The following is an 85049-nucleotide window of genomic DNA, read 5'->3' on the forward strand; positions in this document are numbered from 1 at the left end:
CGCGGCCGAGTTGCCCGTTCAAGTCGCCGACCGGCTGGCGGTGCGCAGGCGCTGGGTGGCCGCCGAGTTGGCGATGGCGTCCGGCGACGGGCTCACCGCGGTGCGTCATGCCGAGGAAGCCGTCGAGCTGGCGCAGGCCATGGCCGTCCCGTCGGCGCGACACCGGGTCAAAAGCGATGTGGTGCTGGCCGCCGCGCTGTGCAGTGCCGGCGTTACCGAGCGCGCCCGCGCCGTCGCCGAGACGGCGCTCGAGGCCACCGGTCAATTAGCGCTTATACCACTTCGTTGGGCATTGGCTTGCTTGCTGATCGATATCGGAAGCGTCACATTTGCGGCACAAGAACTGCGCGAATTTCGTGATGTCTGCGCAGGTCAGGTGCGACGCGCCGGTGGAACGTGGCGTTACGGGTGAAATGGCTTTCGGCCGTTATTGTCAATCTGAACAGTTAGCCCCGGGATGTGTCCAGTTCGTAACGTTGGAGATACCGCCGTCGATGACAATTCAAGGGGAAAGTCTCGACGCTGTGGTTGCAGAGGCCGTGGCAGGAGACCGGAATGCCCTTCGGGAGGTGCTGGAGACCATCCGCCCGATCGTCGTCCGATATTGCCGCGCGCGAGTCGGGACGGTCGAGCGGGGCGGCCTATCAGCAGACGACGTGGCTCAGGAGGTGTGCTTGGCCACCATAACGGCGCTGCCGCGATACCGGGACCGGGGACGCCCGTTTCTGGCCTTCCTCTACGGCATTGCGGCTCACAAGGTCGCCGACGCGCATCGGGCCGCCGGCCGCGATCTGGCCTATCCCGCCGAATCGGTGCCGGAGTGCCGCTCGGCCGATGCGGGCCCCGAGCAGTTGGCCATCGAAGCCGATTCGGTCACCCGGATGAACGAACTGCTCGAGATCTTGCCGGCAAAGCAACGCGAGATCCTGATCCTGCGGGTCGTCGTCGGACTGTCCGCCGAGGAGACCGCCGCCGCCGTCGGCAGCACCACGGGAGCCGTCCGGGTGGCCCAGCATCGGGCGCTTCAACGGTTGAAAGACGAGATTGTCGCGGCAGGTGACTATGCGTGATCTAGGGTCCGACTGGGGTTTCACCGGCGATGACCGGCCGGGTTTCGACGCGGGATTGAACGAATTGGCCCGCACCGATTTGCTGCTCGACGCGCTCGCGGACCGTTCCGACATCGATTTCGACGATCCCGACAACATGGAAGACCAAGCGCTGGCCGCCCTGCTGGGGCAGTGGCGCGACGACCTGCGGTGGCCGCCGGCCAGTGCGCTGGTCTCCCCGGAGGAGGCCGTCGAGGCGCTGGACACCGGAATCGAGGAGCGCCGGCGCGCCCGTCACGGCCTGGCGGCGGTCGGCTCGGTGGCTGCCTCGCTGCTGGTCCTGAGCGGCTTCGGGGCGGTGGTTGCCGATGCCCGTCCGGGCGACGCGCTGTACGGCCTGCACGCGATGTTCTTCGACGAACGACACGTCAACGACGACCAGGTCGTACTGTCTGCCAAGGCCGACCTGGCGAAGGTTCAGCAGATGATCGCCCAGGGACAGTGGGCACAGGCTCAGAACCAGCTGGCCGAGGTCAGCAGCACCGTGCAGGCCATGAACGACACCGGCCGCCGGCAGGACCTCATCAACCAGGTGAACCTGCTCAACACGAAGGTGGAGAGCCGCGACCCGAACGCGACGCTGCCGCCGGCAGCGCCGCAGACGGGAAACTCGGTGATGAGTCCGGCCCCGCAATCGAAGACCGCTCCAGTTGGGACCGCTCCGGCTGCGACCGCACCGGCCAGGTCCACCGCTCCGTCGGCCCCGCCGACGTCGAAGGCAGAATCACCGATTCCGGCGCCGACTCAGTCGACGAAAAAGCACCACCACCACGACTCGACAACTACTCTGCCTCCGGCCGAGCCCGGGCAGTGATCAGTGTCGGTGGTAGCCGTCGGCGTCTGACGTCGCTTCGTTGAGTGACGCGTCCGCGTATCCCCGGCAGTAGTCCCATGTGACATAGGCATCCGGCTCGGGGTCGTAGGCCGGCTCGTGCGGTCGAACGGTGCCGTCGATCAGCAGCTGCAGCAGATTGGCACGCAGCATGTCCCAGTCGTGATAGTGATCCTGCTGGCACTCGTCGCAGCACACCACGAGCCCGCGAATTCCCTTGTGCGCCAATAGGGCTTCGTAGACGGCGAGATCGGCCAAGTCGGCCTCGACCGCCATCCGCTCCTGCTGATCCAGGGGCTGACCCGGCTCGACTGCATCCAGCGCTGCCGACGGGTCGTAGGGGTCGTCGGCAAAGGGGTCGGGCGGCAAACCCGGTGGGAGGTGGTCGCGCACGCCTCCTAGCGTACGCAGGCGGGCCGTCATAACGCTAGCGGCCTGGTGTGGCCCCGTACTTGTCGTCGGCGCGCCCAACAGCTGCAAGTCGGGTCGTCGATGAGCCGATAGGATGGGTTCTTCACCGCAAAGCATACGTATGGAAGGGCCCGCCGATGTCCCGTGGCATGTCCGGCCTCGAAGACAGTTCTGACCTGGTTGCCAGTCCGTATGTGCGCGACTCTGCTCTCGGGGGGCTTGCCCCCGAAACGGTGCCGACCGGCGGCGACAACCCGAACAAGATCGCGATGCTGGGGCTGACGTTCGACGACGTCCTGCTGCTGCCCGCAGCTTCCGACGTGGTGCCGGCCACCGCTGACACCTCCAGCCAGCTCACCAAGAGGATCAGGCTCAAGGTGCCGTTGGTCAGCTCGGCGATGGACACCGTCACCGAGGCGCGGATGGCCATCGCGATGGCCCGGGCGGGCGGCATGGGCGTGCTGCACCGCAATTTGCCCGTCGCCGAACAGGCCGGGCAGGTCGAGATGGTGAAGCGGTCCGAGGCTGGCATGGTCACCGATCCGGTCACCTGCCGTCCGGACAACACGCTGGCCCAGGTCGACGCGATGTGCGCCAAGTTCCGGATCTCCGGCCTGCCGGTGGTCGACGACGCGGGTGCGTTGGTCGGCATCATCACCAACCGCGATATGCGGTTCGAGGTCGACCAGTCCAGGCAGGTCGCCGAGGTGATGACCAAGGCGCCGCTGATCACCGCGCGGGAAGGCGTCAGCGCCGACGCGGCGCTGGGTCTGCTGCGGCGCCACAAGATCGAGAAGCTGCCCATCGTCGACGGCCACGGCAGGCTGACCGGCCTGATCACGGTGAAAGACTTCGTCAAGACCGAGCAGCATCCGCTGGCCACCAAAGACAGTGACGGTCGGCTGCTGGTCGGCGCGGCCGTCGGCGTCGGCGGGGATGCCTGGGTCCGCGCGATGATGCTGGTCGACGCGGGGGCCGACGTGCTGGTGGTCGACACCGCGCACGCCCACAACCGGCTGGTGCTCGACATGGTTGCCCAGCTCAAGGCCGAAGTCGGCGACCGGGTCGAGGTGATCGGCGGGAACGTCGCGACCAGGTCGGCAGCCGCCGCACTGGTCGAGGCCGGTGCGGATGCGGTGAAGGTCGGCGTGGGGCCCGGATCCATCTGCACGACCCGCGTGGTGGCCGGCGTCGGCGCTCCACAGATCACGGCGATTCTGGAAGCCGTCGCGACGTGCGGACCGGCGGGCGTGCCGGTAATCGCCGACGGGGGCCTGCAGTACTCCGGCGATATCGCCAAGGCGCTGGCCGCGGGCGCATCGACGACCATGTTGGGCTCGTTGCTGGCCGGCACCGCCGAGGCGCCCGGCGAGCTGATCTTCGTCAACGGCAAGCAGTACAAGAGCTATCGCGGCATGGGGTCGCTGGGCGCCATGGCAGGCCGGGGCTCCGGCGGTGCAGGCAAGTCGTACTCCAAGGACCGCTACTTCGCCGACGACGCGCTCTCCGAGGACAAGCTGGTGCCCGAGGGAATCGAGGGCAGGGTGCCGTTCCGCGGTCCGCTGTCGTCGGTGATCCATCAGCTGACCGGTGGGCTGCGGGCCGCGATGGGTTACACCGGCGCGCCCACCATCGAAGTGCTGCAGCAGGCGCAGTTCGTCCGGATCACCCCGGCGGGCCTGAAAGAGAGCCATCCGCACGACGTCTCGATGACCGTCGAAGCGCCCAACTACTACGTCCGATAAGCGGCGCTGAACGACATGGTCGAGATCGGGATGGGTCGCGTCGCCCGGCGCACCTACGAACTCAGCGAGATCGGTATCGTGCCGTCGCGGCGCACTCGTTCGTCGCAGGATGTGTCGACGGCTTGGCAGCTCGACGCCTACCGGTTCGAGATTCCGGTAATCGCGCATCCGACCGATGCCCTGGTGTCGCCGGAGTTCGCGATCGAGCTCGGCCGGCTCGGCGGGCTGGCGGTGCTCAACGGCGAGGGGCTGATCGGCCGGCACGCCGACGTCGAAGCCAAGATCGCGCAGCTGGTCGAGGCCGGCTGTAAGGAACCCGAACCGTCGGCGGCGATCCGGCTGCTGCAGGAGTTGCACGCGGCCCCGCTGAACCCAGACCTGCTGGGCGCCGCGGTGGCCCGCATCCGCGAGGCCGGCGTCACCACCGCGGTGCGGCTGAGCCCGCAAAACGCCCAGTCGCTGACGCCGGTGCTGCTCGCGGCCGGTATCGACCTGCTCGTGATTCAGGGCACGATCGTTTCCGCCGAGCGGGTGGCCAGTGACGGCGAGCCGCTCAACCTGAAGACATTCATCGCCGAGCTGGACGTTCCGGTGGTCGCCGGCGGCGTGCAGGATCATCGCACCGCCCTGCATCTGATGCGCACGGGCGCGGCCGGCGTCATCGTGGGCTACGGCTCAACCAGGGGAGTGACCACCACCGACGAGGTGCTGGGTATCAGCGTGCCGATGGCCACCGCGATCGCCGATGCCGCCGCCGCCCGGCGGGAATACCTCGACGAGACCGGCGGCCGCTACGTGCACGTGCTGGCCGACGGCGACATCCACACCTCCGGCGAGCTGGCCAAGGCCATCGCGTGCGGAGCCGACGCGGTGGTGCTGGGCACGCCGCTGGCCGAATGCGCCGAGGCGCTCGGTCAGGGCTGGTTCTGGCCGGCCGCGGCCGCGCACCCGTCGTTGCCGCGCGGTGCTCTGCTGCAGATTGCCGTCGGCGAGCGGCCGCCGCTGGAGCAGGTTCTCAACGGTCCGTCCGACGATCCGTTCGGCACCCTGAACCTGGTCGGTGGTCTGCGCCGGGCGATGGCCAAGGCCGGTTATTGCGACCTCAAGGAGTTCCAGAAGGTCGGCCTGACCGTCGGCAGCTAGACCCGCGGGGTGGGCGCGAGCAGACGCAGAATCACATTCCTGCGATGCGATCTGTGCGATTCTGCGTCTGTTCGCCGTAGGCTGGGCCGATGAAGCCGGATTACGACGTTCTGATCATCGGTTCGGGTTTCGGGGGCAGCGTCAGCGCGCTGCGGCTCACGGAAAAGGGCTATCGGGTCGGCGTATTGGAGGCCGGCCGGCGCTACGCCGACGACGACTTTGCCAAGACGTCCTGGAACCTGCGCAAGTTTTTGTGGGCGCCCAGGCTGGGCTGCTACGGCATCCAGCGGATCCATCCGCTGAAAAACGTGCTGATCCTGGCCGGAGCCGGAGTGGGCGGCGGTTCGCTGAACTACGCCAACACGTTGTACGTGCCCCCCGAGCCGTTCTTCAATGACCCGCAGTGGAAGCACATCACCGACTGGGGTAGCGAGCTCGGGCGGCATTACGACCAGGCGCAGCGGATGCTCGGCGTCGTGTTCAACCCGACGTTCACCGACGCGGACCGCATCGTCAAGCAGGTCGCCGACGAAATGGGGTGCGGGGACACGTTCGTGCCGACCCCGGTCGGGGTGTTCTTCGGCCCGGACGGCACCCAGACGCCGGGCGAGACCGTGCCCGACCCGTATTTCGGCGGCGCGGGACCGGAGCGAACCGGTTGCCTGGAATGCGGTTCCTGCATGACGGGCTGTCGCTACGGCGCCAAGAACACTTTGGTGAAGAACTACCTGGGCCTCGCCGAATCGGCAGGCGCACAAGTGATTCCGATGACGACAGTCAAGGGATTCGAGCAGCGGTCCGACGGGTTGTGGGAGGTCCGCACCGTTCGCACCGGCAGCTGGCTGCGCCGCGACAAGCGAACCTTCACCGCCAACTATCTGATACTGGCCGCCGGCACCTGGGGCACTCAGCATCTGCTGTTCAACATGCGCGACAAGGGCAAGCTGCCTCGTCTGTCAAAGCGCTTGGGTGTCCTTACCCGAACCAACTCGGAGTCGATTGTCGGTGCCGGGCGGCTAGAGGTTTCACCCGATTTGGACCTGACCCACGGTGTTGCGATCACGTCGTCGATTCATCCGACCTCGGACACTCACATCGAACCCGTGCGCTATGGCAAGGGCTCCAACGCGATGGGCCTGCTGCAGACCCTGATGACCGACGGTTCGGGTCCGGAGGGCACCGACGTCCCGCGGTGGAAGCAGTTGCTGCAACAGGCGAGAGAAGATCCCCGCCGCATGCTTCGGCTGCTCAACCCGCGTCAATGGAGTGAGCGCACCATGATCGCGCTGGTGATGCAGCACCTGGATAACTCGATCACCACCTTCACCAAGCGCGGAAGGCTGGGCATCCGCTGGTACTCCAGCAAGCAAGGCCATGGCGAACCGAACCCCAGCTGGATCCCGGTCGGCAACGAGGTCACCCGGCGCATCGCCGCCAAGATCGACGGCGTGGCCGGGGGCACCTGGGGAGAGCTGTTCAACATCCCGCTGACCGCGCATTTCCTGGGCGGCGCGGTGATCGGCGACAGCCCCGAAAACGGTGTCATCGACCCCTATCACCGGGTCTACGGCTACCCGACGATGTATGTGGTGGACGGTGCCGCGATCTCGGCGAATCTGGGTGTCAACCCGTCGCTGTCCATTACCGCTCAAGCCGAGCGGGCCGCTTCGCTGTGGCCGAATAAGGGTGAGAACGATCAGCGGCCGCTGCAGGGCGACACCTACCGGCGGCTGGACCCGATCGCTCCGGAACATCCGGTGGTGCCCGCTGCAGCGCCGGGTGCCCTGCGGTGGCTGCCAACCGAACCGGTCAGCGACGCGGTCTAGTGACGATCGCGAGCGTGGCGTCGCGCGGCGCTGCGGGTCGTCACCATCGGGCTAGTGACGATCGCGAGCGTGGCGTCGCGGGGCGCTGCGGGTCGTCACCATCGGACTAGTGACGATCGCGAGCGCGGCGTCGCCGGGCGCTGCGGGTCGTCACCATCGGACTAGTGACGATCGCGAGCGCGGCGTCGCCGGGCGCTGCGGGTCGTCACCATCGGACTAAGCCCTCAGCTGGCAATCACCTCTAGCGGTGCGCCGCTGACTACCCGGCTGCGCTCCCCGTGCACGTTGACGGGAACATCGCCCATCAGGGTGACGCGGTGCATGAGCCGAGGCTGGCCATCGTAGTCGTCGATCGCCCGGTGCTGGGTGGCCCGGTTGTCCCACATAGCGACATCACCCTGTTCCCAGTTCCAGCGAATGGTGTTCTCCGGCAAAGTGATTCGCCGTTGTAGCAATTCCAGCAGCACATTGGACTCGTGGCTGTCCAAGCCGACGAAGTTTCGCACGAAATCGCCGGCCACTAACGTGCGCTCGCCGGTCTCCGGGTGTACCCGTACCACGGGGTGCTGGGTCCGGAAATCGGCCTTCTCGAACGCCTGGCGGAAGATTCGCTGTGCGTCGGTCATCGACGCCTGGGCGTCGTCGCTGACGTAGTCGTAGCGGTTGGTGTGTAGTGCCCACAGGCTCTCGACGAGGCACTTGAGCGGTTCGGGCAGCTGTTCGTATGCCGCCGCGGTGGAAGCCCACAGCGTCGCACCGCCATAGCTGGGGAGTGTGACCGCGCGCAGGATCGAGGCCGCCGGATAGTTCGCGGCGAACGTGACGTCGGTGTGCCAGCGATTGGCTTTGCCGTATTCGGAGTTGATCGGCGTAATGATGGGGGCGTTCGTGGCGGCCAGGACGGAGGCGGCCGGGTGCCCGATCGGCGTGCCCAGTAGACCGGCGAATGCGAGCTGCTGATGGTCGTCGAGGTGGTGCTGGTCGGGAAAGAAGATCACCTTGTGGGTTAACAGTGCCTGGCGGATCTGTTCGATCGTGGCGGCATCGAGGTCACCGCCAAGTCGCACGCCGTCGATTCGGGCACCGATACGGCTGCCGAGCTTGGTGACGGTCATAGGTTCGGTCATTGCTTTGGTCCTTGCGAGTCGGGCTGTAGTCAGTTGACTACATCGGCTAGTGTAGTCACATGACTACGCGTTCGGCAAGCCCTCGCCGCAAAACTCCCAGCGGACGGGAAGAGGTGGCCGCGGCGATCCTGGACGCCGCCACCGATCTGTTCGCCGAGCGGGGTCCGGCCGCGACGTCGATCCGCGATATCGCGGCCCGATCGAAGGTCAACCACGGATTGGTGTTTCGCCACTTCGGCACCAAGGAACAGCTGGTCGGTGCCGTGCTCGATCACCTCGGCGCCAACCTGACCGATCTGTTGGGCTCGCAGGCGCCGGCCGACGTCGTCGAGCGGGCTCTGGATCGGCAGATGCGGGTGATGGCCCGCACGGTGCTCGACGGCTATCCGGCCGGCCAGCTGCAGAAGCGCTTTCCTAACGTCGCCGAGCTGCTCGACCAGGTGCGGCCACGCCACGACGACGAGACCAGCGCACGGCTGGCCGTCGCCAATGCTCTTGCGCTGCAATTTGGTTGGCGGTTGTTCGCGCCGATCCTGCGCTCGGCGACCGGTCTCGACGAACTGACGGATGCCGAGCTGCGGCAGGTCGTGATCGACGAGGTGGCGCACATCGTCGAACCGCGCTGAATCTGCCCTACATTGGCCGGACGTGCGCTGCCGCCGCCCGTCTCTTAAGGGTGCGGGAACACGGCCTCGATTCGAGGGCCCTCCGTCGACCAGAAGATCTTGTAGGGCGGATGACCGATGACTGGCAGACGCATGCGTATGCCATCGGGAGTGGTGATCGCCGTGGAGAGAGAGTGGGCCTGACCGGGTAGCCGAAAGATGAATTCGATGGTGTCCAAGACGCTGCTGTACAAGTTCACGTCACTACGTCATGTTAGGCCCATTTTCCCATAATGGGCAAACACTCGGAAGTTGTTCTGACTGCCGATGCGGCGGTGCCACGCAGCAGCTTCAGAGATTCGCGAAGCAGCGATCCTCGTTGCCCTGCGGAATCGTCGCGTTGCGCGTCGAAAAGTGGCCCATCACACCGGTTTCGGTGACTTGCACGCTGTCGGGATGAATTCCCAGCGGGAAGTCGTTGGCGAGCTCGTTGGTGAACGCGTCCAGCGCCGGCTGCACCGACTCGCTGGGCAGCGTGAAGCCAAGCCCGGTGAGTTGGACCACGTGCAGCGATATCGCGTTGTCGACCACCTGCGGCTTCGCGATGATGGTGCCCAGTCGGCCCTGCAGCTCGATGGTGCCGTTGCTTGCGTTTGTCTTGACGCCGGACAGGAAGCTGCCGAACAGCGGGATCGCGCCCTGCACGGTCTGTCTGATGCCGTCGGCGGGCCAGGTGATCGTCGCGTCCAGGGCGCCGATGGTGCCCTTGGAGCCGCTGGTGCCGTCCAGCCGCACGTCGTCGATTTTGACTTGCGCCTTCATGCCCTTGGCCCGGCGGACTTGGTTGCCTGCGGTGGTGATCACGATCGGGCCATAGTGACTTGTCATGCGCTGCAACAGAAACGGCGACGCGCCAAAGGACACATTTGCCTTGTCCTGAACCACGCACTCAGTGGCCGCCGCGACTCGGTTGTCTGCCACGTGGCGCGCGTACAGCTCCGCGCCGAGCACACCGGCGACGGTCAACGCCACCACGATGATCACGATCAGCACTATCGACAGCGGGTCGCGCGGGCGGAGGCGTCGCAGTTTGGTCCCCTCCGATTTCGACGAGGCGACCTGCGCTGCGGGCGGCGCCGGTGCGCTGGGTGGCGCGGGTTGGGCGGACGTCGTTGGTTGGGCGGGCGCCGTTGGTTGGGTGGGCGCCGCCGGTTCGGTGGGCGCCGCCGGTTCGGTGGGCGGAGCCGGATCGTCGGGGCGAGCCCAAACGGCCGGGTCCGGATCTTGTGGCGGGTCCTCCGGATTCGTCACGCGCGAGATTCTGCCGTATCAACCTGATAGGGCGCTAAAAACGTCCGAGAGCGCCCTCTATGCACACCCAAAGCCGGTGACCGGCTCAGCCGATCAGGCCGCGACGGTGTACGGGCTCGCGGCCGGGCGGCTGCGGCGGTGCCGGCAGCAGTGGCTTGCGTTTGCGCACCGCGATGGTCGTCGGCGACTCCGTGTTCAGCTCCAGGTCTTCGCCGGCGTGCCGAATCGTCAGCTCGGTACCCGGCCCGTCGCGCAGGGTGTAGGTCACGTCGGAGTGGTCGACGTCGACGGTCAGGCGGAACTCGCGCCAGCGCAGCCGGAACGTCAGCCGGGAGATGCCGTCGGGCAGATGGGGATCGATGGACAGAATGCCCTCGTCGTCACGCAGCCCGCCAAATCCGGCGACCAGCGCCGTCCAGGCGCCGGCCAGGGAGGCCATGTGCAGACCGTCGCGGGTGTTCTGGTGCAGGTCGCGCAGGTCGATCAGGCCGGCCTCGTAGGCGTAGTCGTGGGCCAGCTCCAAATGGCCGACCTCGGCGCACATCACCGCCTGCGTACAGGCCGACAGCGACGAGTCGCGCACCATGCGCCGTTCGTAGTAGTCGACGTTGCGCGCCTTCTGTTCGGGTGTGAACGCGTGGCTCTGCCACTGCATCGCCAGCACCAGGTCGGCCTGCTTGATCACCTGTGCGGGGTAGAGCCGCACGTAGGCCTCGTGCAACAGCAACGGGTAGGTGGTGTTCTCTTCGAAATTCCACTCGGTAAGGGTGGTGAAGCCCTCACATTGCTGATGCACACCGAGTTCGTCGTCGAAGGGAATTTTGACGGCGCTGGCCGCATTGCGCCACGCGGCCATTTCTTCGGTGGTGACACCGACGGCTCCCGAGGCATCGGGATGACGCGCGCAGGCGTCGGCGGCGGTGAACAGATTGTGTGCCGCCATCAGATTCGTGAACACGTTGTCCCGGACTATCGCGGTGTACTCGTCGGGACCGGTGACACCGTCGAGGTGCCAGACACCATGACGGTCGTGGTGCCCGATCGACATCCATAGCCGGGCGGTTTCGATCAGCACGGCGAGGCCGCACTCCTCCTCCAGCGAGTTGTCGCCGGTGACGACGCGGTAGCGCTCGAAGGCCATCGCGATGTCGGCGTTGATGTGCCAGGCCGCGGTGCCGGCCGGCCAGTACGCCGAGCATTCCTGCCCGCGGATGGTCCGCCAGGGGAAAGCGGCACCGTCCAGGCCGAGTTCGGCCGCTCGCTCCTTGGCGAGATCAAGCGTCGATGCCCGCCATCGCAGCGCGTCGGCGACCGCGTGCGGCAAGGTGTAGGTCAGCACCGGCAGCACGAAACCCTCGGTGTCCCAGAAGGCGTGGCCGTCGTAGCCGGTGCCGGTGAGCCCCTTGCTGGGGATCGCGCGGCGTTCGGAGCGGGCGCTGGCCTGCACCAGGTGGAACAGCCCGAACCGCACGGCTTGCTGCGATTCGGCGTCGCCTTCGACCTCGACATCCGCGGAGTCCCAGAACAAGTCCAAGTAGGTCCGCTGCGAGTCGATCAGCCCCTGCCACCCGCTGTAGCGGGCGCTGTGCAATGCCGCGGCGGCCTGATCGCGCAGGGCCGGACGGGAGCGCAGGCTGGACCAGCCGTATGCCAGGTATTTGACGACGCGTAGCTGCTGACCGGGCCGCAGCCCGCAGATGATGGTGGTCCGCGCCAGGTCGGGGCGAGCGTCGGTGGCGATCTCGACCCGTCCGGGAACATCGACCTCGTGATCCATCGCCGCGGCCATCATCAATGCGCTGGCGCGGGTGCGGTGCATGAGAAGTGCTCCGCGCTCGGTGTTTTCGTGCGCGACGGCCTCCAACGGATTCTCCAGGATGGCCGACACCCGCGGGTCGTCCGAGGTCTCGGGTTGGTCCTCGTTGGTGACTAGTTCGGACTGCACGGTGACGCGGGCGAACTCGTCGATCGCTTCGACGACGTACTCGATGGCCGCCACGCTGCGGTGCACCAGCGACACCAGCCGGGTGGACACCACGTTGACCTGTTTGCCGGTAGGGGAGCGCCAGTGCGCACGGCGGACCAGAGTTCCGGCCCGCAAGTCGAGAAGCCGCTCGTGGTCGAGCAATTCGCCGTAGCGGACGTCGAACGGCTCGTCGTCGACCATCAGGCGAATGATTTTGCCGTTGGTGACGTCGACGACGGTCTGGCCGGCTTCCGGATACCCGTATCCGGCCTCCGCGTAGGGCAGCGGCCGGATTTCGTAGAAGGAGTTCAAGTAGGTGCCCGGCAAGCCGTACGGCTCACCCTCGTCGAGGTTGCCGCGCAGCCCGATATGCCCGTTGGACAAAGCGAACAGCGATTCGGATTGCGCAAGCAGGTTCAGGTTGAGCCTGGTCTCGCGGATCTGCCACGGTTCGACGGGAAAGGCTTCTTCGCTGATCATCGCGGATCATGACCTCGCAGCAGCTCGGCGAGGTCGGTCACCACCACGTCGGCACCGTTGCTGCGTAAATCTTCTGCCTGGCCCACTCTGTCGACGCCTATCACGAAGCCGAAGTTACCGTCACGACCGGCCTGCACGCCGGATATTGCGTCCTCGAACACGGCAGCCGCGTCGGGGGGAACGTCGAGCAGCTCCGCTCCGCGCAGATACGAGTCGGGCGCCGGCTTGCCCGCGATGTGTTCTTCGCGCAGCGTGACGCCGTCCACCCGCTGCTGGACGAACCGGTCCAGACCGGTGATCTCGAGCACGTCGCGAGTGTTCGCGCTCGAGGAGACCACGGCGATACCCAGACCCGCGTCCGCGACCGCTTCCAGGTAGCGGCGCGACCCGTCGAAAACCTCGACACCGTCTTTCTGCAGGACCTTTTGGAACATGTCGTTCTTGCGGTTGCCCAGCCCGTTTATCGTCTCAGCGTCGCCGTCGTCGTCGGGGCTGCCGTCGGGCAGCTCGATTCCCCGGCTGTCCAAAAACGACCTCACCCCGTCTTCGCGCTTCTTGCCGTCCACGTATTTCCGGTAGTCCGCGGCCGGATCGAAGGGAACGAACTCATCTCCGGTGCGCTCGGCACGCTGGGACAGATACTCGTCGAACATGGCCTTCCAGGCCTTGGTATGCACGCTCGCGGTATCGGTGAGCACACCGTCGAGGTCGAACAAGCAGGCACGCACGTTCTCGGGTAGACCCAGCGCAGAGCTCACTCGAGGTCACCTCACTTTCTGGGTAGTTTGGCGATACCAGTCCACCATGCATTTTTCAACTGTTTCTCAATGTCGCGGAAACCGACAGAGCGGCTTCCTTACCCAACCGTAGAGACCCGAGAAGCTGCGCGCCGGGCGCCGCATCGAGGTCAGCAGTTATGGGTGCCCACTAAACTTGCGGCGTGGTGAAACCTGGCGATTCTAAAGCGGCTGCGCCGCGGCCGGTCTTGGTGATCGACTTCGGTGCGCAATACGCGCAGTTGATCGCCCGCCGGGTTCGGGAAGCGCGGGTGTATTCGGAGGTAATCCCGCACACCGCGTCGGTCGAGGAGATCAAGGGCCGCGATCCGCTGGCGCTGGTGTTGTCCGGCGGACCGGCCAGCGTGTACGCCGAAGGTGCTCCGCAGCTGGATCCGGCGCTGTTCGACCTGGGTTTGCCGGTGTTCGGCATCTGCTACGGGTTTCAGGCGATGGCGCAGGCGCTCGGTGGGACCGTCGCGCACACCGGAACCAGCGAGTACGGCAGGACTGAACTGAAAGTCGTTGGTGGCGAACTGCATTCGGACCTGCCCGGAGTCCAGCCGGTCTGGATGAGTCACGGCGACGGGGTCACCGCCGCGCCGGACGGGTTCGAAGTGGTGGCCAGCAGCGCGGGCGCCCCGGTGGCCGCCTTCGAAGCCCGGGGCCGGCGCCTGGCCGGAGTGCAGTACCACCCGGAGGTGATGCACAGTCCGCACGGCCAGCAGGTGCTCAGCCGATTCCTGCACGACTTCGCCGGACTCGCGGCCGATTGGACGCCGGCCAACATCGCCAACGCATTGGTCGATCAGGTGCGGGAGCAGATCGGCGACGGCCACGCGATCTGCGGACTGTCCGGTGGGGTGGATTCCGCGGTGGCCGCCGCGCTGGTGCAGCGGGCCATCGGGGATCGATTGACCTGTGTCTTCGTCGACCACGGGCTGTTGCGCGCGGGTGAGCGGGCACAGGTCAAGCGCGATTTCGTGGCCGCCACCGCAGCCAATCTGGTCACCGTCGACGCAGCCGAGACTTTCCTCGCGGCGTTGTCGGGCGTGACCAACCCCGAAGGCAAACGCAAGATCATCGGCCGACAGTTCATCCGCGCCTTCGAGGGCGCGGTGCGGGATATCTTGCTGGACAGTGGCTCGGAAGACTCCGCCAGCGGATCCGACGTCGAGTTTCTGGTCCAAGGCACGCTGTATCCCGACGTGGTGGAATCCGGTGGCGGCAGCGGTGCCGCGAACATCAAGAGCCACCACAATGTCGGCGGCCTGCCCGACGACCTGAAGTTCAAGCTCGTCGAGCCGCTGCGACTGCTGTTCAAAGACGAGGTGCGCGCGGTCGGGCGGGAACTCGGCCTGCCGGAGGATATCGTTGCGCGCCAGCCATTTCCGGGACCCGGCCTGGGCATCCGGATCGTCGGCGAGGTCACCGCGAAGCGGCTGGACACGCTGCGGCGTGCCGACTCGATCGTGCGTGAGGAGATGACCGCGGCGGGGCTGGACAACCAGATCTGGCAGTGCCCGGTGGTGCTGCTGGCCGACGTCCGCTCGGTCGGGGTGCAGGGCGACAACCGCACCTACGGCCATCCGATCGTGCTGCGGCCGGTGTCCAGTGAGGACGCCATGACCGCGGACTGGACGAGAGTCCCCTACGAGGTGCTGGAGCGCATCTCGACCCGTATCACCAACGAGGTCGCCGAGGTCAACCGCGTGGTGCTGGACGTCACCAGCAAACCGCCCGGCACCATCGAGTGGGAGTAGCCGGCGGTCCGGTCGACGCGCGCACCCTTGACAGTCTGTCGAGCCGAGTGGTCCAATTCTCCAATTGAAAACAGCATTTTCAATTGGGTCTGTGGTGACCCGGCTGGAGGAAGACATGGCCGATCAAGCCGATGAAAAGGCACAACCGGCCTGGAAGAACCCGATGGCATGGCTGCCGTTCTCGATCGCGGAGGCGGCGCTGTCAGCAGCGGACGGCGAGACCCCCGAACTCTCGCAGGCATGGGCGCATCTACAGGAGCGGTTGACCGCCGCCGAACAACTGGTGCGGTCCACACCGGTCAATAAGAACCGTATCGACTATGCGTCGGGGATGCGTCATCTGATGGTGTTGCTGGCGGTCGGCACGGACATGGCCCTGCGGGTCGATCCCGACCCGGTTCTGGCGGTCACCCGTGCCCGCATGGACGACATCGTCACGTGGGGACTGGAATGCCCGGACTGCGTGTACATGAATGCGAGCCTGCGAGCGGGCGAGACTTATCGGCTCTTCGGCAATCGCGGAACGGCCCGATACGTCGGGTTGCAGACCATGGACGGAATCGCGGCGACCTCCAACTGCCTCGTCGACGACCTCGACGTCGACGCTGACGGAAGCTTCGAGGCGATCCTGTCGGCCGACGAGCACGACGGCAATTGGATGCGGTTGACCGGCGATCATCCGACGCTGACGGTGCGAAACTTCCTGTACGACTGGGACACCGAGTCGGTGGCGTCGCTGCAGATCGAACGCGTCGGTGACGAAGCAGTGCCCCAGGCTCGTTCCGTCGACGTGGACGTATCGGGTGCCCGTCAGCTTTACGCGTTGGGAGACTTCGTCTTCGACAACCTGAAATTTTTTCTCGACTTCGGTGCCATGGCACCGGCCAATGGCTTCATTCCGCCCATGGACATGAGCGAGATGGGTGCCGCAGCCGAAAACCGGCCCGTCATCGGGCGATTCGAGCTTGAACCCGACGAGGCACTGATACTCGAGGTCGAACCGCCCCAAGGGGTCTATTGGAGCGTCTCGCTGGGCAACCCGTGGTTGGAGACAATTCACTACGGACGTCATCAGTCCAGTCTCAACGGTCATCAGGCGGTGATCGATTCCGACGGGATCTTCCGTGCCGTCATTTCAGCGACGGATCCGGGGGTGGCAAACTGGCTGGACAACGCCGGTCACAGCAACGGCGCAATGTTATTGCGATGCGTGCGAACGGAAACCGCGCCGATGCCGAACACGCGTCTCGTCAAGGTCGACGAGGTCTTGTCGTCGTTACCCGCCGACACCACGATGACCACCCCCGACGAACGCGCCCAGGTCATCGAAGCACGCCGGCGCGCCGTACACGAAAGGTTCTACCGGTGAGCTTCTCCGCTGACGAATTGGAAGACGGCGCGCGCGCCGCCACCGGCCTCGGCGATTTCGGGTCGTGCTATTACCGGGAGGGTCTCGAACGGACCGTTGCGGCGTTGAATACCGAAGCCGAGCTCAACGATCTCGGGCGGGTCATGCAGCACGCGACCATCAGTAACGCCCTGATCCAGCGGCTGAAGATTGTGGAGACCTACAAACAGCATCCCGAGATCGCCGACGAGGCGGTCGACGGGCCGGTCGTCGTCCTCGGTCTGCCGCGCACCGGCACCACCGCGCTGAGCCAATTGGTCGCTGCCGACCCACAATTCAGGTCGCTGCGGACGTGGGAATCGCAGGCGCCCACACCACCGCCAGAGTCCGCGACCCAACACAGCGACCCGCGAATAGCGCAGTGCGCCGAAGGCATCGGCATGATCTCGCAGATGTTTCCCGACTTCCAGGCGATGGTCAGCTCGGAGCCCGAGGCCGCGACCGAATGCCAGGATCTGATGGGCATGAGCTTTCGCACGTTTCACTTCGACGGGGTGGTTCGGGTTCCCGGTTACGTGGAATGGCTGCTGCAGTGCGACATGCGCGAAACCTATGCGTTTCACCGGGACGTGCTGAAACTGCTGCAGTGGCACTGCAAGCCGAGCTTGTGGCATCTGCGCACCCCTGTCCATATGTTCGCACTCGACGCGTTCGTCGACGCTTACCCGAATGCGAAATTCCTGTGGAGCCACCGCGATCCGGCCAAGGTGCTGGGATCGGTCTGCAGCTTGATTGCCTACGTCCGAAGCTGGAGCAGCGACCGGCGTGACCCGGAAGAGCTCGGCGCCGAACAGCTGGCGTGGTGGGCCGAAGGCATGCGGCGTGCCATGGAATTTCGTGAGAAGTTCGGCCCAGGAGAAGAAGACCGGTTTGTCGATGTGTCGTTTGCCGACCTGCAAACCGATCCGGTCAACACCGTTGCAGGTAGCTATGAAAGGCTCGGCCTCACGTTCACCGACGCGGCGCGGGCGAAAGTGCAGGAGTGGGCAGACGAACACAAACCCGGTCACCGCGGCACCCACAGCTACGACCTGGCTGACTACGGGCTGACCCCCGAGCAAGTGCACGAGGCGTTCGGGGACTACATCGCCGCCTACGATGCATCGGCTTGAACGGCCCGGCGGGCGCCAAAAACTCGAACCAGATCCGCAGATACACGCGGCGATCCTGTCCGCTGCCACCGAAGTCGTTCGGAGCGAGGGAGTCCAGGCGCTGTCGATCGCCGAGCTGCTCGGCAGAACGCAGTTGAGCACGCGGGCGTTCTACCGGCACTTCGACTCCAAAGATCAGGTGGTCGCGGCGGTCTTCCTGGAGCTGTCCCGCGCCGAGGTGCTGCGGCTTCAGCAGCGGATGTCTGTGCACTCTGATCCGGTGCGTGCGGTGGCCGCCTGGATTGACGGACGGCTGGAGCTCGCCTTCAATCAGCAGATCCGCTCCGATCTACGCCAGATGTCGCTCGAGGCGCAGACCCAGATGTTCGTGGCGCCCGAGCTCGTCGCCCCCGCCTACCGTGAGATTCTGCGTCCGCTAATCGAACAATTGTCGCGTGGAAGGGATTTGGGAGTATTCGGCAAAATCGATCCCGACGGTGAGGCGCTTTCCATCCAGGGTGTCGTGTGGGCCAACATCGAACGGCATTGGGCCACGGCCCATCGCGATCCCGGCGAAATCCGTGAGAGCGTACAGCGTTTCTGCTTGCGGGGTCTCGGGGTAACTTCCGAAACGATCGCAGCGGTCCTCGGCGAGGTGCCGAGCACATAGCTCACCGCGCTGAATCGACCTGATCGGGGGAGTAGTCGATGACGGGGGTGGAATCGCCGTACACGTCGAGGGTGTGCAGGAATCGGTGCAGTCCCATCGTTGCGGCGCAGGTGAAGCCGAGTTCGACGATCTGCGCGGCGGTGAAATGCTCGCCCAACCGCCGGTAGAACTCGTCGTCAATGGAGTGGTGGTCGCCCGACAGCCGGTCCAGGAATTCGACGGCGATCTGTTCCTGCGGTGTCAAAGAGTCGTGCCCGGGCGCGAGCAGGCACACCACGTCATCGTCCGTGATCGAATCGTGCTTGCGTGATTGGCTACAGGGTTCGCACTCGCCCAGCTGGGCGCTGCGTATGCGTAACAGCTCTAAGATCCGGCCACCCAGCAGCGTGTCAGCTCCCAGCTGCGTCCTGGCCATGTCCACCTGAGCGAGTTGGGCACTGCGATAGGCGAAGATCTGTAACGGCACCGGCGTGGCATAGCGGCCGTCCGCAATGCCTGCCGCCACGATATCTCGCGAACGGGTGCTGAGCTGATCCATTGGGATCGGTGCGATGCGCGGCATTTTCTCAGCCGCTCGTCGGCCCGACCGCGTAGGCGCCGGTCTCGGGGTGGTGATACCAGCCGCTGGCTGCTTGGGTGCCTCCGTCGACGTGGATCGTCTGCCCGGTGATGTAGCTCGACATGTCAGAAGCGAGAAACACTGCCGCGCCTGCCATTTCGTCGACATGTCCGGCGCGGCCCATCGGAACTGTGAGGCCGAACCGCTCTTCGGAGCCTGGCGGTGCCATTTGCATTATCCCTTCCGTCAGGGTGATGTCGGGGGCTAACGCGTTGACCCGGATGCGATGTGGTGCGAGTTCGAGGGCTGCGGTCTTCGTGTAGTTGATGACACCGGCCTTGGCTGCCGCATAGGTCGCGTAACCCGGTGCGGCGCGGACGCCTTCGATCGATGTGACGCTGATGATACTGCCCGCCAACTTCTGTCCGACCATGCCGCGTGCCACCCGCTGGGTGCACAGGTAGACGTGGCGCAGATTGGATCTGTACAGCGCGTCCCAGCCGTTCTCGCTGGTGTCGAGGATCCCCGACCAGAAGACGCCTCCGGCGTTGTTGACCAGGATCGTGGGTGGCCCGAGTTCGGCTGTGGTCTGCGCGAGTGCGGCGTCGACAGCGGCACTGTCCCGGACGTCGGCGGGGATGCCAAGGGCGCCGATCCCGTCGGCGGCCGATGCGCACGATGCGGGGTCGCGCTCCCAGATCGCCACCTTGGCGCCGAATGCCTTCAACCCCGCGGCGATGCCACGGCCGATGCCGGCGCCGCCGCCGGTGACAACTGCGACGCGGTCGGTCAGAAGGATACGGGTTGGATCGATCGTCATAGCCTGAGTATAGAATAAATACAGCTCAGTCATTACAATGCTTACTAATTTTGTTAGATATGTAGTCAGGGAAGGGGCTCGGCCCATGCCCAGTACGATCTTTGTCACCGGCGCCACCGGCCAGACCGGCGCCAATGTCTGCCAACAGCTGATCGAACGCGGCGACCACGTCCGCGCGCTCGTTCGCAACCCAGACGAAGCCGCGGCGCTGGCCGGGATTGGTGTCCAACTCATCAAGGGCGACATCAGCGACGCCGACGACGTGCTTCGCGCAGCCAAGGGCGCCGAGTCGGCTATCCACTGCGCGGCGCTGCTGGGCGGAGCAAGTCAGGACCTCGAAGACTTCAAGGCCGTCAATATGATTGGCACCACCAACATGCTCGATGCGGCGAGACGCCACGGCATGCGTCGGGTCGTCGCCCTGAGCACGGCCACGTTCTTCGATCTGAGCACCGACCTCGACTCTGAAGAGGCGCCCGTTCTCGAAGACCCGCCGGACGATCCCTACACGGTCACCAAGCTCGCCGCTTTCCGGGAAGCGCACAAACGCGCCGCCGCGGGCGAGGACGTGCTGACCTGCCACCCCGGGGCGATCTTCGGTCCCGGCGTGGTAGTGGAAAGGGCTCTGCATCGCACCAGCTTCAACAGGGTGTTGTTGGCCGGTATGCGCCGAAAGATCAAGCGCTATCTTGCGTTTCCCGTGACGTGGGTGGCGGGCAAGGATGTCGCGCGGGGTTCGATCGCGGCGCTGGACCGCGGGGTTGCCGGGGAGCGCTATCTGTTGATCGGTCGGCCGCAGGACACCCTCAGCACCGCCGCCGGCATCAATCGGGCCTGCGAAATCGCCGGAATCGACCACCGCGTCGAAGATCTCGACTATCGGTCCGATCCGGAGGCGTTGAAAGCCGAGTTCGGGCCTACCTTGATGGCCATCGCAGAGGCCGCGGCCAAGGGCAATCGTAAACCCAGGGCCGACGACAACCTGACCACCCAGCGCCTGGGCTATGACCCGATGTCGTTCGACGACGGACTGCGCCTGCTGATCCCGTGGCTGCGGGAGCTCGGCCGGCTCGATCCAGTGGCCGCCTGATTTCCACGTCGGACCATAGGACCGTAGGAGTTGCACCATGCCGATTGTCGAGCGCCGATCCACTTCGCATCACGGCGATTTGGGCGATCGGATCCTTGACGCGGCCCGACGGATCGTGCTGAGCACTGGCGCGCGAAAGATGTCGTTGTCTGATGTGGCAACTCTGGCGGGGGTGTCACGGCCGACCATCTACCGCTACTTCGACTCCAAAGAAGACCTCATCGATGCGCTGGGAAAGCAGGAGCGCCGGCGCTTCAACGCTGCATTGGATACGGCGATGACAGGGGTAACCGGACTCGCGCGACTGGAAGCCGCGCTCGACGTCGTGGCGACGTTCGTCGAGGACCAGCCGCCCGGCCGTCAGCTCGACCTGGAGCCGGGCTTCGCCCATCAACAGATGGCCCACGCGTTACCGATGATCACCAAAGGGTTGGTGGCGGTCTTAGCGCAATGCGCTCGGGAGGATGGCTCCATTGTCGTGCCGAACGCTCGTGATCTTGCTGCTGCAATCGCACGAATCGCTCTGAGCCATTACATATTCCCAGATAGGCCAGCGGCGGTCCGCCGGCAGATCCGCGCTGCGGCCGGTCTGCCTGACGGCCGATCCAGGGCGTCTCGTCAGAATCGATGATCAGCCGACTGCTCGTGCCACACCTTGGACGGCGCGCAGGCTGCCGGCCGCCAGAGCGTGGGTGAGGTTCTCGACCTTGCGCTCGAAGTCGGCGACAAAGGCGTGCAGCCCCAGCGGGTTGGGCGGTTGACTCAGCAGGACTTGCATCAGAGCGGCCGCCTGATCGGTGAGATCGTTCCAGTGCTCGATCGCGAAACCGGCGGACTCGATTACCGCCCGCAGTTCCTCGGCGCTAACCAAGTGGCTGCGTTCGGGCGTGTCAGCCCACGGCAGCGGATAGCTGAACCGGCCGTCTCCTCCAATCGTGATGTCCCACAGGGCAAGTTGGCCTCCGTCCATCAGCACCCGTCGCGCTTCGGAGTACAGACGGGCCTTGTCAGCCACGTTCATTTGAACGTGTTGGCTGACGACGACCGCAAATGTGGCGTCGGCGAAGGGCAGGGTGGTGGCGTCTGCTTGCCGAACCGATATCTGCTCGCTCAACCCGACGAGCCCGTTGAGCCAACGGTTGGTTTCGCAGTACTCCTCGGTCAGATCGATCGCGCTCACCCGGCAGCCATAGCGGTCGGCGAGAAAGCGCGCGGTGCCGCCGATCCCGCTGCCCGCGTCGAGCACCTCGTCTTGGCTGCCGATCCCGACCAGGTCCACCAGCTGGCTGGTGGCGAACCGGCCCATGGTGTGGAAGTCCTCGAGCAGCCCGAGGTCGGCGGGTGCCAGATGCGTGAGGTCTTTTGCGGCGTCGACGAGAGCCCGCTCGATGTTGCTCTGCGATAACCCAGTCGAGTACTGGGCCGCAATGGTGGCGTTCATGCCGCCACCGCCAGAGTGTGCTCGCGTCGCCACAACGCGGACTGGCCGGAAAGCCGCGGCTGCGCCGGCCGTGGATGCTGCTGGAGCCGGTCGAACTGGTCTAGCCGGTGCATTGGAACCATCCCGGTCAACGTGAAGTTCCAGATTTGGCGGATGAGATTGCCGGCGGTACGGCGGGATTCGGGACCATTGACGTAGCGGCGGGCAATGGTCAGGAAGTCTTCGGGTTCGACACCGGCGACGTCACGCACATGCGTAGTTGGGCCGCCCACTTCCCAGGTTCCGAGCGCGTGCTCAGGCAGGTAGTGGCGCAAGCTGGACTCGAAAAACAGGTCGGCGCCGAGTCGCTTGGCGTTCACTCGTACCGCGCGCATGAACATCCGCGCGGGAATGTCGATGTGGCGCACCCGTCGGCCCAGCGCCTCACCCACCGCGTCGGCAATCTCCGATCCCGATAGCAACGTCGGTCCCGTCGGGCGGTAAGCGCGACCGTCATGACGGTGCGGGTCGAGGAGCGCACCCACCGCAACGCGGGCGATGTCCTCGTTGGAGGGAGGGGCATTTCGGCCCGCCCCGGTCGGCGTCGGTAACACTCCCAATTGGGCTGCCATCGGCACTAGTTGCAGATAGTTGTCGGCGAAGTACCCCGGATCCACCGCAACGTGGGCGGTGTTCGGCAGTAGCCCGAACAACTTGTCGGTCAACCAGGCATGCCGGGTCATCAGCGACGGGTGCTCCGGGCTGGCCAACCATTGCCCAAGCGCCACAACGGCTTCCACCCCCGAATGCTGCGCTGCGACCGCGAAGGTTACCGCGCTGTCGAGCGCATGGGGGTGATACGGGGGATTGAAGTACAGCCGGTTGACCCGGCTCATCGCGTCGCCGACTTGGCGGACATCGAACATGTCCGCGACCACGACCTCAGCGCCCAAGTCCTGCAACCGGTCGCTGCGGCCGTCGATGCGGTGCACCATGGCCCTGGTCGATACGCCCTGCTGTAGCAATTGCGCGGTGATGGCGCTGCCGATCCTGCCCGTTGCGCCGGTCACCAGTACCCGTGTGTGTGTCATTACTTTTCCTTTCTTGATGCGCCGGTTCCCGAGCCGGGAGCAGCCAGGCGACGACGAGGGCGGCGGCCAGTGCGATACCGGCACAGACCAGCGAGCCGACTTGCAGGCCATCCAAAAACGCGTGATCGACGGCGTCGCGGACACTTCCGGCCTGCTGGACTGGAAGCTGTTCGATAACCTTGTGCGCCACAGCCATTGAACGCCGCATTCCGGAGCTGACATCGTTGGGCAGTCCGCCCAATGCTGACGCCGAACCAAGCTGGTCGGAGTACACAGACGCAAAGACGCTGCCCGCGATGGCCACACCAAGGGTGCCGCCGAGTTCACGGGTGGTGTCGTTGACTGCGGAGCCGATGCCCGCTTTGTCAACCGACAGCGATCCCATGATGGCTTCGGTGGCCGGGGCAGTTGTCAGGCCCAGGCCGCCGCCGAGCAGCAGCATCTGCAGCGCGATCTCGGCGTAGTGTGTCGAGGCGTCGGCGGTAGAGGCCCATCCCAGTCCGGCAGCGAACACCGCCAGCCCACCGGCGACGACGGCGGTGCTGCCGATCCGCTCCACCAGCCGGGGACCCAAGATGCTGGCCAGCGCGATCGATGCGGCGACGGGCAGCAACCGGACTCCGGTCTGAAACGCGGTGTAGCCCTTGATGAATTGAAAATACTGGGTGATGACGAAGATGAACCCGAACAATGTCAGGAAGCCCGCGGTCACCGCCAGGCTGCCTCCTGAGAAGCGGAGGTTGGCGAAGAACGAGATGTCCAGCATCGGATGGTCGCTCCGTCGCTCCCACAGAGCGAACCCAGCGAGAACCACTGCGGCTAACGTGAATCCGATCGCCGCGCGGGGACTGGTCCACCCCCAGGTGGGTGCCTCGATGACCGTATAGATCAACGCGGTGACCCCGGCCGCGGAGAGGATCAGACCGGGCAGATCAGTGCGGGGTGCGGCGGGGTCGCGGGAAGTGGGCACGAACAAGATGCCGCCGACGATTGCCAGCACCGCGATCGGAATGTTCACCAGGAAAATGGCGCCCCACCAAAAGTGTTCGAGCAGCCAGCCGCCGCTGATCGGCCCCACAGCCACCCCCACGCCGACCATTGCCGCCCACACGCCGATCGCCTTGGCGCGAGCCACCGGGTCGGTGAAGACGTTGGTGATCAGTCCCAGCGTGGTCGGGAAGATCACCGCCGCGCCAATGCCCATTGCCGCACGAGCGACGATCAGCGCATCAGCCGAATTCACCTGTGCGGCAATGCCGGAAGTGATCGCGAACACTACCAGCCCGGAATTGAGCCAACCGCGCCTGCCGTAACGGTCACTCAGGCTGCCGGCCGATAGCAATAGCCCGGACATGACCAGGGTGTAGGCGTCGACGATCCATTGCAGCTGCGAAGTGTCGGCGCCTAGTTCACGCGACAGAGTGGGCAGTGCGACGTTGACGATGGTGGCGTCGACGCTGATGACGAAGACACCGAGGCAGATGACGGCGAGCGCGGGAATCGGGTGATTGCGGAACACGGGGCCGGTATGCATAGACAAGACAGTAAATCTAGTAGACAAGTTTATCAAGTAGATAATTGAAAAAGATGTCTAAGGTGCTAGGCTGGCATCGTGCCCATCCGCAGGAATTACAAGCAGAACTGCCCCATCGCACTCGGGCTCGACATCCTGGGTGAGCGATGGACGCTGCTGATCCTGCGCGAGTTGGTCGGCGGCCCCCGTCGCTACGGTGATCTACGCGCTCAGCTGCCGGGCATTGCCACCAACCTGCTCGCTGAGCGGCTCAAGGAGCTGCAAGACGACGGGCTCGTGGACCGCACCGACTTACCTGCCCCGATCGGGCGCACCGTCTATACGCTCAGCGATACTGGCTGGCAACGGGTACTGCCCATTCTGCAGAGCATCGCGTGGTTTGGCCTGGACCGACTCGAACCGGTCGACGACGGCCCGATATCGCCGCTGAACGGGTTCTTGGCCGGGATCGTGCTGGCCTTCGACCCGATCAAGGCCGCCGGCTTGGAGGCGACGTACCGGGTCGAGATCGACGGTCGCCGTTTCGAGTTCGCGGTGCACCAAAGCCGCCTTGCGGGCGCTCAGGGCCAGCCGACGGTGACGGTAACCGCAAGCGCGGCAGATCTTTTCACAGCGCGTCTCGGGCCTACCGAAGCAAAGCGCAAGGCGGCCCTGCGGCGAGTCAACTTCGACGGCGACCAGGCTGACGTCGACGCACTGCGTAGCGCATTTTCGCTCTACTGAACTCGGTGTCATGCCGCGTGCCGCGAAGGGTTCTGCGGGGCCGCCAAGGGCGGCGTCTCACGCGTCTTGACGCTGTCGGGGGGTGGGTGTTTACTCGGAATTGAATCGAACATACATTCGAACAGAGTGCTGGTAGGAGGCTAGCCATGACTGCGGCTTTTGCCCTCGGCCAGCGCCAGGAAAACCGTGCTGAGCAGCTCAAACTGCTGCGCAAGAAGATGGCTGAGATGTCCGGCGGCCAGACTCACTCAGACGTCCTGCTGCCGCAGCCGGCCGAACCGGCGCTCGTGCCCAAGGGAACAGTAGCGGTGCTGTCGGGGGCTCGGTCGCTGCTGCTGAGCATGGTGGCGTCGGTGACGGCGGCCGGGGGCAACGCGGCCATCGTCGGGCAGCCGGATATCGGGTTGCTGGCCGCTGTGGAGATGGGGGCGGATCTGAGCCGGCTCGCGGTGATACCGGATCCCGGGACCGATCCGGTGGAGGTGGCCGCGGTGCTCATCGATGGCATGGACCTGGTGGTGCTCGGCCTGGGTGGGCGCCGAGTGCCGTGGTCGCGGGCACGGGCCGTGGTGGCCCGTGCCCGTCATAAAGGCTGCACCCTGCTAGTCACCGACGGCGACTGGCAGGGGGCGCCGGCGCGGCTTCAGGCCAGGGTTTGCGGCTACGAGATCACATCGGCTCATCGCGGGGTGCCCGCTCCGGGGTTCGGACGGATCGGTGCGGTGCGGCTGCAGATCAGCGGGTGCGCGGGGGAACGGGTGATCGGCCAGGTTCGTACGGGGTGAGTTGGTGACATCCACATCTGGCCCCTCTGGGTCCCGGGTTTTAGCGATCTGGTGCATGGACTGGCCCGCGGTGGCCGCGGCGGCAGCAGCAGGCCATCCCGCGACGGCTCCGGTCGCGGTCACGCTGGCCAACCGGGTGATCGCGTGCTCGTCTGCCGCCCGGGCAGCGGGAGTCCGGCGAGGTGTGCGGCGCCGGGAGGCGTCGGCCCGCTGTCCGCAACTGCACGTCGCGCCCGCCGACGCCGACCGCGACGCCCGCTTCTTCGAGGGCGTGATCGCGGCGGTGGACGACCTGGTGCCCCGCGCCGAGGTGCTGCGGCCCGGGCTTTTGGTATTGCCGGTGCGCGGGGCGGCCCGCTATTTCGGGTCCGAGCAGCAGGCGGCCGAGCGGTTGATCGATGCCGTGGCCGCAGCCGGCGCCGAGTGTCAGGTGGGTATCGCCGACCAGCTGTCCACCGCGGTCTTCGCAGCGCGCGCGGGCCGCGTCGTGGAGCCGGGAGGCGACGCGCGGTTTCTGTCGGTGCTGTCGATCCGGCAGCTTGGCACCGAGCCAAGCCTGTCCGGCCCGGGCCGAGAGGAACTGACGGATCTGTTGTGGCGGATGGGGATTCGCACCATCGGCCAATTCGCCGCACTGTCGCGCACCGACGTGGCTTCCAGATTCGGCGCCGACGGCGTGGTCGCGCACCGGTTCGCCCGCGGCGAATCCGAACGCGGGCCCTCCGGTCGTGAGCCACCGCAGGAGCTCGAAGCCGTGCTGGACTGCGATCCGCCGATCGACCGGGTTGATGCCGCGGCCTTCGCCGGGCGCTCACTGGCCGGCAGCTTGCATCAGCTGATGATGGCCGCCGGAGTGGGATGTACCCGGCTGGCCATACACGCCGTCACCGCCAACGGCGAAGAGCTGGAACGGGTGTGGCGGTGCGCCGAGCCGTTGACCGAGGATGCCACCGCGGACCGGGTGCGCTGGCAACTGGACGGGTGGTTGAGCAACCGGACTGCCCTAGACCGGCCGACGTCGCCGGTGACACTGCTACGCCTGCAGGCGATAGAGGTGGTGTCCGCCGAGGCGCTGCAGTTGCCGCTATGGGGCGGTCTGGGGGAGGAGGACAGGCTTCGGGCTCGTCGGGCGCTGGTGCGGGTGCAGGGCTTGCTCGGGCCGGAGGCGGTGCAGGTACCGGTGCTGTCCGGTGGTCGCGGACCGGCCGAACGCATCACGCTGACTCCGCTGGGTGACGAGCCGGTGCCGCAAGCCGACCCGAACCAGCCGTGGCCCGGCCAGCTGCCCGGGCCGTCGCCGACGGTACTGCTCGACGATCCAGTGGAATTATTTGACGCCCAAGGCAATCCGATACGGGTGACCCGCCGGGGCATGTTCTCCACCGACCCTGCACGACTGACCTGCCGTGGTCAAGACGACGGGCTGCGCTGGTGGGCGGGACCTTGGCCGGTCGACGAGCGGTGGTGGGATCCGGATCGATCGGGGGCTGTTGGCCGCACCGCCCGTGCCCAGGTGCTGCTGGAAAGCGAGCGCGCGCTGCTGCTGTGCTACCGCCAAAGGAGGTGGTACCTGGAGGGAATCTACGAGTAGGGTTACACCCCAAGGTATTCGATGCGCTGCAGTGCCTGCGGCGTCAAGTCCTTAAGTGAGGGATATCCGTCGACGGCCATGATCAGGTCCGCTTCGGCCAGCAACGAACGCAGTACGTGAACAATGCCGTCGATGCCGCCGAGCGCCAGACCGTAGGCGTACGGGCGTCCGATGCCCACCGCGGTTGCCCCCATAGCCAAGGCTTTGATGATGTCTGCGCCGCTACGGATGCCCGAGTCGAAAAGCACCGGAAGGCCGTCGGCGGCCTCGAGCACTGCGGGAAGGCAGTCCAACGCGGGCAGCCCGCCGTTGGCCTGTCGGCCGCCGTGGTTGGAACAGTAAATGCCGTCGACGCCAAGGTCTTTAGCGCGGCGTGCGTCGTCGGGATGGCAGATGCCTTTGACCATCAGCGGCAGGCTGGTCTCCGCGCGCAGCCATTCCAGGTCGTCCCATCGGAAGGGGCCGCCGAAGATCGGTAGCTTGCGCACCGCCGCCTCGGTGGCGTCTTCGCCCGGTTGCAGACCGGCGCGAAAGACCGGATCGCTGGTATAGGTGGCCAGGCATCCGCTGGGTACCTGCGGATAGTTTCCGGCGCTCAGGTCACGCGGGCGCCAGCCGGTGACCCAAGTGTCGAGGGTGACCGCGATACCCTTGAACCCGCATGCTTCAGCGCGGTGCACCAGGCTGGCGGCCATCTCGCGGTCCGGGGGCGTGTACAGCTGGAAAAACCCCGGGGTGTCGCCGAGCGCGGCGGCGACATCTTCCATGGGATCGGACGTCAGTGTCCCCACGAAGAACGGCACACCCGTGCGAGCGGATGCACGCGCAGCGGCCATATCGCCGTGGCCGTCTTGGGCGCATACCCCGATCACCCCGATGGGCGCCATGAACACCGGCGCCGGCAACGTCACCCCGAAGAGCTCGACGGACATGTCGCGTTCGGTAGGGGCGATACCCATGCGCGGAAACACACCCCAGCGCTTGAACGCTTCGACATTTGCCCGTTGCGTCAGCTCGTCACCGGCGCCGCCGGCGACGTAACCCAGCACTTTCGGCGGCATCGCCGCGGCTGCCTTGGCTTCCAGCTCGGCGAAGGCGATCGGGTACGGCGGCTGCCTGCCGGCCTGTCCTTGTTCATAAAGCTCGGTCTGATATTCGGCGAAGGCCATGGCTCATGGCATACCCGACGATTGGTCGGTTAAACGGTTATTTTCCGCACCATCGATGAGACGAATATGACTGCCCCGCAACCATTTTGGTGTTCTCAGTATCAGGCTCCCGCCCCGCTCGCGCCAAGTGTGCGCTGCATGTCCGGCTTCATCGCGACCAGCTGGGCATTCCAATAGCCCCAACTGTGCACGCCGTTGTTGTCGATATTGAATGTCGCATTGTGGCCGCCCGCGGCGGTGTAGGCGTTCTTGAACGCGACGTTGCTTTGCAGGATGACCTGCTCGATGACCTGGCCCGGCAGACTGCCCTGGCCGATTTCCGACGGTGTGCCGTTGCCGCTGTAGATCCACAGGCGAGTATTGGTGCCGGCCAGCCTTCCGGCTTGCACGGTGGGATCATTTCGTTGCCATCCCGCACCGCCGGCGGGTCCCCACATGTCCTCGGGATTAAAGCCGCCCTCATCATTCATCGCAAGTTTGATCAGCGCCGGCCCGTCGCCGCTGGAGGGAGTCATGTAAGCCGACAGCGACGCGGCGTACGCGAACTGCTGCGGGTGATAGGCCGCCAAGATCACCGCCGACGACCCCGACATGGACACGCCCACCACGGCATTGCGGGTCGAACGCACACCGCGGCTAGAAAGATAGCCCGGCAGTTCGCTCGTCAAAAAGGTTTCCCACTTATACGTTTGGCCATTCGCCGAGCCGTACCAGTCGGCGTAGAAGCTGGAGCGCCCGCCGACGGGGGCCACCACCGAAAGCCCCGAGCCGCGGTACTCGTCGAACGCGGGAGTTTCGATATCCCAGCCGCTCCGGTCGTCGCGTGCGCGCAAGCCGTCGAGCAGGTAGACCGCCGGCGCGCCTCCGCCCTGAAATTCCACGGTGATGTCGTGGCCCATCGACGGCGACGGCACCTGCAGAAATTCCGGCGCAGCGGCCCGGGCAGGAACAGTGCCGCCGAACATACCAACCAGCCCCGGCAGGGTGGCCGCCGCGATTCCGGCGCCGATCAGCCGACGCGTCCAGCAGTTTTTGACCATGTTTCCCTACTTTCTGGTTGCGGCTGCCCGGACGCCTTGTGTGCTGGGTCAACCGAGATCGGTGCTCGCCTCAGATGTGTCCAATCCATCGATGGTTGGCGAGGCCGGTGGCCAGTGGTTTGGGAGGCGAACCGCTCGGCGATGCTCACCGCGTGGTCAGCGAAAAGTTCGTAGAGCCGGCTCACCAAGGCCACCTCAACGCCAGCGGCGACGCCGTATCTCCACCCCGGGTCGACCAATATGGCCAGCAGCCGGCGGTGCAGCTCACCGACTGCGCCGTCGTCGCGGCGAAGACGCGCTGCCAGCCTTGGCTCGCGTGACAACACCACTTCTTGAGCAGCGCAAGCCAACGCCACCGCCATCGCGTTCAGTTCGGCGACCCGTCCGCAAACCTCGGCCGGCACGGCATGTCTGGGGTGATGACGGCGGGCGATCTGGGCTACTCGCACCGCGAGCTCACCCATTCGTTCCGCATCGGCGGCAACCCGGATGGCGTTGGCCATCTCACGCAGATCGGCGGCCTTCGACGCGTGCAGCGACAGCAATCTGAACGCGGTTTCTTCCGCGCCGCAATTCAGCGCAGCCATGTACTCTTGCTCGGCGATAACAGCTTTGGCCATATTGATGTCGGCCCGCAGCAATGCGTGCGTGGCGTGGTCCAGTGCCTGACCGGCCGTGGCGCACATGTCTGCCAGCTGGAAGGTTAGTGCCGCCAGCTCGTCACCTATTGCGCTCTTCATATTGGCGTATGGGCCGAGGAGCCGGAGCTAAACTTGCCGACGGGTCTTGTTATGAAATCGTGACCTAATCGCGCTGGCTGGGAGGCTGCACCTTCTCCGCCGGTGTTCGCCCGCGGTCAGTGAATGACACTGACCACCAAGCGGTTTGAGTGCCGGTGTCGGCCGGCCGTGCTGTCAGGAAGCCGTTATTCTCCGAAGCCCTGGCGCGGAGCCCCCGCCGGCGGCGCGCTGTGACCACCAAGACGGCTTGCGGCAAAGGCCGCCCCCTGGTCGATCACTGCCCCGTCGCTTGCGTATGTGTCGTGTGCTGCGAAATCCATCCCGTCAGAGCACACCGGGTCGTCGACAGCGCATACCTTGAGGGTCTTCGGCTGGTACAGCGGGCCGATCACGACCGGCGGCTGGCCGAGGAAGTTCATCGCCCGGACGTTTGGCGTACCGAAGAGGACGACGGCTGCGACGTGGTTCGCCACCCCGGGGTCCATCGGTTTGGGCACGGTCGCGGGATCGACCCCGTCCGGTACCGCGTTCGACGTGACGAAGCCCATCACGGCCGCGCCCTGGGAGTAGCCGCTGAGCACCATCTGGGTTTGGGGACAGCTGCCCGCCATGGAAACCACATGGGCGCCGGCGTCCCGAATCCCGTCGATGCCGGTGTCCCACTGGTCGCTGGCGGGGTAGTTGACCGCGTAGACGTTCATCGAGCGTCCGCCGATGCGTGGGCGTAGGGAGTCGACGAAGGCCTGTCCGGTCGGGCCGACGCCCGGGGCCTCACCGGTGCCGCGGGCGAATACCACCTCCACGTCGGGACACGACTGTGCGGAGGCGTTTGGCACAGCGGAGGTAGAAAGGATGCCCGCGCTGACGCCCGACGCTGCGAGCACTGCGGGACCGAGGAGGCGAAGTATGTGTCGTGCGCTCATGTCGGAATATGTTGCCCTCTTAAATGTTGCCTAAACAGACTTTTTTTGGGAATCTTCTGAGGATCTACAGCCTAGTCGACCCCGACAAGTGGCGGAGTGCCGGCTACTCGTGTACGGCCACACCGAGACACCGGATGCGGCAGCTGCGATTCGCGAGTCCATTTGTCCGACAACGAGTGTGCGACCGGCCGCCGTGCGAGCTGGGCGATCGGCCGCTCACTTCTGAAAATGCGTGTCGCGCTGTCGCTTTTGCAGCGTGAATTGGTCGACATCGGCGTAGCCGCCGAATGGCCTTGTCCCTGTTGGCCGATGGGTTGGCCGCCCAAGTGGTTAATACCTTCCGAACACGAGGGCGGCATTGTGGCCGCCGAAACCAAACGAATTGTTGATCGCGTAGTGGTAATCACCGGCTCGCGTCTCCCCGGCGACCACGTCAAGATCGATCTCCGGATCGAGATTGCGCAGGTTCAGCGTCGGCGGGACGATGCCGTCTCGCAGCGCCAATACCGTCAGGATCGACTCCACCGCGCCGGCCGCGCCGATCGAATGGCCTAGCGCCGCCTTGGGCGCGTACACGGCGGGCCGATGGGTACCCAACGCGTTATTGATTGCGTTCGCCTCGGCCAGGTCGCCGACGCCGGTCCCGGTCGCGTGCGCATTGACATGGTGAATGTCGGTCGGACTCAGTCCGGCGAGTTGGATCGCCCGCGTCATCGCATGCCCGGCTTGTTCACCATTGGGATCGGGGTTCACAACGTCGTAGCCGTCGGAGGTGGTGGCCGCACCCATCAGCCGGCCCAAAATGTTGGCGCTGCGGGCTTTCGCGTGGTCCTCCGTTTCGACGACCAGCAACGCTCCGGCTTCGCCGAACACAAAGCCGTCGCGATCCTTGTCGAACGGACGGCACGCGCCGGGGGGATCGTCGTTGTTGGTCGAAAGGAGGTGCATCTGCGCGAAGGCGGCGATGGGCACCGCCTCGATCCTGGTCTCGACCCCGCCACAGATCGCGATGTCGGCCTCACCGAGCACGATGTGCTGCCAGGCTCGCGCGATCGCTTGGGTACCCGACGCGCAGGCCGCCACCGGGGTCGTGATGCCGGCCCGAGCACGGTGTTCCAGCCCGACCCAAGCGCTCGCCGCGTTGGGCATAGCCATCAGCACACCCAGCGGATTAACGCCCCTCATGCCACGGCCGCTGATGTCGTCATACCAATGGACCATTTCCTCGGTCGAGCCCATGCCGGTACCGATGGACACCATCAACCGGTTGGAGTCAACTTCGGGTGAACCGGCGTTCGCCCATACTCGCCGGCCAAGCACCGTGGAGATCTTCTGCAGGAATAACATTCGGCGCAGCTCCACCCGCGTCAATTCGCAGTCGAAATCCTCGAGCAGATGGCCGCCGATGCGCACCGGCATGTCGAACTCCTCGACGAACGGGTCGTCAAGCGTTCGAATCCCACTCTGACCGTCCAGCAGCTTCTTCCACGTGTTGTCGGCATCGGTGGCCAGAGCGGTCGTCATCGCAACACCGGTGACAACTACATCTGGTAGACCATTTCCCGTTGAAAACCCAGCCATAGCATTGCCCCGCTCTTCGAGCGTCACTTCGTCAGGGTGAACTGCCCCACGTTGCTGATTCCTTTGCGGAAGAGGTCCGCGCATCCGGTTAGGTAGTGCATGTAGCGCTCGTAGACCTCTTCGGACTGAATTGCGATAGCGCGTTCACGATTTGCTCGTAGATTGGCCGCCCAGGTTTCCAACGTCCTCACGTAGTGCGACGGAAACAACTGAACCTCCTCAATCGAAAACCTTGCCGCGCACGAATATTCGACGATATCATCTTCACCCGGCATTTCCCCGCCAGGAAAGATCTCGGTCCGCAGGAATCGGATGAATCGCACGTCCCTCATCGTGAGTGGGATGCCATGCTCATGCAGGTACCGCTGTGGATGGGCGAAGACGCTGTGCAACAACATTCGGCCATCGTCAGACAGAATTTCGTAAGCGCGGTCGAAGAATGCGGCGTAGCGAACTTTCTTGAACGCATCGAAAGCCTCGACGGTGATGATCCGGTCGACCTTCTCGTCGAACTCTTCCCAGCCCTGCAATCGCGCCTCGGCACGCCGGCTGGTCCCGGCCGACGAAAGGCTGGCCGCACTGTATTGGTAGTGATTGCGGCTGAGCGTGATGCCGATGACGTTCACGTCGTAGTCTTTGACCGCTCGCAGCAGCCCTGCGCCCCACCCGCAGCCAATGTCCAAAAGCCTCATACCTGGTTCGAGATTGAGCTTGCGCAACGCCAGGTCGTATTTGGCGTTTTGAGCTTCCTCCAGGCTCATGTCGTCGCGCTCGAAGTACGCGCAGGTGTAGGCCATCGTAGGGTCCAAGAACAACGAGAAGAACTCGTCGGAAATGTCGTAGGCTGCTTGCGACTCTTCGTAGAACGGTTTCAACTCGGTCATTCGCGCCACCTCTTTTGTTGTGAAGTCCAGCGCCATGCGCAGGCGGCATGGCCAGGACGGTTACGCGGCCGGCTTTTCCATGGTGAATTGGCAAACGTCGGTATAGCCCTCGCGGAACAGCTCGCGACAGCCGGTCAGGTAGTGCATGTAGGTGTCGTAGACCTTGTCGGACTGGAGCGCAATCGCCTCGTCCTTGTGCGCTTCCAGCGTTTTGGCCCAGGTGTCCAGGGTGCGCACGTAGTTCGACCCGATCCGGTGGTGGCGGGTGATTTCGAAGCCGGCTCGGGTTGCGTGTTCGTCCACGATCGATATCATCGGCAACCGGCCGCCGGGGAAGATCTCGGTCAGGATGAATCGGATGAACCGCACCAGCGACATCGTCGTCTTCAGCCCGAGTTGCGCGACCTCCTCGGCGCTGGGCACCACGATCGAGTGCAGCAGCATCACACCATCGTCGGGCAAGACGTTGTAGCACATCTTGAAGAAGTCGTCGTAGCGGTCAAACCGGCCGATGCCGTCGGCGAAGTGTTCGAAGGCGCCCAGCGACACAATGCGGTCGACCGGTTCGTCGAACTGCTCCCAGCCCTGCAGCCGTACCTCCTTGGACCGTGGGCTGTCCATCTCGGCGAATTTCTGCTTGTTGTGGGCTAACTGGTTTTCGCTCAAGGTCAGCCCGATCACGTTGACGTCGTACTTCTCGATCGCGCGGCGCATGGTGGAGCCCCAGCCGCAGCCTATGTCGAGCAGCGTCATGCCCGGCTGCAAGCCGAGCTTGCCCAGCGACAGATCGATCTTGGCCCGCTGCGCCTCTTCCAGGGTCATGTCGTCGCGCTCGAAGTACGCGCAGCTGTAGGTCATGGTCGGGTCGAGCCAGAGCCGGAAGAACTCGTTGGACCGGTCATAGTGCGACTGGATGTGCTCGACATTCGGCTTCAGTTCGGGATCAGGCATCTTTGCCCCCTTTCGCTCGCCGGGCCCAGCCGTCAGACACGCTCATGAATGCCCATTGACTTCGCGCTCAAACGGGCAATTTACGCAGACTTCAGTATCTCCCGATTGCTTGCGGCATGCCCAGTTTGCTAGGAGTGCGGCCTCCTCGCGGACCAGAGCTTTCCGGCTAAGGCCGTACCCCCCAGGGTGGCTAGCGCGGCAGCTGCGGTCGGAACGGCCACCCGGGCCGCGCGAGTCCGGGACGGCGGCGCGGGGCGGCTTGGGGGAGTGGCGGACCGGATTTCAGCCGAGGCGTTGGCCATGGCCATGACCTGGCCAAGGTGCAGCGCGTCCGCCGCACCCGAGTCGCTGATCTGCGTCTGGCAGGAGAATCCGTTGGCCACCACCAAGGCATTCGGATTCTTCCGGATCGCCGGCAGCAGTGCCTGTTCGCCGCAGTCCAGCGACAGCTGGTACTTGCCTTGCTCGAATCCCCAGGAACCGGCCAGGCCGCAGCACCCGCCCGACACTGGTTGCACGTCGATACCCATTTTCTGCAGGACCTGCTGGTCGGCATCGACACCGCCGGTAGCTCGCTGGTGGCAGTGGCCCCACAACAGCGCCCGCGCATCGGACACCGTGGGCAGCTCCACGTCGAACTCCGCCAGGAACTGCGCGAAGTGATAGCTGTTGCGCGCCAACCGATCCGCGTCGTCGTCGTGCGGCATGAGCTTCTTGAGTTCATCTTTGAAGACGGCCAGGCAGCTGGGCTCCATGCCGACGACCGGTGTGCCGGCACGTATTTCGCTGCGCAGCCGTTCCAGCACATGCTGCAGGTAACGCTGCGCGACATCGAGGAAGCCGTAGTCGTACAGCGGGCGACCGCAGCAAATATGCCCCATCGGCATGACGACCCGCCAGCCGGCCGCCTCGATTGCCTCGACACACGCCACCCCGACATCGGTGTGCAGACGGTTGTTGAAGGTGTCGGGGAACAAGATCACCCGAGGGCCGCCGGCGTTGACGACCGGCCGCTGGGCGAACCACTGCTGCAGCGTCATCGGCGCAAAGGTGGGCAACGGCCTATGCCGGTCGATCCCGGCGACCGCCTTGGCGATTCCGGAAAGACCCGGTGTCTGGGTGGCGAAGTTCGCCAACTCCGGCATGGCGCTGGCCAACCGTGCGGCTTGGTCGATGAAGCCGAATGCGTAGGCGTAGCGCGGACGCCAGCGGCGCAGTGATCGGAAGTGGTGGTAGAGGAACTCCGCTTTGTAGGTGGGAATGTCGACGTCAACCGGGCAGTCGCTGGTGCAGCCCTTGCAGGCCAGGCACAGGTCCAACGCGTCGGCGACCTCATTCGACTGCCAGCCGTCGGTGATCACCTCGCCGCGCAGCATCTCGAACAACAGTCGCGCGCGACCGCGGGTGGAGTGTTTTTCTTCCCGCGTCACCTGATAACTCGGACACATGGTCATCTGCGCGTCGGGCACCCGGCATTTGCCGACGCCCACGCAGCGCAGCGCCGCATGCGAGAAATCGCCGCCGTCCTCTGGGTAGGCAAACTTCACCTTGGGCCGAGCGGGGTTGTAGTCGGTGCCGAGCTTGAGGTTCTCGTCGAAGCGATACGGGTCTATCACCTTGCCCGGGTTCATCTTCCACTGTGGGTCCCAGATCAGCTTGAACTTGCGCATCGCTTCCATCAACCGTGGACCGTACTGCTTGCCGAGCAATTCAGCGCGCTGTTGCCCGTCGCCGTGCTCACCGGACATCGACCCGCCATACGACGCGACCAAGTCACCGGCGGCCTCCATGAAGTTGCGGTAATTGACCAGCCCGTCCTTATGACGCAGGTCGAAGTTGATGCGGGAGTGGATGCAGCCTTCGCCGAGGTGGCCGTACATGGCGCAGCGCAGACCGTGGTCGGAGTAGAGCTGCTGCAGATCGCGCAGATAGTCGCCGACCCGCCGCGGCGGCACGGCGGAGTCCTCCCAGCCCGGCCAGTGGTCGCCGCTGTCGGCCGGAAACGCCGTCGACCCCAGTCCGGCTTCCCGGATCGACCACAGCTCGTCGCTGTTGCCGCCGTCCTGCTTGCTGTGGGCAACAACGATGCGATCGTCGTCGTACCCCTTCTTCTTTCGCAACCACCTTGCGAATTCCTCGGCGCGGCGCGGTGATTCGCGGGGCTCGTCGGACCCGAACTGCATAAACACCCATGCCCCGGTCGATTTCGGCCTGGGCAGCGCTGCTCGGCCGACGGCGTTGGTGCCGGTCAGTTCCTGGTCGTGGACGAGCATGTGGTCGACGGCCTCAAGACCGATCGGCTGCCAAGCCATCAGGTCCGGCACCGCATCGCCCGCTTCGCCGAGCGAGTCGTATTGGATCACCACCAGGGTGCGATGGATCATCGCCGGTGTCAGCATCACTGTCGCGGTCAGCGCCACCGCGCAGGTGCTTTCGGTGCCGACCAGCGATCGTGCGACGTTGAAACCCTTTTCAGGCAGCAGCTCGTCGAGGTTGTAGCCAGACACCCGTCGGGGCAGCTCGTCGACAGACGGATATCCATTGCGGATGTCGTCTGCGTACTCGTCGCGCAAATCTCGCAGTGCCGCATAAATTTCGCCTTTGCGACCGCCGGCCGCGATGATGGCGTCGAGGTCCTTTTCCTCGTTGACGCCGACCGTGAATCGCGCGCCGTCATAGGTGACGATATCCAGTGCGTGCGTGTTGTCGGAGGTGCGCGGTCCAGGCCCGTACAGATGCGACTGGATCGAATGCACTCCGCACGAGTTGTTGCCGATGTTGCCGCCCAAGGTGCATCGGGAATGCGACGACGGGTCAGGTCCGAACACCAGCCCGTATTCACCGGTGGCCTTGTTAAGCTGTTCGTTGATCACTCCGGTTTGCACGGTTGCCAGGCGATGCCGCGGGTCGATGTCGATGATGTCGGTGAGGTACTTCGAAAAGTCGATGACGACAGCGACATTCACCGTTTCCCCGGACAGGCTTGTCCCTCCGCCGCGGCACAGCACCGGCGCGCGATACGCATGGCAGGCCTGGACAGTGGCAACGACGTCGTAGAGCGTCTTTGGGACGACGACGCCGATCGGCACCTGGCGGAAGTTCGATGCGTCGTTGGCGTACATCGCCAATGTTGCCGTGTCGAACCGCACTTCGCCGGTGACGTGGCGGCGGAGTTGGTTTTCCAGGCCGGTCACGTTGACTTTGTCGACAGTTTCCATCCTGGCGGCGAGGCGCGTATCCCGCCGGGCGGGGATGGTCCGCACCTGCTCGATGGCCACGATCGGTGGTCTACCCGCCGCGACGCCGGTCAAACCGGCTGAGAGTGCCGCATCATCCGGTTCCGGTGCCCACCGGCGGCCCGCTGGTATCGGCGAGCCGATGCGAGGCTTCGAACATCAGCGCATGCACGAAGGCCTGGGGTAAGTTGCCGCGCAATTGACGCTGCGCTACGTCGAATTCTTCGGTGAACAGACCAGGTGGACCGCACGCAGTGCGATTGCGTTCGAACCAGCGAACGGCCGCCAGCTCGTTGCCCTGCTGATGATCGGCCAACGCCATCATGAATCCACAGAGCAGGAAAGCGCCTTCGGCCTCGCCGAGCGGCCGCTCGTCGGGGCGGAAGCGGTAGACGAAACCATGCCGGCCAAGGTCGGATCGCACGGCCTCCAGGGTGGCGACGCTGCGCGGATCGCTGACTGGGATGGCGCCTCGAATCGACGCCGTCAGCAACGCCGCGTCGATCCGCGAATCATCCGGCGCGCGTTGCCATCTCCCGCTGGGATGCAGGCAGTCCGAATTCGTGTCGCTCACAAGCAGATCGGCCAGACGCTGCCATTCGGAGCCTTGGCGCGCGGGCGCCACCTCACCGATGCGCCGCAGTCCTGCCGCACAAATCAGCCGCGAATGTGCCCAACGCCGCTCGTCGACCTCCCAGATTCCGGCGTCCGGTTCGCGCCACCGTTGTTCGATCGCCCGGACCAGCGTGTCAACGGTTTGCCAGTGCACTTTCTCCAGACGGTCCAGCCGAGCGGCGCTGGCCAGCAACAGTAGTGCTTCGCCGAATGCGTCCAGCTGGAATTGGTCCGTTACCCAATTGCCGGTCTTGACGGCGGCGCCTGGATAGCCCGGCAGCTTGAGATCGTCTTCTTCAGGTGGTGCGTCGCCGGTAATGCAGTAGGCCGGCTTGAGGTCGGGGCCGTCGGCAAGGATGCGCTCGCTGACGAAGCGGACGGCGTCATCGAGCAGGGGATGGGCACCCGCGGCGGCGACTGCCTGCCCGGCATAGCACTGGTCGCGGATCCAGCAATAGCGGTAGTCGTAGTTGCGGCCTTGCTCGGCTCGTTCCGGTAGTGACATGGTGGCCGCGGCCACCATCCCCCCACCGCTGCTGGTCATCCCGCGGAGTACCGCGTAGGCGGCCTGCGTGTCGGAATCGGCCAGCGTGCCGGAGAACGCCGGAACGGCTTGCGCCCAGGCACTTTCGGTGTTCCGCCAGGCGTCGTTGGGCCGCGCGGCTTCGGTGGGTAGTTCCTGATCGGATAGTTCCAGGACCAGGTCGTGGTCATGGCCCGGGGTCACCTTGACAACCATCTGCAGCGAGCCGTCGTCGCGGCGGGTGGCGTCGCCGGCGCCTGTCCAGCGAAAGCGGTGCGGTCCCGACCTTCCCGTCCACACCCCGTCGTCGCAGGAGAGTTGGCGCATGTGCTTGGCGCCGTAGTCGGCGCGCACGTCGAGTCCGACGCGCATCGCGATCGGCCGGTCGAAGGCGCGAATGCGGCGCAGCACTACCGCGGTGTGTGGATCGCCGGGAAACGCCAGGGCCTCACGGCATTCGACGATGCCGTCGGCGGTCACCCAGCGCGACAGCCAAATCAGCGACCGCTCTTCGTATCGGCCGCCCCAGACGAACCGTGGGTGATCGGGGTGGACTGCGTAAACGCCGCCACCGCCAAGCAGCGAACTGAAGACTGCGGGACTGTCCCAGTGCGGCACGCACATCCAGCAGCAGTCCCCGCGCGGCCCTACAACGATCCCGCGTTCCCCGTCGGCGAGCAGCGCGTATTCGCGAAGGACGTGCGGCGGAGCCAGTTCGGCTAGCGTTGGTCTGTCGTTCCGGTCTTTCACTGGATGCGGGCATACCCCGTTTATCTGGCGGGTAGTCACCCGGGCATGACATTGCATGCGGGCGAACCGGTCCCTGTTCAATCGGTCGAGGCCTCCGCCTACTCGATCCCCACTGACGCGCCCGAGTCGGACGGCACCCTGGCCTGGGACTCGACCACCTTCGTTTTGGTGACCGTGCGAGCCGGCGGCCAGGTCGGAACGGGTTACACCTACGGGGGCACCTCCGTGGCGACCGTCGTGGACTCCAAGCTGGCCGATGTCGTCAAAGGCGCAGATGCCTTACAACCCCCGGCCCGGTGGGCGCAGATGCAGCACGCGATCCGCAACCTGGGCAAGCCGGGAGTGGTCTCCCTGGCGATTTCGGCGGTCGACATCGCGATGTGGGATTTGCGGGCCCGCCTTTTGGACGAGCCGCTCGTCGTTGCGCTGGGCGCTGTCCACGACGCCACACCGGTCTACGGCAGCGGTGGGTTCACGTCGTACGACAACGACACCCTGTGCAAGCAGCTGTCCGGCTGGGTGCAGGCCGGTATTCCCCGCGTCAAGATGAAAGTCGGCCGCGACCCGGATGCCGACCTCGGCCGGGTCGCAGCCGCCCGGTCGGCGATCGGCGACGACGTCGAGTTGTTCGTCGACGCCAACGGCGCCTACCAACGCAAACAGGCGCTGCTGTGGGCCGAGCGCTACGCCGGGTACGACGTGCGGTGGTTCGAAGAGCCGGTGAGCTCTGACGATCTCGACGGTCTGCGCCAGCTCTGCGAGCACGGCCCGGCCGGCATGGACATCACTGCCGGCGAATACGGCTATCACCTGCCGTATTTCCACCAGATGCTGGCGGCCGGGGCGGTGGACTGTCTGCAGGCCGACGTCACCCGCGCCCTCGGTATCACCGGTGTCCTCAAGGTCGCCGCACTGTGCGATGCGCGCGGCATGGACCTCTCACTGCACTGCGCCCCGCAGATCAGCGCCCACGTCGGTACCGCCGTGTGGCATCTGCGCCATCTGGAGTACTTCCACGACCACGTGCGGTTAGAGGGGCTGGCGTTCGACGGGGTCATCGAGCCCGAGCCGGGCGGCCTGCTGCGTCCGGATCGGACGGCACCCGGGCATGGCTTGACCGTCAAGCACGCAGACCTTGAGCAGTTCCGGGTTGCCTGATCTGGCGTGCTTGCGCCATCAATGCGCGACCGCCGGGCAGATTGCCGATTACCAGGTAGGCCATCCGATCACGCCAGCTGATCGGCGTCGTCTGGAGTCTGCCGCTGTGCAGGTGGCGCCAACCCATTCCCGCCCACAACGCCGCAACGACGCTGTCGGCGACACCACCCTGAATTCGGTTCCGGTCCAACGTCGCCAGACCCAACGCTGTCATCGAGTGCACGGTATCGACCCAGACACCGGCGGCAAGCACTTCGGGGCTGGGATTGATTCCCGACGACAATGCCTGGACGAGGTGGCGCGCTCCGAGGATGCGGGTGATGACGAGCGCCCGGCGATCGACTTGCACCCCGCGCATCGACGTGAGCACCAGGCCGGGAACGGCCAGCAGCACAACACCCCATCCCGCGCGCAGCAGCTCGATTCGACGAAGGTTCATGGGCTTTATGTGCCCGCATCCCGTTGACTCCAATCGGGCATTCAGCTCAGCCTGCGGGCGAACGGCGCGACCCGTTCGATGTAGCGGTCGAAGAACTGCGCGGGGTCGACGTCAGTTCCGATCTGCGCGTTGGGTTCTCGGCTCCCTGACCAGTCGGCGACCGTCATGCCGCGCGGCTCCGCAAGTTTGACCTTGACGGTCGCCGGCTCGACCGCCAGCAACTCCGGGTCCAGTGCGACCGCGGCGGCGAGGGGATCGTGCATGTACGCCAGATAGCCGTGGCCGCGAGCCGCGTGCGACTCGAAGTAGAACCGCATCGCGTCCTTGATTACCTGGGTCAAAGGGGATTGGCCTGCGGCGGACATCAGCGTGGCGAGCTTCTCCGGTGTCATCGCGAGTTTGCGAGTCACGTTCAAACCGCACAAGATTGGAAGTTGTTGGTGGCCCGCCCATGCGGTGAATACCTCGGCCGCCGCTTCGGGGTCCACCCTGATGTTCCACTCGGCGGTGGCGTCGGCAGTCGCGCCGAAGTCGCCGCCCATGATCACCAGGCGGCGCAACATCGTCGGCAGCGCGGGTTCGGCGCGGACCGCCAGGGCCAGGTTGGTCAGCGGACCGGTTACCAGACCGATGAGCTCCCCGGGGTGAGCATGCGCCGTCTCGACCCAGGCGGTTACGGCGTCGTGGCCGGTGATCCGGCGGTCGGTCGGTGGCAGCTCGGCATAGCCTAAACCCTTGGGGCCATGGAAATTTGCGTGATCGGGCCACTCGCCGCACAGTGGGTCGTCAGCCCCTCTGGACACGGGTATGTCTGCGGCACGGCACAATTCGAGCAAACCAAGGTTGTTCGCGCACACCTGGTCAACTGAAATATTGCCGCCCGTCGAGGCGATGCCCACCAGCTTGGCGTCAGAACTAGCCAGCAGGAAGATCAACGCCATCGCGTCGTCAATGCCCGTGTCGACATCGGCGAAAACTACGTTCACCGCGGTAAGGGTACGCCCGATTGACCGTCTAGAACGGCGGGTCGTCGGGCATTGGATCGGGGGGATCGGGTGTCCAGTCGGGTGGTAGTTCTTCCGGTTCGCGAGGCTCGTTGATCCAGGTGGCAGACGCTGCGGGTGGCGCCTTTGAACATCCAGAGCCTGTATCGCCGGGGAGCCTGGAGCGTCTTCGGAACGCCTTGCGCCCGCACGCGATCCAGCCGGGGCTGAAGGCCGACATCACCGAGCAGATCGCGCAGGGCATGTCTCAACCTCAGGTGCGGCAGTCACTCAAATGGTGGAAGCCCAGCGGGGATCTGGCGGCCGGGATTTGTCGTAGGTGGCTGCGATGATGGCGTTATGTCTTCGATCGCATCCGCTGGCGCGGTGGCGGTGAGTCCTGGCGAGCGTCTTGAGGTGCTGTTCGAGGAGTTGGCGGAGTTGACCGGTCAGCGCAACGCGATTGACGGGCGCCTCGTTGAGATCGTCGCCGAGATCGATCGCGACGAATTGTGCGGTGTCACCGGCGCGCGGTCGGTGCCGGCGTTGGTGGCCTGGAAGACCGGCTGCTCGCCGGCAACCGCCCACACGATCGCCACCGTCGCGGGTCGGCTGAAGGCGTTTCCCCGCTGCGCGAAGGGCATGCGGGAGGGGCGATTGTCGCTGGATCAGGTCGGGGTCATCGCGGGGCGGGCCGGCGAGGGATCCGATGAGCACTACGCGGCGCTGGCCAGCGTGGCGTCGGTCAATCAGCTGCGTACCGCTTTGAAGCTGGAACCGCGACCCGAACCCGAACCTCGACTCGAGCCCGAGCGCTCGGTCACCAAGACCACCAACGAGCGGGGCAGCTGCTACCGGATCACAGTTCCCCACCATGAGGCCGCGAAGTTCGACGCCGCCTTGCAGTCTCATCGTGATGCGCTGGTCGCCGAGTGGAAACTCGATCGCGAGGACCATGGGCGCCCAGCAGATTATTCATTGCCGTTTCCTAGCACCGCGGAGGCGTTTCTGCGTCTGGTCGAGGCCGGGTGGGACGCCGAGGCGGCCCGGCGCCCGCACGGGCAGCGCCTCGGCCAGAGACGTCAGCGCGACGCGAAGGTGATCACCAGGACGTCACGCACCGCCGGTCCCGAGCCGTCGATCGGCCGGATCGGCGAGACGCCGTGCCGAGTGCGACGGTCGTCGCCCAGCAGCAGCGTGCCGGGCTCTTCCAGCGTTGTGGTCATCAAGGTGCGGTCGTTGAGGTCGCATACCGTGCTTTCGCCGCCAAGCGCATTGCGTCGTGCCACCAGCAGCGACGACACCAGCGTGACACCGTCGCGGTGCAGGCCCTCCGGCGTGGGCCGGCCGTCGCCGTCGGCAGGGGCTTGGATGCGGAACGGATGCACCTTGACGTTCCATTCGGCCACGTCGTCCAGGGCCGCGGCGGCTCGGAACAGCATTTGCACCAATCCGTGCAGCACCGGGTCGCTGGTGAACGCGTCGGTCAGCGGCTCGAAGTGGCGATCCCGGTCGATGTAGAGGGGGTTGCTGTTCTCCGGCTGGACGAAGACCTCGGTGGGCATCGGCTGCGCCACCCCGTCGCGCAACAGGTACCGGCCGTACCGGCGTCGCCGCTGTATCCCCAACTCGGCGGCGTAGGGGTCGGGCGCCAATTCCTCCCAGTGCCGGGCGAATCGAGTCCACACCTCCCGGTCCGCCCCTAGGCTTCGCGTCACCCCGAACGAGCCAATCAAGGACACACCCGTCGCGGCGAGCCGCTGGATCGCGACCGCTACCGGGTCGGCATCCGTCGGCTGATCGCAGAGAATCCCCGTCACAGCGCCCGAGTACCGCGATCCCGTGCCGCTAAAACGCACCAGCGCTCGCGGATCTACCAGTGCACCCCGGGCACCAACCGCACCAGCCGCTTGACTGGCTTAGGCACCGCCACCCGTGCGGCAGCCCGGGTAGGACGCTTGGGACGACGTTGAAGCGGTTGGGTGGCAGTGGATTTGGGGGAGCCGGTAGGTTCGGCCACTCCGCGCGCGGCGGGCGAATCGGGATACCCCAGATACAGCTGATGCAGAATTCGCCGCGAAATTCGCGGCGTGAAGTAGTGGCCGACGTCGGCGAGCGTGCCCATCGGGGTGTCGATCCGCACCGGCTTCTCCACCAACCCGCGTACCACCATTGCCGCCGCACGCTCGGCGCTGATCGCCGGCACCGGGTTGAGCCGCTTCGAGGGCGCGATCATCGGTGTGCGCACCAGCGGCATGTGGATGTTGGTGAAAGTGATGTGGTCGGACAGCGTCTCGGAGGAGACCACGTCGGAGAAGGCATCTAACGCCGCTTTGGACGGCAGGTACGAGCTGTACTTCGGATTGCGGGCCTGCACACCGGCGCTGGAGACGTTGACGACGTGACCGAACCGGCGTTCTCGCCAGTGTGGCAGCAGCGCCAGCACCATCCGTACCGCGCCAAAGTAGTTGACCGCCATCACCCGTTCGTAATCGTGCAGCCGGTCGGTGGAGTTGACCACCGAGCGCCGTATCGACCGGCCGGCGTTGTTTACCAGGTAGTCGACGTGGTCGAAGCGGCCCAGGATGTCTTTGACCGTGTGCTCCACCGACGTGGAATCAGTGACATCACAGGTAAACGCGTACGCCTGCCCGCCGTTCGCGCGGATCTCGGCGATCAGCGTGTCCAGCGCCTCGGCGTTACGGGCCAGCGCGAACACCGTCGCCCCCCGCTCGGCGACCGCGATCGCCGAAGCCCGGCCGATCCCGCTGGAGGCGCCGGTGATAATGACGTGCCGGCCCTGCAGCGGTCCTTTTGGATCGTTGCGCCGGGCCCGGTCGGGATCGAGGTGCTCGGCCCAGTACCGCCACAGCTTCGGCGCGTAGCTGCCGAACTCAGGCACTTCGATCCCGGTGCCCTGCAATGCCATCTGGGTCTCATCGCTGACGAACGTGGGTACCAGGTCGACGACGTCCAAAATCTCGGCGGGGATTCCCAGCTGGGTGGCCCCCATGTTCCGCAGCACCTTGGCGCGGCCGCTCACCTTGAGCACCGAGGTGGCCATCGAGCGGGGCAGCGCCCCGCGCAGCTTCGGCAGACCCGCCGTGTCGGCGATCCCGCGGTAAATACCGCGCAGCCCAATGGTTTTCGGTGCGGTCAGATGGAACGTCTGCCCGTCGCGACCGGGAGCATGCATCAGGGCGACGAGCGCGTCGACCACATAGTCGACCGGGACGATGTTGGTGCGTCCGGTGTCGGGCAACATGATCGGCGTGAACTTGGGTAACACAGTCAGCGTCGACAGCACCCCGAAGAAGTAGTACGGCCCGTCGATCTTGTCCATCTCGCCGGTGCGCGAATCACCCACCACGACCGCGGGGCGGTAGATGCGGTAACGCAGTCCCGGTGTGGAGCGCACCAGCGACTCCGCCTCGAACTTGGTCCGGTGATACGGAGTCGGCAGGTGCTGGCCGACGTCGAAGTCGTCCTCGGTGTACTCGCCGGCGAAGTCGCCGGCCACGGCGATCGACGAGACGTGGTGAAACACCGCGCCAAGCCGACGCGCCAGCTGCAGGACGGCGCGGGTGCCCTCGACGTTGGCCGCGCGCTGCTCGGCCTCGCCGACGGTCATGTCGTAAATCGCCGCGCAATGCACCAGATGGTCTATCTGGCCCAGTTCGGCGATGGTCTGCTCAGTCAGCTCGAGCTCAGGCAGCTCGCCGACCAGCGGCTTGGCCCGGTCGCCCCACTCCACTGCCAGGCGCTCGAAGCGGCCCAGCGACTGGCGGCGGACCAGCACCCACACCGCGGCGTCGGGTTTGGCGGCCAACAAACGAGACACGACGCGGCGCCCGATAAACCCGGTACCGCCGGTAACGACATACCGCATTCAGCCATGGTGGCGGCTGGCAACCGCCCCCGTCAACCGTGTGTGATCTGTTCGATCAACTGGTGAATTCGCGGATGCCGTCCCAATCCACCAGCGTCCAGCCGCTGCTCGGGTTGCCGGTGATCACCACCTTGCCGATGTTGGGCAGTGGGTGGCTGGTCAGCAGGGTGGTCTTGGGGTTCTTCACGTTCATCAGCGTCCAGACCATGATCGCCGTGCCCTGGGACACCACCAGCGGCTTGCTGTGGTTGCTCTCGTAGATCTTCTTGATCGCCGCGGTGAAGCGGTCATTGAAATCTTTCCCGCTCAAATCTTTGCCGCTCTCGGTTTTCGCCCCCGGGATTTTGTTTCCGACATCGCCGTTGATCCAGTCGACCGGCGCCAACATGTACGTTGAATTAGCCATCGACTCGGGTTTGCCGTTGAACCAGCCGGCATTGATTGACTGCAGGCCAGGCAGGACCTGGGCTTGCTTTCCGAGTTCGCTGGCCAGCGGTGCGGCGGTCTGCTGCGCTTCCGACATCTCGGAGGAGTAGATGCTGTCAACATCTTTGTGGACGATCTTGTGCACCAGCTGCTGGGCCTGTCCTTGACCCTCTTCACTGAGACCGGGGCCGGGCATGCTGGTGTCGATGATGCCGTCGGCGTTGGCCTGTGACTGCGCGTTGCGGATGAAGGTCAACGTGATGTTGTGCGCCTGCGGTTCTCCACCGCCGCAGGCACCGACGACTACCGTTGCGGCGAGCACCGCCGCCGTTTTCCAGACCAAGGTGCGGTTACGCATGGCGATAGCCTGCCCTGCCGATGGGGTCGGTGTGAAGGGTTTGCGATGGTTGGGTGCAGAAAATGCTCGAATTTGGAATCGAGAGGAGACTCGTATGGCGATTGACCCGAATGCCGTCGGCGCGGTGACCGAGCCGATGTTGTTCGAATGGACCGACCGGGACACGATTCTCTACGCGCTCGGTGTCGGCGCCGGCACCGAGGACCTGCAGTTCACCACCGAAAACAGCCATGGCATCACCCAGCAGGTGCTGCCCACGTATGCGGTGATCTGCTGCCCGGCGTTCGGGGCTGCCGCCAAGATCGGAACGTTCAACTGGGCCTTGCTGTTACACGGATCCCAGACGATACGTGTGCACGCACCCCTGCCGCCCGCCGGCAAACTCTCGGTCGTCACCGAGGTCGCCGACATCCAAGACAAGGGCGAGGGTAAGAACGCGATCATCGTGCTGCGCGGCAAAGGCAGTGATCCGGAATCTGGTGAGCTCGTCGCGGAAACCCTGACCACCCTGGTCATCCGCAAGGAAGGCGGGTTCGGGGGGCAGCCGGGCGAGCGGCCGGTCGCACCGGAATTTCCCGACCGCGAGCCCGACGCGCGAATTGCGCTACCCACCCGCGAGGACCAGACGCTGATCTACCGGCTGTCCGGCGACCGCAACCCGCTGCACAGCGATCCCTGGTTTGCCCGGGAGATGGCCGGTTTCCCCAAGCCGATCCTGCACGGACTGTGCACTTACGGGGTGTCGGGCCGGGCGCTGGTCGCCGAACTCGGCAAGGGCGACGCCACCAAAATCACCTCGATCGCCGCGCGCTTCACCTCCCCGGTGTTTCCCGGCGAGACACTAACCACCCTGATCTGGCGTACCGAACCCGGCAAGGCGGTATATCGCACGGTGGTTGACGGCGCCGACGGCGGCGAGCCTCGAGTGGTGCTCGACGACGGCGCGGTCGAATACGCGGAGAGCTAGTCCCGGCTAGCGGCGAGATCGAGCCTGTCAACTCGCAAGGAGCAGCGAAGCTGCGGTGAGGGCGTGTGAATGACCGAAAGTCGCGCCCTGGACGCAGGCGCGACGCCGTGAACGCAGACTCGACAGCTGCCGATATCTACGCACTTTCACGACTGCCGAGCTGTCGTGCCAGTCGCTCGGTGAACTCGCTCACCCGCGCCGGACTGTCCAGGGCGAACAGCGCCGCGGTGGCACGGTCACCGTCGTCGTTGTGCCGCACCACAATTGGGACACCGTCGTGGCGCACCGCGTCGAACGCGTCCTCGTCGGTGATGTCGTCGCCGAGATAGATGGGCGTCAGCGGGCCCGAACCCGCACTGTGCAGATGATCGATCACCCAGCGCAGCGTCTTCCCCTTGTCCCAGTCGATATCGGGTCGCAGCTCGATGACTTCACGGCCCGTCGTCACCCGAAGCGACTCGCGCCGGCCCGCCGCACGTACCGCCGCGGCCACCTCACCCACCCGGTCACGCGCGGCGTTGCGGTAGTGCACGGCCACGCCAAACCGCTTGTGCTCCACCACAACACCGGTTATCGGACCGAGCTGGTCGCGCAGCTGGGCGGCCGCCTCCGCCAACACCGGTATGGCCGCCGCGGCGGCGTCGTTTTGGTGATGGGTTCCGTCCGGTGCGGTCAACTCGAACCCGTGGCTGCCGGCGTACCAGATGCCGGGCAGCCCGACGCGGTCGGTCACGTCCGCGAGGTCGCGGCCGGACAGCACCGCGACCGGGCAATGCGCGGCCAGCTTCTGCAGTGCCTCCGCCGCTCCGGCGGCGGGCCTGGCCGAATCGGGATCCTCGACGATGTCGGACAGCGTGCCGTCGAAATCGAAGAACACCGCGGGCTGCCGGGCCATCAGGACCTCGGCCAGGCCGAGAGCCTGCAGCGCGTCGGGAAGCTGCGACATTCGCCGGTCTCCGGTCCGAACGTCGATTTCCGCCAAGTCGGCGACGACCGTGTCGGCGCCGTGACTGCGCAATGCGTCGCGGTGACCGGTCTGGTCGACACCGATCACCAGAGCGAATCCGCTCTCTCGCGCCGCGCCGGTGCCGCCCTCGTCATGGGCGACGACGACACAGCGTCCCGGTCGCACCGAAAGCTGGTGAGCCGCCTCGGACAGAGCCTCCTGGCAGCTCTCGTCCGACGCGAAGACACCGGTGCCGATCCCGACGTCCTGCAACTGCCGGATCAGCACCTGGGTGGAGTTCAACGTGGTGTCGAACAGCACCGCGTCGTGGCGGCGCGGGTCGATGGTGACCGGCATTGACCCACCTTCTCACGGTGGGCAACCCCGTGTAGGGGGATGGGCGGGCTCAGCGTCGGGCGCGTGCCGTCGAGGAAGACTGCGGGCGGCGTGGCGGGCCGCCGGATGAACGCCTGCGGCGGTCCTTGGTGAACAGTAGGACCGAGTTCTGGCTGAGCGCCAGCAGCCGGGCCATGCCCGACTCGATGCCGTCGGCAAGTCGCTGGACATCCGGTGCGGCGTCGTAGTCGGCGGTGATGCCGAACACCAACTCGTCGCCGTAGCTCAGCACCGCGACCCCGGTGCTCAGTTGCAATGCCGTCGGCGGGATGGGCAATAGCCGCTCCAAGCTTTGGCCCATCAACCGCAACCGGTGGCGAGGCCCGGGCACGCTGGTCGCCAGTGTCACGACGCGGCGCTGCGGCAGCTGAGTCAGCAGTTGAATCGCCTTAGTACGCAGTGGAATTGGTAGGCAACCGAGCGTCGATTCCAGGATGCCGGGTTGGTGCTGGACGCGTGGCTTGGCCCGCATCCGACTGTGCACCAGCCGTAGTCGCTGGACCGGATCATCGTGGTCGACGGGCAGATACGGCAGCAAGGGCGACAGGGTGCGCAGTGAATCCGCACGCGGTTGTTCGCCGCGATGCAGCAGCAGCGTCCGGAAGCCCTCGGTGACGGCGGCCAGCGCGACATCGTTGCCGGTGACGCCGAATTTGCGGCAGATCCTGTCGACGTCGGCGATCCGAACTCGCACCGTGTGGTACTGCCGCATGGTGATTGCAGCCGTCGGCCCCGACCAGGCAGTCCGTGCCCACGGCCAGATCGCCTCGACGGCAGTTTCCACGGCCTTGGCGACTTTGCCCGCAGAGACCTGCCACAGGGCGTCGGCACAACTCCGAGCGTCGGTCGGTGAAACCTGTTGAACGCCCGCGTGATTGGCGAACACGTCGTTGTCAGCGTCGTCGCAGAGCCTGCTGAGGAGGTGGGCCGCCGTGATGCCGCTGTCGGCCATTCCGTGGTGAATCTTCATCAGGATCGCCCACTGGTTGTCTTCCAGGCCCTCGATGACCCAGCACTCCCACGGCGGACGGTCGGGGTCGAGGGGACGCTCCAGGGCGCGGGCAATTGCCCGGAACAATTCCGCGTCGTCGCCCGGTTGCGGGAGCGCTACCCGTTGCACGTGATGGCTGATGTCGAATGCCGGGTAGTCAATCCAATCCGACCGCAGCACGTGGGTGCACTGCGGTATTGACTCGATCCGTTCGGCGAGCAGACTTTTGAACCGCCCGTAGTCGGGCACGTCCCCGTTGACGACGGCGACCGCGCCGTTGGCCAGGCTGGCGTGCGGATCCGGATCCAGAGCCCTTAGAAAGCCCGTGTCCGATGTCGTCAGTTGTCCCATTGCCGAGTCCCGCCGTCGGTTTTGATCCGTACAAGTATCCGGCGTTGCACACCTGTCCGATAGGTCTCCCAGGTTAAGAGCATGTTTTGCAGTTGAAGATTGTTTAACAACCCAGGGATTTATTCGAACATACTTTCGATATACTGGGTGACGTGGGATGGCATAACGGGCCGCCGAGTTGGGCGGAGATGGAGCGGGTGCTCGACAGCAAGCCGCGCCATGCCGGTGCGCCGGTCGCGGCCGGTACCCCAGAAGTCCTAGCGGAAGCACCTCTGTCGCGCGGACGCCCGACCTACCAGCCCCCGCACGAGGACCGGGTGGTCCGCTCGTCCGTCGCGTATGCCGAGCTGCATGCGCATTCGGCGTTCAGCTTCCTGGACGGGGCCAGCACGCCGGAAGAGCTGGTCGAAGAGGCTGCCCGGCTGGATCTGCGTGCCCTGGCGCTGACCGACCACGACGGCCTGTATGGAGCGGTGCGGTTCGCCGAAGCCGCCGCAGAACTCGATGTGCGGACGGTGTTCGGCGCGGAGCTGTCGCTGGGGTCTGGTGTGCGCACCGAACAGCCGGATCCGCCCGGCCCGCACCTGCTGGTGCTGGCTCGCGGCCCGGAAGGCTACCGGCGGCTGTCGCGGCAGCTGGCCGTGGCGCATCTGGCCGGCGGCGAGAAGGGCAAACCGCGCTACGACCTGGATGCGCTGACCGAGGCGGCCGGCGGACATTGGCACATTCTGACCGGATGCCGGAAAGGCACTGTGCGTCAGGGGCTTTCACAAGGCCCGGAAGCCGCGGAGCGGGCGCTGGCCGACTTGGTGGACCGGTTCAGCGCCGGCCGGGTCAGTATCGAGTTGACCCATCACGGTCAGCCGCTGGACGACGAACGCAATGCGGCGCTGGCCGGGCTGGCGCCGCGCTTCGGCGTCGGCGTCGTCGCCACCACCGCAGCACATTTCGCGCATCCGTCGCGGGGACGGCTGGCCATGGCGATGGGCGCGATCCGGGCCCGGCATTCGCTGGATTCGGCAGCCGGGTGGCTGGCCCCGCTGGGCGGATCGCATCTGCGGTCCGGCGAGGAGATGGCCCGGCTGTTCGCTTGGTGTCCCGAGGCGGTCAGCGCCGCCGCCGAGCTCGGCGAGCAGTGCGCGTTCGGGCTGGCGCTCATCGCACCGCAGTTGCCGCCCTTTGACGTACCCGACGGGCACACGGAGGACAGCTGGTTGCGTTGGTTGGTCATGGCGGGCGCGCAGGACCGCTACGGGCCGGCCGGGGCGGCGTCGCGCGCTTATGCTCAGATCGAGCATGAGCTGAAAGTCATTGCACAGCTGCAATTTCCGGGCTACTTCCTGGTGGTGCACGACATCACCCGGTTCTGTCGGGAGAACAATATCCTGTGTCAGGGCAGGGGGTCGGCGGCCAATTCCGCGGTCTGTTATGCCCTCGGTGTCACAGCCGTCGACCCGATAGCCAACGAACTGTTGTTCGAGCGCTTCCTCTCACCCGCCCGCGATGGGCCGCCCGACATCGACATCGACATCGAGTCGGACCAGCGGGAAAAGGTCATCCAGTATGTCTACGACAAATACGGCCGTGACTACGCCGCCCAGGTCGCCAACGTCATCACCTATCGGGGCCGGATTGCGGTGCGCGACATGGCCCGCGCCCTGGGCTTCTCGCAGGGCCAGCAGGACGCGTGGAGCAAGCAGATCAGCCACTGGAACGGGCTGGCCGACTCAGCCGATATCGAGGACATTCCAGAGCAGGTGATCGACCTGGCGACCCAGATCCGGAATCTGCCACGGCATATGGGCATCCATTCCGGCGGCATGGTGATCTGCGATCGCCCGATCGCCGACGTGTGCCCGGTCGAGTGGGCGCGCATGGAAAATCGCAGCGTCCTGCAGTGGGACAAAGACGACTGTGCCGCAATAGGTTTGGTGAAGTTCGACCTGTTGGGGCTGGGCATGCTTTCCGCATTGCACTATGCGAAGGATTTGGTGGCGGAGCACAAGGGCATCGACGTGGACCTGGCCAAACTCGACCTCTCCGAGCCGGCGGTGTACGAGATGCTGTCGCGCGCCGATTCCGTCGGAGTGTTCCAGGTGGAGTCGCGCGCGCAGATGGCCACGTTGCCGCGGTTGCGGCCGCGGATGTTCTACGACCTGGTGGTGGAGGTCGCGCTGATCCGTCCCGGGCCCATCCAGGGCGGGTCGGTGCATCCGTACATCCGCCGCCGCAACGGTCTCGACCCTGTGGTGTACGACCACCCGTCCATGGCGCCGGCATTGCGGAAGACGCTGGGAGTACCGCTTTTTCAGGAGCAGCTGATGCAGCTCGCGGTCGACTGCGCCGGGTTCTCCGCCGCCGAAGCCGACCAGCTGAGACGGGCCATGGGGTCCAAGCGTTCGGCCGAACGCATGCAACGGCTGCGCGGCCGGTTCTACGACGGCATGCGCGCGCTGCACGGGGCTTCCGACGAGGTGATCGACTGCATCTACGAAAAGCTGGAAGCATTCGCTAACTTCGGCTTCCCGGAGAGTCACGCGCTGTCCTTCGCGTCGCTGGTGTTCTACTCGTCGTGGTTCAAGCTGCATCACCCCGCGGCGTTTTGCGCCGCGCTGCTGCGGGCCCAGCCGATGGGCTTCTATTCGCCACAGTCGCTGGTTGCTGACGCCCGCCGGCACGGCGTGCTGGTACACGGCCCATGCGTCAACGCGAGCCTGGCGCATGCCACTTTGGAGAACTCGGGTATGGAGGTCCGCCTCGGCCTGGGCGCCGTTCGCCAGATCGGCGACGACCTGGCAGAGATGCTGGTCGAGGAGCGAAAAGCCAACGGCCCGTTCGCTTCGCTGCTGGACCTGACGTCGCGGCTGCAACTGAGCGTGCCGCAGACCGAAGCGCTGGCGACGGCCGGAGCGCTGGGCTGCTTCGGGATGTCGCGACGGGAGGGGCTGTGGGCGGCCGGCGCCGCGGCCACCCAGCGGCCGGATCGGCTACCCGGGGTGGGCTCGTCGTCGCATGTCCCGGCCTTGCCGGGGATGAGCGAGCTGGAGCTGGCCGCCGCCGACGTGTGGGCCACCGGCATCTCCCCGGACAGTTACCCCACGCAGTTCCTGCGGGCGGACCTGGACGCGATGGGAGTGGTTCCCGCCGGCGAGCTCGGATCGGTGCCCGACGGTGACCGGGTGCTGATCGCCGGTGCGGTGACACACCGGCAGCGACCCGGAACTGCCCAGGGGATGACGTTTCTCAACCTCGAGGACGAGACCGGGATGGTCAACGTGCTCTGCACGCCGGGGGTGTGGTCGCGACACCGCAAACTGGCGCACACCGCGCCGGCGGTGCTGATCCGCGGTCAGGTCCAAAACGCCAGCGGCGCGATCACCGTCGTGGCCGAGCGGATGGGCCGCATCTCCCTCAGCGTCGGATCGAAGTCCCGTGACTTCCGCTGACAGCCTCACCGAGCGTGCGCAGAATGCCGACAACACCCGGCGTGTTGCGTACAAACACGCACGCTCGCCGAAGATATGACTAACCCGTGGGCGTGGTCCACACCTTGGTCGGGGTGATGGTCAGCCGGGTGCTGAAACCGGCGATCGCCTCGGTCAGGCCGAATTTCGCGGCCGCGTCGCGGTACTTGGCCCAGTACGGCTCGTCGTCCCGGCAATCGACATCGGTGGCGTCTATCGCCGCGGTGCCGCCGATGGCAATGATGCCGCCGCCGTTGCCGTCGGAATCCAGGTTCAGGCTCACCTGCGGACGGGCCTTGATGTGGCCGACTTTTGCGGCCTGCGGCATCGAGTACACCCGCAGCGTGGCTCCGTCGAAGTAGAACCAGATCAGCCGCGGCACCGGCTGTCCCGATTTCGCGACCGTGGTCAGCCATCCGTAGTGGTCCGAAGTGAGTCTGCTGGAAACCTCTTGTGTCAGTTCGACGCTCATGACGTAACGGTAGCCTCCCTTTCATGAGCCTCAACCTGTCCGTCGACGAAGTTCTGACCACAACCCGCTCGGTCCGCAAACGCCTCGACTTCGATAAGCCGGTGTCCCGCGACGTCCTGATGGAATGCCTGGATCTGGCACTGCAGGCACCCACCGGTTCCAACGCGCAGGGCTGGCAGTGGGTGTTCGTCGAGGACGCCGGAAAACGCAAGGCGCTCGGCGACATATACCTGGCCAATGCCCGCGGCTACCTCAGCTCGCCCACACCGCAGTACGCCGAGGGCGACACCCGCGGCGAGCAGATGGGGCGGGTCCGCGACTCCGCGACCTATCTGGCCGAGCACATGCACGAGGCGCCGGTGCTGATGATCCCCTGTATATACGGTCGGGGAGACGAGCAGCCGATGGGCGGTGTGTCGTTCTGGGCGTCGCTGTTCCCGGCGGTCTGGAGCTTCTGCCTGGCACTGCGCTCGCGCGGCCTGGGCTCGTGCTGGACGACGCTGCACCTGCTTGGCGACGGCGAGCGGCAGGCCGCCGACGTGCTCGGCATTCCCTACGACGAGTACAGCCAGGGCGGGCTGTTTCCGATCGCCTACACCAAGGGCACCGACTTCCGGCCGGCCAAGCGGCTGCCCGCCGAGCGCCTGACGCACTGGAACGCCTGGTAAACGCGGAACAAGGTCACATCGCCAGCGGCCAAATCTCGACGACTCCATACGCCATAGCGCAGGGAGTTTGACTGACTCGCTCGATCGCTGTATCGAGATCTTCGGCGTCGAGCAGCGCAAATCCCGCGATCGGTAGTGCTGATTGCAGGAAGGGGCCTTGCTCTACCCGCACACCGGCGCCTTCCGGATTGCGCACTTGCACGGGCTGGCCGACGGTTCCGATGACCGCGCCGGCTGCACTGAGCTCGTCGTCGCGGGCGTGCGCGACCCTTTTGCATTCGTCGCTGACGCGGTGATATCCGGCTTCGTCGCCGTATCCAATCGTGATGAACCTGGCCATGCCACCTCCGTTAGTTGGCTTCTATCAATAACGACTCGTCCAGACGCCGATACTCATCGCACGATGGTTGACCCTCGTCACAACGCTCCGGCGTAGCCGTGCTGTCGCCACGCCTCGTAGACGGCGATGGCCGCGGCATTGGACAGGTTGAGCGACCGCCGGCCCGCCAGCATCGGAATGCGCACCCGATGGGTGATGTGCGCGTCGGCCAGGGTCGTGGCATCCAGTCCGGTGGGCTCCGGCCCGAACATCAGCACGTCGCCCGCCCGGTAGCCGATGTCGGCGAACGACGTCGTCGCTCCCGCGGTGAAGGCGACCACCCGCATCGGGGTCAGCGCATCCCACGCGGCCTGCAGCGACGCGTGGACAGTGACCGACGCGAGGTCGTGGTAGTCCAGCCCGGCCCGTCGCAGCTTGGGCTCGGACAGGTCGAAGCCGAGCGGCTCGACCAGGTGCAGTTCGCAGCCGGTGGCCGCCGCGGTCCGGATGGCGTTGCCGGTGTTTGGCGCGATGCGCGGGGAGTAGAACAGCAGCCGAAACATCTGCTGATCATGACTGCTGAGCGCCGAAAGTTGGGTCTGTCCCGGGCTGGGCACTGGTAGGAGGTTGTGAACAGAGGGAGGAATGTGGTGACCTGGGCCTCGGGCTGTCATACTCGCAGGATTGCCAGGCGTTTACCGCTCGCGCTCATCTGCCTGGGGCGGGCGGAATAAGCAGGAAGTTTCATGAGCCTCTCAGTTGTCGGAGCGACGAGTGTCAGCGCAGCGACCGGTGCCCCCAAACCACCGAAAGCCGTAGCCACGTGACCATGTTCAACCGCCCGGCCGCCCCGGCTGCGGTGAATCCCCCCGACGCCCCAGAAGTTCCTGCCGGCGACGCGGCGCCGACGAGACGGCCGCCCGCCTGGTCGCCCAGTAACTGGCCCGTCCGGTGGAAAGTCCTGGCGATTGTGCTGGTACCGCTGGTGCTGGCCACGGTTTTCGGTGGTCTGCGGGTGGCAGATGCGACGGCCAGCTACAACACCTTGCGGCGGGCCGCTGCCCGCGCCGACGTGATACCGGCGATCACCAAATATATGTCGGCACTGGACGTCGCGCTGCTGGCGAGTACCGCCGGACGTGATGTTGAGGGAGCGAAGAAGAACTTCGAGGCCCGCAAGTACGAATTGCAGACGCGGCTGGCCGATACCGACGTGATCGCCGACGTCCGATCGGGAGTGAGCGGCCTGTTGAACGACGGTCAGGCCCTTCTGGACAAAGTGCTAAGCAACAGCATCGGTTTGCGGGACCGGGTGACCAACTATGCGCCGCTGCTGTTGACGGCCGAGAACGTGATCAACGCTTCGGTGCAGGTAGACAGTGAGCACATCCGAGGCCAGGCGCAGGGCCTGAGCAGGGCCTTGGGTGCCCGCGGGCAGATGACCATGCAGGAGATGCTGGTAACGCGCGGCGCTGACCTCCCCGAGCCGCAGTTGCGCAAATCGATGACCACCCTGGCCGGTACCGAACCGTCGACCCTTTTCGGGATGACCCAGGTGCTGGGTGCCGGCTCACCGGACGCCAAGACGCTGCAGCTGCAACTGGTGACCCGGATGGCCATCATGTCCGACCCGGCCAGCGTGCTGGTCAACAACCCCGATCTGCTGCACTCCATCCAGATCACCGACGGCATCGCCGAGCAGGTCATCCAGAACGCGACCACGGCGGTGACCAAGTCCGTGCAGAGTCTGGCCAACACGCGGCGCGATGCCGCTATCCGCGACGCCCTGCTGATGCTGGTCGCCCTCGCGGTAGCGGTGGTCATCGTGCTGCTGGTGGCGCGCGCGCTGGTGGTGCCACTGCGGGTGCTGCGCGACAGCGCGCTCAAGGTTGCCCACACCGACCTGGAGGACGAGATAGCCCGGGTGCGGGCCGGCGACGCCGAGCCGATTCCGCAGCCGCTGGCGGTGTACACCACCGAGGAGATCGGTCAGGTCGCGCACGCGGTCGACGAGCTGCACACCCAGGCGCTGCTGTTGGCCGGCGACGAGGCGCGGTTGCGATTGCTGGTCAACGACATGTTCGAAACCATGTCCCGGCGCAGTCGTTCGCTGGTCGACCAGCAGCTGTCACTCATCGACGGGCTGGAGCGCGACGAGGAGGATCCCGAGCGGCTGGACAGCCTTTTCCGGCTCGATCACCTGGCGGCGCGGCTGCGCCGCAACAGCGCCAACCTGCTGGTGCTGGCGGGTGCCCAGCTTTCGCGTGACCAGCGCAAGCCGGTGCAGCTGTCGACGGTGGTCCAGGCCGCTGTTTCCGAGGTCGAGGACTATCGCCGGGTGCAAATCGCGGCCATACCCGAATGCACTGTGATCGGTGCGGCGGCCGGCGGGCTCATCCATCTGCTCGCTGAGTTGGTCGACAACGCGCTGCGCTATTCGCCGCCGACGGCACCGGTTTCGGTTTCGGCGGCGCCGGCCCGTGACGGCGGAGTGCTGCTGCGCGTCTCCGATGCCGGTCTGGGCATGAATGATTCCGACCGGCGCATCGCCAACATGCGGCTGCACTCCGGCGGCGAGGTGACCCCCGACAATGCCCGGCACATGGGCCTTTTCGTGGTCAGCCGGCTGGCCGCCCCGCACGGCATCCGGGTGCGGCTGCGCGGCCCGGCGATGTCGGAGGGCGGCCAAGGCACCACAGCCGAGGTCTACCTGCCGCTGTCGGTGTTCAGCGAGGCCTCGGTCGTGGTCCGGGGAGCGCGGCCGCTTGAGCGAACGCGCGGCCGCGCACCAGCGCCCGAGTCGCCGGCCGCGCCAGCAGCTCCGCCGGCCCCGGCGGCAGCTCCACTGGCCGCGCCAACTGCGACGCCGGAAGCCGTGGCCGAGGCGCCGAACCGCAACGGTGCTCCGGAATCCGAAGCGGAAACCGGCCCGCCCGTCACGTTGTTGCCGCGCCGCAGTCCGGGCTCCAGCGGTATCACCGACGTTCCACCGGCCGAGGAACAGCCCCGACGGCAGCGGCGTGAGCTGCCCACTCCGTGGTGGGAGCAGGGGGAGGCGCCGGAGCCGATGCAACCGTCGGCGGCAGCGACGGGGAACGAGCTGCCGACGGCATCGGACACCTCGGCGTTCTTCTCCGCGCGATCGGCAGCGCAGTCGGCAGCGCGTCCCCCGTCGCCCCCGCCGGCACCGTCACCGCCGCCACCAACACTGCCGCCGGCACCAGCGCCGCCCGACCCGGCCGCTGACGACGTGATCTACCAGCGGATGCTCGCAGAGATCGTCGGCGACCCGCACGAACTGGCTCAACATCCCGATCTGGACTGGAAGTCGGTGTGGGACCGCGGCTGGGTGTTGGCCGCGCACGCCGACGAGACACCCGTGGAGTCCGAGACGAACAGTGGCCTGCCGGTGCGCAAACCGGGCGCACGGCTGGTGCCGGGGGCCGCCAACGGGACCGAATCGGGGGACGCGAGCACCTGGCTGGTTTCCCGCGAACCCCAGCAACCCGGCCGGGAGGCCGAGCATGCCGCCGCGGGTCGCGATCCCGACGCGATTCGTGCCTCGATGAGCAGCCATTTCGGCGGCGTGCGCAGCGCACGTTCGCATGCCCGCGAAGAAACCCAAGGACCGGACGACGAATGAGGACGCAGACGTCGGACAACACGCTGGACTGGCTGGTGACGAAGTTCGCGCGGGAGGTCCCCGGGGTGGCCCATGCGTTGCTGGTCTCCGTCGACGGTCTGCCCCTCGCCGCCAGTGACCGGCTTCCGCGTGAGCGAGCCGATCAGCTGGCCGCGGTGGCGTCCGGGCTGGCCAGCCTCTCGACTGGCGCCGCCCAGCTGTTCGACGGCGGGCCGGTGCTGCAGTCCGTGGTCGAGATGCAGCGGGGCTATTTGTTGTTGATGCGTGTCGGCGACGGTTCGCATCTGGCGGCGCTGGCTGTGACGTCGTGCGATATCGGTCAGATCGGGTACGAGATGGCGATGCTGGTCGAACGCGTGAGCGGCGTCGTCCAGCCCTCCCGTCGCGCAGCGCCGGGCTCGGCATAGTCCTGAGCCGCGATGGACGGACGCGAGCCGCAGGAGCCCCGGTCACCCGCGCGTGAGGCCAATCTGGTCCGCCCGTATACGCTGACGGCCGGACGAACCGGCACCGATGTCGACCTACCGCTGGAAGCGCCGGTGCAGACGCTGCAAGCGGGACTGACGCACCGCTGGCCGGCCAACGACGTGCGGGGCAGGATCGTCCAGCTAGGCGTCAAGAGTCCCTCGGTCGCGGAAATCTCGGCCCGGCTCGATTTGCCCGTGGGCGTCGCGCGCGTCTTGGTCGGCGATCTGGTCACGGCCGGTTACCTTCGGGTGCACAAGACCTTGACCGACCGTTCGACCCGCGATGAGCGTCACGAACTCATAGGAAGGACGCTGCGTGGCCTTAAGGCACTCTGAGCCGCACTCCGACGAACATGCCACCGCGTCGACGAAGATCGTCATCGCGGGGGGGTTCGGTGCCGGCAAGACCACGTTCGTGGGCGCGGTTTCCGAGATCATGCCGCTGCGCACCGAGGCCATGGTCACCGATGCCTCGTCCGGCGTCGACGTGCTCGAGTCCACTCCGGGCAAGCAGACCACGACCGTCGCGATGGACTTCGGCCGGATCACCTTGGAAGAGGATCTGGTGCTCTATCTGTTCGGGACGCCGGGGCAGCGCCGGTTCTGGTTCATGTGGGACGACCTGGTGCGCGGCGCTATCGGCGCGATCGTCCTGGTCGACGTTCGGCGCCTGCAGGACAGCTTCGCCGCCGTCGACTTCTTCGAGCACCGCAACCTGCCGTTCTTGGTCGCGGTCAACGAGTTCGACGGCGCGCCAAGGTATCCGGTCGGCGCGGTGCGCGAGGCGCTGACGCTGTCTCCCAACATTCCGGTGATCAGCGTCGATGCCAGGGACCGAAGGTCGGCGACCGACGCGTTGATCGCGGTGAGCGAATACGCGCTGGCCAGCCTGGCGGGCTAATCGCGATCGCGAGCGCGGCGCAGCCGGGCGAAGCGGGTCGCCACGATAAGGAAGTAGTGGCGATCGCGAGCGCGGCGCAGCCGGGCGAAGCGGGTCGCCACGGACCGGACAGCTGACCGCATTGCAGCAGTGGACTGACCGCGAATTCACCGGCCACGATTTCGTCGACGCAGACCTCAGCCGGCTGCGCACTGAACGGGTCGTATTTCAGCGGGTCCAACCTGGCCGAGTCGCAACATCGCGGGTCGGCCTTTCGCAACTGCAATTTCCGACGAACATTGTTGTGGCACAGCATATTTGCGCAATGCAGCATGTTAGGCTCGGTCTTTGAACAGTGCTGGCTGCGGCCGCTGACCTTCGACGAGGTGGACTTCACGCTGGCGGTGCTCGGCGGCAATGACCTTCGCGGTGTCGACTTGAGTGGTTGCCGGCTACGTGAGGCCAGTCTGGTGGAGACCGACCTGCGTAAGGCCGTGCTGCGCGGCGTCGACCTTCGCGGTGCGCGCACCACCGGCACCCGGCTGGACGATGCGGACCTGCGCGGCGCGACGGTGGACCCCGCCATATGGAGAACCGCGTCGCTGGCAGGCGCCAAGGTGGACGTCCCGCAAGCGTTGGGCTTCGCGGTGGCGCACGGCCTGCGGTTGGAGGGGTGAGCAGACGCAAAAAGCCCCGAAAACCGCGATTTTCGGGGGCTTTTTGCGTCTGCTCGGCGTAGCTACTCAGCGCTTGAGCCGGCCCCGCCCGTCACTGCAATCCTTGGACGGGAAGGATCCGCACATTTTGCCGCACAGCGTGTACTGGCGGCTTTGAGCGTGAATCCTGGGCTTTCGGTGTGACGGTAGGGCGGGAATCGGCGCTGGATCCTGCCCAGGATTCACGCGCAAGGCCCAGGATTCACGCGCAAGGCCCAGGATTCACGCGCAAGGCCCAGGATCCACGCGCAAAGCCGAGGATTCACGCGCAAGGCCCAGGATTCACGCGCAAAGCCGAGGATTCACGCCAAAACCCGACCCTACGAACGCCGGCGCGATACCGAACACTGTCCCCTAGCGCTTGAGCCGGATGGTCCATCGCACGCCGACGGCGTAGACGACCGACAACAACGCGAGCATGCCCATGTCGAACAGCCAGGTTCCCGCCGTGTGTTTGAAGAGGTCGTCCTTGGGAGTTTGCGGACCAGACGAAATCGTCGTCAAGTCGACTGTCGACGACTGCGCCGCATATCCCCATCGCGCGGGCACCACCCACGACATCTGTTCCAGAGCAATCCGATTGGTGACCGGCACGATTCCGCCCGAGAGCACCATTTGCAACATCAGCGACACCACCAACAGTGGCATTATCTGCTCGTTGGAACGCGCCAGCGCCGAGAACAGCAGGCCGAGCATGGCCGCAGTCACGCACGTCGCCGCGACACCGACGAACAGCTCGAGGGTGGCGTTACCGAGCAACAGGGCCCCCTGCTTTGGCGGGCCCTTGCCCAGTACCACGATGGCGGTCGCGATCACCGCTTGGACAATGGCGAACACGGAGAACACAGCGATTTTGGCCGCCAGATAAGCGGTGGTCGACAGGCCGACCGCCTGCTCTCGCCGGAAGATCGGACGCTCGCCGATCAGGTCGCGGAGCGTCAGCGCGGTACCCATGAATACTGCGGCCATGGTGAGCAGCGTCACCACGGTCGGCGCTTCGGTGGCCGCCTCGCTTGCGGGGTTCGTAACAATGCCGAACCCGGCACCACCGGGGACCGTCAGCGACAGCACGCCCATGGCGAACGGCAACAGCGCCAGGAACACGAAATAGGCACGGTCGGAGACGACAAGCCGAATCTGGCGTCGGGCAATCGTGGAGAACTGTCGGCGCATGCTGGTGCGCGCGGGTGCACCCAGATCGCCCGCGGCTTCGGCTATTTCAGGCAGTGGCGGCTCTCGCTGCGCGAGGAAGCGACGATTGGCCTCGTCGGGATCGGCCCCGACTTTGGCGAAGATGTGGGCCCAGTTGGTGGTCCCCATGACCTCGCCGATCTTGTCGGGTGGGCCCAGGTACGCCGTCTTGCCGCCAGGTGCCATCAGCAGCACCTGATCGCAGACCTCGAGATAGGTCAGCGAGTGCGTTACCACCAACACCACGCGGCCGGCATCGGCAAGCTGGCGCAGCATGTTCATCACCTGCAGGTCCAGCGCTGGGTCCAGGCCGGAGGTCGGCTCGTCGAGGATCAGCAACGACGGTCCGGTGAGCAGTTCCAGTGCCACCGAAGCGCGTTTGCGCTGGCCGCCGGAGAGGTTGTCGACCCGCTTTTCGGCGTGTTCGGTAAGACTCAGCTCTTCGAGTACCTGAGCGACCACCTCGTCCCGATCGGCCTTGCTGGTGTCGGGCGGCAGCCGCAGTTCGGCGGCGTAGCCGAGCGCTTGGTTGACCGTCAGCTGGCGGTGCACCACGTCGTCCTGCGGGACCATTCCGATCCTGCTGCGCAACGACGCGTAGTCGTTGTGAATGTTGTGGCCCTCGAAGGTGACCGACCCGGAGCTGGGGGTGGTGTATCCGGCGATCAGCCGTGACAGCGTGCTCTTGCCCGCACCCGATCCACCGATGATGGCGGTCAGCGTCCCGGGCCGCGCGATCATCGAGACGTTTTCCAGCAGCGCCTTTTCCCCGATGGTGAACACGATGTCGCGCACCTCCAGGCCCCCGGTGCGCGTCGCGACTTCGGTGCGGCGAACCAGCTCGCCGCCGGTGAACGCCAGGTCGACGTTCCCGATCGTGACCACGTCGCCCTCGGACAGCACCGCCGACCCGACGCGCATCCCGTTGACGAATGTCCCGTTGGCGCTTTGCGCGTCGCGGATTTCGGCGCCCAGCGGTGTCGCGACCAGATACGCGTGATAACGCGAGGCCAGCACGTCGTGGATGACGATGTCGTTGTCGATCGCGCGGCCGATCTTGGCGGCGCTCGCGTCGGGCGGCTTCGGGCCGCGGCCGCCCAGGACCCGCAACCTTCTGGTCGGGCCCTCCTCCTCCTGTGCCGGCTGGACCGGCGTTTTCGGCCGACTGGGCCGCACGCTCCTGGCGGGCTGCGCTTCAATTGGCCGCGACTGTTGCGGCGGCAGCTGTGTCGCGGGGTCAGCCGGCGCCGGCTGAGCCGGTGGCGCGGGCTGCCGAGCGATCCGCGGCGGAGCCTGCCGAGGCGGAACGGTTTGCGGCCGGGACAGCGGTCCGGTGGTAGGCGGCGCGATCACCTGAAATTTCTCGGTCGGCGGCAGCATGCCGACGGCTCCGCTGTGCTGCCCGACGTGGAAGGTCAGCCGAGGCCCGTCGGGGTTGCCGATGTTGATGGCCTGGCCGTCGCGGATGTCGACCGCGGGCACGCGCCGGCCATTGACGAACAGCCCGTTCGACGAGTTGTTGTCGATCGCTGTCCACCTGCCCTGATCGAAGCGCAGCAGCAGGTGAGCTCGGGCGATCAGCGGGTGCGCAATGCGCAGATCGGCGCGCAAGTCGCTGCCGACGACAACGTCGCGGCCCGCAGCGAAGCTGCCCTGCGATCGGCCGGAGCGAACCGTTAACACGGGCGAGGACGGTCGACTCATCAATTCAGATTAGTTTCCGCTCTGCTTTCCGTAGGCCGTTTAGCGGCGCTTCAGTGTTTAGCTGCGCTTTATTCGGATGTGCCACCGGATGAAGATGGCGTAAGCCACCGACAACACCGCGAGCATGAACAAGTCCAACACATAGATATGTTTGGAGTGCTGCCAGATCGGATCGTCCGTAGGGATCTGTGGCACGTTTACCAGGGCCCTGAGCTCGATCGACGACGCGCCTGCGGCGTAGCCCCAGCGCCCGGGTGTGACCCAGGAGACATACTGCAGGCCGCCCGGGTAGACCGCGATCATTCCGCCGCAGAGCACCAGCTGGGACATGAGCGACACCACCAGTAGCGGCATGATCTGCTCGTTGGATTGCGCGACGGCCGACAGCAGCAGGCCGAACATCGCCGACGCGACACAGGTGGCTGCCACCGCGACGAAGAGCGCGATGGTGGAATTGCCGAAGAACAGAGCGGGTTGGGTCGGCGCGCCCTTGCCGATCCGCACGACCAAAGTCGCGATTGCTGCCTGGAACGTCGCGAACGCGCAGAAGACCGCGGCCTTGGCCAGCAGATAGGCGGTGGTGGACAACCCGACGGCTTGTTCACGCTTGAAGATCGGGCGTTCACCTACGAGGTCGCGGACGGTCAGCGCCGTTCCCATGAACACCGCGCCGATGATCAACAGCACCATGATGTACTGCGGCTGGGTCGGCGCTAGTTTCACGTCGGCGGGGCCCAGGCCGGGTTTGGGACCTTTCACCACCAGCGACAGGGCGCCCATGATGAACGGCAGTATGGCCAGGAAGATGGTGTAGCCCCGGTCGGAAACGATGAGCCGAACCTGGCGGCGGGCGATCGTGGAGAACTGGCGCCCCAGGCCGGTTTTCGGTGGCTCGCCCAGGTCGCCCGGAATCGAGGAAGAAACCGGCGCGCGCGCCGCCTGCTGACTGCGTTCCCTGAAGCGGCGGTTGGCCTCGTCTGGATCGGCGCCCACCTTGGCGAAGATGTCGGCCCAGTTCCGCGTTCCCATCGCGGCCTCGACCTGGTCCGGCGGCCCGCAGAAGGCGGTCTTGCCGCCGGGCGCCAGCAGCAGGATCTGGTCGCAGACGTCGAGGTAGGAGATCGAGTGGGTGACCACCATAACCACGCGGCCGGCGTCGGCGAGTTGGCGCAGCATCAGCATCACCTGACGGTCCAGTGCCGGGTCCAGCCCGGAGGTCGGCTCGTCGAGAATCAGCAGCGACGGTTGGGTGAGCAGCTCCAGCGCGACCGAAGCACGTTTGCGCTGGCCGCCGGACAGCTTGTCCACCCGGGTGTCGGCGTGCTTGGTCATCTCGAGTTCTTCGAGCACCCCGGCTACGATTTGGGTGCGTTCCTGTTTGCTGGTGTCGGGCGGCAGGCGTAGCTCGGCGGCGTAGCCCAGCGCCTGGTTGACGGTCAACTGGCGATGCACGACGTCGTCCTGCGGGACCATCCCGATCCTGCTGCGCATTGACGCGTACTCGGTGTGGATGTTGTGGCCCTCGAAGGTCACGTTGCCTTCGCTGGGACTCGTGTATCCGGCGATCAACCGCGACAGCGTGCTCTTGCCGGCACCGGACCCACCGACGATGGCGGTAAGCGTGCCTGGCCGCGCGGTCAGCGAGATGTGGTCCAGCAGCTGCTTGCCTTTGTCGACGACGAAGCAGACGGAGTTCACCTCCAGGCCACCGGTGCGCGTCGCCGCTTCGGTGCGGCGGACCAAGTTGTCGTTGCTGAAGACCAGGTCGACGTTGCCGATGGTGACCACGTCGCCCTCGGTCAGGATCGCCGATCCGACCCTGACCCCGTTGACGAACGTGCCGTTGACGCTGTTCGCGTCGCGAATCTCGGTGCCCAGCTGGGTTCGGTTCAAGAACGCGTGATGGCGGGACGCCAAGACGTCCTGGATGACGATGTCGTTGTCCGTCGCGCGGCCGATGCTGGCCGCTCCCGGCGGCGCACTTTGAATCCCCCCGGCGCGGCCGGGCTTCAGCGCGTTGAACATCTTCGTCGCCAAATTCCCGGCCTCTGGCGGCCGGGCGATGGCGGGCTCCAGTGCGGTCCGCGGCGCCGCGTCGTAGGCCGCGCTGGACGACGGCGCGTACTGGGGCGATGGCGGATGCGCCGGTGGCCGTCCGCCGGGCGGATACCCGGGCTGGCCCGGCGGGCCACCGGGTCGGGGCGGCGCGCCCCGGGGAGGCTGGCGTCCAGGCCCCGGCGGGGCGCCAACCGTCGGGCCCACATGACCGGACGACTGCCCCGCCATGGACGGTATGCGCATCCCCGATGTTTGGGGCGGACGTCCGGCCATCCCGTGGTGCCGCCCGACCTCGAAGGTCAGTGCGGGCCCGTCGGGATTGCCGATATTGATGGTCTGGCCGTCGTGGATGTCGACGACCGGCACCCGCCGGCCGTTGACGTAAGTCCCGTTCAGCGAACCGTTGTCAATCGCCAGCCACCTGCCCTGATCGAAGCGGAGCATCAGGTGGGCGCGCGAAATCAGCGGATGGGTGATCCGCATGTCGGCCCGGAGGTCGCGTCCGACGACCACATCATGGCCCGCCGCGAACGTCCGCTCCGACCCGTCGTGCCTGACAGTCAGCGCAGGCGGGGCTGGGGGAGTCATCGAGTCAACTTTAGCGGGTAACGCCAGCCCAACGACTGAAACGGTTAGGTAACACTTGCGTTGCCGGTATGGACGGCGGTTGGCCGGCCGTCAGTCGGGCGCTCCGGTCACCACACAGTTGGTGCGGCTGTAGATGGTGGGCATGCACAGATTGCAGTGTGTACAGGCCGAATGCGTGTGTTCACCGTCGGCTTTGATCCGATTGATCAGGTCCGGCTCGGCCAGCAGAGCCCTGGCCATCGCCACGAACTCGAAGCCCTCCGCCATGGCCAGGTCCATCGTTTCCCGGTTGGTGATGCCGCCGAGCAGGATCAGCGGCAGCTTGAGTTCGGCCCGGAAGAGCTTGGCCTCGCGCAGCAGATACGCCTCGCGATAGGGGTATTCACGCAGAAACTTCTTGCCCGTCATGCGCATGCCCCAGCGAAGCGGCGGCTTGAAGGCGCCGGCGAACTCTTTGATCGGCGCATTGCCGCGGAACAGGTACATCGGGTTGACCAGCGAGCTGCCCGCGGTGAGTTCGATGGCGTCGAGGCCGCCGTCTTCCTCCAGCCACTTGGCGGTGATCAGGGACTCCTCGGTGGAGATGCCGCCGCGGACGCCGTCGGCCATGTTGAGCTTGGCCGTCACCGCGATCGGCTGACCCTCTCTTTCCAAGGCCCGGCGCACGGCGAGCACCAGCCCGCGCGCCACCTTGGCCCGGTTCTCCAGCGATCCGCCGAACTCGTCGTCGCGCCGGTTGATCAACGGGGACAGAAACGAACTCGCCAGATAGTTGTGGCCCAAATGGATTTCGACGGCGTCGAAGCCCGCTTCGACGGCCAGCCGGGCGGCGTTGGCGTGGTCGGCCAGCACGTCGTCGATGTCGTCGCGGTCGGCCTTCCTGGCGAACCGCATGCCGATCGGGTTGAAGAACCGCACCGGGGCCAGCGCGGTGGCCTCGTTGGAGCGAGCGTTGGCGACCGGGCCGGCGTGCCCGATCTGGGCGCTCACCGCGGCCCCCTCGGCATGGATCGCGTCGGTGAGCCGGCGGAAACCGGGCACGGCCTCCGGTCGCATCCAGATTCCGTTGCCTTCGGTGCGGCCACCTTGGGATACCGCGCAGTAGGCGACCGTGGTCATGCCCACGCCGCCGGCGGCGGGCCGCCGGTGGTACTCGATCAGGTCGTCGGTCACCAGCGCGTCGGGTGTGCGGGCCTCGAAGGTCGCCGCCTTGATGATCCGGTTGCGCAGCGTCACCGGACCGAGCTTGGCGGGGCTGAACACGTCCGGTGTCTCGGGCATGTCAGCAGCCTATCCCTGCAGGCATGCCAGACTGTTCGGCGTGGGCGCAATCACGCTGGACGGCAAGGCCACCCGTGACGAGATTTTCGTCGACCTGAAGCAACGGGTGGCCGCATTGGCCGCATCGGGCCGCACGCCCGGACTGGGCACCATCCTGGTCGGCGACGATCCAGGATCGCAGGCCTACGTCCGCGGTAAGCACGCCGACTGCGCGAAGGTGGGCATCACGTCGATTCGCCGCGACCTGCCCGCCGACATCTCGACGGCCACGCTCAACGACACCATCGACGAGCTGAACGCCAACCCCGAATGCACCGGTTACATCGTGCAGCTGCCGTTGCCAAAGCACCTGGACGAGAACGCCGCCCTGGAGCGCGTCGACCCGGACAAGGACGCCGACGGCCTGCACCCGACGAACCTGGGCCGGCTGGTGCTCAACACCCCGGCGTCGCTGCCGTGTACTCCACGCGGCATCGTGCACCTGCTGCGGCGTTATGACGTGGAGATCGCCGGTGCGCACGTGGTGGTCATCGGCCGGGGTGTGACGGTGGGCCGGCCGCTGGGACTGCTGCTCACCCGTCGCTCGGAGAACGCCACGGTGACGTTGTGCCACACCCGAACTCGTGATCTGCCCGCGCTGACCAGACAGGCCGACATCATCGTGGCCGGCGTCGGTGTGCCGCACCTGCTGACCGCCGACATGGTGCGTCCCGGCGCCGCGGTCGTCGACGTGGGTGTCAGCCGGGTGGACGGCAAGCTGGCCGGCGACGTGCACCCCGACGTATGGGAAGTCGCCGGTCACGTGTCGCCGAATCCGGGCGGTGTCGGCCCGCTGACCCGCGCTTTTCTGCTGACCAACGTCGTCGAGTTGGCCGAACGCCAGTGAGTGTGGGATCCGCGGCCAAGGCCCAGTGGCCGATCCTGCTGGTCGGGCTGATTTTCGTCACGGCTTTCGTGCTGGCGGGGGCCAACTTCTGGCGCCGCGGCTCGCTGCTGATCGGCATCGGTGTCGGGGTGGCCGCGGTGCTGCGGTTGGTGTTGTCCGATGGGGGAGCCGGCCTATTGGTGGTGCGCAGCAGGGGCACCGACTTCATCACCACCGCGACGGTCGGCGCGGCGATGGTCTATATCGCGTGGACCATCGACCCGCTGGGTACCGGTTAAATCCCTGGCAGCCCGGGCATCCCGGGGATTTGCGGCAGGTTGGGCATATTGCCGTTGGCCACGGAGGCCATCATGCTTGGGCAATACATCGAGATGGCGATCCTGGTGAACATGTCTGCCATTCCGGGGGACATGCCGTTGCCCTTGATCCGCGCGGCGGCCGCGGCGAAGTTCCCGCCCGGCTCGGCAAGCATGGGGCACACCTGCTGGCCCATCGACACCGCGCTCCCCGGTTCGCCGTAGTTGACACCCGCGTTGTTGAGCGCGCCGATGAACGAGTCGTCGATAGGGCTGGCGTCGGCCGGGGCCGCGAATACCGCGGCGGCGGTGAGGATTCCGGCTGCTGCCGCGAACAGGCGAATGGTCACGGGCTGATAGCGGAACAACCAGACCCACCCCTGCGCTTTGGCCAATGCCTTCATTCAAGCCCCATCCGTCTCGGAGTGCACTTGAGGCACTCGAACCACTCTAGGAACCTTGATCTATAACTGTCACATTTACAACACGGTGCGGTAAAGGTTTGCACACTATGCGTTTCGCGATGGCCCTGCGCCGGGCCTGTCTATTAAGAGGCAGTTGAGAGGGTCGCCCGCACACACACCGTGACATACGGCAGCGCAAGGCCGTTGGTGTTCGCCAATGCCGGATGGGTGGCCAGCAACTCGCGCACCTGGTCGAGAGTTTTGGTGCGGACCTCGGTGGGCGAGGTGATGCAGTAGCTGCGCGATGCGACCAGGTCGATGAGTGCCTGCGGTGTCAGGTAATTCGTCCACTCGATTTGATCGCGCTCGACCTGGCTGAACGGCGCGGGCAGCGTCACCTTGGTGCGGCCTGGGTCGCCGTCGCTCCCGATGATCTGCCCCAGCTCGCGCACCCAGCCGAGTCGTTCGTCGCGGGTGTTCCACACCAGACCCAGTCGCCCGCCGGGCCGCAGCACGCGCGCCACCTCGGGAATCGCCCGCTCGGGGTCGACCCAATGCCACGCCTGGGCGACCAGAACCGCGTCGACGCTGTTGTCGGGCAACGGAATATCTTCGGCGGTGCCCAGCAGCGCAACAGTCTCGGGAAGCGACGCAGTCAGCACTTCCAGCATTTCCGGAATCGGGTCGACGGCCACCACGTCCAAGCCGCGTTCGACCAGCCGGGTAGTCAGCTTCCCGGTACCCGCACCCAGGTCCAGCACGTCACGCGCATCGATCGGCAACAGCCAGTCGATCGCCGCCGGCGGATACGACGGGCGGCCACGCTCATAGGCGGCCGCCGCCGAGCCGAACGACATCGAGCGGTCGTGCCTGGAGCGGGTCACCGTGGCGGCCTTGGACACGCGTCTTCAGCCAATTTCAGTGTCTCGCGGATCAATTCGTTGACGACGTCGGTTTCCACTAGGAAGCCATCGTGCCCGTAGACGGAGTCGATTACGTGCAGGCCGGTGCAGCCTGGCAGCAGCTCGGCCAATTCCTCCTGCAAGCGCAGCGGGTAGAGCCGGTCACTGGTGATGCCGCCGACCACGACCGGTACCCGGCACCCGCGCAGTGCGTTTCGCACCCCGCCGCGGCCACGGCCGACATCGTAGCGGCACATAGAGTCCGACACAGCCACGTAGGTGCCGGCATCAAAGCGCTCCACCAGCTTGTAACCCTGGTAATCCAGATAGCTCTGCACCGCGTAGCGGCCGCCGGTCGCCGGATCTTCGTCAGCCTGGCTGTCGTTGCGGAATCGAGTGTCGAGCTCCAGCTCGCCGCGGTAGCTCAGGATGGCGAACTGCCGGGCGATCGCCAGCCCGGCGTCCGGTTTGCGCCCAGTACCGTAATAGTCACCGTCCTGCCAGTTCGGATCGGCCTTGATCAGCGATATCTGCGTGGTTACGTGACCGATCAGGTCGGCGGTGCTGCGCGCACTGGCTGCTATCACCAGCCCGGCCCGGACCCGGTCGGGGTAGGTGACTATCCATTCCAAAGCCCGTGCGCCGCCCATGGATCCGCCGACGACGGCGGCAACCTGGTTGATACCCAGCGCCGCCAGTGCGGCGACATCCGCCTCGACCTGATCCCGCACCGAAATCTGCGGAAATCTCGAGCCCCACGGCTTTCCGTCCCGGGCAAGCGAGCTGGGCCCGGTAGAACCACTGCAACCGCCGAGCACGTTGGTGGCCACCACGCACCAGCGGTTGGTGTCGATCGGCGCACCCGGCCCGGCCACCCCGTCCCACCAGCCCGGCGTGCGATGCCCGGGTCCGGCGGGCCCGGTGATGTGCGAATCACCGGTGAGCGCGTGCAGCACGACCACCACGTTGTCCCGCGTCGGCGACAGCTCACCCCAGCGCTGTACGGCCATGCGGACATCGTCGATCACCGCACCGTTTTCGAGGGTCAGCGAGCCGATATCGACGAAGCCGATTTCGCCTTCTGCAGGCAGTGTTTGGCTGGGAACGCCGGAAATCGACATGTCAGAACTCATCACACGCAGCAGCCGCCGAGGTCAACGACAGCGAGCGGTCGCGGCTGGGGCGGGCCGCCTTGGAGACTATGGGCACCTTGGACACGCGCCTCATTCTCGACCAAGTCGAGGGTCTTGCGGATCAAATCGCTCACGGCGTCGAATTCCACCAGGAAGCCGTCGTGCCCGTAGATGGACTCGACCACCTGCAGGCCGGTGCAGCCCGGCAGCAGCTCGGCCAATTCCTCCTGCAACCTCAACGGGTACAGCCGGTCGGAGGTGAAGCCGCCGACCACGACCGGCACCGGGCACCCGCGCAGCGCCGCTGCCACCCCGCCACGCCCGCGGCCGACGTCGTGGCCGTTCAGCGTGTCGGTCAGCACCACGTAGCTGCCGGCATCGAAGCGGTCCGCCAGCTTGTCGCCCTGATACTCCAGATAGCTCTGCACGGCGTAACGGCCGCCGGCCGCCGGGTCTTCGTCGCCCTGGCTCATGTTGCCGAATCGGTCGTCGAGCTCAACTTCGCCGCGGTAGGTCAGGTGCGCGAAGCGGCGGGCGATCTTCAGGCCCTCATCAGGTGCCCTGCCGGTCTCGTAGTAATCGCCGCCCTGCCAATCCGGGTCCGCCTTGATGGTCGCGATCTGAGTGGTCTGGGTTCCGATCTGGTTGGCGGTGGAGCATGCGCCGACCGCTAGCAGTAGGCCGGCCCCAACCCGGTCCGGGTGGCTGACTATCCATTCCAAAGCCCGTGCGCCGCCCATGGATCCGCCGACGACGGCGGCAACCTGATCAATACCCAGGGTGGCCAGCGCGGCGACATCCGCTTCTACCTGATCCCGCACCGAAATATGCGGAAACCTCGAGCCCCACGGCTTTCCGTCCCGGGCCGGCGAGCTCGGCCCGGTAGAATTACCGCAACCGCCCAGCACGTTGGTGGCTATCGCGCACCAGCGGTTGGTGTCGATCGGCGCACCCGGCCCGGCCACCCCGTCCCACCAGCCCGGCGTGCGATGCCCGGGTCCGGCGGGCCCGGTGATGTGCGAATCACCGGTGAGCGCGTGCAGTACCACCACCACGTTGTCGCGCGCGGGCGACAACTCGCCCCACCGCTGCACGGCGATGGAGACGTCGTCGATGACCGCGCCGTTTTCCAGCCTCAGCGAACCGATGTCGACCACGCCGATCTCACCTTCGGCGGGCAGCGTCTGGATATCCATGTCTTGGATGGTCATATCAGCACCCTCAGACAGCCGCCACGGAGTGCGATTCGCCGCTGAACTTCCGTGCTGCGGCAAACCCGAGATCCAGGTCGGCGAGGATATCGTCTATTCCTTCGATGCCCACCGCTAAACGCACCAGCCCCGGGCTGACGCCGGTGCTCAGCTGCTCCGCGGGACTCAGCTGCGCGTGGGTAGTCGATGCCGGGTGGATCACCAGCGACCGCACGTCACCGATGTTCGCGACGTGGCTGTGCAGTTGCAGCGCGTTCACGAACGCCTTGCCGGCGTCTGCACCCCCGGCCAGCTCGAACGCCAGCACCGCGCCGGTTCCCTTGGGCGCCAGCTTCTTTCCCAGCTCGTACCACGGCGAACTGGGCAGTCCCGCGTAGTTGACCGACAGCACGCGATCGTGGGCCGCCACGTATTCCGCGACCCGCTGCGCGTTGGCGACGTGCCGCTCCATGCGCAGGCTCAGCGTCTCCAGTCCCTGGGCCACCAGGAACGCGTTGAACGGCGACGCCGCCGATCCGAGATCGCGCAGCAGTTGCACGCGGGCCTTCAGCGCAAACGCCGGCGGCCCCAGCTCGGCGTACACGACGCCGTGGTAGCTGGGGTCGGGTGTGGTGAAGCCGGGGAAGCGGCCCTGTGTCCAGTCGAAGGTGCCGCCATCGACGATCACGCCGGCGATCGCGGAGCCGTGGCCGCCCAGGTACTTGGTTGCCGAGTGCACCACGATGTCGGCGCCCTGTGTGAACGGCTGGATCAGGTATGGCGTCGCGATGGTGTTGTCGACGATCAGCGGTATGCCGTTGCGGTGCGCGACCTCGGATACGCCGGGGGTGTCCAGCACGTCGATCTGTGGGTTGGAAATGGTCTCGGCGAAGAACGCCTTGGTATTGGGCTGTACCGCCGCCTGCCATGCGTCCAGATTGTCGGGGTCGTCGACGAAGGTGACCGCGATGCCGAGCTTGGCCAGCGAATAGTGGAACAGGTTATAGGTGCCGCCGTAGAGGCGCGGGCTGGAGACGATGTGATCGCCGGCCCCCGCCAGGTTGAGGATGGAGAAGGTCTCGGCGGCCTGCCCGGAACTCAGGAACAGTGCGGCCACGCCGCCTTCCAGCGCCGCGATGCGCTGTTCGACGACGTCGGTGGTCGGGTTGCCGATCCGGGTGTAGATGTTTCCCGGCACCTCGAGTCCGAACAGCGCGGCGGCGTGCGCGACGTTTTCGAAGGTGTACGACGTGGTCTGGTAGATCGGCAGGGCACGGGCGCTGGTCGCCGAGTCGGGTTGCTGACCCACGTGAACCTGCTTGGTTTCGAACGACCAATGCGCGGTCGGATCGGCCCCACTGCTGTTGGGCTCGGTCCTCATGACAGGTGCTTTCTGCTCGGTAGTGGGCTGGCGAAAGGGCCTGGAGTGGGCCCCGGGATGGGCGGAGCGGCGATCACGCGACAGGGCATACGGCAGGCACGGCCGATTGGACTGGATGGATGCGCATAAACGTTTCCCTGTCAGCTCAAGGGGCCCGTTATGGCGGACCCGCGCTTGCCGCGTAGCCGGGTTCGGCTACTCAACCTGGTCATCACCCGGGGCACCCCACCGCGGTTGGAGGGTTGCCGGCCAGCAAGCCGGGGCTTGACGCTGGCGCTCATGACCGATTCGCAGCTTATCGCATGGCGCCGAGCCGATGCCAATTAGCCAGGCTCAGCTTTTGCCGCAAACCGTTGGACCGAGTTTTTGTACGCTGGCGTCCAGCAGCAACCACGCGCCAAGCCGACGGCTGGGAGGACACGAACACAGATGTCCAACGAACCCAAGATCAAAGGCATCAAGGTTCGGGGCCCGGTGGTAGAGCTCGACGGTGATGAGATGACGCGCGTCATCTGGAAACTCATCAAAGACATGCTCATCCTTCCGCATCTCGACATCGAACTGGACTACTACGACCTGGGCATCGAGCACCGCGACCAAACCGACGATCAGGTGACGATCGACGCGGCCTATGCCATCAAGAAGCACGGTGTCGGCGTCAAGTGCGCAACCATCACCCCCGACGAGGCCAGGGTGCAGGAATTCAACCTGAAGAAGATGTGGCCGTCGCCCAACGGAACGATCCGAAACATTCTGGGCGGCACGATTTTTCGTGAACCGATCGTGATCTCGAATGTGCCGCGGCTGGTTCCGGGCTGGACCAAGCCGATTGTGATCGGCCGTCACGCCTTCGGTGATCAGTACCGGGCGACGAACTTCAAGGTCGACCAGCCCGGTACGGTCTCGATCACCTTCACTCCCGCCGACGGCAGCGAGCCGATCGTGCACGAAATGGTGTCCATTCCCGAAGACGGCGGAGTCGTGATGGGGATGTACAACTTCAAGGACTCCATCCGCGACTTCGCGCGCGCGACGTTCTCCTATGGCCTGCACGCCAAATGGCCGGTGTATCTGTCGACCAAGAACACCATCCTCAAGGCCTACGACGGCATGTTCAAAGACGAGTTCGAACGCATCTACGAAGAGGAATTCAAGGACAGGTTCGAAGCCGAAGGGTTGACCTACGAGCACCGCCTGATCGACGACATGGTCGCCGCCTGCCTCAAATGGGAGGGCGGCTACGTGTGGGCCTGCAAGAACTACGACGGCGACGTCCAGTCGGACACCGTCGCCCAAGGCTACGGCAGCCTGGGCCTGATGACATCGGTGCTGATGACCGCCGACGGCGGCACGGTCGAGGCCGAAGCCGCGCACGGCACGGTTACGCGGCATTTCCGGCAGTATCAGGCCGGCAAACCGACCTCGACAAACCCGATCGCCTCGATCTTCGCCTGGACGCGGGGACTGCAGCACCGCGGCAAGCTGGACAAGACGCCGGAGGTGAACGAATTTGCCGAGACGCTGGAAAACGTGGTCATCGGCACGGTCGAGGACGGGAAGATGACCAAGGATCTCGCGTTGCTGATCGGCCCCGAGCAGGAGTGGCAGAACAGCGAGGACTTTCTCGAATCTCTCGCCGACAACCTGCACAAGGCGCTAGCGAATTCCTAGTGGCGATCGCAAGCGCGGCGCAGCCGGGCGCGGCGGGTCGCCACCATCAGGCCTAGCTGGCCGGTGGGTTGACCGCGCGAAGATGCGGGCAGCACTCCTCGAGGAAATCGGTGATGAGCTCCGTGACGCGTCCCGGCGCCTCGAACATCGGCACGTGGCCCACGTTGTCGAGCTTGGTGACCTGGTAACCCTCCGGCAGGTTGGTGGTGAAATGCCGGGTGAACCTGGGTGAGGGAATGATCCGGTCTTTTTCGCACATCGCCAGATGCGCCGGGACGGAAATCAGCGCGAGCTCGTGCAGACCGGGCAGCAGCGTGGCCTTGACCAGTAGTTGCAGGTATGCGGGGCAGTGCGCGACGTCCTCGATGCAGCCGAGCAGATCGCTGTGGCCGACCCCGTCTGGGGATGCGCTGAGCGCGTAGGTGGCCAACCGGCGGCTGAACGGCAGGCTCATCACCCGCGCCCCGAACAACCAGGCGAGCCCCAACAGCGGAACACCCAAGATGAACTTGGCGATCACCTCGAACTTGGCCGGAGTCCATCGCGTCCAACCGCCCGCCGGGGCGATGCCGGTGACGCTGCGTGCCCGTCCACGCCGCGCCAGCTCGAATGCGACCCAGCCGCCCAGGGAATTGCCCACGATGTGGGCGGTCTTCCAGCCCAGTTCATCCATCTGGCGCTCGACGTGATCGGCCAGCACCGCGGAGGACAGGAACCAGGTTCCAGCCCGTGGCCCCCCATTGTGGCCGGCCATCGTGGGTGCGAACACTTCGTACCGGCCGGTGTCGGCCAATTGCTGGGCTACCGTCTCCCAGACCCGCTGGGACAGCAGGAACGGGTGTAATAACAGGACCGGTTCGGCGGATCCGTCTGAGGGACCCAGATGGATCGGCGCGCGAGGCGTCACGCTCATGCTGCCGACACTAAATGCGGTACCGCCGGTATCGCAAGCGGGCTGCTCTGGTGTCGGAGTCCGGCCGTCGGCGGCGTGACAAGATCTACGGCATCATGAGCACCGCAACCGGCGCCGGCCGGATCTTTTCCGGCGTACAGCCCACCTCTGATTCGCTTCACCTTGGCAACGCCCTGGGCGCCGTCAGGCAGTGGGTTCCGCTGCAGGACGACCACGACGCGTTCTTCTGCGTGGTCGACCAGCACGCCATCACCATCCCGCAGGATCCCGAGGCGCTGCGCCGCCGCACCCTGGTCACCGCCGCGCAGTATTTGGCGCTGGGCATCGATCCGGCTCGCAGCACCATCTTCGTGCAGAGTCATGTGCCCGCGCACGCCCAGCTGGCGTGGGTGCTGGGCTGCTTCACCGGCTTCGGGCAGGCATCGCGGATGACTCAGTTCAAAGACAAGTCGACGCGGCAGGGAAGCGACTCGACGACGGTCGGATTGTTCACCTATCCGGTGCTGCAGGCCGCCGACGTGCTGGCCTACGACACCGATCTGGTCCCGGTAGGGGAGGACCAGCGGCAGCACCTCGAGCTGGCGCGCGACATCGCGCAGCGGTTCAACAGCCGCTTCCCGGACACCTTCGTGGTTCCCGACGTGTTCGTTCAGAAGGTCACCGCCAAGATCTACGACCTGGCCGACCCGACGTCGAAGATGAGCAAGTCGGCGAGCACCGATGCCGGGCTGATCAACCTGCTTGACGACCCGATGTTGTCCGCCAAGAAGATTCGCTCGGCGGTGACCGACAGTGAACGCGAGATCCGCTACGACCCGGACGCCAAGCCGGGCGTGTCCAACCTGTTGAGCATCCAGTCGGCGCTCACCGGGGTTGCTATCGACACCTTGGTCCACGGCTACGCCGGCCGCGGCTACGGGGACCTTAAGCAGGACACCGCCGAAGCCGTCGTGGAATTCGTGCGCCCGATCAAGGCCCGCGTCGACGAATTGACCGCCGATCCCGTCGAATTGGAGGCGGTGCTGGCGACCGGCGCACAGCACGCCGACGAGGTGGCCAGCAAAACCGTTCAGCGGGTTTACGATCGGCTGGGGTTCCTTCCGCAACGGAAATAGGTTGACCATGAACGAGCAGGCCGAGCCGGCCGAGCCGGGAATCTTCGATCGGCTGCGGGCTCGGTTCGGATGGTTGGATCATGTCGTCCGCGCCTACCAGCGTTTCGACGAACGCAATGGCGGCTTCTTCGCTGCCGGCCTCACGTACTACACGGTCTTTGCGTTATTTCCGTTGCTGATGGTCACTTTCTCGGTGATCGGATTCGTGTTGTCGCGGCAGGTCAAGTGGAGGCAGACGATCTACGACCACATCGTCGCCTCGGTTTCTCCCCAGGTGGGCCAGCAGTTGATCCATCTGGTGAATCAGGCGATCGGTGCGCGCGCGTCGGTCGGGGTGATCGGCCTGGCCACGGCGGCCTGGGCCGGCCTTGGGTGGATGTCGCATTTGCGGGCCGCATTGACCGAGATGTGGTGGGCACAACGGATCGACTCACCGGGGTTCGTGCGCAACAAGATTTCCGACCTGTTGGCGATGTTCGGAACGTTCGTGGTGATGTTGGCGACCATCGGACTGTCCGCGCTCAGCCACACCCGGCCGATGGCCGTGGTGCTGAAATGGTTTGGCATACCGGAGTTTTCGATATTCGACACGATTTTCCGGTTTGTTTCGTTCGCGGTGTCGATGCTGGTCTCGTGGTTGCTGTTCACCTGGATGATCGCCCGGCTACCGCGCGAGAAGGTCAGCCTGGTGGACTCGATGCGGGCCGGGTGGTTGGCGGCGGTGGGGTTCGAAGCGTTCAAGCAACTGGGGTCGATCTACCTGGCAGCGGTCACCGGCAGTCCGGCGGGACGCGCGTTCGGCCCGATATTGGGTCTGATGGTGTTCGCTTATATCACTGCGTATCTCGTCTTGTTCGCCACCGCGTGGGCGGCGACGGCATCGGTCGATCCGCGTGCCAAGCCCGTCGACCCACCCCCTCCCGCAATCATCGCCCCACGGGTGCAACTCGACGAGGGTCTCAGCACACGTCAGACGGTCGCCGCGATGGCCGTGGGAGCCATTGGTGCGCTGACGTTTTCGCGCTTGACGCACTGGCGGCGCTAGGAGTGCGACCAGTCGCCGCGCACCATGACGGCGCTCACCTGCAAATCACGGTCCAGCACAACAAGATCGGCGTCATAGCCGGGCCGCAGGCTGCCCACCCGGTCCAGCCCGAGGGCGCGTGCCGGTGTCGTCGAGGTCATCTGAACCGCGGCGGCCAGCGCCGCGTCACGGTCCTCGCCGAGTGCGGCCACATTGCAGAAAAGCTGGTCCATGGTGGCGGTGCTGCCGGCGATCGTCGACGTTCCATGTACCCGCGCCACCCCGGACACCACGTCGATCGGTACCGCGCCGAGCCGGAACTCGCCGTCTTGGCAACCAGCCGCGGCGATCGCATCGGTGACCACGGCGACCCGGTCGGGGCCGGCAGACTCGATCACCGCGCGCAGCACGGCGGGGTGTACGTGCACACCGTCGGCGATCAGCTCGACGGTCACCCGCGGGTCGGCCAGCAATGCGAGCACGGGCCCGGGATTGCGGTGGTGCAGTGGCGGCATGGCGTTGAACAGATGAGTGCCGACCGTCGCACCCAACCCAACGGCATGTCGAGTCTGCTCGTATGTCGCGTCCGTATGTCCCACGGCGACAACAACACCCGCGTCCAGGAACTGTCGGATCGCGGCGTCGGATCCGGGTAGCTCAGGTGCCAGCGTGACCATCCGGATCGCGTCGCCGGCGGCGGCCAGCACAGCGTCGATCTCCGCGGGATCCGGATCACGCATCCGGGTCTGGTCATGCGCGCCGCAACGAGCCGTGCTCAGCCACGGCCCCTCCAGATGAATGCCTGCCACCACGCCGTTTCGGGTCGCCTCGGCCAGTTCCCGCACGCCGGAAATCAGCTCCGCGGGCCCGGCGGTCACCAGGCTGGCCAGCGTAGTGGTGGTGCCGTGCCGCAGGTGAAACTCCGCGGCGGCCGCGATCTCGGCCGCTTCCGGGTAGGACGCGCCGCCGCCGCCATGCACGTGCATGTCGATAAAGCCCGGAACCACAAGGCAATCGGAGAAATCGACATCGGCGGGCCGGGGCGCTGGGCCGGCTCCGCAGGCGACGATCTGCGTACCGGAAGTCTCGAGCCATCCCGGCCGGCGGACCTGCCCGTCGATGGCGACGGCGCCGGCGCGGATCATGCGCGGGTGCTCTCCCACCGGCCGCCGTTTTCCCAGAAGTGCCGGATCTCCTCGAGCTGGCGGCCTTTGGTCTCCGGTGCGTAGCGGTACACGACGACGAAAGCAACCGTCGCGAAAGCGCAGAACACCGCGAAAGCCCCTGCGCCGCCGAGGGAATCCAGCATTGTCAGGAAACCGGCCGCGACGACCGCGTTGGCGATGAGCGTGAAGGTGAGCATCGTGCTCGACCCGATCGATCGCAGGCGGGTCGGGAAGGCTTCGCCCGCATACACCCATAGCAGCGAGCCGAACCCGAAGCTGTAGCCAACGATGTACATGAGCACGCCGGCGAACCCGAGGGCCGGCGCCGGACCATTGCCGGGGCCCCGAGAGAACGCCATGATCATCACGATGTCGGCGACGATCATCACGGCGATGCCGGACAACAGGATTGGGCGCCGGCCCAGTCGATCGACGAGTACCAACGCGGCGAACACCGCCAACAAGCCGGCGACCTGCACGAGTGCCAGAGCCAGTAGCGCGGAATTGTCCGTGAAGCCCATGCCTTTGAGAATTTTGGGGCCGTAATAGATGACCGCGTTGATGCCGGTGACCTGGGCGAGAACGCCGAGCGCGACCACAAACACGGTGGCCCGCAGATATGGCGGTCGCAGCATCTCCGACAGCCGCCCATTACCTTCGCTTATGGCGCCGGTGATTTCGGTCAGCTCCGCTTCGACATCGGCCTTGGGTTCCACCCGTAGCAGCGCCTCGCGCGCCTCGCCGACCCGACCCTTCATCAAGTACCACCGAGCGGTATCCGGCATGCGGGCCAGCAGCGGCAGCAGCAGCATCGCGGGAACGACGGCCAGCCCCAGCATCCATCGCCAGCTGTGTATACCGGCAAGCAGATAGGCGGTCAGGTAGCCGATGATGAGTCCGCTGACGGTCGCGAATTGGTAAGCGGCCGACAATGATCCACGCACCGCCGCCGGTGCGCACTCCGCCACGTACACGGGGACGACCACCACCGACACGCCGATGGCCAGGCCCAGCAGCAGCCGCGCCACCAGCAGCATCGGCAGCGACACCGAGAACGCGCCCAGCAGGGCGAAGGCTGCGTAGCCGACGAGGATCAAGATTATCGACTTCTTTCGCCCGATGGCGTTGGCGAGTACACCGCTGCCGAGCGCTCCCGCGATCTGGCCGATCACCACCATCGTCGTCAGGAGTTCTTTTTGCGGTGTCGTCAGGTGGAATCGGTCGGGGACAAACAGCTGCGCGCCGGCGATGATGGCGAGGTCGTACCCATAGATGACACCGACGCTGGCCGCGGTGAGCCCAATCAGCAGTCCTCGCCGCACGGGATGCGTCAGCCTAGTGTTCCGGCCGGCTGTTCATTGAGCGCGCGACCATGATCAGCCCGAACACGACCAGCACGCCGACGATGGCCACGCCGACGCGTACCGGAAGCGAATCGGGCGACGAAGTCAGTCCGGCGGCCTGGGTGGCGTCGGCCGGCCGATCCGTGGGGCGTCCGGCACTCGCCAGCGTGGGGTCGGGTTCGACCAGCGTGCCGACCTGGGTGCCGGCCGGGGTGCTGAACCCGTAGTCCAGCAAATGCGCGGCCTGTTCCCAGGGGGCGATCGGCTGCCGGGTTCCGTGCAGGAGCACCGCTACCAGGCGTCGGCCGTTGCGGTTGGCCGCACCCACGAAGGTCTGGCCGGCGTCGTCGGTGTAACCGGTCTTGCCGCCCAGCGCGCCCGGGTAGTGATAGACCAGCTGGTTGTCGTTTTCCAGCTGGTAGCCGGGGTGGTCGCCGTGGCCGGGGAAGTCGAAGGCGCGGGTCGCGACGATGTCACTGAAGGTGGGGTTATGCCAGGCGTACCGGTAGAACAGGCCGATGTCGTAGGCCGAGGTGCTCATGCCTGGCCCGTCCAGTCCGGACGGCGTGGCCACCCGGGTGTCGTGGCCGCCGAGCTTGGCGGCCAGCATGTTGATCTTCTCCAAGGCGGCCTGCATTCCGCCCAGCTGCGTGGCCAGCGCGTGCGCGGCGTCGTTGCCCGAATGCATCAGCAGCCCGTGCAGGAGCTGGTTGACGGTGTACATGCCGTCGGCGTCCACGCCGACCTTGGTGCCCTCGGCCGCCGCGTCGTCGGCGGTCCCGGGAACCGACTTGTTCAGGTTGAGCGCGTTGATGGCGGCCATCGCCACCAGCACCTTGATGACGCTGGCCGGGCGGTGCCGGCCGTGCGGGTCGCGGGCGGCGATCACCGCGCCGCTGTCCAGATCCGCCACCAGCCACGCCCCGGCGGAGACGTCGCCCGGTACCGGTGACGTGTTGGGTGCGGTGACGATCCCGCAGCCGCCCAGCGCGTCGCCGCCGACCGGCTTGGGTGGTACCGCCAGCGGCACCGGCGCTTCACCGGCCTGGGGAACCTCCGACGAGTCGACCGCCGGCGGCGTGGACACCTTGTACGGGCATGCGGCCGGAACCGCGTTGGGACCGGCGTCGGGTTCGGCATGTGCGAAGGGCAGACCAGGACCGGCCGGCGCAGCAATCAGAAAAAGTGCGGCGACGAACGCCGCGCCACGCGACGAGGACGGTAACCGAAGCATCGTTTGAGCAGCGTAGGCGATCGTCGGGCGCTTCGCAGGTAGCCGCGCTGTGACTGATGAGACTGAAGTTACCCGCGGGCCTGAAGGGGGCGTTGCGGCGAGTCTGGTCCCCAGCTCGACTCTGCGCTGAGGGCGCGGCTCACTCGAACTTTTGCGCCGTGGACGCAGGCTGATGCCCGCACCGCAGGCTCGACGAGCCCGGCAGCCTTAGCAGTTGACAGTGTCAAGAAGATGAGTGACACTGTCAATTAACCATGAAACTGCTCACGCTGCCCGAATTCGCCGCCGTCGCCGCCCACGCGGTGCAGGCGTCCGGAGCGGTGCCCGACAACCGTCAGGCCAAAGCGGTCCCGGCCGAGCGCATGGTCCGCTACTACACCGCGCGCGGCCTGTTGCCCCGACCCGGGACGCGGGGACGTGCGCTGACCTACGGGCGGAGCCACCTGATCCGCCTGGTGGCCGTCAAACGGCTACAAGGCGAGGGGCTTTCGCTCGACGAGATCGCCCAGCGCCTCGAGCGGATGCCGCAAGCGGAGCTGGAAGCGCTGGCCGCGATACCGCCCAGCGCCATGCCCGCCGACCTGGGCGACCCGGAGCCCGCCTCGGCTGCGGTCCCGGCCCGGGCGGCCGGCCGCTTCTGGCAGATCGCGCCGCAGACCACATCGGAGCCGGCCGCCGCCCAGCCGGCCGTGACAGACCTGCGAGCCGTCCGGCTTTCCGACGGTGTCACGTTGCTGATCGACGGCCTTGAGGGCCCACTGCCTTCGCTCGACACCCTGCGCGGCGCCGCGGCGCCGCTGCTCGACCTCCTCGCCAACAACGAAAGGACACCCGATGAGCACTGAGTTACTTCCCCTTCTCACCGCCGAACAGACGCCGGCGACACCCGGCCGGCCGACCTGCGGCGAGCTGAGCTCGGCGACCGGGGAACGGCTGCCGTTGCGGGCGCTGAGCGTCGAAACCGCCATCGTCGGCATGACCGCGACGTCCACGGTGCGCCAGCGGTTCGCCAACACCGGCGATACCACCATCGAGGCCACCTATGTGTTCCCGTTGCCGGCCCGCGCGGGTGTGACCGACTTCGTCGCTTCCCTGGCCGGACGTCGGGTAATCGGCGTGCTGAAGGAGCGCGGCCAGGCCCGCGCGGACTACGAGCACGCGCTGGTCTCCGGGCAGCGCGCCGCGATCGTGGAGGAGGACCGCCCGGATGTGTTCTCGGTGCGGGTCGGCAACCTCGGGCCCGGTGAGGAAGCGACCATCGAGATGGTGTTGACCGGCCCGCTGGCGTTCGAGGACGGCGAAGCCACCTTCCGCTTCCCGCTCGTGGTCGCCCCTCGATACACCACCGGGACCCCGGTCGAGGGTGATCAGACCGGCGGCGGGCTGGCGGCTGACACCGATGCCGTGCCCGATGCGTCGCGGGTGACTCCGCCGCGCCTGTCGGACACCGACCGGCGACCTGACCTAGAGATCTCGCTGACCGTGGACGGCGGCGGGCTAGCCGTGTCGGACCTGCGGGCATCGCTGCCCACTGCCGTCGTGACATCCGACGGTCCGACGCGGCTGCAGGTCGAGCCCGGGGCCCGTGCCGACCGTGACTTCGTGCTGCGCTTCCACGTGGACCGCCACGAGTTGTCGTCGTCGGCGCTGCTGGTTCCCGACCCCGACGGTGACGAGGGCACCTGGTCGGTGACCGTGCTGCCGCCCGCCGAGACCGCCGGCACGCCGCGCGATCTCGTCGTCGTGCT

At 66.1% G+C, this 85049-nt stretch carries 70 protein-coding genes, 6 pseudogenes and 1 riboswitch; of the genes and pseudogenes, 34 read left to right on the plus strand and 42 right to left on the minus strand.

What is annotated here, in order from left to right; all coding sequences use genetic code 11:
- The 3 genes and pseudogenes from AC5Y21_RS18800 to AC5Y21_RS18810 form a co-directional block, all read left to right on the plus strand.
- A pseudogene (locus AC5Y21_RS18800) lies at positions 1 to 412 on the plus strand (hypothetical protein); the annotation flags it as partial.
- A gap of 82 nt (positions 413 to 494) precedes the next feature.
- A complete protein-coding gene (gene sigD / locus AC5Y21_RS18805) occupies positions 495 to 1070 on the plus strand; it encodes an ECF RNA polymerase sigma factor SigD (protein WP_499914574.1) in 576 nt (191 codons plus the stop codon).
- Complete coding sequence (locus AC5Y21_RS18810) at positions 1063 to 1923, plus strand: anti-sigma-D factor RsdA (RefSeq protein ID WP_499914576.1); 861 nt, start codon at positions 1063 to 1065, stop codon at positions 1921 to 1923. The genes sigD and AC5Y21_RS18810 overlap by 8 nt, the downstream gene beginning before the upstream one ends.
- Here the strand turns inward: AC5Y21_RS18810 and AC5Y21_RS18815 are convergent, their stop codons facing one another.
- A complete protein-coding gene (locus AC5Y21_RS18815; protein ID WP_499914577.1) occupies positions 1924 to 2334 on the minus strand; it encodes a DUF5319 domain-containing protein in 411 nt (136 codons plus the stop codon).
- Positions 2335 to 2489: 155 nt separating this feature from the next.
- On the opposite strand from AC5Y21_RS18815, the gene guaB reads away from it, so the two are divergent.
- The 3 genes from guaB (at position 2490) to AC5Y21_RS18830 (ending at position 7066) form a co-directional block, all read left to right on the plus strand.
- Positions 2490 to 4097, plus strand: a complete 1608-nt coding sequence (gene guaB / locus AC5Y21_RS18820; RefSeq protein WP_499914579.1) for an IMP dehydrogenase — start codon at positions 2490 to 2492, stop codon at positions 4095 to 4097.
- A gap of 15 nt (positions 4098 to 4112) precedes the next feature.
- Positions 4113 to 5240, plus strand: a complete 1128-nt coding sequence (locus AC5Y21_RS18825; RefSeq protein WP_499914581.1) for a GuaB3 family IMP dehydrogenase-related protein — start codon at positions 4113 to 4115, stop codon at positions 5238 to 5240.
- A gap of 89 nt (positions 5241 to 5329) precedes the next feature.
- A complete protein-coding gene (locus AC5Y21_RS18830; protein WP_499914583.1) occupies positions 5330 to 7066 on the plus strand; it encodes a GMC oxidoreductase in 1737 nt (578 codons plus the stop codon).
- A 224-nt stretch (positions 7067 to 7290) separates the two neighbouring features.
- Here the strand turns inward: AC5Y21_RS18830 and AC5Y21_RS18835 are convergent, their stop codons facing one another.
- A complete protein-coding gene (locus AC5Y21_RS18835) occupies positions 7291 to 8193 on the minus strand; it encodes a TauD/TfdA dioxygenase family protein (protein ID WP_499914584.1) in 903 nt (300 codons plus the stop codon).
- 59 nt (positions 8194 to 8252) lie between these two features.
- On the opposite strand from AC5Y21_RS18835, the gene AC5Y21_RS18840 reads away from it, so the two are divergent.
- On the plus strand, positions 8253 to 8819 hold the full coding sequence (locus AC5Y21_RS18840) for a TetR/AcrR family transcriptional regulator (protein WP_499914586.1): 567 nt from the start codon (positions 8253 to 8255) through the stop codon (positions 8817 to 8819).
- 44 nt (positions 8820 to 8863) lie between these two features.
- On the opposite strand, the gene AC5Y21_RS18845 is transcribed toward AC5Y21_RS18840, so the two are convergent.
- The 4 genes from AC5Y21_RS18845 to AC5Y21_RS18860 form a co-directional block, all read right to left on the minus strand.
- A complete protein-coding gene (locus AC5Y21_RS18845) occupies positions 8864 to 9058 on the minus strand; it encodes a hypothetical protein (protein ID WP_499914588.1) in 195 nt (64 codons plus the stop codon).
- Positions 9059 to 9149: 91 nt separating this feature from the next.
- Positions 9150 to 10109, minus strand: coding sequence for an LmeA family phospholipid-binding protein (locus tag AC5Y21_RS18850; protein WP_499914590.1), 960 nt, complete (start codon positions 10107 to 10109; stop codon positions 9150 to 9152).
- An 85-nt stretch (positions 10110 to 10194) separates the two neighbouring features.
- On the minus strand, positions 10195 to 12555 hold the full coding sequence (locus tag AC5Y21_RS18855; protein ID WP_499914592.1) for a glycoside hydrolase family 65 protein: 2361 nt from the start codon (positions 12553 to 12555) through the stop codon (positions 10195 to 10197).
- Positions 12552 to 13313 carry a beta-phosphoglucomutase family hydrolase gene (locus AC5Y21_RS18860; RefSeq protein WP_499914594.1) on the minus strand — a complete coding sequence of 254 codons (762 nt, stop codon included), beginning with the start codon at positions 13311 to 13313 and terminating at the stop codon, positions 12552 to 12554. The genes AC5Y21_RS18855 and AC5Y21_RS18860 overlap by 4 nt, the downstream gene beginning before the upstream one ends.
- Before the next feature lie 182 nt (positions 13314 to 13495).
- Here AC5Y21_RS18860 and guaA point away from each other — a divergent pair, with 182 nt between their 5' ends.
- The 4 genes from guaA to AC5Y21_RS18880 all read left to right on the plus strand — a co-directional run bounded on the left by guaA (position 13496) and on the right by AC5Y21_RS18880 (position 18263).
- Positions 13496 to 15094: a glutamine-hydrolyzing GMP synthase gene (guaA, locus tag AC5Y21_RS18865; protein WP_499914596.1), complete on the plus strand. Its 1599-nt coding sequence runs from the start codon at positions 13496 to 13498 to the stop codon at positions 15092 to 15094.
- Positions 15095 to 15257: 163 nt separating this feature from the next.
- Positions 15258 to 16463, plus strand: a complete 1206-nt coding sequence (locus AC5Y21_RS18870; RefSeq protein ID WP_499914686.1) for a DUF1214 domain-containing protein — start codon at positions 15258 to 15260, stop codon at positions 16461 to 16463.
- Positions 16460 to 17614 carry a sulfotransferase family protein gene (locus AC5Y21_RS18875; RefSeq protein ID WP_499914598.1) on the plus strand — a complete coding sequence of 385 codons (1155 nt, stop codon included), beginning with the start codon at positions 16460 to 16462 and terminating at the stop codon, positions 17612 to 17614. The genes AC5Y21_RS18870 and AC5Y21_RS18875 overlap by 4 nt, the downstream gene beginning before the upstream one ends.
- A complete protein-coding gene (locus AC5Y21_RS18880; protein ID WP_499914600.1) occupies positions 17601 to 18263 on the plus strand; it encodes a TetR/AcrR family transcriptional regulator in 663 nt (220 codons plus the stop codon). Before AC5Y21_RS18875 ends, AC5Y21_RS18880 begins: the two co-directional genes overlap by 14 nt.
- 1 nt (position 18264) lies before the next feature.
- On the opposite strand, the gene AC5Y21_RS18885 is transcribed toward AC5Y21_RS18880, so the two are convergent.
- Together AC5Y21_RS18885 and AC5Y21_RS18890 are read right to left on the minus strand one after the other, a co-directional pair.
- On the minus strand, positions 18265 to 18825 hold the full coding sequence (locus AC5Y21_RS18885; RefSeq protein ID WP_499914602.1) for a carboxymuconolactone decarboxylase family protein: 561 nt from the start codon (positions 18823 to 18825) through the stop codon (positions 18265 to 18267).
- Between the two features lie 4 nt (positions 18826 to 18829).
- Entirely contained in the window at positions 18830 to 19642 is an 813-nt protein-coding gene (locus tag AC5Y21_RS18890) for an SDR family NAD(P)-dependent oxidoreductase (RefSeq protein WP_499914604.1), read from the minus strand.
- A gap of 85 nt (positions 19643 to 19727) precedes the next feature.
- Between AC5Y21_RS18890 and AC5Y21_RS18895 the strand changes: the two genes are divergently transcribed.
- On the plus strand, positions 19728 to 20732 hold the full coding sequence (locus AC5Y21_RS18895; protein WP_499914605.1) for an NAD-dependent epimerase/dehydratase family protein: 1005 nt from the start codon (positions 19728 to 19730) through the stop codon (positions 20730 to 20732).
- 37 nt (positions 20733 to 20769) lie between these two features.
- Complete coding sequence (locus tag AC5Y21_RS18900; RefSeq protein ID WP_499914607.1) at positions 20770 to 21363, plus strand: TetR/AcrR family transcriptional regulator; 594 nt, start codon at positions 20770 to 20772, stop codon at positions 21361 to 21363.
- On the opposite strand, the gene AC5Y21_RS18905 is transcribed toward AC5Y21_RS18900, so the two are convergent.
- Genes AC5Y21_RS18905 through AC5Y21_RS18915 form a run of 3 tightly spaced genes read right to left on the minus strand, consistent with a single transcriptional unit; the run spans position 21364 to position 24777 of the window.
- The gene (locus AC5Y21_RS18905) at positions 21364 to 22173 is read right to left on the minus strand and encodes a class I SAM-dependent methyltransferase (RefSeq protein WP_499914608.1); all 810 of its coding nucleotides are present in this window, start codon (positions 22171 to 22173) and stop codon (positions 21364 to 21366) included.
- Positions 22170 to 23177, minus strand: coding sequence for a Rossmann-fold NAD(P)-binding domain-containing protein (locus AC5Y21_RS18910; RefSeq protein ID WP_499914687.1), 1008 nt, complete (start codon positions 23175 to 23177; stop codon positions 22170 to 22172). The genes AC5Y21_RS18905 and AC5Y21_RS18910 overlap by 4 nt, the downstream gene beginning before the upstream one ends.
- The gene (locus AC5Y21_RS18915) at positions 23095 to 24777 is read right to left on the minus strand and encodes an MFS transporter (protein ID WP_499914610.1); all 1683 of its coding nucleotides are present in this window, start codon (positions 24775 to 24777) and stop codon (positions 23095 to 23097) included. Before AC5Y21_RS18915 ends, AC5Y21_RS18910 begins: the two co-directional genes overlap by 83 nt.
- 78 nt (positions 24778 to 24855) lie before the next feature.
- Here AC5Y21_RS18915 and AC5Y21_RS18920 point away from each other — a divergent pair, with 78 nt between their 5' ends.
- From AC5Y21_RS18920 to AC5Y21_RS18930, 3 genes are all read left to right on the plus strand, one after another.
- Positions 24856 to 25500 carry a winged helix-turn-helix transcriptional regulator gene (locus AC5Y21_RS18920; protein WP_499914612.1) on the plus strand — a complete coding sequence of 215 codons (645 nt, stop codon included), beginning with the start codon at positions 24856 to 24858 and terminating at the stop codon, positions 25498 to 25500.
- Positions 25501 to 25646: 146 nt separating this feature from the next.
- The gene (gene imuA', locus AC5Y21_RS18925) at positions 25647 to 26285 is read left to right on the plus strand and encodes a DnaE2-dependent mutagenesis accessory factor ImuA' (protein WP_499914614.1); all 639 of its coding nucleotides are present in this window, start codon (positions 25647 to 25649) and stop codon (positions 26283 to 26285) included.
- 55 nt (positions 26286 to 26340) lie between these two features.
- Positions 26341 to 27876: a DNA polymerase Y family protein gene (locus AC5Y21_RS18930; RefSeq protein ID WP_499914690.1), complete on the plus strand. Its 1536-nt coding sequence runs from the start codon at positions 26341 to 26343 to the stop codon at positions 27874 to 27876.
- 2 nt (positions 27877 to 27878) lie between these two features.
- Here the strand turns inward: AC5Y21_RS18930 and AC5Y21_RS18935 are convergent, their stop codons facing one another.
- The 9 genes from AC5Y21_RS18935 to AC5Y21_RS18975 form a co-directional block, all read right to left on the minus strand.
- Positions 27879 to 29045 carry an alpha-hydroxy-acid oxidizing protein gene (locus AC5Y21_RS18935; protein ID WP_499914616.1) on the minus strand — a complete coding sequence of 389 codons (1167 nt, stop codon included), beginning with the start codon at positions 29043 to 29045 and terminating at the stop codon, positions 27879 to 27881.
- A 101-nt stretch (positions 29046 to 29146) separates the two neighbouring features.
- The gene (locus AC5Y21_RS18940) at positions 29147 to 30085 is read right to left on the minus strand and encodes an esterase family protein (RefSeq protein ID WP_499914618.1); all 939 of its coding nucleotides are present in this window, start codon (positions 30083 to 30085) and stop codon (positions 29147 to 29149) included.
- Positions 30055 to 30825 carry a phosphate signaling complex PhoU family protein gene (locus tag AC5Y21_RS18945; protein WP_499914620.1) on the minus strand — a complete coding sequence of 257 codons (771 nt, stop codon included), beginning with the start codon at positions 30823 to 30825 and terminating at the stop codon, positions 30055 to 30057. The genes AC5Y21_RS18940 and AC5Y21_RS18945 overlap by 31 nt, the downstream gene beginning before the upstream one ends.
- A 185-nt stretch (positions 30826 to 31010) precedes the next feature.
- On the minus strand, positions 31011 to 31748 hold the full coding sequence (locus tag AC5Y21_RS18950) for a cutinase family protein (protein WP_499914622.1): 738 nt from the start codon (positions 31746 to 31748) through the stop codon (positions 31011 to 31013).
- 330 nt (positions 31749 to 32078) lie between these two features.
- Positions 32079 to 33329: a KasA/KasB family beta-ketoacyl-ACP synthase gene (locus AC5Y21_RS18955; RefSeq protein WP_499914693.1), complete on the minus strand. Its 1251-nt coding sequence runs from the start codon at positions 33327 to 33329 to the stop codon at positions 32079 to 32081.
- Positions 33330 to 33352: 23 nt separating this feature from the next.
- Entirely contained in the window at positions 33353 to 34213 is an 861-nt protein-coding gene (locus AC5Y21_RS18960) for a cyclopropane mycolic acid synthase family methyltransferase (RefSeq protein ID WP_499914695.1), read from the minus strand.
- Between the two features lie 60 nt (positions 34214 to 34273).
- On the minus strand, positions 34274 to 35164 hold the full coding sequence (locus AC5Y21_RS18965; protein WP_499914624.1) for a cyclopropane mycolic acid synthase family methyltransferase: 891 nt from the start codon (positions 35162 to 35164) through the stop codon (positions 34274 to 34276).
- A gap of 128 nt (positions 35165 to 35292) precedes the next feature.
- Positions 35293 to 38442: an FAD-binding and (Fe-S)-binding domain-containing protein gene (locus tag AC5Y21_RS18970; RefSeq protein WP_499914626.1), complete on the minus strand. Its 3150-nt coding sequence runs from the start codon at positions 38440 to 38442 to the stop codon at positions 35293 to 35295.
- A gap of 52 nt (positions 38443 to 38494) precedes the next feature.
- Positions 38495 to 40288 (minus strand): glycoside hydrolase family 15 protein, encoded by a 1794-nt coding sequence (locus AC5Y21_RS18975; RefSeq protein ID WP_499914628.1) that lies wholly within the window; start codon positions 40286 to 40288, stop codon positions 38495 to 38497.
- A gap of 45 nt (positions 40289 to 40333) precedes the next feature.
- Here AC5Y21_RS18975 and AC5Y21_RS18980 point away from each other — a divergent pair, with 45 nt between their 5' ends.
- Complete coding sequence (locus AC5Y21_RS18980; RefSeq protein ID WP_499914630.1) at positions 40334 to 41446, plus strand: enolase C-terminal domain-like protein; 1113 nt, start codon at positions 40334 to 40336, stop codon at positions 41444 to 41446.
- Here the strand turns inward: AC5Y21_RS18980 and AC5Y21_RS18985 are convergent.
- Entirely contained in the window at positions 41409 to 41885 is a 477-nt protein-coding gene (locus AC5Y21_RS18985) for a hypothetical protein (protein WP_499914632.1), read from the minus strand. The genes AC5Y21_RS18980 and AC5Y21_RS18985 overlap by 38 nt on opposite strands.
- A gap of 41 nt (positions 41886 to 41926) precedes the next feature.
- The gene (locus AC5Y21_RS18990; protein ID WP_499914634.1) at positions 41927 to 42871 is read right to left on the minus strand and encodes a nucleoside hydrolase; all 945 of its coding nucleotides are present in this window, start codon (positions 42869 to 42871) and stop codon (positions 41927 to 41929) included.
- A gap of 357 nt (positions 42872 to 43228) precedes the next feature.
- Here AC5Y21_RS18990 and AC5Y21_RS18995 point away from each other — a divergent pair.
- Positions 43229 to 43933: pseudogene (locus tag AC5Y21_RS18995) on the plus strand (DUF222 domain-containing protein); the annotation flags it as partial.
- Between the two features lie 17 nt (positions 43934 to 43950).
- Here the strand turns inward: AC5Y21_RS18995 and AC5Y21_RS19000 are convergent.
- The 3 genes from AC5Y21_RS19000 to AC5Y21_RS19010 all read right to left on the minus strand — a co-directional run bounded on the left by AC5Y21_RS19000 (position 43951) and on the right by AC5Y21_RS19010 (position 47541).
- Positions 43951 to 44679 carry a 2OG-Fe dioxygenase family protein gene (locus AC5Y21_RS19000; RefSeq protein ID WP_499914697.1) on the minus strand — a complete coding sequence of 243 codons (729 nt, stop codon included), beginning with the start codon at positions 44677 to 44679 and terminating at the stop codon, positions 43951 to 43953.
- 62 nt (positions 44680 to 44741) lie between these two features.
- Positions 44742 to 46757, minus strand: coding sequence for an SDR family oxidoreductase (locus tag AC5Y21_RS19005; protein WP_499914636.1), 2016 nt, complete (start codon positions 46755 to 46757; stop codon positions 44742 to 44744).
- Between the two features lie 55 nt (positions 46758 to 46812).
- Entirely contained in the window at positions 46813 to 47541 is a 729-nt protein-coding gene (locus AC5Y21_RS19010) for a histidine phosphatase family protein (RefSeq protein WP_499914638.1), read from the minus strand.
- Between the two features lie 94 nt (positions 47542 to 47635).
- Here AC5Y21_RS19010 and AC5Y21_RS19015 point away from each other — a divergent pair, with 94 nt between their 5' ends.
- Positions 47636 to 48508, plus strand: coding sequence for a MaoC/PaaZ C-terminal domain-containing protein (locus AC5Y21_RS19015; RefSeq protein WP_499914640.1), 873 nt, complete (start codon positions 47636 to 47638; stop codon positions 48506 to 48508).
- Between the two features lie 136 nt (positions 48509 to 48644).
- Here AC5Y21_RS19015 and otsB read toward each other — a convergent pair whose 3' ends face one another.
- Positions 48645 to 49811 (minus strand): trehalose-phosphatase, encoded by a 1167-nt coding sequence (gene otsB / locus AC5Y21_RS19020; RefSeq protein WP_499914642.1) that lies wholly within the window; start codon positions 49809 to 49811, stop codon positions 48645 to 48647.
- A gap of 49 nt (positions 49812 to 49860) precedes the next feature.
- A complete protein-coding gene (locus AC5Y21_RS19025; protein WP_499914644.1) occupies positions 49861 to 51192 on the minus strand; it encodes a wax ester/triacylglycerol synthase domain-containing protein in 1332 nt (443 codons plus the stop codon).
- 152 nt (positions 51193 to 51344) lie between these two features.
- Here AC5Y21_RS19025 and AC5Y21_RS19030 point away from each other — a divergent pair, with 152 nt between their 5' ends.
- A complete protein-coding gene (locus tag AC5Y21_RS19030) occupies positions 51345 to 54638 on the plus strand; it encodes an error-prone DNA polymerase (protein ID WP_499914646.1) in 3294 nt (1097 codons plus the stop codon).
- 79 nt (positions 54639 to 54717) lie between these two features.
- Here the strand turns inward: AC5Y21_RS19030 and AC5Y21_RS19035 are convergent, their stop codons facing one another.
- Positions 54718 to 55128: a TIGR03667 family PPOX class F420-dependent oxidoreductase gene (locus tag AC5Y21_RS19035; protein ID WP_499914648.1), complete on the minus strand. Its 411-nt coding sequence runs from the start codon at positions 55126 to 55128 to the stop codon at positions 54718 to 54720.
- Positions 55129 to 55151: 23 nt separating this feature from the next.
- Here AC5Y21_RS19035 and AC5Y21_RS19040 point away from each other — a divergent pair, with 23 nt between their 5' ends.
- Complete coding sequence (locus AC5Y21_RS19040; protein WP_499914650.1) at positions 55152 to 55796, plus strand: nitroreductase family protein; 645 nt, start codon at positions 55152 to 55154, stop codon at positions 55794 to 55796.
- Between the two features lie 13 nt (positions 55797 to 55809).
- Here the strand turns inward: AC5Y21_RS19040 and AC5Y21_RS19045 are convergent, their stop codons facing one another.
- Together AC5Y21_RS19045 and AC5Y21_RS19050 are read right to left on the minus strand one after the other, a co-directional pair.
- Complete coding sequence (locus AC5Y21_RS19045; protein WP_499914652.1) at positions 55810 to 56136, minus strand: YciI family protein; 327 nt, start codon at positions 56134 to 56136, stop codon at positions 55810 to 55812.
- Positions 56137 to 56213: 77 nt separating this feature from the next.
- A complete protein-coding gene (locus AC5Y21_RS19050) occupies positions 56214 to 56678 on the minus strand; it encodes a tRNA (cytidine(34)-2'-O)-methyltransferase (protein WP_499914698.1) in 465 nt (154 codons plus the stop codon).
- 260 nt (positions 56679 to 56938) lie between these two features.
- Between AC5Y21_RS19050 and AC5Y21_RS19055 the strand changes: the two genes are divergently transcribed.
- The 6 genes and pseudogenes from AC5Y21_RS19055 to AC5Y21_RS19080 all read left to right on the plus strand — a co-directional run bounded on the left by AC5Y21_RS19055 (position 56939) and on the right by AC5Y21_RS19080 (position 61782).
- Positions 56939 to 59758: a sensor histidine kinase gene (locus AC5Y21_RS19055; protein ID WP_499914655.1), complete on the plus strand. Its 2820-nt coding sequence runs from the start codon at positions 56939 to 56941 to the stop codon at positions 59756 to 59758.
- Complete coding sequence (locus AC5Y21_RS19060; protein WP_499914657.1) at positions 59755 to 60165, plus strand: serine protease inhibitor; 411 nt, start codon at positions 59755 to 59757, stop codon at positions 60163 to 60165. The genes AC5Y21_RS19055 and AC5Y21_RS19060 overlap by 4 nt, the downstream gene beginning before the upstream one ends.
- 12 nt (positions 60166 to 60177) lie before the next feature.
- Complete coding sequence (locus AC5Y21_RS19065) at positions 60178 to 60561, plus strand: DUF742 domain-containing protein (RefSeq protein WP_499914659.1); 384 nt, start codon at positions 60178 to 60180, stop codon at positions 60559 to 60561.
- Positions 60542 to 61126 (plus strand): GTP-binding protein, encoded by a 585-nt coding sequence (locus AC5Y21_RS19070; protein ID WP_499914661.1) that lies wholly within the window; start codon positions 60542 to 60544, stop codon positions 61124 to 61126. The genes AC5Y21_RS19065 and AC5Y21_RS19070 overlap by 20 nt, the downstream gene beginning before the upstream one ends.
- Positions 61126 to 61236, plus strand: a pseudogene (locus tag AC5Y21_RS19075) (2-isopropylmalate synthase); the annotation flags it as partial. The gene AC5Y21_RS19070 and the pseudogene AC5Y21_RS19075, both read left to right, overlap by 1 nt.
- Positions 61237 to 61247: 11 nt before the next feature.
- Positions 61248 to 61782: pseudogene (locus AC5Y21_RS19080) on the plus strand (pentapeptide repeat-containing protein).
- 393 nt (positions 61783 to 62175) lie between these two features.
- Here AC5Y21_RS19080 and AC5Y21_RS19085 read toward each other — a convergent pair.
- From AC5Y21_RS19085 to AC5Y21_RS19095, 3 genes are all read right to left on the minus strand, one after another.
- Entirely contained in the window at positions 62176 to 64716 is a 2541-nt protein-coding gene (locus AC5Y21_RS19085) for an ATP-binding cassette domain-containing protein (protein ID WP_499914662.1), read from the minus strand.
- 57 nt (positions 64717 to 64773) lie between these two features.
- Entirely contained in the window at positions 64774 to 67362 is a 2589-nt protein-coding gene (locus AC5Y21_RS19090) for an FHA domain-containing protein (RefSeq protein WP_499914664.1), read from the minus strand.
- A gap of 90 nt (positions 67363 to 67452) precedes the next feature.
- Positions 67453 to 68643 (minus strand): NADH:flavin oxidoreductase, encoded by a 1191-nt coding sequence (locus tag AC5Y21_RS19095; protein ID WP_499914665.1) that lies wholly within the window; start codon positions 68641 to 68643, stop codon positions 67453 to 67455.
- A 40-nt stretch (positions 68644 to 68683) separates the two neighbouring features.
- Here AC5Y21_RS19095 and AC5Y21_RS19100 point away from each other — a divergent pair, with 40 nt between their 5' ends.
- The gene (locus AC5Y21_RS19100; RefSeq protein WP_499914667.1) at positions 68684 to 69529 is read left to right on the plus strand and encodes a bifunctional methylenetetrahydrofolate dehydrogenase/methenyltetrahydrofolate cyclohydrolase; all 846 of its coding nucleotides are present in this window, start codon (positions 68684 to 68686) and stop codon (positions 69527 to 69529) included.
- Positions 69526 to 69807, plus strand: coding sequence for a DUF3017 domain-containing protein (locus AC5Y21_RS19105; protein ID WP_499914668.1), 282 nt, complete (start codon positions 69526 to 69528; stop codon positions 69805 to 69807). The genes AC5Y21_RS19100 and AC5Y21_RS19105 overlap by 4 nt, the downstream gene beginning before the upstream one ends.
- A gap of 11 nt (positions 69808 to 69818) precedes the next feature.
- On the opposite strand, the pseudogene AC5Y21_RS19110 reads toward AC5Y21_RS19105, so the two are convergent.
- The 5 genes and pseudogenes from AC5Y21_RS19110 to AC5Y21_RS19130 all read right to left on the minus strand — a co-directional run.
- A pseudogene (locus AC5Y21_RS19110) lies at positions 69819 to 70229 on the minus strand (DUF732 domain-containing protein); the annotation flags it as partial.
- Between the two features lie 143 nt (positions 70230 to 70372).
- Positions 70373 to 71113: a class I SAM-dependent methyltransferase gene (locus AC5Y21_RS19115; RefSeq protein WP_499914700.1), complete on the minus strand. Its 741-nt coding sequence runs from the start codon at positions 71111 to 71113 to the stop codon at positions 70373 to 70375.
- A complete protein-coding gene (gene metX / locus AC5Y21_RS19120; protein WP_499914701.1) occupies positions 71110 to 72252 on the minus strand; it encodes a homoserine O-acetyltransferase MetX in 1143 nt (380 codons plus the stop codon). The genes AC5Y21_RS19115 and metX (AC5Y21_RS19120) overlap by 4 nt, the downstream gene beginning before the upstream one ends.
- Positions 72253 to 72353: 101 nt before the next feature.
- Positions 72354 to 73475 (minus strand): annotated as a pseudogene (gene metX / locus AC5Y21_RS19125) (homoserine O-acetyltransferase MetX); the annotation flags it as partial.
- Between the two features lie 10 nt (positions 73476 to 73485).
- Positions 73486 to 74835: a bifunctional o-acetylhomoserine/o-acetylserine sulfhydrylase gene (locus AC5Y21_RS19130; protein ID WP_499914669.1), complete on the minus strand. Its 1350-nt coding sequence runs from the start codon at positions 74833 to 74835 to the stop codon at positions 73486 to 73488.
- A gap of 165 nt (positions 74836 to 75000) precedes the next feature.
- A riboswitch (SAM riboswitch) is annotated at positions 75001 to 75120 on the minus strand.
- 144 nt (positions 75121 to 75264) lie between these two features.
- Here AC5Y21_RS19130 and AC5Y21_RS19135 point away from each other — a divergent pair.
- A complete protein-coding gene (locus AC5Y21_RS19135; RefSeq protein ID WP_499914672.1) occupies positions 75265 to 76506 on the plus strand; it encodes an NADP-dependent isocitrate dehydrogenase in 1242 nt (413 codons plus the stop codon).
- Between the two features lie 52 nt (positions 76507 to 76558).
- On the opposite strand, the gene ephH is transcribed toward AC5Y21_RS19135, so the two are convergent.
- Positions 76559 to 77356, minus strand: a complete 798-nt coding sequence (ephH, locus tag AC5Y21_RS19140; RefSeq protein ID WP_499914704.1) for an epoxide hydrolase EphH — start codon at positions 77354 to 77356, stop codon at positions 76559 to 76561.
- Between the two features lie 158 nt (positions 77357 to 77514).
- Here ephH and trpS point away from each other — a divergent pair, with 158 nt between their 5' ends.
- Both trpS and yhjD read left to right on the plus strand, forming a co-directional pair.
- Entirely contained in the window at positions 77515 to 78534 is a 1020-nt protein-coding gene (gene trpS / locus AC5Y21_RS19145) for a tryptophan--tRNA ligase (protein ID WP_499914707.1), read from the plus strand.
- A gap of 7 nt (positions 78535 to 78541) precedes the next feature.
- On the plus strand, positions 78542 to 79579 hold the full coding sequence (gene yhjD, locus AC5Y21_RS19150) for an inner membrane protein YhjD (protein WP_499914674.1): 1038 nt from the start codon (positions 78542 to 78544) through the stop codon (positions 79577 to 79579).
- Here the strand turns inward: yhjD and nagA are convergent.
- Genes nagA through dacB1 form a run of 3 tightly spaced genes read right to left on the minus strand, consistent with a single transcriptional unit; the run spans position 79576 to position 83301 of the window.
- Positions 79576 to 80703 (minus strand): N-acetylglucosamine-6-phosphate deacetylase, encoded by a 1128-nt coding sequence (nagA, locus tag AC5Y21_RS19155; protein WP_499914676.1) that lies wholly within the window; start codon positions 80701 to 80703, stop codon positions 79576 to 79578. The genes yhjD and nagA overlap by 4 nt on opposite strands.
- The gene (locus AC5Y21_RS19160) at positions 80700 to 82046 is read right to left on the minus strand and encodes a sugar porter family MFS transporter (RefSeq protein ID WP_499914678.1); all 1347 of its coding nucleotides are present in this window, start codon (positions 82044 to 82046) and stop codon (positions 80700 to 80702) included. The genes nagA and AC5Y21_RS19160 overlap by 4 nt, the downstream gene beginning before the upstream one ends.
- Positions 82047 to 82059: 13 nt before the next feature.
- Positions 82060 to 83301 carry a D-alanyl-D-alanine carboxypeptidase DacB1 gene (gene dacB1, locus AC5Y21_RS19165; RefSeq protein WP_499914680.1) on the minus strand — a complete coding sequence of 414 codons (1242 nt, stop codon included), beginning with the start codon at positions 83299 to 83301 and terminating at the stop codon, positions 82060 to 82062.
- Positions 83302 to 83555: 254 nt separating this feature from the next.
- On the opposite strand from dacB1, the gene AC5Y21_RS19170 reads away from it, so the two are divergent.
- Positions 83556 to 84146, plus strand: coding sequence for a helix-turn-helix domain-containing protein (locus tag AC5Y21_RS19170; RefSeq protein ID WP_499914682.1), 591 nt, complete (start codon positions 83556 to 83558; stop codon positions 84144 to 84146).
- Positions 84136 to 85049, plus strand: a 914-nt coding sequence (locus tag AC5Y21_RS19175) for a VIT domain-containing protein (RefSeq protein ID WP_499914684.1), incomplete at its 3' end; no start/stop codon positions are given. The genes AC5Y21_RS19170 and AC5Y21_RS19175, both read left to right, overlap by 11 nt.

It is taken from the genome of Mycobacterium sp. NGS41 (assembly GCF_059812725.1).

Excerpts from the sequence above, each read along its gene's own strand:
- AC5Y21_RS19010 (WP_499914638.1), bottom strand. The coding sequence starts at position 47,541 with ATGCGTAACCGCACCTTGGTCTGGAAAACGGCGGCGGTGCTCGCCGCA.
- AC5Y21_RS18880 (WP_499914600.1), top strand. The coding sequence starts at position 17,601 with ATGCATCGGCTTGAACGGCCCGGCGGGCGCCAAAAACTCGAACCAGAT.
- AC5Y21_RS19025 (WP_499914644.1), bottom strand. The coding sequence starts at position 51,192 with ATGGGACAACTGACGACATCGGACACGGGCTTTCTAAGGGCTCTGGAT.
- otsB (WP_499914642.1), bottom strand. The coding sequence starts at position 49,811 with ATGCCGGTCACCATCGACCCGCGCCGCCACGACGCGGTGCTGTTCGAC.
- AC5Y21_RS19060 (WP_499914657.1), top strand. The coding sequence starts at position 59,755 with ATGAGGACGCAGACGTCGGACAACACGCTGGACTGGCTGGTGACGAAG.
- AC5Y21_RS18955 (WP_499914693.1), bottom strand. The coding sequence starts at position 33,329 with ATGGCTGGGTTTTCAACGGGAAATGGTCTACCAGATGTAGTTGTCACC.
- AC5Y21_RS18915 (WP_499914610.1), bottom strand. The coding sequence starts at position 24,777 with ATGCATACCGGCCCCGTGTTCCGCAATCACCCGATTCCCGCGCTCGCC.
- AC5Y21_RS19035 (WP_499914648.1), bottom strand. The coding sequence starts at position 55,128 with ATGAGCGTCGAACTGACACAAGAGGTTTCCAGCAGACTCACTTCGGAC.
- nagA (WP_499914676.1), bottom strand. The coding sequence starts at position 80,703 with ATGATCCGCGCCGGCGCCGTCGCCATCGACGGGCAGGTCCGCCGGCCG.
- AC5Y21_RS19085 (WP_499914662.1), bottom strand. The coding sequence starts at position 64,716 with ATGAGTCGACCGTCCTCGCCCGTGTTAACGGTTCGCTCCGGCCGATCG.
- imuA' (WP_499914614.1), top strand. The coding sequence starts at position 25,647 with ATGACTGCGGCTTTTGCCCTCGGCCAGCGCCAGGAAAACCGTGCTGAG.
- AC5Y21_RS19135 (WP_499914672.1), top strand. The coding sequence starts at position 75,265 with ATGTCCAACGAACCCAAGATCAAAGGCATCAAGGTTCGGGGCCCGGTG.
- yhjD (WP_499914674.1), top strand. The coding sequence starts at position 78,542 with ATGAACGAGCAGGCCGAGCCGGCCGAGCCGGGAATCTTCGATCGGCTG.
- AC5Y21_RS18885 (WP_499914602.1), bottom strand. The coding sequence starts at position 18,825 with ATGCCGCGCATCGCACCGATCCCAATGGATCAGCTCAGCACCCGTTCG.
- AC5Y21_RS19050 (WP_499914698.1), bottom strand. The coding sequence starts at position 56,678 with ATGTTTCGGCTGCTGTTCTACTCCCCGCGCATCGCGCCAAACACCGGC.
- trpS (WP_499914707.1), top strand. The coding sequence starts at position 77,515 with ATGAGCACCGCAACCGGCGCCGGCCGGATCTTTTCCGGCGTACAGCCC.
- AC5Y21_RS18985 (WP_499914632.1), bottom strand. The coding sequence starts at position 41,885 with ATGAACCTTCGTCGAATCGAGCTGCTGCGCGCGGGATGGGGTGTTGTG.
- AC5Y21_RS18855 (WP_499914592.1), bottom strand. The coding sequence starts at position 12,555 with ATGATCAGCGAAGAAGCCTTTCCCGTCGAACCGTGGCAGATCCGCGAG.
- AC5Y21_RS19170 (WP_499914682.1), top strand. The coding sequence starts at position 83,556 with ATGAAACTGCTCACGCTGCCCGAATTCGCCGCCGTCGCCGCCCACGCG.
- sigD (WP_499914574.1), top strand. The coding sequence starts at position 495 with ATGACAATTCAAGGGGAAAGTCTCGACGCTGTGGTTGCAGAGGCCGTG.
- AC5Y21_RS18825 (WP_499914581.1), top strand. The coding sequence starts at position 4,113 with ATGGTCGAGATCGGGATGGGTCGCGTCGCCCGGCGCACCTACGAACTC.
- AC5Y21_RS18895 (WP_499914605.1), top strand. The coding sequence starts at position 19,728 with ATGCCCAGTACGATCTTTGTCACCGGCGCCACCGGCCAGACCGGCGCC.
- AC5Y21_RS18980 (WP_499914630.1), top strand. The coding sequence starts at position 40,334 with ATGACATTGCATGCGGGCGAACCGGTCCCTGTTCAATCGGTCGAGGCC.
- AC5Y21_RS19090 (WP_499914664.1), bottom strand. The coding sequence starts at position 67,362 with ATGACTCCCCCAGCCCCGCCTGCGCTGACTGTCAGGCACGACGGGTCG.
- AC5Y21_RS18905 (WP_499914608.1), bottom strand. The coding sequence starts at position 22,173 with ATGAACGCCACCATTGCGGCCCAGTACTCGACTGGGTTATCGCAGAGC.
- AC5Y21_RS19015 (WP_499914640.1), top strand. The coding sequence starts at position 47,636 with ATGGCGATTGACCCGAATGCCGTCGGCGCGGTGACCGAGCCGATGTTG.
- AC5Y21_RS18945 (WP_499914620.1), bottom strand. The coding sequence starts at position 30,825 with ATGAAGAGCGCAATAGGTGACGAGCTGGCGGCACTAACCTTCCAGCTG.
- AC5Y21_RS18870 (WP_499914686.1), top strand. The coding sequence starts at position 15,258 with ATGGCATGGCTGCCGTTCTCGATCGCGGAGGCGGCGCTGTCAGCAGCG.
- metX (WP_499914701.1), bottom strand. The coding sequence starts at position 72,252 with ATGTCGATTTCCGGCGTTCCCAGCCAAACACTGCCTGCAGAAGGCGAA.
- dacB1 (WP_499914680.1), bottom strand. The coding sequence starts at position 83,301 with ATGCTTCGGTTACCGTCCTCGTCGCGTGGCGCGGCGTTCGTCGCCGCA.
- AC5Y21_RS18940 (WP_499914618.1), bottom strand. The coding sequence starts at position 30,085 with ATGGTCAAAAACTGCTGGACGCGTCGGCTGATCGGCGCCGGAATCGCG.
- AC5Y21_RS18950 (WP_499914622.1), bottom strand. The coding sequence starts at position 31,748 with ATGAGCGCACGACACATACTTCGCCTCCTCGGTCCCGCAGTGCTCGCA.
- AC5Y21_RS18810 (WP_499914576.1), top strand. The coding sequence starts at position 1,063 with ATGCGTGATCTAGGGTCCGACTGGGGTTTCACCGGCGATGACCGGCCG.
- AC5Y21_RS19095 (WP_499914665.1), bottom strand. The coding sequence starts at position 68,643 with ATGCCCGAGACACCGGACGTGTTCAGCCCCGCCAAGCTCGGTCCGGTG.
- guaB (WP_499914579.1), top strand. The coding sequence starts at position 2,490 with ATGTCCCGTGGCATGTCCGGCCTCGAAGACAGTTCTGACCTGGTTGCC.
- AC5Y21_RS19130 (WP_499914669.1), bottom strand. The coding sequence starts at position 74,835 with ATGAGGACCGAGCCCAACAGCAGTGGGGCCGATCCGACCGCGCATTGG.
- AC5Y21_RS19045 (WP_499914652.1), bottom strand. The coding sequence starts at position 56,136 with ATGGCCAGGTTCATCACGATTGGATACGGCGACGAAGCCGGATATCAC.
- AC5Y21_RS18835 (WP_499914584.1), bottom strand. The coding sequence starts at position 8,193 with ATGACCGAACCTATGACCGTCACCAAGCTCGGCAGCCGTATCGGTGCC.
- AC5Y21_RS19065 (WP_499914659.1), top strand. The coding sequence starts at position 60,178 with ATGGACGGACGCGAGCCGCAGGAGCCCCGGTCACCCGCGCGTGAGGCC.
- AC5Y21_RS18840 (WP_499914586.1), top strand. The coding sequence starts at position 8,253 with ATGACTACGCGTTCGGCAAGCCCTCGCCGCAAAACTCCCAGCGGACGG.
- AC5Y21_RS18930 (WP_499914690.1), top strand. The coding sequence starts at position 26,341 with ATGGACTGGCCCGCGGTGGCCGCGGCGGCAGCAGCAGGCCATCCCGCG.
- AC5Y21_RS18900 (WP_499914607.1), top strand. The coding sequence starts at position 20,770 with ATGCCGATTGTCGAGCGCCGATCCACTTCGCATCACGGCGATTTGGGC.
- AC5Y21_RS19005 (WP_499914636.1), bottom strand. The coding sequence starts at position 46,757 with ATGCGGTATGTCGTTACCGGCGGTACCGGGTTTATCGGGCGCCGCGTC.
- AC5Y21_RS18965 (WP_499914624.1), bottom strand. The coding sequence starts at position 35,164 with ATGCCTGATCCCGAACTGAAGCCGAATGTCGAGCACATCCAGTCGCAC.
- AC5Y21_RS18830 (WP_499914583.1), top strand. The coding sequence starts at position 5,330 with ATGAAGCCGGATTACGACGTTCTGATCATCGGTTCGGGTTTCGGGGGC.
- AC5Y21_RS18890 (WP_499914604.1), bottom strand. The coding sequence starts at position 19,642 with ATGACGATCGATCCAACCCGTATCCTTCTGACCGACCGCGTCGCAGTT.
- AC5Y21_RS18960 (WP_499914695.1), bottom strand. The coding sequence starts at position 34,213 with ATGACCGAGTTGAAACCGTTCTACGAAGAGTCGCAAGCAGCCTACGAC.
- AC5Y21_RS19040 (WP_499914650.1), top strand. The coding sequence starts at position 55,152 with ATGAGCCTCAACCTGTCCGTCGACGAAGTTCTGACCACAACCCGCTCG.
- AC5Y21_RS18935 (WP_499914616.1), bottom strand. The coding sequence starts at position 29,045 with ATGGCCTTCGCCGAATATCAGACCGAGCTTTATGAACAAGGACAGGCC.